Origin of the sequence: Bartonella sp. B1099 (assembly GCF_944801835.1) — a bacterium.
GTDB lineage: Bacteria > Pseudomonadota > Alphaproteobacteria > Rhizobiales > Rhizobiaceae > Bartonella.
In genome coordinates, this window is sequence record NZ_CALYLN010000002.1 from 1 (window position 1) to 115,343 (window position 115,343).

The 115,343-nt window shown below is 37.6% G+C and carries 97 protein-coding genes, 3 tRNA genes and 2 pseudogenes (1 of these 102 running past the window's edge); 66 read left to right on the forward strand and 36 right to left on the reverse strand.

What is annotated here, in order from left to right; genetic code table 11:
• From NNJ73_RS06300 to NNJ73_RS06320, 5 genes are all read right to left on the reverse strand, one after another.
• Nucleotides 1–1,258 (reverse strand): DEAD/DEAH box helicase family protein (locus tag NNJ73_RS06300; RefSeq protein ID WP_254493254.1); only part of this gene is annotated, 1,258 nt, incomplete at its 3' end.
• Nucleotides 1,259–1,873: 615 nt separating this feature from the next.
• Complete coding sequence (locus tag NNJ73_RS06305) at nt 1,874–3,469, reverse strand: YfjI family protein (protein WP_254492199.1); 1,596 nt, start codon at nt 3,467–3,469, stop codon at nt 1,874–1,876.
• Entirely contained in the window at nt 3,466–4,146 is a 681-nt protein-coding gene (locus tag NNJ73_RS06310) for a hypothetical protein (RefSeq protein ID WP_254493256.1), read from the reverse strand. The genes NNJ73_RS06305 and NNJ73_RS06310 overlap by 4 nt, the downstream gene beginning before the upstream one ends.
• A 103-nt stretch (nt 4,147–4,249) precedes the next feature.
• A complete protein-coding gene (locus NNJ73_RS06315) occupies nt 4,250–4,450 on the reverse strand; it encodes an AlpA family transcriptional regulator (RefSeq protein WP_254474096.1) in 201 nt (66 codons plus the stop codon).
• Nucleotides 4,451–4,660: 210 nt separating this feature from the next.
• Complete coding sequence (locus NNJ73_RS06320; RefSeq protein ID WP_254493258.1) at nt 4,661–5,827, reverse strand: site-specific integrase; 1,167 nt, start codon at nt 5,825–5,827, stop codon at nt 4,661–4,663.
• A gap of 180 nt (nt 5,828–6,007) precedes the next feature.
• On the opposite strand from NNJ73_RS06320, the gene NNJ73_RS06325 reads away from it, so the two are divergent.
• The 12 genes and pseudogenes from NNJ73_RS06325 to NNJ73_RS06380 all read left to right on the forward strand — a co-directional run bounded on the left by NNJ73_RS06325 (nt 6,008) and on the right by NNJ73_RS06380 (nt 20,295).
• The gene (locus tag NNJ73_RS06325) at nt 6,008–6,823 is read left to right on the forward strand and encodes a hypothetical protein (RefSeq protein ID WP_254493260.1); all 816 of its coding nucleotides are present in this window, start codon (nt 6,008–6,010) and stop codon (nt 6,821–6,823) included.
• 39 nt (nt 6,824–6,862) lie between these two features.
• The gene (locus NNJ73_RS06330; protein ID WP_254493262.1) at nt 6,863–8,272 is read left to right on the forward strand and encodes a hypothetical protein; all 1,410 of its coding nucleotides are present in this window, start codon (nt 6,863–6,865) and stop codon (nt 8,270–8,272) included.
• A complete protein-coding gene (locus NNJ73_RS06335) occupies nt 8,269–10,488 on the forward strand; it encodes a hypothetical protein (protein WP_254493264.1) in 2,220 nt (739 codons plus the stop codon). Before NNJ73_RS06330 ends, NNJ73_RS06335 begins: the two co-directional genes overlap by 4 nt.
• A 15-nt stretch (nt 10,489–10,503) precedes the next feature.
• Nucleotides 10,504–11,139, forward strand: a complete 636-nt coding sequence (locus NNJ73_RS06340; RefSeq protein WP_254493266.1) for a transglycosylase SLT domain-containing protein — start codon at nt 10,504–10,506, stop codon at nt 11,137–11,139.
• Between the two features lie 11 nt (nt 11,140–11,150).
• Entirely contained in the window at nt 11,151–12,152 is a 1,002-nt protein-coding gene (locus tag NNJ73_RS06345; RefSeq protein ID WP_254493267.1) for a phage tail protein, read from the forward strand.
• Between the two features lie 9 nt (nt 12,153–12,161).
• Complete coding sequence (locus NNJ73_RS06350; protein WP_254492186.1) at nt 12,162–13,175, forward strand: phage tail protein; 1,014 nt, start codon at nt 12,162–12,164, stop codon at nt 13,173–13,175.
• A 7-nt stretch (nt 13,176–13,182) separates the two neighbouring features.
• Nucleotides 13,183–14,317, forward strand: a pseudogene (locus NNJ73_RS06355) (phage tail protein).
• Nucleotides 14,318–14,326: 9 nt separating this feature from the next.
• Nucleotides 14,327–14,560 (forward strand): hypothetical protein, encoded by a 234-nt coding sequence (locus tag NNJ73_RS06360; RefSeq protein WP_254475215.1) that lies wholly within the window; start codon nt 14,327–14,329, stop codon nt 14,558–14,560.
• Nucleotides 14,561–14,581: 21 nt separating this feature from the next.
• Nucleotides 14,582–18,970, forward strand: a complete 4,389-nt coding sequence (locus NNJ73_RS06365) for a hypothetical protein (RefSeq protein ID WP_254493269.1) — start codon at nt 14,582–14,584, stop codon at nt 18,968–18,970.
• 9 nt (nt 18,971–18,979) lie between these two features.
• Entirely contained in the window at nt 18,980–19,309 is a 330-nt protein-coding gene (locus tag NNJ73_RS06370; RefSeq protein ID WP_254492184.1) for a hypothetical protein, read from the forward strand.
• A gap of 64 nt (nt 19,310–19,373) precedes the next feature.
• Nucleotides 19,374–20,036: a lysozyme gene (locus tag NNJ73_RS06375; RefSeq protein ID WP_254475209.1), complete on the forward strand. Its 663-nt coding sequence runs from the start codon at nt 19,374–19,376 to the stop codon at nt 20,034–20,036.
• A 31-nt stretch (nt 20,037–20,067) separates the two neighbouring features.
• Complete coding sequence (locus NNJ73_RS06380) at nt 20,068–20,295, forward strand: hypothetical protein (RefSeq protein ID WP_254473145.1); 228 nt, start codon at nt 20,068–20,070, stop codon at nt 20,293–20,295.
• Between the two features lie 174 nt (nt 20,296–20,469).
• Here the strand turns inward: NNJ73_RS06380 and NNJ73_RS06385 are convergent.
• Nucleotides 20,470–20,545 (reverse strand) — tRNA-Val (locus tag NNJ73_RS06385).
• Between the two features lie 172 nt (nt 20,546–20,717).
• On the opposite strand from NNJ73_RS06385, the gene NNJ73_RS06390 reads away from it, so the two are divergent.
• From NNJ73_RS06390 to NNJ73_RS06505, 24 genes are all read left to right on the forward strand, one after another.
• Nucleotides 20,718–20,794 (forward strand) — tRNA-Asp (locus NNJ73_RS06390).
• Nucleotides 20,795–21,087: 293 nt separating this feature from the next.
• Nucleotides 21,088–21,453 carry an NADH-quinone oxidoreductase subunit A gene (locus NNJ73_RS06395; RefSeq protein WP_005773599.1) on the forward strand — a complete coding sequence of 122 codons (366 nt, stop codon included), beginning with the start codon at nt 21,088–21,090 and terminating at the stop codon, nt 21,451–21,453.
• The gene (locus tag NNJ73_RS06400; protein WP_039758600.1) at nt 21,444–22,025 is read left to right on the forward strand and encodes an NADH-quinone oxidoreductase subunit B family protein; all 582 of its coding nucleotides are present in this window, start codon (nt 21,444–21,446) and stop codon (nt 22,023–22,025) included. Before NNJ73_RS06395 ends, NNJ73_RS06400 begins: the two co-directional genes overlap by 10 nt.
• A 17-nt stretch (nt 22,026–22,042) precedes the next feature.
• Nucleotides 22,043–22,651, forward strand: a complete 609-nt coding sequence (locus NNJ73_RS06405; protein WP_254493686.1) for an NADH-quinone oxidoreductase subunit C — start codon at nt 22,043–22,045, stop codon at nt 22,649–22,651.
• A gap of 120 nt (nt 22,652–22,771) precedes the next feature.
• Nucleotides 22,772–23,962: an NADH-quinone oxidoreductase subunit D gene (locus NNJ73_RS06410; RefSeq protein WP_254493271.1), complete on the forward strand. Its 1,191-nt coding sequence runs from the start codon at nt 22,772–22,774 to the stop codon at nt 23,960–23,962.
• Nucleotides 23,962–24,636: an NADH-quinone oxidoreductase subunit NuoE gene (nuoE, locus tag NNJ73_RS06415; protein ID WP_254493273.1), complete on the forward strand. Its 675-nt coding sequence runs from the start codon at nt 23,962–23,964 to the stop codon at nt 24,634–24,636. Before NNJ73_RS06410 ends, nuoE begins: the two co-directional genes overlap by 1 nt.
• Nucleotides 24,637–24,779: 143 nt before the next feature.
• Entirely contained in the window at nt 24,780–26,087 is a 1,308-nt protein-coding gene (gene nuoF, locus NNJ73_RS06420) for an NADH-quinone oxidoreductase subunit NuoF (RefSeq protein WP_254493274.1), read from the forward strand.
• Between the two features lie 63 nt (nt 26,088–26,150).
• Nucleotides 26,151–28,220 carry an NADH-quinone oxidoreductase subunit NuoG gene (gene nuoG, locus NNJ73_RS06425; protein ID WP_254493276.1) on the forward strand — a complete coding sequence of 690 codons (2,070 nt, stop codon included), beginning with the start codon at nt 26,151–26,153 and terminating at the stop codon, nt 28,218–28,220.
• 22 nt (nt 28,221–28,242) lie between these two features.
• Nucleotides 28,243–29,289, forward strand: a complete 1,047-nt coding sequence (nuoH, locus tag NNJ73_RS06430; RefSeq protein WP_254493687.1) for an NADH-quinone oxidoreductase subunit NuoH — start codon at nt 28,243–28,245, stop codon at nt 29,287–29,289.
• A 14-nt stretch (nt 29,290–29,303) separates the two neighbouring features.
• Entirely contained in the window at nt 29,304–29,795 is a 492-nt protein-coding gene (nuoI, locus tag NNJ73_RS06435) for an NADH-quinone oxidoreductase subunit NuoI (RefSeq protein WP_004860049.1), read from the forward strand.
• 94 nt (nt 29,796–29,889) lie between these two features.
• Nucleotides 29,890–30,510, forward strand: coding sequence for an NADH-quinone oxidoreductase subunit J (locus tag NNJ73_RS06440; RefSeq protein ID WP_254474072.1), 621 nt, complete (start codon nt 29,890–29,892; stop codon nt 30,508–30,510).
• Nucleotides 30,511–30,524: 14 nt separating this feature from the next.
• Entirely contained in the window at nt 30,525–30,833 is a 309-nt protein-coding gene (gene nuoK, locus NNJ73_RS06445; protein WP_120102367.1) for an NADH-quinone oxidoreductase subunit NuoK, read from the forward strand.
• Nucleotides 30,834–30,839: 6 nt separating this feature from the next.
• On the forward strand, nt 30,840–32,804 hold the full coding sequence (gene nuoL, locus NNJ73_RS06450; protein ID WP_254493278.1) for an NADH-quinone oxidoreductase subunit L: 1,965 nt from the start codon (nt 30,840–30,842) through the stop codon (nt 32,802–32,804).
• Complete coding sequence (locus NNJ73_RS06455; RefSeq protein ID WP_254493688.1) at nt 32,804–34,273, forward strand: NADH-quinone oxidoreductase subunit M; 1,470 nt, start codon at nt 32,804–32,806, stop codon at nt 34,271–34,273. The genes nuoL and NNJ73_RS06455 overlap by 1 nt, the downstream gene beginning before the upstream one ends.
• A gap of 17 nt (nt 34,274–34,290) precedes the next feature.
• Complete coding sequence (nuoN, locus tag NNJ73_RS06460) at nt 34,291–35,745, forward strand: NADH-quinone oxidoreductase subunit NuoN (RefSeq protein WP_254493280.1); 1,455 nt, start codon at nt 34,291–34,293, stop codon at nt 35,743–35,745.
• On the forward strand, nt 35,745–36,554 hold the full coding sequence (locus NNJ73_RS06465) for a biotin--[acetyl-CoA-carboxylase] ligase (RefSeq protein WP_254493282.1): 810 nt from the start codon (nt 35,745–35,747) through the stop codon (nt 36,552–36,554). The genes nuoN and NNJ73_RS06465 overlap by 1 nt, the downstream gene beginning before the upstream one ends.
• Nucleotides 36,555–36,601: 47 nt before the next feature.
• Nucleotides 36,602–38,278, forward strand: coding sequence for a ribonuclease J (locus tag NNJ73_RS06470; protein WP_254493284.1), 1,677 nt, complete (start codon nt 36,602–36,604; stop codon nt 38,276–38,278).
• Between the two features lie 201 nt (nt 38,279–38,479).
• Entirely contained in the window at nt 38,480–39,805 is a 1,326-nt protein-coding gene (gene proS / locus NNJ73_RS06475) for a proline--tRNA ligase (RefSeq protein WP_254493285.1), read from the forward strand.
• An 11-nt stretch (nt 39,806–39,816) separates the two neighbouring features.
• Nucleotides 39,817–41,085: a lipoprotein-releasing ABC transporter permease subunit gene (locus NNJ73_RS06480; protein ID WP_254493287.1), complete on the forward strand. Its 1,269-nt coding sequence runs from the start codon at nt 39,817–39,819 to the stop codon at nt 41,083–41,085.
• On the forward strand, nt 41,085–41,765 hold the full coding sequence (locus NNJ73_RS06485; protein WP_254493288.1) for an ABC transporter ATP-binding protein: 681 nt from the start codon (nt 41,085–41,087) through the stop codon (nt 41,763–41,765). The genes NNJ73_RS06480 and NNJ73_RS06485 overlap by 1 nt, the downstream gene beginning before the upstream one ends.
• 66 nt (nt 41,766–41,831) lie before the next feature.
• Nucleotides 41,832–42,119, forward strand: coding sequence for a succinate dehydrogenase assembly factor 2 (locus tag NNJ73_RS06490; protein ID WP_254493290.1), 288 nt, complete (start codon nt 41,832–41,834; stop codon nt 42,117–42,119).
• A gap of 5 nt (nt 42,120–42,124) precedes the next feature.
• Entirely contained in the window at nt 42,125–45,625 is a 3,501-nt protein-coding gene (gene mfd / locus NNJ73_RS06495; protein WP_254493292.1) for a transcription-repair coupling factor, read from the forward strand.
• A 588-nt stretch (nt 45,626–46,213) separates the two neighbouring features.
• A complete protein-coding gene (locus NNJ73_RS06500) occupies nt 46,214–46,531 on the forward strand; it encodes a hypothetical protein (RefSeq protein WP_254493294.1) in 318 nt (105 codons plus the stop codon).
• Nucleotides 46,532–48,285: 1,754 nt separating this feature from the next.
• Nucleotides 48,286–48,897: an invasion associated locus B family protein gene (locus NNJ73_RS06505; RefSeq protein WP_254493296.1), complete on the forward strand. Its 612-nt coding sequence runs from the start codon at nt 48,286–48,288 to the stop codon at nt 48,895–48,897.
• 88 nt (nt 48,898–48,985) lie between these two features.
• Here NNJ73_RS06505 and NNJ73_RS06510 read toward each other — a convergent pair whose 3' ends face one another.
• Nucleotides 48,986–51,616, reverse strand: a complete 2,631-nt coding sequence (locus tag NNJ73_RS06510; protein WP_254493298.1) for an Rne/Rng family ribonuclease — start codon at nt 51,614–51,616, stop codon at nt 48,986–48,988.
• Nucleotides 51,617–52,229: 613 nt separating this feature from the next.
• On the opposite strand from NNJ73_RS06510, the gene NNJ73_RS06515 reads away from it, so the two are divergent.
• From NNJ73_RS06515 to prfB, 3 genes are all read left to right on the forward strand, one after another.
• Nucleotides 52,230–53,459, forward strand: coding sequence for an N-acetylmuramoyl-L-alanine amidase (locus tag NNJ73_RS06515; RefSeq protein ID WP_254493300.1), 1,230 nt, complete (start codon nt 52,230–52,232; stop codon nt 53,457–53,459).
• 170 nt (nt 53,460–53,629) lie between these two features.
• Complete coding sequence (locus tag NNJ73_RS06520) at nt 53,630–56,098, forward strand: penicillin-binding protein 1A (RefSeq protein WP_254493302.1); 2,469 nt, start codon at nt 53,630–53,632, stop codon at nt 56,096–56,098.
• A gap of 168 nt (nt 56,099–56,266) precedes the next feature.
• A protein-coding gene (gene prfB, locus NNJ73_RS06525) for a peptide chain release factor 2 (RefSeq protein ID WP_254493304.1) occupies nt 56,267–57,395 on the forward strand; the annotation gives its coding sequence in 2 pieces (ribosomal slippage) (nt 56,267–56,335 and nt 56,337–57,395; 1,128 coding nt in all).
• A gap of 348 nt (nt 57,396–57,743) precedes the next feature.
• On the opposite strand, the gene NNJ73_RS06530 is transcribed toward prfB, so the two are convergent.
• The 3 genes from NNJ73_RS06530 to NNJ73_RS06540 form a co-directional block, all read right to left on the reverse strand.
• Entirely contained in the window at nt 57,744–58,229 is a 486-nt protein-coding gene (locus NNJ73_RS06530) for a peroxiredoxin (RefSeq protein WP_254493306.1), read from the reverse strand.
• Between the two features lie 213 nt (nt 58,230–58,442).
• On the reverse strand, nt 58,443–59,696 hold the full coding sequence (gene tyrS / locus NNJ73_RS06535) for a tyrosine--tRNA ligase (RefSeq protein WP_254493308.1): 1,254 nt from the start codon (nt 59,694–59,696) through the stop codon (nt 58,443–58,445).
• A gap of 321 nt (nt 59,697–60,017) precedes the next feature.
• A complete protein-coding gene (locus NNJ73_RS06540) occupies nt 60,018–60,698 on the reverse strand; it encodes an alpha/beta hydrolase (RefSeq protein WP_254493310.1) in 681 nt (226 codons plus the stop codon).
• Nucleotides 60,699–60,862: 164 nt separating this feature from the next.
• On the opposite strand from NNJ73_RS06540, the gene NNJ73_RS06545 reads away from it, so the two are divergent.
• From NNJ73_RS06545 to NNJ73_RS06575, 7 genes are all read left to right on the forward strand, one after another.
• The gene (locus tag NNJ73_RS06545; RefSeq protein ID WP_254493312.1) at nt 60,863–62,020 is read left to right on the forward strand and encodes a cysteine desulfurase family protein; all 1,158 of its coding nucleotides are present in this window, start codon (nt 60,863–60,865) and stop codon (nt 62,018–62,020) included.
• Nucleotides 62,021–62,180: 160 nt separating this feature from the next.
• A complete protein-coding gene (sufB, locus tag NNJ73_RS06550; RefSeq protein ID WP_254493314.1) occupies nt 62,181–63,692 on the forward strand; it encodes a Fe-S cluster assembly protein SufB in 1,512 nt (503 codons plus the stop codon).
• Nucleotides 63,693–63,852: 160 nt separating this feature from the next.
• The gene (gene sufC / locus NNJ73_RS06555; RefSeq protein ID WP_254493316.1) at nt 63,853–64,608 is read left to right on the forward strand and encodes a Fe-S cluster assembly ATPase SufC; all 756 of its coding nucleotides are present in this window, start codon (nt 63,853–63,855) and stop codon (nt 64,606–64,608) included.
• A 7-nt stretch (nt 64,609–64,615) separates the two neighbouring features.
• On the forward strand, nt 64,616–65,878 hold the full coding sequence (gene sufD / locus NNJ73_RS06560; protein ID WP_254493318.1) for a Fe-S cluster assembly protein SufD: 1,263 nt from the start codon (nt 64,616–64,618) through the stop codon (nt 65,876–65,878).
• Nucleotides 65,879–65,888: 10 nt separating this feature from the next.
• Nucleotides 65,889–67,133 carry a cysteine desulfurase gene (locus NNJ73_RS06565; RefSeq protein WP_254493320.1) on the forward strand — a complete coding sequence of 415 codons (1,245 nt, stop codon included), beginning with the start codon at nt 65,889–65,891 and terminating at the stop codon, nt 67,131–67,133.
• Nucleotides 67,126–67,527: an SUF system Fe-S cluster assembly protein gene (locus NNJ73_RS06570; protein WP_254493322.1), complete on the forward strand. Its 402-nt coding sequence runs from the start codon at nt 67,126–67,128 to the stop codon at nt 67,525–67,527. The genes NNJ73_RS06565 and NNJ73_RS06570 overlap by 8 nt, the downstream gene beginning before the upstream one ends.
• A 313-nt stretch (nt 67,528–67,840) precedes the next feature.
• A complete protein-coding gene (locus NNJ73_RS06575) occupies nt 67,841–68,779 on the forward strand; it encodes a COG2958 family protein (protein ID WP_254493324.1) in 939 nt (312 codons plus the stop codon).
• Between the two features lie 596 nt (nt 68,780–69,375).
• Here the strand turns inward: NNJ73_RS06575 and NNJ73_RS06580 are convergent.
• The 4 genes from NNJ73_RS06580 to NNJ73_RS06595 all read right to left on the reverse strand — a co-directional run bounded on the left by NNJ73_RS06580 (nt 69,376) and on the right by NNJ73_RS06595 (nt 72,913).
• Complete coding sequence (locus NNJ73_RS06580; protein ID WP_305883332.1) at nt 69,376–69,855, reverse strand: superoxide dismutase family protein; 480 nt, start codon at nt 69,853–69,855, stop codon at nt 69,376–69,378.
• 463 nt (nt 69,856–70,318) lie between these two features.
• On the reverse strand, nt 70,319–70,663 hold the full coding sequence (locus NNJ73_RS06585) for a hypothetical protein (protein ID WP_254493328.1): 345 nt from the start codon (nt 70,661–70,663) through the stop codon (nt 70,319–70,321).
• The gene (locus NNJ73_RS06590; protein WP_254493330.1) at nt 70,641–70,985 is read right to left on the reverse strand and encodes a hypothetical protein; all 345 of its coding nucleotides are present in this window, start codon (nt 70,983–70,985) and stop codon (nt 70,641–70,643) included. The genes NNJ73_RS06585 and NNJ73_RS06590 overlap by 23 nt, the downstream gene beginning before the upstream one ends.
• 698 nt (nt 70,986–71,683) lie before the next feature.
• On the reverse strand, nt 71,684–72,913 hold the full coding sequence (locus NNJ73_RS06595; protein WP_254493336.1) for a UbiH/UbiF family hydroxylase: 1,230 nt from the start codon (nt 72,911–72,913) through the stop codon (nt 71,684–71,686).
• 155 nt (nt 72,914–73,068) lie between these two features.
• Between NNJ73_RS06595 and pcsA the strand changes: the two genes are divergently transcribed.
• Genes pcsA through NNJ73_RS06610 form a run of 3 tightly spaced genes read left to right on the forward strand, consistent with a single transcriptional unit; the run spans nt 73,069 to nt 75,388 of the window.
• On the forward strand, nt 73,069–73,905 hold the full coding sequence (gene pcsA, locus NNJ73_RS06600; protein WP_371923259.1) for a phosphatidylcholine synthase: 837 nt from the start codon (nt 73,069–73,071) through the stop codon (nt 73,903–73,905).
• Between the two features lie 26 nt (nt 73,906–73,931).
• Nucleotides 73,932–74,978: an enoyl-CoA hydratase/isomerase family protein gene (locus tag NNJ73_RS06605; RefSeq protein ID WP_254493338.1), complete on the forward strand. Its 1,047-nt coding sequence runs from the start codon at nt 73,932–73,934 to the stop codon at nt 74,976–74,978.
• Nucleotides 74,975–75,388 (forward strand): DUF6163 family protein, encoded by a 414-nt coding sequence (locus tag NNJ73_RS06610; RefSeq protein ID WP_254493340.1) that lies wholly within the window; start codon nt 74,975–74,977, stop codon nt 75,386–75,388. Before NNJ73_RS06605 ends, NNJ73_RS06610 begins: the two co-directional genes overlap by 4 nt.
• On the opposite strand, the gene NNJ73_RS06615 is transcribed toward NNJ73_RS06610, so the two are convergent.
• The 10 genes from NNJ73_RS06615 to NNJ73_RS06660 form a co-directional block, all read right to left on the reverse strand.
• A complete protein-coding gene (locus NNJ73_RS06615) occupies nt 75,389–75,685 on the reverse strand; it encodes a hypothetical protein (protein ID WP_254493341.1) in 297 nt (98 codons plus the stop codon). It abuts the gene before it with no gap.
• 163 nt (nt 75,686–75,848) lie between these two features.
• A complete protein-coding gene (locus NNJ73_RS06620) occupies nt 75,849–76,208 on the reverse strand; it encodes a hypothetical protein (RefSeq protein WP_254493344.1) in 360 nt (119 codons plus the stop codon).
• 114 nt (nt 76,209–76,322) lie between these two features.
• Complete coding sequence (locus NNJ73_RS06625) at nt 76,323–77,132, reverse strand: MBL fold metallo-hydrolase (RefSeq protein ID WP_254493346.1); 810 nt, start codon at nt 77,130–77,132, stop codon at nt 76,323–76,325.
• Nucleotides 77,133–77,142: 10 nt separating this feature from the next.
• The gene (locus tag NNJ73_RS06630) at nt 77,143–77,916 is read right to left on the reverse strand and encodes a TatD family hydrolase (RefSeq protein WP_254493348.1); all 774 of its coding nucleotides are present in this window, start codon (nt 77,914–77,916) and stop codon (nt 77,143–77,145) included.
• Complete coding sequence (metG, locus tag NNJ73_RS06635) at nt 77,906–79,465, reverse strand: methionine--tRNA ligase (protein ID WP_254493350.1); 1,560 nt, start codon at nt 79,463–79,465, stop codon at nt 77,906–77,908. The genes NNJ73_RS06630 and metG overlap by 11 nt, the downstream gene beginning before the upstream one ends.
• Before the next feature lie 76 nt (nt 79,466–79,541).
• Nucleotides 79,542–80,588: a DNA polymerase III subunit delta' gene (locus tag NNJ73_RS06640; protein ID WP_254493352.1), complete on the reverse strand. Its 1,047-nt coding sequence runs from the start codon at nt 80,586–80,588 to the stop codon at nt 79,542–79,544.
• Nucleotides 80,585–81,229: a dTMP kinase gene (gene tmk, locus NNJ73_RS06645; protein ID WP_254493358.1), complete on the reverse strand. Its 645-nt coding sequence runs from the start codon at nt 81,227–81,229 to the stop codon at nt 80,585–80,587. The genes NNJ73_RS06640 and tmk overlap by 4 nt, the downstream gene beginning before the upstream one ends.
• Before the next feature lie 29 nt (nt 81,230–81,258).
• Nucleotides 81,259–82,422 (reverse strand): D-alanyl-D-alanine carboxypeptidase family protein, encoded by a 1,164-nt coding sequence (locus tag NNJ73_RS06650; protein ID WP_254493360.1) that lies wholly within the window; start codon nt 82,420–82,422, stop codon nt 81,259–81,261.
• 742 nt (nt 82,423–83,164) lie between these two features.
• Nucleotides 83,165–84,082, reverse strand: coding sequence for a septal ring lytic transglycosylase RlpA family protein (locus tag NNJ73_RS06655; RefSeq protein ID WP_254493362.1), 918 nt, complete (start codon nt 84,080–84,082; stop codon nt 83,165–83,167).
• Nucleotides 84,083–84,617: 535 nt separating this feature from the next.
• A tRNA-Lys gene (locus tag NNJ73_RS06660) sits at nt 84,618–84,693 on the reverse strand.
• 1,356 nt (nt 84,694–86,049) lie between these two features.
• Between NNJ73_RS06660 and lexA the strand changes: the two genes are divergently transcribed.
• Together lexA and rimO are read left to right on the forward strand one after the other, a co-directional pair.
• Nucleotides 86,050–86,763, forward strand: a complete 714-nt coding sequence (lexA, locus tag NNJ73_RS06665; protein WP_254493364.1) for a transcriptional repressor LexA — start codon at nt 86,050–86,052, stop codon at nt 86,761–86,763.
• 435 nt (nt 86,764–87,198) lie between these two features.
• Nucleotides 87,199–88,512: a 30S ribosomal protein S12 methylthiotransferase RimO gene (gene rimO, locus NNJ73_RS06670; protein ID WP_254493366.1), complete on the forward strand. Its 1,314-nt coding sequence runs from the start codon at nt 87,199–87,201 to the stop codon at nt 88,510–88,512.
• A gap of 488 nt (nt 88,513–89,000) precedes the next feature.
• Here the strand turns inward: rimO and ttcA are convergent, their stop codons facing one another.
• From ttcA to NNJ73_RS06690, 4 genes and pseudogenes are all read right to left on the reverse strand, one after another.
• The gene (gene ttcA / locus NNJ73_RS06675) at nt 89,001–89,879 is read right to left on the reverse strand and encodes a tRNA 2-thiocytidine(32) synthetase TtcA (protein WP_254493369.1); all 879 of its coding nucleotides are present in this window, start codon (nt 89,877–89,879) and stop codon (nt 89,001–89,003) included.
• A gap of 263 nt (nt 89,880–90,142) precedes the next feature.
• The gene (gene rpsD, locus NNJ73_RS06680) at nt 90,143–90,760 is read right to left on the reverse strand and encodes a 30S ribosomal protein S4 (protein ID WP_012231733.1); all 618 of its coding nucleotides are present in this window, start codon (nt 90,758–90,760) and stop codon (nt 90,143–90,145) included.
• A 171-nt stretch (nt 90,761–90,931) separates the two neighbouring features.
• Nucleotides 90,932–91,759 carry a glutamate racemase gene (gene murI, locus NNJ73_RS06685; RefSeq protein ID WP_254493371.1) on the reverse strand — a complete coding sequence of 276 codons (828 nt, stop codon included), beginning with the start codon at nt 91,757–91,759 and terminating at the stop codon, nt 90,932–90,934.
• Nucleotides 91,752–92,589 (reverse strand): annotated as a pseudogene (locus NNJ73_RS06690) (RNA methyltransferase). Before NNJ73_RS06690 ends, murI begins: the two are co-directional and overlap by 8 nt.
• Before the next feature lie 300 nt (nt 92,590–92,889).
• Between NNJ73_RS06690 and sfsA the strand changes: the two are divergent.
• The 3 genes from sfsA to radC are packed head-to-tail and all read left to right on the forward strand — an operon-like array spanning nt 92,890 to nt 95,241.
• Nucleotides 92,890–93,606: a DNA/RNA nuclease SfsA gene (gene sfsA / locus NNJ73_RS06695; protein WP_254473971.1), complete on the forward strand. Its 717-nt coding sequence runs from the start codon at nt 92,890–92,892 to the stop codon at nt 93,604–93,606.
• Nucleotides 93,599–94,429: a type I methionyl aminopeptidase gene (gene map / locus NNJ73_RS06700; protein WP_254473970.1), complete on the forward strand. Its 831-nt coding sequence runs from the start codon at nt 93,599–93,601 to the stop codon at nt 94,427–94,429. The genes sfsA and map overlap by 8 nt, the downstream gene beginning before the upstream one ends.
• A gap of 17 nt (nt 94,430–94,446) precedes the next feature.
• Nucleotides 94,447–95,241 (forward strand): DNA repair protein RadC, encoded by a 795-nt coding sequence (radC, locus tag NNJ73_RS06705; RefSeq protein WP_254493375.1) that lies wholly within the window; start codon nt 94,447–94,449, stop codon nt 95,239–95,241.
• Nucleotides 95,242–95,283: 42 nt separating this feature from the next.
• On the opposite strand, the gene NNJ73_RS06710 is transcribed toward radC, so the two are convergent.
• From NNJ73_RS06710 to NNJ73_RS06725, 4 genes are all read right to left on the reverse strand, one after another.
• Entirely contained in the window at nt 95,284–95,496 is a 213-nt protein-coding gene (locus tag NNJ73_RS06710) for a DUF3126 family protein (RefSeq protein ID WP_254493377.1), read from the reverse strand.
• 612 nt (nt 95,497–96,108) lie between these two features.
• Nucleotides 96,109–96,882, reverse strand: coding sequence for an alpha/beta fold hydrolase (locus tag NNJ73_RS06715; protein WP_254493379.1), 774 nt, complete (start codon nt 96,880–96,882; stop codon nt 96,109–96,111).
• Nucleotides 96,879–97,391: a DUF192 domain-containing protein gene (locus tag NNJ73_RS06720; RefSeq protein WP_254493381.1), complete on the reverse strand. Its 513-nt coding sequence runs from the start codon at nt 97,389–97,391 to the stop codon at nt 96,879–96,881. Before NNJ73_RS06720 ends, NNJ73_RS06715 begins: the two co-directional genes overlap by 4 nt.
• 234 nt (nt 97,392–97,625) lie before the next feature.
• A complete protein-coding gene (locus NNJ73_RS06725; protein ID WP_254493383.1) occupies nt 97,626–98,201 on the reverse strand; it encodes a cold-shock protein in 576 nt (191 codons plus the stop codon).
• 327 nt (nt 98,202–98,528) lie between these two features.
• On the opposite strand from NNJ73_RS06725, the gene NNJ73_RS06730 reads away from it, so the two are divergent.
• The 5 genes from NNJ73_RS06730 (at nt 98,529) to NNJ73_RS06750 (ending at nt 103,395) form a co-directional block, all read left to right on the forward strand.
• Complete coding sequence (locus tag NNJ73_RS06730; protein WP_254493385.1) at nt 98,529–99,662, forward strand: ABC transporter substrate-binding protein; 1,134 nt, start codon at nt 98,529–98,531, stop codon at nt 99,660–99,662.
• A gap of 122 nt (nt 99,663–99,784) precedes the next feature.
• The gene (locus NNJ73_RS06735) at nt 99,785–100,861 is read left to right on the forward strand and encodes a branched-chain amino acid ABC transporter permease (protein ID WP_254493386.1); all 1,077 of its coding nucleotides are present in this window, start codon (nt 99,785–99,787) and stop codon (nt 100,859–100,861) included.
• On the forward strand, nt 100,861–101,919 hold the full coding sequence (locus tag NNJ73_RS06740) for a branched-chain amino acid ABC transporter permease (RefSeq protein WP_254493388.1): 1,059 nt from the start codon (nt 100,861–100,863) through the stop codon (nt 101,917–101,919). Before NNJ73_RS06735 ends, NNJ73_RS06740 begins: the two co-directional genes overlap by 1 nt.
• Complete coding sequence (locus NNJ73_RS06745) at nt 101,916–102,698, forward strand: ABC transporter ATP-binding protein (protein WP_254493390.1); 783 nt, start codon at nt 101,916–101,918, stop codon at nt 102,696–102,698. The genes NNJ73_RS06740 and NNJ73_RS06745 overlap by 4 nt, the downstream gene beginning before the upstream one ends.
• On the forward strand, nt 102,685–103,395 hold the full coding sequence (locus NNJ73_RS06750; protein ID WP_012231719.1) for an ABC transporter ATP-binding protein: 711 nt from the start codon (nt 102,685–102,687) through the stop codon (nt 103,393–103,395). Before NNJ73_RS06745 ends, NNJ73_RS06750 begins: the two co-directional genes overlap by 14 nt.
• Before the next feature lie 82 nt (nt 103,396–103,477).
• Here NNJ73_RS06750 and gatA read toward each other — a convergent pair whose 3' ends face one another.
• Together gatA and gatC are read right to left on the reverse strand one after the other, a co-directional pair.
• The gene (gene gatA, locus NNJ73_RS06755) at nt 103,478–104,962 is read right to left on the reverse strand and encodes an Asp-tRNA(Asn)/Glu-tRNA(Gln) amidotransferase subunit GatA (RefSeq protein ID WP_254493392.1); all 1,485 of its coding nucleotides are present in this window, start codon (nt 104,960–104,962) and stop codon (nt 103,478–103,480) included.
• Nucleotides 104,963–104,993: 31 nt separating this feature from the next.
• Nucleotides 104,994–105,281 (reverse strand): Asp-tRNA(Asn)/Glu-tRNA(Gln) amidotransferase subunit GatC, encoded by a 288-nt coding sequence (gatC, locus tag NNJ73_RS06760; RefSeq protein ID WP_254493394.1) that lies wholly within the window; start codon nt 105,279–105,281, stop codon nt 104,994–104,996.
• A gap of 150 nt (nt 105,282–105,431) precedes the next feature.
• Here gatC and ruvX point away from each other — a divergent pair, with 150 nt between their 5' ends.
• A complete protein-coding gene (gene ruvX / locus NNJ73_RS06765) occupies nt 105,432–105,911 on the forward strand; it encodes a Holliday junction resolvase RuvX (protein WP_254493396.1) in 480 nt (159 codons plus the stop codon).
• Here ruvX and NNJ73_RS06770 read toward each other — a convergent pair.
• Complete coding sequence (locus NNJ73_RS06770; protein WP_254493398.1) at nt 105,896–107,515, reverse strand: acyl-CoA dehydrogenase family protein; 1,620 nt, start codon at nt 107,513–107,515, stop codon at nt 105,896–105,898. The genes ruvX and NNJ73_RS06770 overlap by 16 nt on opposite strands.
• 126 nt (nt 107,516–107,641) lie before the next feature.
• On the opposite strand from NNJ73_RS06770, the gene NNJ73_RS06775 reads away from it, so the two are divergent.
• Genes NNJ73_RS06775 through dprA form a run of 4 tightly spaced genes read left to right on the forward strand, consistent with a single transcriptional unit; the run spans nt 107,642 to nt 111,738 of the window.
• Nucleotides 107,642–108,607 (forward strand): aspartate carbamoyltransferase catalytic subunit, encoded by a 966-nt coding sequence (locus tag NNJ73_RS06775; RefSeq protein WP_254493400.1) that lies wholly within the window; start codon nt 107,642–107,644, stop codon nt 108,605–108,607.
• Nucleotides 108,604–109,905, forward strand: a complete 1,302-nt coding sequence (locus NNJ73_RS06780) for a dihydroorotase (protein ID WP_254493402.1) — start codon at nt 108,604–108,606, stop codon at nt 109,903–109,905. Before NNJ73_RS06775 ends, NNJ73_RS06780 begins: the two co-directional genes overlap by 4 nt.
• A gap of 11 nt (nt 109,906–109,916) precedes the next feature.
• Entirely contained in the window at nt 109,917–110,549 is a 633-nt protein-coding gene (plsY, locus tag NNJ73_RS06785) for a glycerol-3-phosphate 1-O-acyltransferase PlsY (RefSeq protein ID WP_254493404.1), read from the forward strand.
• Entirely contained in the window at nt 110,506–111,738 is a 1,233-nt protein-coding gene (gene dprA, locus NNJ73_RS06790; RefSeq protein ID WP_371923251.1) for a DNA-processing protein DprA, read from the forward strand. Before plsY ends, dprA begins: the two co-directional genes overlap by 44 nt.
• On the opposite strand, the gene NNJ73_RS06795 is transcribed toward dprA, so the two are convergent.
• Entirely contained in the window at nt 111,668–111,874 is a 207-nt protein-coding gene (locus NNJ73_RS06795; protein ID WP_005773510.1) for a hypothetical protein, read from the reverse strand. The genes dprA and NNJ73_RS06795 overlap by 71 nt on opposite strands.
• Before the next feature lie 266 nt (nt 111,875–112,140).
• On the opposite strand from NNJ73_RS06795, the gene topA reads away from it, so the two are divergent.
• Entirely contained in the window at nt 112,141–114,714 is a 2,574-nt protein-coding gene (topA, locus tag NNJ73_RS06800; protein WP_254493408.1) for a type I DNA topoisomerase, read from the forward strand.
• A gap of 3 nt (nt 114,715–114,717) precedes the next feature.
• On the forward strand, nt 114,718–115,343 hold the 5' portion of the coding sequence (rnr, locus tag NNJ73_RS06805) for a ribonuclease R (protein WP_254493410.1). 1,645 nt of this gene lie beyond the right edge of the window; 626 of the gene's 2,271 nt are visible here — the first part of the coding sequence; the start codon lies at nt 114,718–114,720; the stop codon falls past the right edge of the window.

Genomic DNA, 115,343 nt, shown 5'->3' on the forward strand with positions numbered 1-115,343 from the left:
CTTGTAGAGCTTTTGAAAAAGTATAAGTGTAAAGATTTTTCCCATAGAGCGCTTCATCATCCATGGACGCCAGAACGGCATCGGATACGTCAGCCTTCTTTTTCAGCTTGTCAGTAAAGATCTTAGGCGTTGCTGTCATATATAGACGTTTTTTGCCGCCAATGATGCTGTTGTCATGAACCTTGATAAATTCAGATTCATGCTTGTCTGTTCCCAATACAACCCCCGTCGTCCTATGAGCTTCATCGCAAATAATCAGATCAAACTCGGGTAACCCATAATCCTTTTGTGCATCCGAAATCACTTGAATGGAATGATAGGTTGAAAAGATGACTGTCATCACATCAAGAGAGGTTTTATTGGCTTTACGTGCAAGCTCTTGTGAATCCGTGGTAGCGGGCAAAACAAGATCAGAAGCATCCAGACCAGATTCATCATCATGTTTCCCTTTACGACGTTTTCCTACTTGTGTATCCGAACACACCGCAAAGGAACGCAAAGGGATTTCTGTATCAATGGTCCATTCGCGTATCGTTTGTGACATCAAAGCAAGAGAAGGGACTAAAAACAACACACGCTTGCCTTTTCCCGCCATGGTCTCTGCTATCTTAAGGCTTGTGAAAGTCTTGCCCGTCCCACATGCCATAATAAGCTTGCCACGGTCTGCTTCTTGTAAACCTTCACAAACAGCTTTCAGTGCATCCTTTTGATGATCTAAAAGCTTTTTTTTCGGTTGTTCTTTAAGGACGGCTTGTCCTCTTTCTTTATAAGCCCCCCAATCAATTTGGCTGTTTTCTAAATCAAACAGATTAATCTGTTGAATACGAACTTCTTGACCATCACATGTGTTGTTCGCATTATCACTCCAATTGCTTTCAGTGCTATCAACCAATATGCGACGTGTGAATATTTTCTTCCCAGAGGCAGCGATAAAACTATCAATATCTTCTTTTTTAATGATGTGAGAAGCATCATAGCATTTACATTGAATAGCCGCATAGCCGCCGTCATCACGGATTGTAGCGACCAGATCAATGCCAATATCACGCCCATCTTCATCATGCTCTTGAGCCCATTCCAAATAAGTTTGAACCTTTTCGTATTCTTGCTTTTGCAAGGGGTCTTCAGACAGATAATCCTTCACAAGATTTTCAAACAGAGTTCCCAATTCACGGGGTGATTTAGCCTTTTCACGGTAGAATTCTAAGAGAGAACGTAGCGTGACGTGTTTATTATCAGACTTAACAGATTGCAGCATATTACAATAAAAATCCCTTGTCTTATAAGATGATCAATAACCATCAAAAGAATCAAAACGAATTCAATTAAATGCGTTTAAAACAAATATCGATAAAAATGGGAAAAAACTGCTAAAAAGCCGATAATTTTTTCAAAAGAGTTTTTAAAAGGATACTTATCAACAGCCTATGAGAAAGATCAGATCAGCAAAATAGTGAAATTTGCTATTCATTTGATGTGTTACTCAAGACAAATTCACTATGGGCGCTTAAAATATCATAATGATTATTTTGATAAGTTTTATAAATCATTGAAAAGGGTATTTGTGTCAGTTCAATTTACTGACAGATAACTGACAGGTTTTAATCAATTTACATCATTGGTTATTTTTAAAGATTGCACCATTGATATGAGTTGTGTTTTAAAGTCATTAATCTATTGAAATATAATAACTTTTATTTTTGATTAAAAAATATATAGAAAGGGGGGGCTAAAAAGAACTGACAAGACTGACAGCACTGACAAAACTCTTTTTACAAAGTCATTCAGATCATTTTTTTTGGAAAAAAATTACTTAATGAGAATGCTATAAAAAGAGTTTTGTGTGATTGTTTTAAAAACTTCAAAAGAGGTGTTATTGTTTTATGCTGTTGTTTTTGACCAAAGGATGCCATTCATAATAGGCGCTAGGGTGTCCACTTGTCTGATGTGTTATAAACTTTTTTCGCAGGTGATTAGAACGACATAAAAGCTCTAAAGCTTGCGTGACAGCTTCTTTATTTTTTAAAGAACTCCAACATCGTCTATAGATATCCCTTGCCGTAAAAACATCGGGTAAACAATCACAGCGTTCGACAATCAATTTTGCACGCTCTGCTGTTAATGTATCCCCCGCCGCATAAAGACGTTTTGCGTGACTTATCAGATATTTTTCCCAACGCAACGCTGTTGTGATAGCATAGAGACCAATTTCAAAACGCCCGCTGTCAAGAAGTTCAAAAATCAACGCAAGGCTTGCTATGGTCTTTGGCATTTTTAAAACATGCGATTGTAAGCTTTCAGAGAAACGACCACTTTTTGCCTCTCTATGAAGATTTTCTAACCATTCATAAAATTTCTCTTGTGCTTTTGGCATAAAACGCATGATCAGCGGATGTTCTGGAGAACCTAGTCGTTTATCACGAAAAGAACGAAAAACACCTTCATACTTTTGCCAACCCTCTTGATTGGGAGGTCTATCAACCAATTGCCACTCTTTTGTCTCATCGGGCCACACCAGCATTTGAAACCGTTGCAATAAGCCGTCATCGTTTATTCCACGGTGCATGGCTTGAATGATGGGAATAATTCGTGAAGGTTGAATGCCTCCAATCATTGATAAAGTTACATGGGGAATAAAAATGGTTCCACGCTCGATACGGTCATAGGTAAATTGATCATCTCCATTAAAAGCTGTTAAATAGAAAGAACGGTCTGTTTGATATTCCTTTCTCTCCAAATTGGCTAAAAAACCAGACAATTCATCACGGACCATTAAGAGACCACGGGGGTTTTCTTTTAACAATTCCCCAAGCTTTTCGACGGTCACATCATTGACAATAAAACGCGAGACATCATCATCATGAGCACTGTCTTTAGAGAGCGTTTCAAACAACAGAGCACGGGCTGTTTCACACTCACCTTTTTTTAGCGCTTTATTGGCTTGTCTTTCTTTTTCTCTTTTGTCTAAACTTTCTAATCTCTCTTCAATTTCTTGCCTTTCTTTCTGCTTTAACCACTCTTTATACCATTCCTTTTGAAGGCGCGTGATAGGAGCTAAAGCGGCTTTCATGGCTGGTGTTTTATATGTTGACGATTGACCAATAAGAGCCCCCCAAAGATTAGGAACAATTGTCCAATCATCATGTTGTTTTGGAGCAACTCGCACGCCATTTCCAATCACAGCAGCCAAACCACAGAGAGCAGAGACAGCCATAAAATCGAGAGGGGCTTGTTGACGCTCTGAAACGTCATAAATATAGTCCATGAATGGCATTGGGAGCTGTAATGGATTAAAAGGTTCGACGGGTAAGAGAGCACTCTCAATTGGTTTTAATTCTCCCCAACCATTTTGTTGCAAGGCTTGTTCATAAGGAATGGCTTTTAAACAAGCATTATCATTTAAAGAGGCATTATCGTTATCATTGACGGGGGTATTCTTCTCTAAAATATTTTTATTATCTTGTTTCATATTACGTACCTTGAATGATAGAGAAAATCGTTGAAATCGGTTCCTTTTGGAGCTTGCATGATAAAGACCTCAAAGCCTTGGCTATAAGCACGCTTTGCTAAAGTAAAATCTGCTTTACGACCCGCATCATCTGCTGGTTTTTGATCTGTTTTGCAGCCATTGGCTTTTAAAAAGGTCCTATGAATGGCAAAAGAACCAGCCCCCTTAACAAGCGCCACCAACGCGGGCAGTTTCATTCCTAATGGGTGTGGACATTTGTCGTGAAAACGTAAATCAGCAGGCAATTCACATGTGAGCCCCCGCATGCGTAAATAGGTTTCTGCTAAAGTATTTTTGATCGGTTGACTTTGTTGCCAAATCTTTTTTGCTCTTTCTGCTTTTTGTTTTGCTCTTTTGAAATCAGTACAAAACTGTTTTGAGAAAGAAAGCGTATGATCATAAGCTTTATCAAAAAAGGCTTGTTTTCCAAGCAAGCCAATTCTTCTAAGCGCTTGTATGATCTCTCTAAAAGAGCAACCAGCATAACAAGTGAGCAAGAGACGCCCATCATTTCCATTGGTAATGGATAAACTAGGCAATTGATCATCGTGAGCAGGGCAACGGGCAAGTCCATAACACCCATACCAAACCCCATGCAAGGCACGTGTAATGCCCTGCACATTCGTAAAAGAAAACATATTTTTGATCCTATAATGATTGCATCATAGGACGGACTCTGCACTTCATTAACTTCGTGTGAAAATGAAAAGCCTTGTCCATCCTTATGTGACAAGGTTTTTTTTATGCCGCATCACTTTGACGTTGCTGTTTTGCTTGTTCGATAACATTGGTAAGATCCGATTGTAACCAACGCGATAAAAAACCAAATTTTAAAGGTTTTGGAAGAGAGCCATTGGTCACATGACGGCGGAAAGTTGAGACACTCATATGAAGCAATTTTGCACTTTCACGGTCTGTTAAAAGAATATCGTTTTCTGTCATAGTAAAATCCTTTCAAATATTAAAAAATGAGAACAAATCATAAGCATTTATTAACCATATTTTTGCATCATATGAAAGGTATTTAGTTTATAGAAAACAGTATTTTATCATATATTTTCTCATGTGATAATTTATGAGTTTAATTGAGAAAGAATGAGAGAAAAGAGAGAGAAAGTTATCCACAGATAATGGGGTATTACACCCCATATCTTAAGATTGACCTGTGACATAAGCCGTCCATTTATCCATATAGACACGGCGCTGTTCTAAATAATCAGTACGACGATAGGCACGCTCTACTTTACCCCCAACCGTATGAGCTAGAATGGTTTCAGCAACCTCATAGGGGGCATCGGTTGTTTCAGCAAGCCAATCGCGTAAACTAGAACGAAAACCATGGGGACGTGCTTCAATTCCAATCTGTTGCATATATTGTGACATGCAATTTTCACCAAGGGGACCGCGACCGGTTGCAGAAAAGAAGAAATCGTTGCGAGAAAGCAATCGTGCTTGTTTTAAGATTTCTAATGCCTCTGATGATAAAGGAACGCGAAATTCTGTTGTAGCATCCCGCCTTCCTTTCATATTTTCAGCAGGGATAATCCATATATCGTCTTCAATTTGATCTTCACGAATATGACGCAAGGAATTAGTACGAACGCCTGTCAAAATAAGCAAACGTAAAGCCAGTTGTGTTAGGGTTGATGCTTCGCAAAGTGTTTTATAAAAAGCCGGCACATCTCTCCAATCCATTGCTGGTAAATTTTGCGTTTTATGACGTTGTTTACCTAAGAGCGCGCGTGCTTTTTCTGTTGCTTGTAAATCAACATCCAATCCTAATGCAGCCGCATGTTTGAGACAAAGATTAAGACGTATCAATGCTGTTCGAGCAGTTCCAGCTTTTGAATGCCAAATAGGGGCGAGTGTGTTGCGTATCTCTGTTTGTGTAATCTCAGAAACGGGCAGACAGCCTAATTTGGGCAGAATATGAAGGCGTAATGGTAAAAACCAACTTCCATCTCTTCCATCCCCTTTTAATTCAGCTTTACGACTTTCAAAAGCATCTACAGCAATATCTTTTAAATAATGGAGATTGCTTATTGCTTCACGCTTTTGTTTGTTGCGTTCTTTAATGGGGTCACGACCTTCACGAAGAACAGAACGCCACCCCGTTGCCAATTCACGGGCTTGTTTTAAAGAAACATCTCTTAAAGCACCCAAGCCCATTTCACGACGGCGCCCGTGAATAGTATAACGATAAAGCCATTGAGCACCCCCATCTTTACGCTTATGAAGAAGCAAGCCGGCACCATCATTATATTTGCCAGCCCCCAATGTTGCGACAGATCTTGCATTAAGACGGTTCATAAGGACCATTTTTACTCCTTTCTTATACAAATTTTACCCACACACCAGCCCCGCTTGTGACGTGCAAATGAGTGATTTTGATTGATGCAACATAAACAGATTTGAAATGAGAGAATCTTACGTTATTCGGGTCATTAATTCAATATGAATAACGCTAGATTATCATTATAAATCAATATGTTGTCTCAAATGTATAACACAGGGATGGGTGGTAATGTTTATGGTGGTCCGCGTGTTGCGCCGTTAAGTGATCAGACGCGCTATGCCATTGGTGGACTTGGAAGTATACCTCATCATTATCAAAACCGTTCTTTGATGAATACGATCTACAATCCAACGTCGGCAGCAAATAATCTTGGAAGAATGGCTTCTGGCGGTATGGTTGGACAGAATTCCTCTTTTAATGCCGCTCTTCAAAATAGTTTAGACCGTGTAAGAGATACGATTAACAGTTCTTTTGCAGGTGCAGGTCGTTATGGATCTGGTGCACATACAGATGTATTGGCAAATGAACTTAGTGCTTTGTCTACAAGTGCTACAGCAAACCAGTATAATCAAGATGTACAGAACATGATGCAAGCCAATGCAATGATTGATCAAGCCAATCAAAACCAGTTGGGAGCTTCGAATAACTTCTTACAAGGTTATGGTAATGCCTATTCTAATGCCATACAGGGAGGAGGCGTGCTTGATAATTATAATCAACGGCTTGTTGATGCCAATCGCGAACGTTGGCTGGAGCAGGACAATAGCGGTTGGAACAGACTGAACATGTTGATGAATGCCGGTCATGGTTTTGCAAGAAATTACGGTACGACGACGAATAACAGTACGAATTCTCTGGTGCAAGGCAATAATCCTTGGAGGAATGTAGGAACTGTAGGTTCTCTAGCGCTTCAGGCAGCACCAATGGCTTTTGGTTATATGATGGGTGGTCCAGCAGGAGCGGCAGTAGCAGCAGGAATGTCGAAAGAAGTCATCGAACTTCTTCGTAAGAAACAATAACTGAAGAATAATTAAACAATAGCTTTGTAGGAGAGTGTGATGGTTGCACCGATAATCCCAATGGCTTTAGTGGCAGGAGCGAGATTTGCACCGCATATTATGCGATATCTTTATCCCAGATTGGCTCCAAAAGCGGTTACAGGGGCGCAAAGATTGGGACAATTCATGAAAGCAAATCCAAAGAGTGTTATATCTACTGCTGCGGGGATGACTCTCGCCCCTTTGATGGCACCAGAGGAGGTTCAAGCCCCCTCCAACCCCTATTTACAAAATATGCAGCAGCCATATGGACCATTTATGCCCTCTACGGCTCTTAAAACGGAAATGCCTCTTGGTGTAGGCAATCATCCACCTATGCCAAATCCACTGGAGGAATCCTTACAAGAACTTACACCTAAAGTTGATGTTCCCCAAACACAACCATTGCCACCTACATCACAAACACCGCCTTCTGAACCAACAGATTTAGAAAAGTTTTTACAATCCAATACTTATAAGTTTTTTCAATCAGATGCTTATAAAAAGCTTCAAGATCTTTTTGCAGGCATGTCGGCAGCACCCTCCGGTGGTTCTGGATGGGATGCGCTTGCAAGTGGTGTGAAGCATCTTAATGAAGGCGATAAACAAAGAGGGCAGGTTAACCAAACCGTCGAGTATCTAAAATCCAAAGGCTACAGTGAAGAAGAAGCTGCTGTCATGGCACGTAACCCTCAAATGCTTAGTGCACTGCTAACAGGTGGTAAGACCCCAGAAGGCTTTCAATCGTATACCAATCCAGAGACAGGTGAACTTGAATATAGACCGGTTAAGGGGTCTATGCAGGAACTTGAATATAATCAGAAGTTACAAGCACAGAAAGAATGGGAGAGTAGAAAGAAAAACAATATGTTTGCTACCAAGATGCAGTTGCGTGCTGGATTAAATGATCTGAAAGCTGCTTTTGAACTCCTTAAAGAAGGTAAATCTAACGCGTTTGTGCGGTGGCTTTCACAAAATGCTGGAGGAAGTGAAGGATACAGATTAAAAAAATTATTGGAGGGAATTAGAGGAAGTGTTTTAAAGACGGTATTTGAGAACCTAAAATCGATGAGTGCTAGCGGAGCTGTAGGGACAGGTCCTATATCAGATTTTGAAAGTAAAGCTCTATCATCAATGTTTGGTTCTTTAGATGTTGGGCGGACTAAAGAGGAATTGGAGAGAACTTTTAAAATAATTCAAACAGCCTTTAATTTTTTCAATCAGCATAATGATCTTCAACTATACAATGCATTAACAGGTCAGGCTCTAGATACGCCAAAAGAAATCTCTGATCAATATTTTGTAGATTTACCAAGGTCACAAGGAGGCAGTGAAAACTTTCCGACTCTAAGTAGTGTAGAACAAGCTCAAAAAATGCCCGTAGGGGTTGAATTTATTTACAATGGTCAAGTTTACAAGAGGGCTCAATGATTAATAATAAGAATTCTCTTGTAGTTGGTCATGCATTAGGTTCTACGAACAAGCAAGGTAAAAAAATATCAGAACTTGGTCCAAATTTTATCAACCTTGGTTCTGTTTCAGAATATGCAGCTAATCGACAATATCCATCAGAGCTTGGTCCGAATTTCATCAATTTGGGTTCTATTTCAGATTATAACAATCATTCCTATGAAGAAGAAGCAGAACACCCCGAAATCACGCAAGGAGAAGCGTTTTGGAATTCTTTAAAACACGGTCTTAGTTTTAATTTAGATGATGAAATTTCAGGGATTACAGCGGCAGGGCGAGACCATGAGGATGATTATGCTATACCTGCTTTTATTAGGGGGTTGGGGAGATATTGGTCTGGAGATAAAAAATCCGTAGAGAAGTATGAGAAAGCAGCCAATAAACTGCGTGATTATTATCGTAGGATGAATGATCAGCATTATTGGACGTCGCTTTTTGGAGGTGCTTTAGGGGCGGCAATTCCTTCTCTTGCAACGTTAGGGGGAGGAGCGTTAGCCGCAGGAGCCCGCTTTGCAGCCCCTAGACTTACCAATAGTCTTGCAGGATCAAAATTAGGTCAATTGCTCTTAAATGCAGGTCAGTCACGTCCAAGCCAATTTGCAAGCCCGTTTTTAGGTATCACGAACAAAACAACGTTGCCTCATTTACTTAAAGTAGGTGCAGCATCTGGTGCATTACACGGAGCAGGAGAAGGTGAAGGATTGGGGAATACACTTACAAGTACAATAGCTGGAGCAGGTTTAGGAGCAGGAGGGACATTGGCAGGAAGTGCTTTAGGTCATTTAGCTGGTTCTACGGTTGGTGGAATAGGGAGACTTTTTTCTCCTTCTCATAAGGAAGGCGTTGAAAAAGCAACATTAAGAGCAATCAGTAAACATTTAGGCAATGAGTCCTCTGAAGCTCTTGGAAAATCTTTTGGCAGTAAAGCCGTTAATACCGATTATGTTGCTGATCATAGTCCTTTTTTACAAGATCTTGTTTTTGATATAGCGCAAAAAAATCAAGGGGCTTATCTTGATTTGACCAAAAGAGCAGAGGCGAGAGCGTTGGGAGGAGGGGAACGTATTCACCAAGCCGCTGATGAACACTTTGTTCCTCGTCAAAATATTACAGGTTTAAAAGATGATCTTATTGCGAGTAGAGAGGCAGCTACAGAATCTCTCTATGATATAGCCAAGAAGACGCCGATCGGAGAAAAATATTATGGCGCGCTTAATGAATTGATGAAGCGTCCCTATTTCAAACAAGCTTATAAAGAAGGGTTACAGGAATTTACGAGTAAAGGCATAGAAGTTGGTCCATTTTCTTCTCAAAAGTTTAATCTTCTTCAAGAAAAACCCAACATGGGTGTTCTCCATGAAACGAAGGTTAAACTTGATCTTATGAAAGATGCAGCCGAAAAGACGGGAGATAATAGTAAAGTTCATACCTTAGTTGGCATCAAGAAAAAGCTATTAGAGATTATGGATGATATATCGCCTAAATATAAGAATGCGCGGGCATTGTATCATCAATACAGTTCACGTGTAGATGCCATGGATGAAGGTTCAAAAATCCTTAGTAAGTCGATTAATAAAGATGAATTCAGTAAAATTTTTGATGAACTACCAGAAGCACAACAAGAGTACTTAAAAAAGGGCTCAAGGGGACAACTTTTAGAGGGCATGGGGCAAACAGGAGATAAAGTCTCCAAGGCAAAGGAGATTTTTGATACGGATGATCTGTATGATAGGTTTGCAAAGATTTATGGCGCCGATAAAGCTTCTGCTGTTAAGAGTGTTGTTGGTAAAGAAGCCAATTATGCTGATTTTTACAACAGAATACCAAATAGTATAGCAAATAAAGATATCTCTTTTAGGCATAATGTTAGTGTTCCAACAAGTCAACGTGATGCAGCCTTTCAAGCAGGGAAAGCAGCGGTAAAAGCTTCTTGGATTCCTTTCAAGGAAGCGGCGTTTAGAGAGCGTCAACGAATTGAAAAGGATGTTGTCAAGCTGTTAACGGGTGGTTCAGAAATTCGAAATGAGAAAATTGTAGAGCTACTTCAAGATATGGTGAAAGCCCATCATAAAGGATATGTTACGAAAGAATGGGTAAAAAAATATTTTGCTGCTCTGTTTGGAGGTGGAGGAAAAGCCTTAACAGAAGAATTGAATGTACTGAGTGCATTTGAATAGGGAGAAGATTAATTGATGACCCGTTACAGCCCTTCAGTTGATCAAGCGATCCGTCAAGCAGCGGCGCGATATGGCTTGCCGGAAAGTTATTTATACCGTGTTGCGCAAGTTGAAAGTGGGGGCAATCCCAATGCAAGGAATCCACGGTCTTCTGCGGGTGGGTTATATCAGTTTATAGACAGCACCGCGAAACAATATGGTTTGCAAGACCGTTTTGACCCTATGCAAGCAGCCGATGCCATGGGGCGGTTTACGCTTGATAATCGCAATCATTTAAGCCGTCTGTTGGGAAGGGCGCCTACAGATGCGGAACTGTATTTAGCACATCAACAAGGAGCAGGGGGAGCAGCGCGGCTTTTGCAAAATCCCCATGCCAATGCAGCGCAATTGGTTGGGAGCAATGCGGTTGGTTTGAATGCAGGCAATAACGCAATGCGCGCAAGTGATTTTGTTAATCGTGTATTTCAGATGTATGGGGGGCAGCCTTATAGAGCAAGCCCTATCGCACGGGGTGGTATGGGCGATAGAGAGAACTTGCTGGAGGTTTTACGGGCATTACTAGCGTCACAGGAAGAGCCTTTGGAAGAAGAAGAGCGTGAAGATGATAATCCTTTGATGACGCAATTCATGCGGGCATTTTACGGAGTTTAGGGTTCTAGGATATGTCAACGATTTATGATTGGTCGCTAAGAGCGGCGGATAACACGCGCGCAGATGATTTAATTGATTGGTCAGAGGGGCAGCACCCTAGTAGCGTAAATAAAAGCGCCCGTGTGATGATGCAGCGTGTCAAGGAATACTTGTTAGATGTGGGTGGAACACTTGAAGGGATTGTGACGAATAATTATGGACAACGAATAAGTACAATACGTCTTGAAAGCCAATCGGCATTTTTAGTGTACAAGAATGGTATCGTTTTACGCTTTATGGCGACAGGCAGAAATATTGGAGCAACCACGGTTTTTCTGAATGCTTTAGAGGGCAAGCCGGTTTATAAAGCGACCGCCTTAGGGATTGGTCCTTTATCGGGCGGCGAAATTCAACAGGGATGCATTTATACATTAGTCTATAATGGAGATCATTGGCACCTTGTTAATCCCACCTCTATCCCTTTAGAAGAAGAACTCAGTCTTTATCCTACTGGTTTTATCGGAACGTTTGCGATGCGTGATCTTCCAACAGGTTGGTTACTCTGCGATGGGAGAGCATATTCGCGTAGTGATTATAGTGATCTGTTTTCTGCGATAGGGACGGTTTGGGGAGAAGGGAATAGTGTTACGACGTTTAATGTTCCGGATTTTCGGGGGATGTTTTTACGAGGTGTTGATAGCGGTCGTCATATTGATGAAGGGCGTTCTTTTGCAAGTGTGCAAACAGATTTAATGGAGTCACACGAACATCAGGGGCAAAGTCTTTCCTTTCCCCATTTTACGAGCAATGAAGATTTTTGGGATGGGAATACGACGGCTGTTTTGGGGTACCGTCTAGGATTGTTTGGAGGGGGGGCTCTTGCAAACTTTATGGGAATAGAGCGTGAGAATTTAGGGAGCTATATTGCAAGCCCCTATGCTCTTGATGAAGATCAAGAGGTTGACTTGAGAAACTCTGGTGAAGGAGAGACGCGTCCAGTGAATGTTTCTGTTCTGTATGCGATTAAGACATGAGGTTTTACGATGTCGACGATCTATGATTGGTCTTTGAGAGCTTCTGAGAATGCCTATTGTGATGATTTGATTGATTGGTCAGAAGGACAGCGTCCTAGCAGCGTGAATAATAGTGCGCGTGTGATGATGCAACGCGTAAAGGAATATTTATCCGATACGAGTGGTATGATTGCAAATACCTTTACGGTTGATGCGGAACAACAAACGACGTTGATAAGACTTGAAAGCCACTGTCAGTTTTTAGCGTATAAGAATGGTATCACGGTTTGTTTTAAAGCGAAGGGCAAGAATGTTGGGGCAACAACAATTGCTTTAAATGCTTTACCCGCCAAGCCTCTTTATAAGGCGACGGAATTAGGCATGCGTGCTTTGACAGGAGGCGAGTTTCAAAAGGGGTGCATTTATCGTTTGGTTTATAGGGATAATGGTTGGCATGTTTTGAATCCTACCCCCTTGCCTTTATTACAAGAACCAATGATTTCAGTTTATCCTACCGGTACGATAGGGATTTTTGGAATGCAAGTTTTGCCAGAAGGCTGGTTAGTCTGTAATGGGGCTGCTTATTTGCGCAGTGATTATCCAGCACTTTATGAAGCGATAAGAACAAGATGGGGTGGCAGTGATAGTTGGACGAAGTTTAATGTTCCCGATTTGCGTGGCGTGTTTTTGCGGGGTGTTGATGATGATCGCGAGATAGACCGTTTTCGTTATCTTGGCACATTACAGCATGACACTATGAGAAAGCATGAACATGGAGGTCAATCGGTTACGATTTTGAATGATGCCAATGAGGAAGAGAGTTGGTATGGAAATATGATGATTATCTGGGGGTATGTGCTGAATGAGCAGCAAAGGGAAAAGCTTGCCGAGCGTTTGGGTGTGCGTGCAGAGGATATACGGTTGCATCATGTGCTTGCCTTTCCCCATTCCCATCTTCACATGCGTGATGTTGTTTGGGCTCGTTCAGGTGTCAGTGAAACACGCCCGATTAATATGAGTGTTGTGTTTGGGATTAAGACGTGAGGTCAAGATGTCAACGATTTATGATTGGTCTTTGAGCGCCTCTGAGAATGGTGGGGCAGATAGCTTGATTAATTGGTCAGAGGGACAGCACCCTAACACGGTCAATAACAGCGCGCGTTTTATGATGCAAAGAGTCAGTGAGTATTTATCCGATACGGGGGGGGGTATTGAGGGTATTATTACAGTTGATCAAAAACAAAAGACGAGTGCGATACGTCTTCAAAGTCAATCGAAATTTTTAGCGTATAAGAATGGTATCACGGTTTGTTTTAAAGCGAAAGGTAAAAACGTTGGGGCGACCACGATTGCTTTGGATAATTTGGCTGCTAAGCCCGTTTATAAGGCGACAGAAAGCGGTTTATTAGCCTTATCGGGAGGCGAGATCCAAGAGGGCTGTCTTTATACTGTTATGTATGATGAAGAGATAAGCGGTTGGCAAATTCTCAATCCAACAAGGGGAAAAGCGTCTTCTTTAAAACGCCTACCGTCTGGTTTTATTGGTCCTTTTGCAATGGAACGCTTGCCGGAAGGCTGGTTAGTCTGTGATGGGCGTGCTTATTTGCGAAGCAGTTATAGAGCGTTGTTTGACGCGATAGGAACGACATGGGGCGCGGGAGATGGCGTTTCGACATTTAATGTTCCCGATTTTCGGGGGATGTTTTTACGGGGCACAGATTATGAACGTGGTCTAGACCCTTGGCGTTTTTGCCAGCCAGCAAGCGTGTTCTTTAAAAGCGCATGAACATTTAATAGGACCGGCTTCTTCGGTTGACCGTTCTTCACGCAAGAAACGAGATGTTTCTTCTTCTGAAGCTTCTTTGCCAAGGCGAAAGAGATCACTGGATGAAGAGGAGTGTTTAGGGTTGAGTGGTGATGCCTTGGAAATGTGTAATCAAGAATTTGATCAAATCGCAGGAAGTTCACAAGTAGAGGTTCCCTTTTGGTTTACCGATAAAGATAAGCCGCCGCGCTTGCCTTGGTTTATTCGAAGCCCCTTTGCGAACTTTTTATATTATTCGACGCCTCTCAAAGAGGGCATTCATGATAGGGCGCATCATGATCATCATCTTATGTCAGAGAGGGTTGGTGGCGCTGAAACGCGCCCCGTTAATGTGAGTGTAATTTATGGGATTAAAACATGAGGAGTTGAAATGACCTTAAAACCGTTTGCGATATCAGAGCTTAGCGACCCGTCCCAAGTACGGGTCGTTTTGTATTCAGGGGGAGGCTTTTTGCATACGCCGCTTCAAGGGATTGTTGATTTAGTGACAACAGCTTTGAAAACAGAGTTTGATGGTTCGCAGAAAGAGATGGAGAAACGCTTAGAGAGCTTAAGCGCAGATCTTGAGGATTTGAAAGAGTGTTCTTTGGATGAAGCTCTTTAGAGGGAGTAAGGAGGAAAGCAGATGAAGATCCCCGATCATAGTCATGAATATTTGATACCGGTGGCAACTGAAGAGGAAATCAGAGAAGGCACCTCGCAAAGTAGCGTTGTTGTTCCGAAGATTTTAGGGACAGCCTCTTTGTATTCGTATGAGACTTTTGCACCGTTAGAACAGGTTGTGAATGCAAGGCAAGAGGCAGAAAAAGCGATGGCGCGTGCAAATGGTGCGCAACAGGTTGCAGAAGAAGCTAAGAGGGGCTCAGATCAAGCGCTCACAGAGGTAACAAAAACGGTTCAAACGGTTAATGTAGCGCTTACAACCTCCAGTGAAGCGAAGGAAGCGATTACAGCAGCAACAGCAATCGCCAATGAAGCAAAAGAGACAGCGGATAGCGCCAAGGGCTTAGCCGAAGAAGCCCAAAATGCCTCTGATGCTGCAAAGCACATAGCAGAAGAGACCAAAGCAGCGGTTGATAGAGCTTCAGGGGAAATCAGTGGTACGAAAGGTTCACTGGCTACGGCATTGGAAAGTTTTGCAGAGGTTAAGCAGGTAAGTGAGAATGCCGTTAATGTCTCGACAGAAGCTAAGAGGTTAGCCGATGCATCAAAAACGATTTCTGAACGTGCAGAGCAAACAGCGCGAGAAGCTTCCCAAACAGCGACAGAGACGTCCCAAGTAGCCGCAACCGCGGTAGCAACGTGTCATGAAGTCAAGACGGTAGCGACCCAAGCCAGTCTTAAGGCAGATGGAGCCAAACAGACAGCCGATGATGCCAAGGATATTGCAGAAGCGGCAAAAGGTTTATCGGAACGGGCGACAGCTTCTGTTACAGAACTGACAAAAACAGCAGAGCAAATCCAAACGCGTTCTAATGAAGTGTTGAGGAATGCAAAAGAAGCCAAGAATAAAGCAGAAAGTTTAGAGACTATTGCTAATGCAGCAAAACAAACGAGTGATGATGCAGCACAAACAGCGACAGCAGCAAAGAGTCTATCAGAAGAAGCAAAACGAGAAGCCGGTGTTGCAAAGACCACAGCTTTAGACGCTAAAAGCGCGGCAGATAGTGCAAACACGAAAGCCGAGCAGGCACAACAGGCAGCAACAACGGCATCTCAAATAGCTTCTGAGGCTAAGACAGTTGCAGAGCAAGCCTTACAAGCCGATAGACAAGCGGTTCGTGAAGGGAGTGAAGCATCCAAAAGTTTAGCAGAAGCCGTTCAGAAGAAAGCTGAGGCAGCAGAGAGAGTTGCACAAGAAAGTAAGAGTGTTTGTGAAGAAGCCAAACAGCTCGCAACAGAAGCTAAAAATGCCTCTACAAGTGCGCTTAGAGAATCGAGTGATGCGAAGGAGAAAGCTTCTACAGCGCTTACATCAGTCAATGATGTCAAGGGGATTTCTGAAGAAGTTAAAGGTTTAGCAGAAAAAGCAACGACATCATCTACAGAAGCGCAAAAAACCGCCGATGAAGCATTAAGAGAAGCAAATGCAGCGAAAACAATGGCGGATACGGCATCTAGCACAGCTCATGATGCCAAGGGGATTGCTGAGGAAACTAAACAAACGCTTGGAGATGTTAAAAGCGTTGCAGACACGGCATTATCGACAGCCACTACAGCTAAGCAGAAAGGTGATGAGATAAGCCAGCAAACTTCAGAAGTCTTAACGAAGTCTGGTGAAGCAAAGGCTAAAGCGGAAGAGGCACAACGGTTGGCATCAAGCTCACAAGAGGCAGCAGAAACAGCAAAGGCTAAAGCCGAAAGCGTAGAGGCAGTTGCGAATGAAGCTTCACAGACAGCAATATCTGCGAAGAGCCTATCAGAGGAAGCAAAAGAAGAAGCAAGCAATGCCACAACGATAGCCTTGGAAGCGAAAAGTTCTGCGGATAGTGCGTCGGCGAAATCAGAGCAAGCCCAGCAGAGTGCAACCGAAGCCACGCGAATAGCCAAAGAAGCCAAAGCAGCAGCAGAAGCGGCAGCGCGTTCAGGAGAGGCGGCAGGGCAGGTAAGTTCAGAAGCCGTTAAGGACATAGCGGAAGCAGCGAAGAGTAAAGCGGAAGCAGCAGAGAAGGTAGCAGAAGAAACGAAAGGAGCTTTGGATAGTCTAAAACAAGTAGCCAATAGTGCGAAGTCGACCGCCGAAGAGGCAAAAAAGGTAGCCGATGGTGCACAAAAGAAGGCATCACAGGTAGAGACAGTAGCGGGTGAAGCTGAAAAGATAGCGAAAGAAGCCAAACAGACAGCAGGCTATGCCAACCATGAGGCGGAACAAGCGCGCAGTGAGGTAGAAAAGGCAAAAAGTACAGCTCATGAAGGCTGGAGTAATGCCAATAAAGCGAAGGCAGCAGCAGATGAGGCTAAGACCATAGCAAGTTTAGCACGGACATATGCAGACGAAGCCAAGAAGATAGCGGAAAATTCAGGCAACACAGCTCATGAAGGGTGGAGTACAGCTCACAAAGCGAAGGAAGTAGCCGATGACGCTAAGACTATAGCAAGTTTAGCGCGTACGTACGCAGATGAAGCCAAGAAAAAAGCCGAAACAGCAGATTCACAATCCTATCAAGCCAAGGGTGAAGTAGACAAAGCTAAGGAAATAGCTAATAGTGCAAAATATACAGCCGAACAAGCACAGAAAGCGGCAGAAACAGCGGGTAAAAAAGCAGATTCTTTAGAAACAGAAGCGCGAGAGGCACAAAAAATAGCTAAGGAAGCCAAGGAAAAAGCAGGCTACGCTGAACATGATGCGCGACAAGCCCGTAGTGAGGCAGAATCCGCAAAAAATATAGCTTATAACGCTAGTAGTACAGCTTATAATGCGAAGGAAGTGGCAGATAATGCTAGGACTACAGCAAGCTTAGCGGAAATGGCAGGTGAAGAAGCCAAGAAAATAGCGGAGAAAGCCGATAACCGCGCGTATGAAGCTAAAGGTGAAGTAGGGAAAGCCAAGGAATTAGCGGAGAGTGCGAAGTCCATAGCCCAATCTGCGGAGAGAGCGGCTGAAGAAGCTAAGAAAACAGCCAATACAGCATGGTCAAAGGCGGATGGAGCGAATGATGCGGTAAAGGCTATAAAAGATACAGCAAGTTATGCAAAACATGAAGCAGGACAGGCGCGGTCAATAGCAGAAAAGGCAGAGAAAACAGCCTCGTCTGCGGTAAGTAGGGTTATCGATATCAATCAAGTGGTTGAGAATTTTAAAGCCCCCGTAAGTTTAGCGCGGATGTATTCAGACGAAGCCAAGAAAAAAGCGGAAGCAGCAGATTCAAAAGCTTATCAAGCCAAGGGCGAAGCCACTAAAGCTAAGGAAACAGCCGATAGAGCGAAAAGGACAGCGGAAGAAGCCAAAGGAGTTGCAGATCAAGCAAAGAAAACCGCCGATACAACGAAGCAAGAGCTTGGAGGTCTCAAAAGTTCTTTAGCAACAGCAACGGCAGCTCAAACAACAGCAACAGCAGCAAAAGCACTAGCAGAAAAGATAAATACTTTACTGAAACAGTCTAATTTAACGATTTTGTCAAATTCTACCCCGTTTCTTGTTGCTACAGGCAAAGCGCAATTAACGGTAAAAAAAGGAACGACCCTAACCTTGGGAGTAGGCAATGATATTTTGGTTGTAAGTTATACGGTAGACACGAGAATAGATATTTCTTCTCTTTCTGCGGGCAAGGATTATTATGTTTATTTGGTTTCTGATGGAGGACAGTCTCATAAATTTGTTGTATCGGAAAACTCTACGTATCCAAGGAATTACACCGTCAATAATTCGCGCAAGATAGGAGGGTTTCACACGCTTTGTGCGGATGTTGGTACGATTTCTGGTCATCTCTTATCGGGTTATCGTGCAGGGGATATATTACCCCACTCTGTTTGGTGTCTCAATCACCGCCCTTATAGTTCACCAGAAGGAATGGTTTACGACTTCTCTACAGATCTTTGGGTTGATATTTATCTTCAGTCAGGCGACGGTGTAAATACGAAATCGGTTTATCGTGCAAATGTAACAACTAACCGTAGTTATATGCAGCATACAACAGATATGATGCTTGTAAATAAGTCATTATTAAGTGATGAAGAATTTGCTTCTGCTATGCATGGGAGTAATGATAAGACAAGTATTCAAGGTAAAAAGGCACCTTCTCCAAAATATTCCGGAGGACATAGGGATACGGCAAATCGTCGTATGATTTCTCATATAGGATGTGAGGATGGTTGCGGCTATATGTGGCAGTTTTTGTCAGGATCTATTTTTTTCTCAACAGCAGATAATGTAGATCTTAAGGCAATGGTAGCTGGAGGGACTTGGAATATTGAAGGGGATAGCCACCGATTTGGTCGAGGATATATATCTATCAATGCTGCAAATGAACAAGTTTCGGCGCGTGGATGCAGCCGCTCACGTAGATTTATTTGAGAGGTTAAAATGTTTTCTTATCCAGAACACTTAAATACGAAGCAAGATTATCTAAATATGCTCGAATTTGATAGGGAAGAAACGGTAAAAAGGCTAGAGCAGCTTTTATCAACGCGTTTTTATTGGGTCTTTATCAAAGAGCTCAGTGAAGGAGAAGAGGGGGTAGAAGATGACACGCATAAGGTTGCTCTCATAACCGAAATGCCGTCTGATCTCAATGGAGATTTTGTCAAAAAGCGTTGTCAGTATGAATTACAGGAAAGCGAATATGCACCGCTTTTTCAACTTGGCTTTCGTGTTGAAGAAGTCGAGCAGTTGATCAAAGAGCATAGCCAATAGAAGATCATAAAAGAAGATTTTAATCCAGCCTCACAGATGTGGGGCTTTTTTTATGGAGGGTCAGATGAGAAAGATATCAAAGGAAGGATTAGAGCTTATCAAACAGTGGGAAGGGTTACGTTTAGAGGCTTATAGAGATGTAGCATGTATCTGGACGATAGGGTATGGTCACACCAGCAATGCCGGTCAACCGCTTGTTAAAAAAGGCATGCGTATCACACAAGAGCAAGCAGAAGAAATTCTTTGTGAAGACTTAAAGCAATTTGAGAAGACGGTAGAGGAATCGGTGACCGTTTCATTAACGGATTGCCAATTCGCGGCATTGGTATCGTTTTGTTATAACGTAGGAACGAAAGCCTTTAGCAAGTCAACGTTGTTGAAGAAGCTTAATCAAGGGGATTATGAAGCTGTTCCTAGTGAATTACAGAAATGGAATAAGATAGGGGGTAAGCCTTTTGTGGGATTATCCAACCGTCGAGCAGCCGAAGCCGGTTTGTGGGCGAAAGGGTCTTACATTGCTTCGAACTATCACAGGGTAGAAACGAAGGAGAGAACAGGTCTTTTCAAGATAGAGGCGCTAGCCCCGATTATAGGGTCTTGTTCAGGATTTGGAGGCTTTTTTGTTGGTAATGGACCAATTCAGTGGGCGTTAGCAGGGATTATGGTTTTAGCGGCGTGTACAGGACTGGTGATTGTTGCCAAACGTTTTAAGGAACAGCGCTTGTGATTTGGGGGCGCAAAATAGGGAGCACGCTTATGTGGTTGGTCAAATGAGTAGAAAGCGTAAACCGGAACAAGATCTCACGGAGACAGAACAACAGCTTCTTCATGAGATGATAGAGACGTATCAAGGCTTAAAGATGATGTCACGCATTATGAAGTGGTTAGCCTTCATTGTCTTTATGTTTGTCATCGATTTATCCCGTTTCATAGATGCGCTAGATAATCACTTCTCACACTTTAAAAAATGGATAACTAAGAGTTAGAGATTTACAAAATCTTTTCTTTAAAATCGCAAAAAAATCACCTCGAAAAGAAGTTCTGATTCGCAATAATTAAGAGGCATGTCGGAAAATCCTATTCCCTTACTTTTATTGAAGCGTCCCTAACCCATTAAAATACACATAAAATCAATAAATTATAGGAGAAGTAAAAGTGTATGGTGGGCGATGAGAGACTCGAACTCCCGACATCCTCGGTGTAAACGAGGCGCTCTACCAGCTGAGCTAATCGCCCAATGCAATGATCAGCAACTGAATGGCTCCTCTTTAAGGAAAAAATTTTCTAAACGCAAGAATAAAGATGCTATTTGATAATTTTTTTAAAAAATGCATAATCCTTCTTGACATAAGCGAACGAACCCCTTACACGACCGCTTGTACCAAGAATAAATTGGTGCAGAAAATGCGCGGGTGTAGCTCAGTTGGTTAGAGTGCTGGCCTGTCACGCCGGAGGTCGCGGGTTCGAGCCCCGTCACTCGCGCCATTTTATGTTTCCTTATGGGATTTCTTTTTAAGATATTCATGTGCTGTGAATTAGGTAGTGAAGTGTCTGATTTTTGGGGGATATATTTTTCTTCCTTTTTACATGGTTTATAAGAATAGGGCTTGCGTCTTTCGTTGCTCTGCGTTACCTATGCCGATAAGAAAAGTATCGCTCTGATACTTTTCAAGCATTATGAGTAGAATGAATAGAGCGATTATTAAATTTGTCTGTTTGATCTCGCAATATCGGTCATTGTGTTAAATTCAGACATTTCATTACGATGGAAGAGGGTTATGGCTTATTTATTGAGCTCTTATTTGCCAGTCTTGATTTTTATTATTGTCTCAGCGGTTATTGCTGGGGTTTTGTTGATTACACCTTACATTGTAGCATATCGTTCTCCCGATCCTGAAAAGTTATCGGCTTATGAATGTGGATTTAATTCATTTAGTGATGCACGTATGAAGTTTGATATTCGTTTCTATTTGGTTTCAATTTTGTTTATTATTTTTGATCTTGAGGTTGCTTTTCTTTTTCCTTGGGCTGTTTCATTCGAATCGATAGGTATGTTTGGCTTTTGGTCGATGATTGTGTTTTTAGCGATTTTGACTATTGGATTTATATATGAATGGAAAAAAGGAGCTCTTGAATGGAATTAAGATCTAATAATTCAACGATTACAGCTCCAAAACCAAAAGGAATCATTGATCCCAATACCGGTGAACTGATAGGATCAGATGATAAGTTTTTTCGTGATATTAATGCGGAATTATCAGACAAGGGTTTTTTAGTTACCTCAGCAGATGCTTTGATTACTTGGGCACGTACCGGTTCTTTAATGTGGATGAGTTTTGGTTTGGCTTGTTGTGCTATTGAAATGATGCAATGCTCAATGCCTCATTATGATAATGAGCGTTTTGGATATGCACCACGGGCTTCACCCCGTCAGTCCGATGTGATGGTGGTGGCAGGTACTCTAACAAATAAGATGGCACCTGCTTTAAGAAAAGTGTACGATCAGATGCCGGAGCCACGTTATGTGATTTCTATGGGGTCATGTGCAAACGGTGGAGGGTATTATCATTATTCCTATTCGGTGGTGCGTGGATGTGATCGTATCGTGCCTGTTGATATATATGTTCCAGGGTGTCCGCCTACAGCAGAGGCATTATTATACGGCATATTGTTGTTACAGAAAAAAATCCGTCGTACCGGATCCATAGAGCGATAGAAAGTTTTCGTGTCATGATGGATGAAGCATTGGTTGAACTTGCGGTTTATTTGGAAAACAAGTTAGGCAATAAACTTGAAGAGACCGTTCTTGCTTTTGGTGAATTAACCATTGTGGCACGTCTTGATGCAATTACCGATGTTTTAATGTTTGTTCGTGATGATTCTCGTTGTCAATTTATTAATCTTACAGACATTAGTGGTGTGGATTATCCTTCTCGCGATAAGCGCTTTGATGTCTCTTACCAATTATTGTCTCCTCGTGAGAATTTACGTTTACGTGTTAAAGTTCGTACGGATGAAAATACGCCTGTTGCTTCAGCTTGTGCGGTTTATCCTGGTGCAGAGTGGTATGAACGAGAAGCCTATGACATGTACGGGATTTTATTTTCAGGTCATCCAGATTTGAGACGGATTTTAACAGATTATGGGTTTGAAGGCTATCCTTTACGCAAAGACTTTCCTGTGACAGGATTTGTTGAATGTCGTTATGATAATGAAGCAAAAAGGGTTATTTATGAGCCCGTTGTTTTGCGCCAAGAAATGCGTAATTTTGATTTTCTTTCTCCTTGGGAAGGAACAGAATATATTTTACCCTGTGATGGAAAAGCAGATGGAAAAAAATAATATTGGTTTTGATAAGGCGTTATATTAGAGTAATGTGTTTCTTAAATAATTAAATGTTTTTAATACGATAGATTTTTTTAATATTTGATATGAAGTTTTTTAAAAAGCAAGGGGTTGGTTGTGGCTGAGGTCAATGTTCGAAACTTTAATATCAATTTTGGTCCGCAACATCCTGCAGCGCATGGCGTTTTGCGCATGGTTCTGGAGTTAGACGGTGAAGTTGTTGAGCGTGTAGATCCACATATTGGACTATTGCATCGCGGTACCGAAAAGTTAATGGAAACAAAGACTTATCTTCAAGCAGGGCCTTATCTAGATCGTTTAGATTACGTTGCTCCTATGAATCAGGAACATGCTTTTGTTCTTGCAATTGAAAAGTTATTAGATATTAAGGTTCCTAAAAGAGGGCAATTAATACGTGTTTTGTTTTCTGAAATTGGACGTATTCTTAATCATTTGCTTAATGTAACAACACAGGCTATGGATGTTGGTGCTTTGACCCCACCGCTTTGGGGGTTTGAGCAACGTGAAAGATTGATGATTTTTTATGAGCGTGCCTGTGGCGCTCGTCTTCATGCAAATTATTTTCGTCCTGGTGGTGTACATCAAGACTTACCGGAATCTTTAGTTGAAGATATTGGTAATTTTATTGAGCCATTTCTTGTTTCTCTTGGGAAACTTGATGCGCTTGTGACACCAAATCGGATTTTTAAGCAGCGTAATGTGGATATTGGTGTTGTCAGTATTGACGAAGCTTGGGCACGTGGTTTTTCTGGGGTTATGATCCGTGGAGCTGGTGTGCCATGGGATTTGCGTAAAAGTCAACCTTATGAATGTTACGATGAAATGGAATTTGATATTCCTATAGGTAAAAATAGTGATTGTTATGATCGCTATCTTATTCGTATGGAAGAAATGCGCCAATCAGCAAAAATTATGCGTCAATGCGTAGAACGATTATTGGGGACTGAAAAGAATGAACCCGTTTCGAGTTTGGATCGCAAAATTGTACCACCAAAGCGAAGCGAAATGAAAAGCTCAATGGAAGCGCTGATTCATCATTTTAAACTCTATACGGAGGGTTTTCATACGCCTCCTGGAGAAGTATATGTTGCAGTGGAAGCGCCAAAGGGTGAATTTGGTGTTTATCTTGTTTCTGATGGAACCAATAAACCTTATCGTGTTAAGTTACGTGCTCCAGGGTTTGCTCATCTCCAAGCTATGGATTTTTTAACCCGAGGCCATATGTTGGCGGATGCTACAGCTATTTTGGGTTCGATTGATATTGTTTTTGGGGAGGTTGATCGCTAATGTCCGTACGCCGTCTTGCAGATGATGTCTATCAGCCCGCAGAGTTTTCTTTTACAAAGGAAAATCAGATATGGGTGAAAAATACCATAGAAAAATATCCTGTAGGGCGTGAACAATCGGCTGTTATCCCGTTATTAATGCGTGCACAAGAGCAAGATGGTTGGGTGACGCGTGCTGCAATTGAGCATATCGCTCAAATTCTTTCTATGGCGTATATCCGAGTCCTAGAGGTTGCCACTTTTTATACTCAGTTCCAGCTTAAGCCTGTAGGGACAAAAGCGCATATTCAAGTGTGTGGTACGACTCCTTGTATGTTACGTGGTTCTGATGAATTAATTAAAGTTTGTCAGAAAAAAATTCATCATGAACCTTTTACGACCAATCAGGATGGAACCTTATCATGGGAGGAGGTGGAGTGTCTTGGCGCTTGTGTGAATGCTCCTATGGTCATGATTTTTAAAGATACTTATGAAGATCTTACAGCAGAGCGTCTTGAAGAGATTATTGATGCATTTGAAGCAGGAAAAGGTTCTGAAATAACGGTGGGGCCACAAAACAGTCGTCAATCATCGGAACCGATTAGTGGTTTAACCTCTCTTCTTGAGGATGAAGAAAAAAGGAAATCTCTCAAATTTTCAAAGAAAAAGGATCATAAAGGAATGGGGGCTGAGTGAGATATTTTTTTGAAAAGATATTTCATTATTTTATCCATATTATAACGACGTTTAATTGAAAGTAGAGAGTTTTAAGAAGTTTTTAAAAAATGCATTTGAGGAAAAGCTAAAAATGCTACGGCTAATAGAAAAAAAGGTGGGGTATGCTTGCTGATAAAGATCGTATCTTCACCAATATTTATGGTTTAAAAGACAAATCATTAAAGGCTGCGATGTTGCGTGGGCATTGGAATGGCTTGAAAGAGATTATTGATAAAGGTCGTGATTGGATTATTGATGAGGTGAAGGCGTCAGGTTTACGTGGTCGCGGTGGGGCGGGATTTCCTACCGGAATGAAGTGGTCTTTTATGCCAAAGCAGAATGATGGTCGTCCTCATTATTTGGTTGTTAATGCTGATGAATCAGAGCCTGGAACATGTAAAGACCGCGATATTTTACGCCATGATCCCCATACTTTGATTGAAGGATGTGCAATTGCTACTTTTGCAATGGGAGCAAATGTTGCTTTTATTTATATTCGTGGTGAATATATTCGTGAGCGTGAAGCGCTTCAAGCGGCTGTGGATGAATGTTATGAAGCAGGATTGCTTGGCAAAAAAACAAAATATGGTCATGCTTGTGATATTATTATTCATCATGGGGCAGGTGCTTATATTTGTGGTGAAGAGACAGCGCTTCTTGAAAGTCTTGAGGGGAAAAAAGGACAACCTCGTCTCAAACCGCCATTTCCTGCAAATATGGGAATTTATGGCTGTCCAACAACAGTCAACAATGTCGAATCTATAGCGGTTGTTCCAACGATTTTACGTCGTGGGGCTTCGTGGTTTTCGTCAATTGGTCGTGCAAATAATGTTGGAACGAAGTTGTTTATGGTTTCTGGGCATGTGAATGCTCCTTGTACCTTTGAAGAAGCTCTCGGTATTTCTTTCCGTGAATTGATTGAAAAACATACGGGAGGTATTCGTGGCGGATGGGATAATCTTTTAGCTGTTATTCCAGGAGGCGCTTCTTGTCCGGTAGTTCGTGGTGAGGATATGGTTGATGCGATCATGGATTTTGATGGTATGCGCGATGTCGGATCTTCTTTTGGAACAGGGGGGATGATTGTTATGGATAAATCGACGGATATCATCAAGGCGATTTGGCGTATAGCAGCTTTTTTTAAGCATGAAAGTTGTGGTCAATGTACACCATGTCGTGAAGGGACGGGATGGATGATGCGCCTTTTAGGACGTATGGTTGAGGGAAGAGCGCAAAAGCGTGAAATTGATCTGTTATTTGAGGTTTCTAAACAGGTTGAAGGGCATACGATTTGCGCACTTGGTGATGCGGCGGCATGGCCTGTACAAGGGTTAATCCGTAATTTTCGTCCGGAAATCGAGCGTAGAATTGATGAATACACGCGAAATGTTGTTCAAAGAAAGAATATTGCTTTGAAAGCAGTGGGATAGAAGATTTTTTTAAGAGCAACCGAATGCAAATTTTAAGTGGATTGTCCGCAGGTTGGATGGGTGATGATAAATATCAAAGTTGATGGTAAAGAGATTAAAGTCCCTGATTACTACACGTTGCTTCAGGCAGCGGAGGCGGCTGGTGCTGAAGTCCCGCGTTTTTGTTTTCATGAAACTTTATCAATTGCTGGAAATTGTCGTATGTGCTTGGTTGAGGTCAAGGGAGGGCCTCCAAAGCCTCAGGCTTCTTGTGCTATGGGAGTTCGCGATTTACGATTGGGTCCTAATGGTGAAGCACCAGAAATTTTTACCAATACCGAGATGGTAAAAAAAGCGCGTGAAGGTGTGATGGAGTTTCTTCTCATCAATCATCCTTTAGATTGTCCTGTTTGTGATCAGGGAGGGGAATGTGACCTTCAAGATCAAGCAATGCTTTATGGGCGAGATTGTTCTCGTTATACAGAAAATAAACGTGCTGTAGAGGATAAATATATTGGACCTCTTGTCAAAACGGTTATGACACGATGTATTCATTGCACACGGTGTGTTCGTTTTACAACGGAAGTAGCAGGTATTTCTGAGCTTGGTTTAATCGGTCGTGGTGAAGATGCTGAAATTACAACATATCTTGAAAAAGCGATGACATCTGAATTACAGGGAAATGTTATTGATCTTTGTCCAGTGGGGGCTTTAACTTCAAAACCTTATGCCTTTCATGCGCGTCCGTGGGAATTGATTAAAACAGAATCGATTGACGTGATGGATGCGCTCGGCAGTGCGATCCGTATTGATAGCCGCGGCCGTGAAGTTATGCGAATTATGCCGCGTACGAATGAAGATGTAAATGAGGAATGGATCTCTGATAAGACCCGTTTTATTTGGGATGGATTACGGACTCAGCGGCTTGATAGACCCTATGTACGTAAAGACGGAAAGCTTCAACCTGTCAGTTGGACAGAAGCTTTTGCAAAAATTAAAATGGTGTTCTCTAAAGTTTTACCAGAAAAAATTGGAGCCATTGCTGGAGATCTTGCTTCTGTTGAAGAAATGTATGCCCTTAAAGCATTACTGATCTCATTGGGTTCAAAGCTCTTTGATTGTCGTCAAAAAGGAGTTTCTTTATCGCCAGAATTTGGACGTTCGAGTTATATTTTTAATCCTACAATTGCAGGAGTTGAACAGGCTGATGCCCTGCTCATTGTGGGATCTAATCCACGCTATGAAGCTGCTGTTTTAAATGCGCGTATTTTAAAACGCCAACGGATGGGAAATTTTCCTATCGCACTCATTGGAGAGGAAGTCGATTTACGGTATCCTTATTCTTATCTTGGATCTGGGAGTGACGCATTAAAGACACTTATTCGGGGAGAGGATGCTTTTTTTAATGTTTTAAAAGAAGCAAAGAGGCCTCTTATTCTTATTGGAGAGGGGGCGATTTGCGGCAATGAAGGGTTATCTGTTTTAAAAAGTCTTGCTAAATTAGCGGATAATATTGGAGCTCTGAGTGAAGAATGGAATGGGTTTGGGGTTCTCCATAATGCAGCGTCGATCGTTGGAGGATTAGACATAGGTTTTACGTCTCAGCTTGGGGTTGCAAATATTCTTAAAACCTGTGAAGTTTTATTTTTGCTTGGTGCTGATGAAGTGGAATTGGCCAATATAAAAGCTTTTAAAATTTATATTGGTAGCCATGGTGATAATGGTGCACATGCTGCTGATGTTATTTTACCTGCATCGGCCTACACGGAAAAATCAGGGCTTTATGTGAATACAGAAGGGCGTGTTCAAATGACAAATCGGGCTGGTTTTGCTCCAGGTGAAGCAAAAGAAGATTGGGCTATTTTGCGTGCCTTATCGGATGTTTTAGGACAAAGGCTCCCCTTTGATTCTCTTTCTCAATTAAGACAATGCTTGTTTAATGATTATCCACATCTTTGTGCCATTGATGATATAATGCCTTCTGATATAAGTGATCTTAAGGCACTTGGTTCAAAAATGGTTTCCCTAGAAAGTCAAGCATTTACTTCTATGGTTAAGGACTTTTATTTGACAAATCCGATAGCACGTGCTTCTGCCGTTATGGCTGAATGTTCATCTCTTGCAAACAGCCGCGCTATGCAAGCTGTAAAGTAAGGGCAAAGGAAAAGGAATAATGATGTATGATTTCTTTATGACTTGGCTGTTGCCATTACTTATTATTGTTGGAAAAACACTTCTTCTTTTGGTTGTTCTGTTGGTTTTAGTTGCTTATCTTCTCTATGCAGATAGAAAGATTTGGGCTGCAGTACAATTGCGGCGTGGTCCTAATGTTGTTGGTCCGTGGGGATTGCTACAGTCTTTTGCAGATTTAATTAAATTTGTTGTAAAAGAACCTATTATCCCAGCAGGTGCAAATAAGGGGGTTTTTCTTTTAGCTCCTTTTGTTTCAGCGACACTTGCTTTATCAACTTGGGCTGTTATCCCTGTCAGTGAGGGCTGGGAAGTTGCGAAGATTAATGTTGGATTGCTTTATATCTTAGCCATTTCATCTCTTGAAGTTTATGGTGTTATTATGGGGGGATGGGCATCAAATTCAAAATATCCTTTTTTAGGAGCTCTTCGTTCAGCAGCACAAATGGTTTCTTATGAAGTTTCTATTGGTTTTGTGCTTGTGACTGTTATTTTAGTAAGTGGTTCCTTGGATCTTACAACAATTGTTCTTAAACAAACAAATGGCCTTGGTACAACTCTAGGTCTTCCTTTTAACAGTTTTCTCGATTGGAATTGGCTTATTCTTTTTCCAATGTTTATTATATTTTTTATTTCTGCGCTTGCAGAAACAAACCGTCCTCCATTTGATTTGGTGGAAGCGGAGTCTGAGCTTGTTGCTGGTCATATGGTAGAATATTCTTCAACGCCTTACATGCTCTTCTTTCTTGGTGAATATGTTGCTATTGTTTTAATGTGCGCTTTGACAACCATTTTATTTTTAGGGGGGTGGCTGCCTCCTTTGGATGTTTGGTGGCTTAATTGGGTTCCTAGTGTTATTTGGTTTGTTTTAAAAGTTTGTTTTGTATTTTTTTGGTTTGCTATGGTCAAAGCGTTTGTTCCACGTTATCGCTATGATCAACTCATGCGGCTTGGTTGGAAGGTTTTTCTTCCTCTCTCACTGGCAATGGTTGTGATAACTGCGGCTTTTTTAAAGTTTACGAATTTCGTTTAAGAGGAGATTTTACAATGTCAGGTTTTATTCAGGCGGCAAAGTCACTCCTTTTATTGGAGTTTGTGAGTGCTTTTTTCCTAGCCATGCGTCAATTTTTTTCGCCAAAGCCTACGATTAATTATCCTTATGAAAAAGGTTTTGTTTCTCAACGTTTTCGTGGTGAACATGCATTGCGTCGCTATCCGAATGGTGAAGAACGGTGTATTGCTTGTAAATTATGTGAAGCAATTTGCCCTGCACAAGCGATAACAATTGAGGCAGGACCGCGACGTAATGATGGTACGCGGAGAACCGTTCGTTATGATATTGATATGGTTAAGTGTATTTACTGTGGTTTTTGTCAAGAAGCTTGTCCGGTAGAGGCTATTGTTGAGGGGCCAAATTTTGAATTTGCAACAGAAACGCGTGAAGAACTCTATTATGATAAAGAAAAGCTTTTAATGAATGGTGATCGTTGGGAGCGAGAAATTGCTCGCAATATATTGATGGATGCACCTTATCGTTAAGTGTATCGCTCAATGAGGTGTCGGATAATTTTCCGATAAATTGTAATCTGGTATGAAGTTTGTACCAATTGTTTGAATAATTAAGGAGAAGCCTGTGCTAACAGATCTAGCGGCGGCATTTTTCTATTTGTTTGCTTTTATTATGCTAACAAGTGCAGTAATTGTTATTACAGCACGCAATCCTGTGCATTCTGTTTTATTTTTAATCCTTGCATTTTTTAATGCAGCGGCTTTATTTTTGCTTGCAGGAGCAGAGTTTTTGGGGCTTATCCTGCTTGTTGTTTATGTTGGAGCTGTCGCTGTTTTATTTTTATTTGTCGTTATGATGCTGGATGTTGATTTTGCTGAGTTAAAGAGTGGCGCTCTTCGATATGCGCCTATAGGAGCTCTTATTGGCATTATTATCGCTGTAGAATTGATTGTTGTTTTTGTGAGTAGCCATTTTTCTCCAATCTTGAGAACGCATGTTACGCAACCAATGCCAGACTTAGGGCAGCGAACAAATACACAAGCATTAGGGGATATTCTCTATACGGATTATGTTTTCTATTTTCAAATTGCTGGAATAATTTTATTAGTTGCAATGATTGGTGCTATTGTTTTAACACTTCGTCATAAATCGGGAGTCAAACGACAATCCATTGCAGAGCAAGTTTCTAGAACGGTAGAAAGTGCTATTGAAATCAAGCAAGTTGAATCAGGTAAAGGTATTTAAGGGGGGCTATGGATATGTATATCGATATTGCGCATTATCTCACTGTTTCTGCTTTGATGTTTACAATTGGTATTGCTGGAATTTTTCTCAATAGAAAAAATGTGATTATTATTTTGATGTCTATTGAGCTTATATTACTCTCCGTTAATATCAATTTTGTTGCATTTTCGGCATTTCTTCATGATCTCGTTGGTCAGATATTTGCTTTATTTGTCTTAACCGTTGCAGCTGCTGAAGCTGCCATTGGTTTAGCAATTCTTGTCGTTTTTTTCCGTAATCGTGGTTCCATTGCGGTTGAAGATGTTAATGTAATGAAAGGCTAACCCGTGATGTATTATACGATTGTCTTTCTTCCGCTTTTGGGTTTTTTAATTGCTGCACTAGGTGGAAAAACGATAGGAGATCGTGCAAGCGAATTGATAACATGTAGCTTTATGGTGATTGTTGCCATATTGTCGTGGATAGCATTTTTCAATCTTGCACTTGGTCATAATTCAGCGATTGATGTATTAGTATTACATTGGCTCACCATTGGTGATTTAAGCTTTAATTGGGCTTTTCATATTGATACATTAACAGCTGTTATGCTTGTTGTGGTGAACAGTGTTTCGGCATTAGTGCATATTTATTCAATTGGTTATATGCACCATGACCCTTCAAGGTCCCGTTTTTTTTCTTATCTTTCTTTGTTTACATTTATGATGCTTATGTTGGTGACATCCAATAATTTGATTCAGATGTTTTTGGGCTGGGAAGGTGTGGGACTTGCTTCTTATCTTTTGATTGGTTTTTGGTTTCAGCGCGATTCTGCTAATAAGGCTGCAATGAAAGCTTTTGTGGTCAATCGTGTCGGAGACTTTGGTTTTCTCTTAGGAATATTTAGTATTTTCGTTTTGTTCCAATCAGTTGATTTTGCCTCTATTTTTGCAAAAGCTGCAGACAATAGCTTTATACAAGATTTGACATTTCTAGGTTGGCAGCTTGATGGACAGGCTGCACTTACCATTACATGTCTTTTATTATTTATTGGTGCGATGGGAAAATCAGCACAATTTCTTTTACACACTTGGCTTCCTGATGCAATGGAGGGACCTACGCCTGTATCAGCACTTATTCATGCTGCCACAATGGTAACGGCGGGTGTTTTTATGATTGCGCGTATGTCGCCAATTTTTGAACTTTCTTCGATTGCTTTGACTGTGATTATTATTGTTGGCGCAACAACAGCGTTTTTTGCAGCAACTGTGGGATTGGTGCAGAATGATATTAAGCGTGTTATTGCTTATTCTACATGTTCTCAACTCGGGTATATGTTTGTGGCATTAGGTGTTGGAGCTTATGGTGCTGCTGTCTTTCATCTTTTTACGCATGCTTTTTTTAAAGCCTTATTATTTCTTGGTGCAGGTTCTGTCATTCATGCTGTATCTGATGAACAAGATATGCGCAAAATGGGTGGCTTACGCAAGCATATAAAGGTCACTTATTGGATGATGATGGTTGGAACCATTGCATTAACCGGTGTTGGAATCCCAGGAACAATTTTTGGGACGGCTGGTTTTTTTTCAAAGGATGCGATTATAGAATCTGCTTTTGTATCTCATAATATTGCTTCAGGATATGCTTTTTATCTCCTTGTTTTTGCGGCTTTTTTAACAAGCTTTTATTCATGGCGCCTTATCTTTATGACATTCCATGGGAAGCCACGGGCAACAGCTGATGTTATGCATCATGTTCATGAATCACCTCCAGTTATGTTAATGCCACTGTTTATTTTATCTCTTGGGGCAATATTTGCAGGTGTCGTTTTCCAACCTTACTTTTTTGGTGACTTTTATGATGCTTTTTGGAAGGGAGCATTGTTTACAAGCAGCCACAATCATATTCTTCATGATGCCCACCACGTTTTTAATTGGGTAAAATGGTCACCATTTATAGCGATGATTCTTGGGTTTGTGTTCTCTTATCTGTTCTATATTTCTTTTCCATCTCTTCCCAAGAAAATGGCTCGTCTTATGCCAGGAGTGTATAATTTTCTTTACCAAAAATGGTATTTTGATCAATTATATAACTTTTTGTTTGTTCGTCCTACCTTTAAGATTGGTTCTTTTCTTTGGAAAGTGGGAGATGGTAAAATTATTGATGGTCTAGGTCCTAATGGTATCGCAGCGCGTGTTGTTGATATCACAAATAGAGTTGTTCGGATGCAAACAGGCTATCTTTACCACTATGCATTTGCGATGCTTATAGGTGTTGCATTGCTGATTACATGGATGATGATCGGGGGCGTAAACTAATGACCGATTGGCCTATTCTTTCTACGGTTACATTTTTGCCACTTGTGGGTGTGCTGCTTATTTTGTTTATCAAAGATGATAGTGAAGCTGCACGCCATAATATACGCAATGTCGCATTTTTTACGACGATATTTGTTTTTGTTATTTCTTTAATTATTTGGATAGGATTTGATTCTAGCAACCCCAATTTTCAAATGGTTGAAAAATTCAGTTGGCTAGGGAATGGCATTAGCTATCATATGGGGGTTGATGGTATTTCTATTCTTTTTGTTGTTCTTTCGGCTTTTCTTTTACCTTTCTGTATTTTAGCAAGCTGGGAGAATGTTAAAGAGAGATTAAAAGCTTATATGATTGCTTTTCTTCTTCTTGAAGTTGCGATTATTGGGGTCTTTTGTGCTCTTGATGCAATATTATTTTATGTTTTTTTTGAAGGTAGCCTCATTCCAATGTTTATCATTATAGGGGTGTGGGGTGGTGCGCGTCGTGTTTATGCAAGTATCAAGTTTTTCTTATACACTTTACTTGGTTCAGTGCTTATGCTGGTTGCTCTTATGGCTATGTATTGGCAGGCAGGAACACTTGATATACCAACTTTACTCAATTATCAGTTTCCTGCCCATATGCAAATATGGTTATGGCTCGCATTTTTTGCTTCTTTTGCTGTTAAAATGCCGATGTGGCCAGTTCATACGTGGCTCCCTGATGCTCATGTGGAAGCACCGACAGCAGGTTCTGTTATTTTAGCCGGTGTCTTACTCAAATTAGGTGGGTATGGTTTCCTTCGTTTTTCCTTACCTATGTTTCCTATCGCTTCAGCAGATTTTGCACCTTTTGTTTTCACATTATCGCTTATTGCAATTATTTATACCTCATTGGTTGCACTTGTTCAAAGTGACATCAAAAAACTTATTGCATATTCCTCAATAGCGCATATGGGATACGTAACGATGGGTATTTTTGCTACGAATGAGCAGGGAATACAAGGGGCTATTTATCAGATGCTGTCACACGGAATTGTTTCCGCAGCTTTATTTCTTTGTGTTGGGGTAATCTATGATCGTCTGCATACACGTGAAATCTCAGCGTTTGGTGGTTTGGTAAATAATATGCCCAAATATGCTGTTGTTTTTTTAATCTTTACCATGGCAAATGTAGGACTTCCTGGAACTTCAGGATTTTTGGGTGAGTTTTTAACCTTAATAGGTGTTTTTCAAGTGAATAAATTGGTTGTTATTTTAGCGACAACAGGTGTTATCTTATCAGCAGCCTATGCCCTTTATCTTTATCGGCGCGTGGTTTTTGGTTCCTTGGATAAAGAGAATTTAAAAGTACTGATAGATCTCTCTTTAAGGGAAAAATTTATTCTTTATCCGATGGTTATTCTTACAATATTCTTTGGTATCTATCCAACGCCACTTCTTAAAGCGACGGCGTTTTCCGTAGAAGCCCTCATCAATAAATTACACTAGATAAGGGAAGAATTCTCATGCAAAGTGAAATAATAACACAATTCGTATTAATTCTTCCAGAGATTTTAATTGCATTAGGGGGAATAGTGTTGCTTTTGGTTGGTGTTTATTCCAATGCACGTGCTTCTTTAACAGTAACAGGTTTAGCCATGGCTCTTCTGGTGGCAACCATTATTATTCTCATCGTTTTTCCGAAAAGTGGCGCATTTCAAACCAATGCGCTTATTATTGACTCTTTTGGTCGTTATATGAAAATTTTAACGCTTATTGGTGCACTTTTTGCTCTTATTATGTCTGTTGGTTTTGCTAATGCGCAAAAGTTCAATATATTTGAATTTCCAGTGCTTGTTCTTTTTGCAACCCTTGGCATGATGTTTATGATTTCAGCGGGGAATATGCTGTCGCTTTATATGGGATTAGAACTACAATCCTTAGCTTTATATGTTTTAGCGGCGATTAATCGTAATAATGTAAAATCTTCTGAAGCCGGTATAAAATATTTTGTTTTAGGAGCATTATCTTCAGGATTGCTGCTTTATGGTATTTCTTTGCTTTATGGTTTTACCGGTCAAATTGGTTTTCACGAAATTGCTCTTGCTTTAAAAGGTGAAAATTTACAATTGGGGGTTATTTTTGGAATTGTATTTATTTTAGCTGGTTTGGCTTTCAAAATTTCTGCTGTTCCATTTCATATGTGGACACCTGATGTTTACGAAGGTGCCCCAACACCGATTACAGCATTTTTTGCTGGGGCGCCTAAAGTTGCTGCAATGGCTTTAATCATCCGTATTATTGTGATAGCCTTTATTCCCCTAGGGCGTGTTGATAGTGTGATGCCTGCATGGCAACAAATTTTGGTTTTTATGGCACTTGCATCAATGATACTTGGTGCGTTTGCTGCAATTGGGCAAAATAATATTAAGCGTTTAATGGCTTATTCATCGATTAGTCATATGGGCTATGCACTTGTTGGTTTATCAGCTGGAGATATGCTTGGGGTAAAAAGCGTTATCCTTTATATGACCATTTATCTTGGTGTTACTCTTGGCTCTTTTGCTTTTATTCTTGGAATGCGATCTCAGAGTGGCAATGTTGAAAATATTTATGATCTTTCAGGGTTAGCAAAGACAAATCCGTTTATGGCGATTGTCATGACAATACAGCTTTTCTCGCTAGCCAGTATACCCCCTATGGCTGGTTTTTTTGGGAAGTGGTATACATTTTCTGCTGCTGTTCATGCTGGTCTGACACCTCTTGCTATTGTTGGTATGATAGCCTCCGTTGTTGGCGCTTTTTACTATTTACGGGTTATTAAAATTATGTGGTTTGATGATGCAAAAGCGCATTTTGTTATTTTATCAAAAGAGCTTCAGTTTTGTCTTGGTCTTTCCGCATTATTTATCTTATTTTACACCTTTTTTGGGATTTGGTTTGCTGAATTGGCAGAAAAAGCGGCCGCTGCATTATTTTAATGAATATGGTTTATATTTTATCAGATTTTGCAAAGAAACAAGGATACACTGTTGAATCGTACGAAAGTGTTGATTCAACCAATCTCATTGCGCAACGAAAAGCGCAAACTGGTCATCAAGGTTATCTTTGGATTGTTGCGCAAGAGCAATTACAAGGAAGGGCAAGAAGAGGGAGGGCATGGAATAGTCCAAAAGGGAACCTTTATTCTAGTCTATTGTTAATGGATGATATCGTTCATCAAACGGCGGCTCAACTTGGTTTTGTTGCTGGAGTCAGTGTGGCAGAGGCAATAAAACAATTTATAAAAGATGAAAAGCAAACAGGCAATATTGTAAGCTTAAAATGGCCAAACGATATTTTGCTTAGAGGTGCTAAAAGCTCAGGAGTTTTGCTCGAAATTTTAAAATTGCCATCACAACAAAATGCATTGGTTATTGGTATTGGAATAAATGTGAAATATAATTATGAAGATGCACTCTATCCCACTTCAAGCTTAAAGAATATCGGTTTGCATATTGAAGCAGAACAGTTATTTACAGTTTTGACAGAATCTTTTTCTAGAAATTACCTTCTTTGGAAACAACCAAAAGGGTGTGAAATAATCCGAAATAAATGGCTTTTATATTCTGCTTACCTCGGAAACTATGTCAAAGTAATGAATGATGAAAAAATCGTTGAGGGGATTTTTGAGGGACTTGATCGTGATTTTAACTGCATCATAAAACAAAAAAATGGTCAGACAGCCATTATAACAGCGGGAGATGTTCATTTTGGTTCGGCTGCTTCTGTTCATGCAGGCGGTTATTAACGAAATTATTTTACCATCAGATTATCTTAATGATTTGGGAGATGTTAATGGTTGCAACCAATAAAAATGAATTTGTTTTTTTACCTCTGGGAGGTGTAGGTGAAATAGGAATGAATTTGGCTGCTTATGGATTTGGCTCCCAAAATCTTCGTGAATGGTTGCTTGTTGATATGGGCGTGAGTTTTGCTGGTTCTGAATTACCAGGAGTTGATCTTGTTCTCCCTGATATTCGTTTTTTAGAAAGTGAAAAACATAATATACGTGGTCTTGTTTTAACACATGCACATGAAGATCATTATGGGGCTGTTCTTGATTTATGGCCAAAATTACAAGTTCCAGTTTATTGTACAGCTTTCACGGCAGGGTTATTGGAAAGTAAAAGGCAATCAGATTTTGAATCTCAAAAAATGTCATTCAATATTTTTCAAGCAGGGGATTGTTTTCAGGTTGGTTCCTTTACCATAGAGGCTATTGCTGTTAATCATTCGATACCAGAATCTGTATCTTTAGCCATTACAACGTCTTTGGGAACTGTAATCCATACGGGTGATTGGAAAATTGATCATACCCCTTCGCTTGGAGCTGTAACGGATGAAAAAAGATTTCGAGCGTTAGGCGATAAAGGTGTTTTAGCATTGCTTTGTGATTCCACAAACGCATGTCGAGATGGTATATCTCCATCAGAGCAGCAGGTCCAAACCAGTCTTTCTGAGATTATTTCGAAGGCTGAAGGGCGTGTTGCAATAGCAACTTTTGCTTCTAATATTGGTCGGATACGTTCTATTGCTCTTGCTGCTCAAGCTGTTGGGCGTAAGGTTCTTGTCATTGGGCGTTCCCTTAAGCGAAGTATTATGGTTGCACAAGAGCTTGGTTATATGGATGGGTTAGCGCCATTTGTAACGGAAGATGATTATGGTTACATCCCACGAAAAGAACTTGTTTTAATTGTCACAGGGAGCCAAGGTGAGCCATGTGCAGCTTTGGCTAAACTTTCACGTGAGGGGATGAGGAATATTGCGCTTTCTACTGGAGATACTGTTATTTATTCATCGCGAAGTATTCCAGGAAACGAAAAAGCGATTCTTGAGATACAAAATCGCTTCATCGATTTGGGTATTAAAGTTATTACAAATGAAGATGCCCTTGTTCATGTTTCAGGTCATCCCCGTCGTTCAGAACTTTTACAGATGTATGATTGGATAAAACCACAGATACTTGTGCCTGTGCATGGTGAGGCAATACATCTTACTGCTCAAGCTGCTTTAGCGCGTCAAGCAGGGATTAAAATTGTTAGGGATATTAGAAATGGTAATATGCTACGTCTTGCACCAACGCCTGTAGAAGTTATTGATCACGTGCCTGTTGGTCGTATTTATAAAGATGGCTGTCTTCTTGGAGATGAGTATGAGCTAGGGATTCGTGAGCGTAGAAAATTAAGTTATGCTGGTCATGTTGCGGTTTCCCTCCATATGAATAGCAAGCATGAGTTATTGGATGATATCGGTCTAAGCATATTGGGACTCCCTGAGAGTAATGGAGAGGGGGAAAAATTAAAAGATATTCTTTTAGAGGTTGTGGAAAATACAGTTTATAATATTCCACGTATGAAGCGGAAAAATAATGAAGTTATTCGAGAGGCAACACGACGTGCAGTGAGAGCGGCTGTTTATGAAATTTGGCAAAAAAAACCTCTCTGTACAGTTTTTTTACATCAGTCAAAATAAAGCATTTCCATATTACGTTATTAAAAAAAGAAGAGCATTCTTATTTTATTGCTCAATAAGAAAAATAGAGAATAAAGCACAACAAATTTTTAAACAATAAGATCGTTATATTTGCAAGTATTCAGAATGCGGCTATAGATGAATAGAGGGTATATTAAATTGTTCCAATATGATAGATCTGAGTAGGAGTTAATTATTTCAATGCGTCTTTCTCAATATTTCCTTCCACTTTTAAAAGAGAATCCTAAAGAAGCGGAAATTGTTTCTCATCGCTTCATGTTGCGTGCTGGGATGATTCGACAACAAACATCCGGGATTTATTCTTGGCTTCCTTTGGGAAAAAAAGTGCTTGATAAAGTTTGTAAAATTATTCGTGAAGAGCAAGAACGAGCTGGTGCAATAGAAATATTGATGCCTACAATTCAATCTGCTGATCTTTGGCGAGAAAGTGGTCGTTATGATGATTACGGTTTGGAAATGCTCCGCATTAAAGATCGTCAAAAGCGTGATTTACTTTATGGCCCGACCAATGAAGAGATGGTGACAGATATTTTTCGCTCCTATGTTCGTTCTTATAAAGATCTTCCGCTTAATTTGTACCATATTCAATGGAAATTTCGTGATGAAATTCGCCCACGTTTTGGTGTGATGCGGGCACGAGAATTCTTAATGAAAGATGCTTATTCTTTTGATCTTGATTATGAAGGCTCTAAAACATCTTATAATCGTATGTTTGTGGCTTATTTACGCACTTTTTCTCGCCTTGGCTTAAAAGCAATTCCCATGCGTGCAGATACAGGTCCAATAGGGGGTGAACTTAGTCATGAATTTATCATTTTGGCAGAAACAGGAGAGAGCGCTATCTTCTGTGATAGACAATTTCTTGAACTGAGCGTTCCCCACAGTTCAATCGATTTTAGTGATAAAGCTGTTTTAGATGATACTGTTAGACAGTGGACATCTTTTTATGCCGCGACAGAAGAAATGCATAATGAAGAAGAGTGGGCTAAAATTTCTGAGGAAAATCGTCTTTCAGCGCGTGGTATTGAAGTCGGGCATATTTTCCACTTTGGGACGAAATATTCTGCTCCAATGGGAGCAAAAGTTATGGGACAAGATGGAAAAGAGCATGTGGTCTCGATGGGATCTTATGGGATTGGACCTTCACGTCTTGTTGCGGCCGCTATTGAGGCTTCTCACGATGAAAAGGGGATTATTTGGCCAAAGTCGATGGCGCCGTTTGATTTTGGGATTATCAATATGAAACCCGATGATGAAAAATGTACAAAAGCATGTAAGTTTCTCTATCAGGGATTAAAGGATGCTGGTTTTGATCCATTATTAGATGATAGAAATGAACGTCCTGGATCAAAATTTGCAACAATGGATTTGATTGGTTTGCCAACGCAAATCATTGTTGGTCCAAACAGCATTGCACAAAATGAAGTTGAAATTAAAGATCGAAAAACAGGTGTAAAAAAATCTCTAACAGTTGAAAATGTGCTCAGCCAACTTTCTGTAATTTAATAGGAAATGTTATGAAGAGGCTGAAAAATAAATGGTTTTCATCTTATGAGTGGATGATCGCTTTTCGTTATATGATTCCCAACAAAAAGCATGTCGTCGCATCTGTTATTTCAATTATTTCTCTTATTGGGATTATGTTGGGAGTCTTCGCTCTGGTTGTTGTTATGGCAGTGATGAATGGCTTTCGTACAGAACTTCTCAATCGTATTCTTGGTATGAATGGGCATCTTATTGTTCAAACAGTTGATTCTGGTTTTTCTGATTATAAGACTCTTATTTCTTCTTTAGAAGCTACAAATGGTGTGAAGTTTGCTTTGCCTGTTATTGAAGGTCAAGCGCTTGTTCAAGGTGAAGCTCAAGGTGGCTCTGGTGCGTTAGTTCGTGGTATGCGCAAACAAGATCTAGAAAAACTTAAAACAGTTTCTCAAAACATTAAATTAGGTTCGATTTCTCAGTTTGATCAAGAAGAAGGTGTTGCAATTGGAAGTGGTTTAGCAGAAAAGTTAGGGCTTACAGTTGGGAGGAATCTTCGTATTATTACCCCTGATGGTGATGAGACACCTTTTGGTGTTACACCACGTGTAAAAGCTTATAAAGTCATTGCTATTTTTGAAGTTGGTATGTCTGAATATGATTCAATATTTGTTTTTATGCCTCTCCATGAAGCACAAATGTTTTTTAATTTAGGCGATAAGGTTCAGTCTTTAGAATTATTTCTAAACGATCCTGATGCTGTTGATCAAATAAAACCTGTTGTAGAAAAAGCAGTTGATCAACAGGTCTATTTAATTGATTGGCGTACACGTAATCAGGCTTTTTTTTCAGCTTTACAGATTGAACGGAATGTTATGTTTTTCATTCTTTCTCTGATTGTTCTTGTTGCTGCTTTAAATATTATTTCAGGCCTTATTATGCTTGTAAAAGATAAAAGTCATGATATCGCAATTTTACGCACAATGGGTGCTCAACAGAGTGCAATTTTGCGTATATTTATTATCACAGGAATGATGATTGGTTTTATTGGAACGATATTAGGCTTAATTTTAGGTGTTATCGCGACCGCGAATATTAATCATATCCAAGATTTTATTTCTTGGTTATTTAATGTCGATGTTTTTAATCCCCAACTTTATTTTTTAACAAAACTGCCTGCACAAATTGAGTGGAAACAAACTGTTTTGGTTGCTCTTATGGCTTTATTCTTGTCATTTCTTGCTGCTCTCATTCCGGCATGGCGCGCTGCTAAGCTAGATCCTGTACAAGCCTTGAGGTATGAATAATGACAGCGATTTTAGAGCTTGTAGAGATTGAAAGACGCTTTTTTGAAAGTCATAAGCCGCTCATTGTTTTAGATAAAGCGAATTTTATTCTTAATCGTGGAGAGCTTGTTGCACTTGTCGCACCATCTGGTGCTGGAAAGTCAACACTTCTTCATATTGCGGGGTTATTAGAAAAACCAACAGCTGGTGATGTGTTGTTACGAGGTGTTTCTTGTGCAAAGCGCTCTGATCGTGAGCGAACAGCTATCAGACGAAATGATATTGGTTTTGTCTATCAATTTCATCATTTACTTCCAGAGTTTACGGCTTTAGAAAATATTATGATACCGCAAATGATAGCTGGATTAAATAAGTCCATCGCAGAAGATCGTGCGCGTAAATTATTGACGTATTTGCGTATTTCTCATCGGGCAAACCATCGTCCCTCAGAGTTATCGGGAGGAGAGCAACAACGTGTTGCTATTGCACGTGCTGTAGCAAATGGCCCTTCGGTTCTTTTGGCGGATGAACCTACCGGAAATCTTGATCCTGTAACGTCAGCTTATGTCTTTCAAGCTTTATCTGTCCTTGTTCGTCAATCTGGTCTTTCTGCTCTTATTGCAACACATAATTACGCTTTGGCAAAGCAAATGCATCGTCGGATTACACTTAAAGATCAGAAGATTATTGAACTTCCTTAAAGGCAAGGTATAAATTTTATAAGACTAATTGAATGGTTTATATTACTTTATTCAAGGAGATTTTTTATGACAGTTTTTGTCGTTGACAAAAATCAATTAGATGCGCGTCGTCGTCGGTTGATTTTTCGTGCATGGCATCGCGGTATTCGTGAAATGGATCTCATTTTTGGACGTTATGTTGATGCTCATATCACAGGGATGAATGATAAAACGCTCTCTGAACTTGAGTATATTATGTCTTTTGATGATCGCGACTTACTCACATGGATGACTGGAGAAATTTCACCACCCTTTGAAATTGATAGTCCACTTTTTCGTGATATTACCAATTATTGTACTTACTTAACTTATTGATTTAAATGTCTATATTTAAAAAAATTATCATTCCCCCCAATAGTCCTGTTCATATGATTTTTGATGGCGTTACGGATGGATTTGAAGCCTTTGCCCTTGCTAAATTAAGATCAGAAATTGCACAAGGTAAACCACTTATCTATGTTGTCCGAGACGGAACAAAAATTGCGCACTTACAACAAGTTTTAAATTTTATTGAGCCCAATTTGCTCGTCCTTCAATTTCCTGCTTGGGATTGCTTGCCTTATGATCGCGTGTCACCAGGAATTGCTATTATGGCACGTCGATTATCAGCATTGGCACGCCTGGCCAATTTACGTCAAAATCCACATCCTGCAATTATATTAACAACAGCAAATGCAATTATGCAAAAGTTGCCTCCTCGTGAAATGATAGAAGCTCAGCTTATTCATGCACATGTTGGCCAGCGCCATAACATGGGGCATTTCATTCAATTTCTAGAAACCAATGGTTTTGAACGCGTTACGGTTGTCCGTGATGTTGGTGAATTTGCTGTAAGAGGAGGAATACTAGATATCTTTTCTCCTATGGATACCCAGCCTTTACGTCTTGATTTTTTTGGAGATACCCTAGAAAGCATCCGTGTATTTGATCCAGAAAGTCAAAGAACAATACGCCAAAAAACTGAACTTTTATTACAGGCAATGAGCGAGGTTGTTTTGACAGATGAATGCATCAGCCGCTTTAAAAGCAATTATACCCGTACATTTGGTGTATCACAAAAAAATAACATGCTTTATGAAGCAATTGCTCAAGGTCGGCGTTTTGCTGGTGTGGAACATTGGCTCCCATTTTTTTATGAAAGCCTTGATACTTTTTTTGACCATTGTGGCAACTTACCGCTTGTTTTTGAACATCTCATAGAAGAAGTTTTTATTGAGCGCTATCGCCTTATTAAAGACTATTACAATGCGCGCAAAGAGCGCGAAAATGATAACGAAGGTTCTACTTCTTATCATCCAATAGAACCTAGTCTTCTCTATTTAACGCCAGAGCGTGTTTTGGAATGTGTGCAACAATCTTCACAGCGTATTGATTTTTCGCCTTTTAATATTCCACAAAGTTTGGAACAAACAGTTATTCACGCACAAGTTAAACAGGGATATGATTTTGTAAAAGAGCGTAATGCGCAAGAAAAGAATGTTTTTTCAAGTGTTATTGATCACATCGCATCTTTACGCGCTGCTGGCAAAAAAGTACTTTTAGCGTGTTGGAGTGAAGGGTCTCTCAATCGTTTGGTACAAGTTCTTGATGAGCATGGATTGAAAAAAATAGAAGTTGTAAAATCCTTGCAAACAGTCAAAGCAACACCACGAGATCGCATATTAGCAGCTGTTATCATGATAGAACATGGTTTTGAGGCTGAAGATTTAGCTATTATAGCAGAGCAAGATATCTTAGGTGATCGCTTTATCAGATCACCAAAGCGGCGTAAGAATCATACAAATTTTATTTCTGAAGTTTCTGCTTTAAATTCTGGTGATCTTGTTGTGCATATTGATCATGGTATTGGCCAATTTGTTGGTCTAAAAACCATCACTACAACTGGAATTTTACGAGATTGCCTTGAAATTAAATATGCTGGAGGTGATTTACTCTTTTTACCTGTTGAAAATATTGAGCTTCTCTCACGTTATGGTTCAGAAGGAACAGAGGTTACTTTAGATAAATTAGGGGGTGTTGCTTGGCAAGCACGTAAAGCTCGGCTTAAAAAACATTTATTGGAAATGGCAGGGCAATTAATTCGTATAGCTGCGGAGCGTGCGACCCGTGCTGCGCCTGCTTTACTTCCACCAGTTGGACCATTTGATGAGTTTGTTGCTGGTTTTCCCTATGAAGAGACAGAAGATCAAATGAATGCCATTGATGCCGTTTTAGACGATCTAGCCTCAGGAAAGCCGATGGATCGCTTGATATGCGGTGATGTTGGCTTTGGAAAAACAGAAGTAGCTATTCGAAGTGCTTTTGTTGCAGCATTAAATGGATATCAGGTGGCTGTCGTTGTACCGACAACTTTGCTTTCACGTCAACATTACAAGACGTTTATTTCGCGTTTTCAAGGATTACCTGTTAAAATTGGTCATGTATCAAGGCTTGTGAGAGGGAAAGAACTCACACAAGTCAAAAAAGGGATTTCAGATGGTACGATTGATATTGCCATTGGAACCCATGCATTATTAAGTGGTGCAGTCGATTTTTTACGGTTAGGTCTTCTTATCATTGATGAAGAGCAACATTTTGGGGTAAAACACAAAGAACGTTTAAAAGAGCTTAAAAGTGATATTCATGTTCTTACACTTTCAGCAACCCCCATTCCACGAACTTTAGGATTGGCATTATCGGGAGTACGTGAACTTTCATTAATTACCACTCCACCCATTGATAGAATAGCAGTTCGTACTTTTATTACTCCATTTGATGCACTTGTTATACGCGAAACATTACTTCGAGAATACTATCGTGGTGGACAAAGTTTCTATGTTTGTCCTCGTATTTCTGATCTTTCCTTTGTAGAAGAATATCTCAAAACCCATGTACCGGAACTCAAATTCGTTGTGGCACATGGACAAATGCCAGCTGGACAACTTGATGATATTATGAATGCATTTTACGATGGACAATATGATGTTTTACTATCGACAACCATTATTGAATCCGGTCTTGATATTCCAACAGCTAATACATTAATTGTGCATCGTGCTGAAATGTTTGGTCTTTCTGCGCTCTATCAATTACGAGGGAGGGTAGGACGCTCAAAACAACGTGCTTATGCACTTTTTACCTTTCCGTCTGGTAAAGTTTTAACATCTGCAGCTGATCGTCGTCTTAAAGTGTTACAATCTCTAGATACATTAGGGGCTGGATTTCAGTTGGCAAGTCACGATATGGATATTCGTGGTTCAGGCAATTTTTTAGGTGAAGAACAATCAGGACATATCAAAGAGGTTGGATTTGAACTCTATCAAAAAATGCTTGAAGAAGCAGTTGCTGAATTAAAAGATGGAGAGCTAAGTGAGGATAAGCAATGGTCACCTCAAATCTCACTCGCTACAACCGTGATGATACCAGAAAGTTTTGTGCCTGACTTATCATTACGTATGGGGCTTTACCGACGCTTGACAGAACTCGAGAATTTAGAACAGATTGATGAATTTGCAGCCGAATTAATCGATCGTTTTGGTCCTTTACCCCTTGAAGTTCAACACATCCTTAAAGTTTTTCATATCAAAACTTTATGTCGAAAAGCTCATGTAGAAAAATTAGATGCTGGACCAAAGGGGATTGTTATACAATTTCGCAATAATTATTTCGCCAATAGTGTTGCTCTTGTTCAGTGGGTGGGAAAACAAGGTTCAATGGCAAAAATTCGTCCAGATCAAAGTATTGCTCTTATTCGGGATTGGGCTAGCGTTGATGAAAGACTTATTGGAGCAGCAACGATTATGACTGAGCTTGTAGAAATGGCAGAACAACATTCTGTTTAAAGCAGTTTCTCTACTTTTCAGAACTATTCCTTATTTTTATAAAATTACTCTATAAAAATAACCGCTTATTGATTTTTTATAAGAATTAAATTTAAGTTTATAATAAAAGCCTTTTATATACTTATTGGGTCCACTCTAATAACACGTATTGATATAATGAAGAAATTAGCTTAGACAGTGTAACCGCAATAATAGCATTTGCATATAAGTATTTTCTACAAGTGCTCTAAAAAGAAAAATTTAGGTTAAAATAACATGCTTTCTTCATTACAAAAGTTTTTAACGGTAGTTTTTTTGTTACTGCCTTGCATATATGGCGTAAAAGATGCTCATGCTGAGTTTAGCTGAACCGAGTTATCGCTTTCTAGTTTAACGCTTGATGAGAAATACAAGCGTATTAAAGAAAGACTACAAGTTATTGAAAAGAGGATAAAGTTTATCGAAAAGATATTCGCTGATTTAACGCTTTCGCAAATACGTTCTCATAATATAGAGCACGATAGGCTTATACAAGAACAAAGCGATCTTAATGAAGAGCGTTATAAGCTTAATTCAAAACTAAATGAGTTAGCGAAGAAGAAGACAGAATTGGCACATAGAGCGCATAGAGCAAGAGAGTATAGAGTAGGAGAATATAAAGAGAAAATAAGTAAAGTAAAAAAATATCCAAAATCTCGAAGTGCCTATGAATTAGGAGTAAGTAGTGATGCAGCAGATATGGAGATTCTTAACGATAGAGATATTAACGAAATGATAGAGTATTATCCCATTATTATTCTTTCTTGTAAAATTCAAGAGAGTATGTTGTATAGTGATGTAGGCGCTTTATCCGGAAAGATTTTGGTTGGAAGCAAGAAGATTTTAGTTGGGCAAAAGACGCAATTAATTCAATTGATCCTGAATTAATCAAACACTTTGAAGAAATAATGGAGGCTAGTGCCTCAGGTTTTGAAGAACATATAATTAATGGTATAAAGGATATGATGATACGTCACCCTTCGAATGTAAAAAGCGCGGCCTTATTATGTAGAAGCACGAGAGAAATATATAATATAATGCTTCCAGAAAAGAGAAAGAATATTATAAATCGTATGCGTTCCCATGTTGAGAAGTGGTTCAATTAGAGAGTATTTTCTTGTTCTTATAGTAATTTTGTCCAAAATAGAAGTATACTTATTTTTTTATAACAGTATATTTTAGAAATTTTATGAAAAATTTCTTCAATTGAATAAAATAAAAAATAAAGTTAATAAACTAAATAATAAAAAATATTTTATCATAAATATATTATTATTTTTATCACATAATATACAATTTAATCATTTTAATAACTGTTCATTATTGTATAATAAATCTTGTTTTCTTAATACGATAAGAGAGATGTTTGATAGCTTTAGGTTATTTGTATAAGAGGACAGAACGATATGTTTAATTCATTTATAATTTATTCTTTGATTTTGCGAAAGATAAGGAAAGTTTTATAAGAATTTATAATTTTTTATTAAGATAATTTTATAAAAGCTAATTTCTTTACGCACATTACAAAGCTAAAAGTTGATTCCCATACAGTGATGCAATATAATGACATTTAATATATCAGTATAGAGTTGTTTAGGAAATGTAAAGCGGGTAACTCACGAAAAATTAAAAGCTTTGTTTAAGTCTGGAACTGATGCAATGAAGTCGATAATATCTAAATGTGTATTGAACGTTGCTGTTGTTATTGTATTTATAGTGGGATTAAGGAGCTCAGAAAAATTGAAACTCCCTTTAAATTTCGAAGAACTGAAACGTCAACAATTTATTTGGTTCATTTTGTGGTGAGAAAGCGTGAGGCAATATTTAATTTTCATTATGAAAATTAAATTATTCTTATAAATTAATATGTCATTTTATTTTAAAGGAAGTTTATTGATAATAATATTTTAGACAGTTATAGATTGTATATCTAAAAAATGTGTCGTTAAAGTAAGAAAAAATAATTCCTTAGTAGCGTATTTTAAAACTCAATTTTTAGCCAAAAGATATAAAATACACAGTTTTTATTATGAAAGCGGTTTTATGACAGAAGCATACCGCTATTGTTTCATAAATAGGGATAGAAAAGTGCCTACAGAAAAAATTCCTTACAATTCTTCAAAAACTGCAGGCTAGGAATGGATTTAGTTTACCAAATGTTCTTATAGGTTAATTTTATCTTTTTCATTTATACTTTTATACTAGGGATATCTAGAAAATATAAATTTTATCCAATATTTTTGAGCTTTATGCATTGCAATATTTGTTTCTAAAGCCTTATAGGCTAACGTGAAAGGTAAAAAGTTTAAATTCGCAAGATTTTTAGAAGTGCATAGGAGTTTATTTTAATTGATATTGCAATATTGATTCGTTTGTGTAATCTTAGCATAATTGCACAGAGGTGTTTTATGGATAAATTGCATCAAATACCCGTGTGATAAAGAGGGGAAAGCTATATGGGTATATAAAAGTTTACATAGATCGTCGTAGTTTTTTCTCTAAATTTGACTTTTTTTTTTTTATTGAAGTAAAAATAATAAAATTAAGTTTTATTTCATTATAATTTAATAAAATTTAAATGGAACTGTACTTAATATTTTTTTAAAATTACTTAAAAGCGCGTTGAAAGGATTAGCTTAATCATGTCGCATAAAAATTTTTATTCTGCTGTTTCAGTATTAGTTGGAGCAGTTGCCCTTTTTCTTTTAGCTGGTATTTCTGCAAATGCACAGACTTTATCGCAAGGTTGGTACAAAGTTTGCAGTAAGCAGCATGATGTTGATATTTGTAATACAATGAATACTGTATTATCAAATACGGGACAACCTTTAACGGCTTTTAATCTTGTTGAAATAAAAGGGAAGCAAAATGAAAAACGTATAGGTATTCAAGTGCCTACAGGTCGTTTTTTGCCAGAAGGTGTTCACATTCAAATAGGTGATGGCTTTTCTAAAAAAATTCCTTATATTATTTGTAATGGACCAAGTTGTATTGCCAATGATGTCTTAGACGATAAGCTTATTGCAGCGATGAAAAGTGGTACAAAAATGGTCGTAACCACTGTTAATTTCCGTGGTTCAGCTAATCCTATTGAATTTTCTCTTAATGGATTTACAGCGGCGTATACCGGTCCTGGTATGGAAGAAAAAGATTTCCAACAAGAGCAAATAAAGCTGCAGCAAGCTATTCAATCAAATCAAAAAGAAATTGAAGAGCGTATGCGGGCTGAGCAAGAGAAAGCAAAACAAAAATAATACACATAGGCCATAGAATTGGTCCAAACTTTTTCTATGATTGTTTATTGAGACCGCCACAAAAAATTGTGGCGGTTTCTTTTTATTGTTAATTTTTTGAAAGAGTTCTACGTTTCCACCAACCAATACGCGCAGTTTTAGGAGAATCATGAGATGTTGATGAAATAACAACAGGTTGGTTGATTGTTTCTTCAATTGTGGAAGGAGAAGTTTCAACAATTCTCTCCACCTTCATATCAGTTTCTTTTTCTAATGTTTTTTCTATTTCTGTTGTTTCTTTAGAGGATGAATTTTTACGTGTTCTACGTGTTGATTTCTTAGTGTTTTCAGGGGGGGTATCCTCACCCTCATGAACAGATTTTGCTGCTTTTTTTGTTCTAATTTTACGTACCGAACTGCTTTTAGGCTTTTCTTCAAGAGATTTTTGTTCTGCGATATTTTGATCACTCTCTAGAGAGAGATTATTTTCTACCGCCTTTGAAGAACGTGTTTTACGTTTTTTAGGTTTTACACTTATATCAACTTTTGTTGCTTCATCTTGCTGTTCTACATCGAGAGCTTGTGTATCATTTTTTATTTCTTCAAGTTTAGAAGATTTAGCGGATGGACCACGACGTTTGCGGTGCGCGGCTTTAATTTCTGCTAAAGCCTTCTTAGCAAAATCTCCTACTGGTTCTGCGTAAGGAATGCGAAGTTGATGAAAACTATTATCTTGATTTCGTCGACCACCACGACGTCCTCGACGGCGCCCTCGACGATAAGAATCATCACTCAATGTCTCTTCTTTTTTATGAACGGTGGAAAGAGACGGATCAGTAATTTCATCGTGGCGATTTTTGCGTCGACGTTTTTGATTTGTTTCAATGGAAGAAGAATTTTCAATAGATTCACTTTTTATGAAAATAGAATCTTTAATTTCTTGCTTATTGTCATCTTCCCATGAAGATTGAGAAATGCTTTCTGCTATTGTACCTTTAGAAATAACAAGATGTTGTGTTCCAATACTATCATCTGCTTCAATACTAATATTAAGTTTAAAGCGTGTTTCTAAATTAACAAGAATATTGCGTTTATGATTTAACACATAAAGCGCTGTTGCTACGGGTGTGCGCACAATGATATTATATTGCGAATTATGAAGAAGATATTCTTCAATGGAGCGCATGACATGTAAAGCAATTGATGATTCAGAACGTATACTTCCTGTTCCTGCACAATGGGGGCAGGGTTGTGTTGTACTTTCTAAAACTGATATGCGAATACGTTGACGGCTCATTTCTAAAAGGCCGAAATGTGAGATATGGCCAACTTGAATACGAGCACGATCATTTTTCAAACAGTCTTTTAATTTTTTTTCAACCAGTCGCACATTACGTTCTTCAAGCATGTCAATAAAATCAATCACGATTAAACCAGCAAGGTCACGTAAGCGTAATTGACGCGCTACTTCTTCTGCAGCTTCAAGATTTGTTTGTAAAGCTGTCTTTTCAACAGAGAATTCTCTCGTAGAACGTCCAGAATTGACGTCAATAGCAACAAGTGCTTCTGTTTGATTAATAACAAGATACCCCCCAGATTTTAAAGAAACCTGTGGTTGCAACATTTTATCAAGCTGAATTTCAATATTATTTCTTGCAAAAATAGGTGTAGGATCGCGATAAGGTTGCACAACTTTTGCATGACTTGGCATAAGCATACGCATAAAGTCTTTCGCTTCACGATATCCTTGGTCTCCAGAGACAAGAATTTCACTAATATTCTTATTGTAAAGATCTCGTATAGAACGCTTTATGAGATTACTTTCTTCATGAACAAGACATGGTGCCGTTGACTTGAGTGTCAAAGTGCGAATCGTATCCCATAACCGCATAAGATATTCATAATCGCGTTTAATTTCAGCTTTTGTTCTATTGGCACCAGCAGTTCGCAAGATAACGCCCATACCTTTTGGAACGGCTAATTCTTTTACGATTTCTTTAAGACGCTTACGGTCTTGCACATTCGTAATTTTTCGTGAAATACCCCCACCGCGTGCTGTGTTGGGCATGAGAACAGAATAACGACCTGCTAGAGAGAGATATGTTGTCAGGGCGGCGCCTTTATTCCCACGTTCTTCCTTGATAACTTGCACCAACAAAATTTGACGTCGTTTAATCACTTCTTGAATTTTATACTGGCGCCCTTGTTTTCTTTGATATGTTGGGAGTTCTTCACGGATGTCTTCAGCACCGACCATTTCGATTTCATCGTAAGAGACATCGGCATTTAATATCTCTTCTGTATGATCAATAGTTACAGCTTCGGAGGTATTATCATTTTCAACATCGGCTGCTATAGCATTGTTTTTCGCATTTTTTTTTGTTCTTCTAGAGCGTTTTTTATTTTTTGTTGTTTCTTCCGTAAAAACATCTGCTGGATTTTCCCCTACAGCTGCTTCTTCCTCTTCTTCAAGAAGAGCAAGGCGATCAGCAATAGGAATTTGATAATAGTCAGGATGAATTTCAGAAAATGTTAAAAAACCATGTCGGTTTCCACCATATTCAACAAAAGCTGCTTGGAGAGATGGTTCTACACGCGTAATACGTGCAAGATAAATATTCCCCTTGAGCTGTTTTTTATGTTCTGATTCAAAATCAAGTTCTTCAATTTTGTTGCCGTGAACAACAACAACACGTGTTTCCTCCGGATGAGAGGCATCTATAAGCATTTTGTTTGACATAAGTTAATATCCTGAAGGCGACATGCACAATTTTATTCAAACGAACGGTGTAATTATTCGTAGATGTAAAGAGCTGTCTGCCATAAAAGGGAAGTACCAGAAAAACAGGACGGAACATCCCGTGTAGATGCATGACTGCATTTACACCATTTCTCATCATTATCTCCATCTGTTTTTTATAACTCATATTTCTTAAAAGTCTCTGGTAAAATAATCTTTAAAACAGTTCGGATACCCGAACCAACGAATCTTAAATAATGCAATCCTAATTTTATAACATAGAAATTTTTCATCCATAACAAAGTCTCAACGCATAATATGCAACAACCCCTTTAAAGATAACTTACTATGAGTTACAGATAATTAGATCGATTATCAGCTAGGAAGCACCAATATTCTTTTATGTTGATATCATACGTTTGGCAAGTAACAATGTAAATCATGTATCATGATAATATTTTTATGACCTTAATTTCGTTTTTGGGTGTTTATAATGGAGGAGTTTAGCGTTTATTGAAAAATAGACAATAAATTTAGTGTATTGTTTTTATATAACCAAGATAAATTATTACAAATGTCGTTGTAGAATACTTTGCTTATGATCAGAGGGCTTATGATAAGAATTTTTTTTATCCAAAAGCTGAAAACAGCCTATTGGGATGTTATTGCGCAATTCATATGCTTTTTATTATTTTTTTTGCTATGTCAAACCAGTGTTCAAGCCGCAGATCCTTTTAGACTTATTAATTTTAGAACCATTGGTGATAGTGCTCATACGCGTATAATTGCGCTTTTCAATTCAAAACCAAATGTTCGTTTACAGATTTTGGATAGGCCTACACGTTTGGTTATCAATTTACCTACAATTGATTTTTCAATGCAAAATATGCCTTTAAAGAAAGAGAATGCATTATCCGTTATGCTCTCAGATGTGCGTTATGCTTTCTCTGACATACAGACTTCACGCATTATTTTGACAAGCAAAACAGCTTTTGTTGTTGAAAAAACGATCATAAAAAAATTAGACAATGGGTTATGGCAGTTGCTGGTTGATATGCATAAAAGTACACAAGAAAAATTTGATAAAATATTGAAGAGCCAGCAAAAGACCAATTTTGATACAAAACCACCGTTGATTTTGGCGCAAAATTTTCGTGTTGTTCTTGATCCTGGCCATGGTGGTATTGATGGTGGTGCGCGAGGGGTCACTGGAATTTTAGAAAAAGATGTAACTTTAGATTTTGCACGTGCATTACGCGATGAATTACAAAAAGACCTGCATATTAGCGTTGCTTTAACGCGTGATTCTAATATTTTTTTAAGATTAAGCGAAAGAGTTAAAAAAGCGCAAGAATTTGATGCTGATCTTTTTATATCTATTCACGCAGATACAATAGATGTCCATTCCCTTCGCGGAGCCACAGTGTATACCATATCAGATAAAGCCTCTGATGCCATTGCTAAATCTTTAGCTGAAAGTGAAAATAAAGTTGATTTGCTTGATGGTTTGCCTGCAGATGAAACGCTTGAAGTTACAGATATCTTGATGGATCTTACACGACGTGAAACACATACATTTTCGGTTAATTTTGCAAATAGTGTTATTTCGAGTTTATCAAAGAGTCACATCAACTTGATCAATAATCCTCATCGCTATGCTAATTTTCAAGTTTTAAGAGCTTCAGATATCCCCTCTGTCTTGATAGAGATCGGGTATCTATCCAATAAAGAGGATGAGAAGTTATTAAACGATCCTCATTGGAGAAAAAAAATGGCTCTCTCAATTGCTCATTCTATTCGTCAATTCGCTGAATATAGACAGAAAATGGTACAGCCTCTTTAAATTTGTAAGAAAATAGAGTAATTAATATGGGATTTTAGTTTACCTTAATATAAATATAAAGATAGAAAACAAATTTTCTTTTTCTCAATCTTGTGGTGATATCCACGTGGTGTGATTGAAAAAACATATTTTTTCTTTGATCAATTCTTAAGAAAGCGATAGCCGTTTTTATGATGATTTTTTTTAAATATCTTCTTCGTTTTTTTGTTGCTACTGGACTTTGTGGCGCAATAACATGGGGTGTTATGACCAGTGGTCAAGCAAATGCACTTCCTGATTATGAAGTTCTTTCACTTTATGAGCCACCGGTAATGACCCGTGTCCATGCTGCTGATGGCCGTCTTATGGCAGAGTTTGCAACAAAACATCGCCTCTATTTACCGATTCAATCAATCCCAAAGCTTGTTAAAGATGCTTTTATTTCGGCTGAAGACAAAAACTTTTATCATCATTTTGGTTTAGATCCCGAAGGACTTTCTCGCGCTTTGATCAATAATATTCGTAATATTGGTTCTGGAAGACGTCCAGAAGGCGCATCAACCATAACGCAACAAGTCGCTAAAAACTTTCTTTTAAGTTCAGAAACAACATTAGAGCGTAAATTTAAGGAAGCTATTTTAGCAATGCGTATTGAGAAAACTTACTCAAAAGATCATATTCTCGAACTTTATCTCAATGAAATTTATTTGGGGCGTGGTACTTATGGTATAGCTGCTGCCTCTTTGACCTATTTTAATAAATCCGTCAATGATCTGACTTTAGAGCAATGTGCTTATTTGGCGGCTCTTCCAAAAGGTCCAGCAAATTATGATCCATTTAAGAATACACAGCGTGCTATTGATCGGCGCAATTGGGTTATAGACCGGATGGTTGCAAATGGGTATGTAACCCGTGAACAAGGAGAAAAAGCAAAAGCTAAACCTTTAGGAGCGACAATACGCGGAAGTGATAACTATGTTTTTGCGGCTGATTATTTTACTGAAGAAGTGCGTCGCCGTTTAATGCATCGCTATGGGGCTAAAACACTTTACGAAGGTGGACTTTCGATCCGTACAACGCTTGACCCACATTTACAGTTTATTGCTCGGCAGGCTTTGCATAATGGATTAATTAAATTTGATCATGCACACGGATGGCGTGGAGCTTATGCGCATATTGATAAGAAAGATGATGATTGGGGGGATGAACTTGCAAATATTACAGGATTAAGTGATGTTCCTGAATGGCGTTTAGCGGTTGTTCTTTCTGCAAACTCCAATAAAGTAGAGATTGGTTTACAACCGCAGCGCGAAACTTCTGGTATGCTCTCAAAAAAACGAGAAATTGCTGTTTTATCTGAAGCTGATTCAAAATGGGCACTTCATGTTGTGAAAGAAAATGGTTATCGAAGAACTTTTCAGAGCTTGTCTCATGTTCTTCAAGTTGGAGATGTCATTTTTGTTGAAAAACTACCCAATACAAACAACACTTATCGTTTACAACAAATCCCTAAGGTTGAAGGGGCGATTGTTGCTATGGAACCGCATACAGGGCGCGTTCTTGCAATGGTGGGAGGTTTTTCTTTTGCTGCATCTGAATTTAATCGTGCAACACAAGCTTATCGTCAGGCTGGTTCTGCTTTTAAGCCCATTGTGTACTCAGCAGCACTTGATAACGGGTATACACCAGCATCGGTTATTTTAGATGGTCCTATCGAAGTTCGCCAATATAATGGTGAAGTTTGGCAACCTAAAAATTATGGTGGTACCTTTGCTGGGCCTTCAACGCTGCGTTATGGTATTGAGCATTCTCGCAATCTTATGACAGTACGGCTTGCCAATGATATGGGCATGCCTCTTGTCGCTGAATATGCAGAGCGTTTTGGCGTGGTCGATAAATTACAACCGTATCTCCCCATGGCCCTAGGGGCTGCCGAGACAACAGTGTTACGGATGGTTACAGCTTATTCTGTTATTGCCAATGGGGGACGCTCTATTAAACCTTCTCTGATAGACCGAATTCAAGATCGTTATGGGAAGACAATTTATCGTCATGATGATCGTATTTGCGAAAATTGTAATACGTATTCATGGAATAATCAAAGAGAACCCACATTGATTGATGAAAGAGATCAAGTTCTTGACCCTATGACGGCTTATCAGATTACATCGATGATGGAAGGGGTTGTTCAGCGTGGTACTGCAGCGCGTTTACGTTATCTCAATAGACATATTGCCGCTAAAACAGGAACCACCAATGATTCTAAAGATGTCTGGTTTATGGGATTTACCCCTGACCTCGTCGTTGGTGTCTTTGTTGGTTACGATCAACCAGCATCGTTGGGATACAACGGGACGGGAAGTTCCTTGGCTGCCCCTATTTTTGGTGAATTTATGGAAGATGCTCTTAAAGGAAAGCCCGATGTTCCCTTTAAGATGCCAAAGGGTATGATTTTAATGCCAATTAATCGGAAAACAGGAATGCTTGCGGAAAGAGGAGATCAAGATGTCATTATAGAAGCATTTAAACCAGGGACTGGTCCTGCTGATATATATCAAGTTATTGGGGGGACAAATTCTTTTCAAGAAGGTGTTCCAGCAATAACCACGTCTCCACAAGTTAATAAAGCGCTTGAAAGTGGGACAGGGGGACTGTATTAACCAACAAAATCTCTTTTGCCATAAGTCTTGGTTTTTATCTGTTTTTTAATAGTGTTAGTCCTGTAAATAGAATGATGGATTCGTTCCGTTTTTTGATAAAAGCTATTAAATTTGTATAAAAACTAAGGACATAACCAGAAAGAGTGTAAAAAAATACGGTGTTAAATTATGCGAGCAGAAATAGAAACATTAGTTGATGAAATCCGACAAGCAATTCAGTTGCTAAGGGGGCATCTTTGACTGGGATCAATCACTAAAGCGTCTCGAATATCTTAATCAAAAAGCAGAAGATCCTACACTTTGGGATGATGCACAACAAGCACAGGATATGATGCGTGAGCGCCAACGTCTTGATGATTCAATCAATGGTCTTTTATTATTTACAAAAACACTTGAAGAATGTATTGAACTCATTGCAATGGGCGAAGAAGAAAGTGATGTTGAAATTATCGCCGATGCGGAAAATTCAATACGTAATCTTAAAAGTGAGATCGATAAAAAGCAAATTGATGTGCTTCTTTCAGGAGAGGCTGATCCTAATGATACCTATTTAGAAGTTCATGCTGGAGCAGGGGGAACAGAAAGCCAAGATTGGGCTTCTATGTTGTTGCGTATGTATATGCGCTGGGCTGAACAGCATGAAATGAAGGTTGAAGTTTTAGAAATTCATGATGGAGAAGAAGCAGGAATAAAGTCAGCGACGATTCTTGTAAAAGGGCATAATGCTTATGGATTGTTAAAAACAGAATCAGGTGTTCATCGCTTGGTACGAATTTCTCCATTTGATTCAAATGCAAAGCGCCATACCTCTTTTGCAAGCATTTGGGTTTATCCTGTTATTGATGATGATATTGAAGTTGATGTTTCAGAAGCAGATGTGCGTATTGATACCTATCGTGCATCGGGAGCAGGAGGACAACATGTTAATACGACAGATTCTGCTGTTCGCATTACACATATAAAAACAGGTATTGTTGTTCAATGCCAAACGGAGCGCTCTCAGCATAAAAATCGCGCCACCGCTTGGTCAATGCTCCGTGCCCGTCTTTATGAAGAGGAGCTCAAAAAAAGAGAAGAAGAAAGCAATGCTGTTGAATCTTCTAAAACAGAAATCGGATGGGGACATCAAATTAGATCTTATGTTCTTCAACCTTATCAACTTGTAAAAGACTTACGTACAGGGATTGAAAATACTGATCCACAATCCGTCCTTAATGGAAACTTAGATGCATTTATAGAGTCCGCACTTTCTCAGCGTATTTATGGAAAAGACAAAGAAGTTGAGGATATTCGTTAATGATATATTCCACCTTCAAACTGTGCAGATTTATTTTCTTAAATTGCTCGTTTTATGAATGTTGTGGTGTATCGATAGCCCTTGATAGGTGAAAGATACATATTATTGTCCTTTTTTTCAAAGTCTTTTCTCACAAGTCAATCCTGCTTATGACAGGAACAAGTGAATTTTTTTGATTCATTTAAGATAAGAAAAATCTGAAAGAAGAAAATTTACAATATCAGGAAGATTAATTAAAAAAATAAATAATCCAGTTATTCTTATAAATAAACATATTGTAAAAACTAAATCCGTTGGAAAAATAAAATCTATTGGGGAGGGATTCTGTTGCTTCTAAAAGTATACATTTTATACACCATCATGACGGTGTAAAAGCGTTGCAGCAGCTAAAACATTTTCAGCATGTCCTGATACGCTCACTTTGCGCCATTCTTCTGCAATTTTTCCATTTTCATCAATTAAAAAAGTGCTTCGTTCGACACCCATATATTTGCGTCCGTACATGCTTTTTTCTACCCAAACACCATAAGCTTCAAGGGTTGTTTTTTCTTCATCGGAAACCAAAATGACATCAAGTCCATGTTTTTCTTTAAATTTATCGTGTTTTTTTACATTATCTGGAGAAATGCCAATAACAGCAACACTGATTTCATCAAATTTCGTCTTTAATTTCGTGAAATCAAGAGCTTCGCTTGTACATCCACTCGTATCATCTTTGGGATAAAAATATAAAACAACAGGTTTACCTCTAAAGTCAGAAAGACAGACTATCTCTCCTCCATCGCGTGGCAAGTTAAAATCAGGAGCAAGAATCCCTTTCATTGATTTTGTCATGTTTTATCTTTCTTTTTGAGTGAAAAGATCAATGATGTAGCATACAGAGAAGGAATAAAGTTTCAACTCTCTAGAATAAAATTTTCAAAGATTTTTCGCTATCATATAAAAATTATTCTTTCATAAAAGCTCAATAAAAAATGATTAAAGAAGGCGTAAGAAACATCACTCTCATGGGAGAAAAATCTATAGAATGAATGAGACATCAATAGATTATAAAGGTTTGATCAATACATGTTTTTTCTTACCAAAAGAAAGTTTAATGATTCCTTCTGTCGTGACATCTTTTTCAATAATAAGGTGTGTTTCATCCTTTATGATTTGATCATTAACACGTATCCCTCCACCTTGAATATGACGGCGCGCCTCACTGTTTGATTTTGCAAGTCCTGCTTTTACTAAAAGAGAGAGTAATCCAGCACCCGTTTTTAATTCTATTGCGTTCATTTCAACTGTTGGAAGATTTTCTCCAAGTGTTTTTTCTTCAAATGTTTTGCGGGCAGTTTCTGCGGCTGCATCGGCAAGAGTCCGCCCATGCAACATTGCGGTAATTTCTGTTGCAAGAATTTTTTTTGCTTCGTTAATTTCAGTCCCTTGTAAGAGAGAAAGTTTAAGAATCTCATCCATGGGTAATGTGGTATAGAGCTTTAAAAATCGTGTTACATCAGCGTCTTCTGTATTGCGCCAATATTGCCAAAATTGATAAGGTGAAAGCATATCGGCATTAAGCCATATAGCTCCATTCAATGATTTACCCATTTTGGCACCAGAAGAGGTTGTCAGCAATGGTGATGTCAATGCATATAATTGTGGTGTTCCTAAACGATGCCCTAATTCGATTCCGTTAATAATGTTGCCCCATTGATCAGACCCTCCCATTTGCATACGCAGTCCGTAACGTTTATAAAGTTCAACAAAATCATAAGCTTGCAGAATCATATAATTAAACTCTAAGAAGGATAAAGAGTGTTCACGCTCAAGTCTGAGTTTAACAGAATCAAATGATAACATACGGTTGACAGAAAAATGTTTTCCTACATCACGCAAAAATTCTAAGTAGTTTAAATTGCACAACCATGCAGCATTATTCACAATACAAGCATCGCTTTCTCGATCACCAAACGTCAAATAGTTAGCAAATACCTTTTTAATACCATCAATATTGGCTGCAATATCATCTTGTGTTAGCAGCCGTCGTGCTTCATCTTTAAAGGAAGGATCACCGATCAATCCTGTCCCTCCGCCCATCAAAGCAATGGGGCGATGGCCCGTTTTTTGTAGCCAATAAAGCATCATAATCTGAAGAAGACTTCCAGCATGTAAGCTTGAAGCTGTTGGATCAAATCCAGTATAAGCACTGACAGTTTCTTTTGAAAAAAGATCATCTAAGCCTTTTTCATCCGAAATTTGGTGGATAAAACCACGTTCGCTCATAATGTGTAAAAAATCAGATTTAAAGGCAGACACAGAGTTAATTTCCTAATTTTAAGAGGGCAATCATTTTATATAATAGATGATTATATAATGGATCATTCATGCTTTATCTACCATAAATGACATATATCACAAGAGAAGCAGACATATTGGTAATGAAGATAATAATATTATTCCCTTTTTACGCTTAAAAAGGGAATTTAACGGAAACCAGTAAATAAAAAAGACACTCTTTTATCCTTATTTCTATCCTGAAATAAAATTTAGAAAAATCGCAAATACAGTCTAAAAAAATCACTTTGTTATGATCAGAGATGGCTTTTGCTGACTTTTTTATAAATCTGTTGTGTTTTCCTAAGTGAGTGAAAGTATTTCAGGAGGGGGAGCGAGAAATTCATCGGTAATATGATTATCCAAATAGTGGGCACATCGTTCAATAAGTTCTTCATGGCATCCACTAAAAAAGTGATTAGCCCCTTCCAGTATTTCTTGTGTGATGATGATACCTTTTTGTGTTTTTAATTTATCGACAAGCATTTGAACGTCTTTTGGGGGGGCGACTTTATCAATACCACCATGAATGATAAGCCCAGAGGAGGGACAAGGTGCAAGAAATGAAAAGTCATAAACATTAGGCTGAGGGGCAACAGAGATAAATCCCTCAATTTCCGGTCGACGCATTAAAAGCTGCATACCAATCCATGCTCCAAATGAATATCCTGCCACCCAGCAATTTTTAGAGTCCGGATGTTGTGTTTGCACCCAATCGAGAGCTGCTGCAGCATCTGAAAGTTCTCCTATTCCATAATCAAACTCCCCCTGACTGCGACCAATACCACGAAAGTTAAAACGGAGAGTTGTAAAGCCACGTTGTTGGAACATATAAAAGAGATCATAAACAATTTTATGATTCATCGTTCCACCAAATTGAGGATGAGGATGCAAAATGATCGCAATGGGCGCATTTTTTTGTTGGGAAGGTTGATAACGCCCTTCGAGCCGACCCGCAGGACCGTTAAAAATAATTTCTGGCATAAAATAAATGCTCCTTAAATGCTATAAAGGCTCTCATTGACCTTGGTCGACTTTTACCATAGAATCTCTTAAATAATCATTAGATATTCTTTTTTAAGTGCACTTTTCAAGAAAATTGCGCTATTTTTTTCATCAATTCATAAGATTCATGATTGCGATGTAAAATGGTTATAAAACGCCGATATTTTGATCATAACGCAACAACACCGCTCAAAAAAAAGGCGCGGATGGCATTACTGGAATCTTTAGAGATATTTGGTAATCCATCATCTGTTCATAAGGAAGGGCGTGCTGCTAAAACTTTACTGCAAAAGGCGCGTCGACAAATCGCTGAAAATCTTAAAACAGATCCGGATAATGTTGTCTTTACCTCTGGTGCGAGTGAAGCAGCAATGACTTTGTTAACACCCTTTTATACGATGGGGAATGCAAAGGTTCAATTTTCTCATCTTTATCTCGGAGCGACTGAACATCCTTCTGTTGCAGAGGGAGGACGTTTTTCTAGAGAAATGATAAGTGTCATTGCTGTTGATCAAGATGGGCTTATTCAACAAGATAAATTAACATCACTCTTAAGGGCTCACGATAAGACAAAAGGTTTACCTCTTGTTGCTATTCAAGCTGCAAATAGTGAAACGGGCGTTATTCAACCGTTAAAAGAAATAGTGGCTATTGTTCGTGATTTAGGCGGTACTCTTATTGTTGATTTATCACAATATATCGATAAAAATTTTGTTGATATTAATCAGCTAGGAGGAGATTTTTTTATACTATCTGCCCATAAAGTTGGTGGTCCTAAAGGAGTTGGGGCTTTTGTTTCATGTGGCAATCTCCTTATGCCATATCCTCTTATTATCGGAGGGGGACAAGAAAAAGGCTTACGTGGAGGAACAGAAGCATTGCCCCTTATTGCTGCTTTTGGAGCAGCAATGGCTGATTGTCTCACACAGGAAGAAATAAAACAGTTACTATATTTACGTAATAAATTAGAAGATGGACTCCAAAAAATAAGTCAAAATATTGAAATTTTTGGAAAAAGAGTTCAACGTTTGCCAAATACAACTTACTTTACAGTGAAAAATATAAAAGCTGAAACCATGCAAATTGCTTTTGACTTAGAAGGATTTTCTGTATCAGCTGGTTCTGCTTGTTCTTCGGGAAAAGTAAAACAAAGCAAAGTATTGGAAGCAATGGGGTATCATGTTCCAAATGGTGCCATTCGCATTTCGCTGGGTCGTGATACAACCTTTGAAGATATTGATGATTTTCTATTGTTTTTTTCTCAAATGATAAGCAGAAAAAAGGATGAAATTTTATCATGAGAAAATTATAAAAATTAGAATTATTTTAAAAAATAAAATAACTTTGATTGAAATTTTAGCACTTTGGCTATAGCCTTAAGAAATAACTTGCTTAATTTTAATTTTGTAAAAACAAGACTTTTAGTTACCGGTTTTTGATGCCAAAAAATGGAGAAGATTTATGCCGGCAGTACAAGAAACGATACGCCAAGTCCGTGAAATAGATGTTGACCAATATAAATATGGCTTTGAAACGAAAATTAAAACGGATAAAGCGCCGAAAGGTTTAAATGAAGATATTATTAAATTTATTTCTGCTAAAAAAAATGAGCCTGAATGGATGTTAACATGGCGCTTACAAGCTTACCGTCGTTGGCTGACAATGCAAGAGCCTCATTGGGCGCGTCTTGAGTATCCTAAAATTGATTTTCAGGAGCTTTATTATTATGCTGCTCCTAAAGATCATACGGGACCAAAATCTTTGGACGAAGTGGATCCTGAGTTATTAGCAACATACGAAAAACTTGGTATTCCTCTTAAGGAACAAGAGATTTTAGCAGGGGTAAGAAAACAGTCTGATCCTTCTACTTTTGATGACAGTGTGTCTGTATCGGGGCAGGTGGCTGTTGATGCGGTTTTTGATTCTGTTTCGGTTGTGACAACATTTAAAAAAGAGTTGGCCCGTGCTGGTGTAATTTTTTGCTCTATTTCAGAGGCAATTATTGAACATCCTGAGCTTATTAAAGAATATTTGGGAACAGTTGTACCAGTAGGGGACAATTATTATGCAGCCTTAAATGCAGCTGTTTTTACTGATGGTTCATTTGTTTATATTCCCAAAGGGATTCGTTGTCCTATGGAGCTTTCAACTTATTTTAGAATTAATGAACGCAATACAGGGCAATTTGAGCGAACATTGATTATTGCTGCTGAAGATTCCTATGTTTCTTATCTTGAAGGGTGTACAGCTCCCCAACGTGATGAAAACCAACTTCATGCTGCTGTCGTTGAGCTTATTGCACTTGAAAATGCAGAGATTAAATATTCTACAGTACAAAACTGGTACCCTGGCGATAAAGAGGGAAAGGGCGGTATTTATAATTTTGTGACGAAGCGTGGAGATTGTAGAGGACATAACTCTAAAATTTCATGGACACAAGTTGAGACTGGTTCTGCGATTACTTGGAAATATCCATCCTGTTTACTCCGTGGTAATAATGCGCGTGGAGAATTTTATTCTATTGCTGTTGCAAACGGTTACCAACAAATTGATTCCGGTACAAAAATGATTCATTTAGGAAAAAATACCTCCAGTCGTATTATTTCCAAAGGCATTTCTGCTGGTTTTTCAAATAACACTTATCGAGGACAAGTCACAGCCCATCGAAAAGCACAAAATGCACGTAACTTTACACAATGTGATAGTTTGTTAATCGGGAATGATTGTGGGGCACATACAGTGCCTTATATTGAAGCAAAAAACGCAACAGCTCAATTTGAACATGAAGCCACCACATCAAAAATTTCTGATGACCAACTTTTTTATGTTATGCAGAGAGGAATTTCCGAAGAAGAGGCAATAGCATTAATTGTCAATGGTTTTGTAAAAGAAGTTATTCAAAAACTTCCCATGGAGTTTGCTGTTGAGGCACAAAAGCTTATTGGTATTAGCCTTGAGGGAAGTGTTGGATAATTTTATTTAATGAGAGAAATCGAAGACTTGATGCAAAAAGGCTGTAACAGTAGAAAATAATGTAAAAAATGACCTTTATGGTGATTACGAAAGAGATGGATGTTAAGGCAAAATACTACGCATTGGTATCTGAAAAAAACAGCCAAAACAGGATTTAATGATGTTAGAGATAAAAAATTTACGCGCCTGCATTGCCGGGACTGATACAGAAGTTATTCGTGGTTTAAACTTGACGGTTCAAGATGGAGAGGTTGCCGCGATCATGGGACAAAATGGTGCCGGAAAATCAACTTTGTCTTATTTGCTAGCTGGTCGTGATGATTATGAAGTAATAGAAGGCGATATTCTCTATAATGGCCAATCAATTTTAGAAATGGATCCAGCAGAACGTGCTGCATATGGTATTTTTCTTGCATTTCAATATCCAATGGAAATACCAGGGGTGGCGACGATGGAATTTTTAAAAGTCGCAATGAATTCTCAACGCAAAGCACGTGGTGATGAAGAGCTTAAAATTCCTGAATTTATAAAATATGTTAAAGAGGTTTCAGCGAAACTTGAAATCGATATGGATATGCTAAAACGTCCATTAAATGTAGGTTTTTCAGGGGGAGAAAAAAAACGCGCTGAAATTTTACAAATGGCACTTCTTGAACCTAAACTTTGCATTTTAGATGAAACGGATTCTGGTTTAGATATTGATGCATTAAAAATTGTTGCAGATGGTGTTAATAAACTTCGGGATTCAAAACGTTCATTTTTGGTGATTACCCATTATCAACGGCTACTTAATTATATTATTCCTGATACGGTACATGTTCTCTATAAAGGACGAATTATTAAAAGCGGAGACAAATCCTTAGCGCTTTATTTAGAGCAAAATGGGTATGCTGACCTTATCAAGGAGGCGGTTTGAGGGTATTATGAAGATACAGCAAAACTTATTAGCGGTTGAAGAGGATTTACTTAGTAAATTTAATCAGTATATCAATGACCTACCGGGTGATAAAGCTGTGAAAGCAATCCGCAAGAAAGCTATTGATCAGTTTCAAACAACACGTCTTCCTTCTCGTAAAATCGAAAATTGGCATTATACCAATCTGCGCACGTTACTGAAGTCTGTGAGCGATTTTTCAAAAGACCAAGACAATCAATCGGTTGATGCATTACTTTCAGAAAGCGCTGTTTTTTCCATGAACAATGGAAAAATAGCGGCGCAGTCAAAGGTCGACAAGATTACAGTAAAACGCCTTTCAGATGCATTAGAAGACAATTCTGTACCGATAGATCAAAACATTTCTGATGAGGATTTTATTGGGCAATTAAATACAGCTTTCGTTACAGAGGGTTGGCTTTTTCACATTCCTGAAAATACAAAGTTAAATAGGCCCATTGAATTACAAAATATACAAATGGGAGGGCAATCTCATACTTTTTCAGACATAAAAGTTGATAAAAATAGTCAAGTTATGTTTATTGAACATCAGGTTGGCAATGATCAAGAAACCTTTGTCAGTTCAATATTTTCATTAAATATTGCCGCTCATAGTGAAGTTACATGGATTCTTATTCGCAATCGTGGTTGTAATTCTACGCAGTTTGGTCGATTGCGTGCCGTTCTTGCTCAAGGAGCAAAATTATCACTTTATGTCATTAATATAGGGAGTCAACTCAATCGTCAGGAAGTCGATATTGAGTTACAGGGAGAAAAATCTGATTTTCAATTACGTGTTATAAATTTACTATCAGGACAAACCCATAGTGATCTTACAATGACTGTTCGTCACGTGGAAGAAAATTCAACATCAACTGAAATTATACGCAATGTTGTTACAGATAAGGCTGTGGGTGTTTTTCAAGGCATCATACGTGTTGCTCAAAAAGCGCAAAAAACAGATGCACGCATGGCTTGCAATAGCCTTATCCTTTCAGATGATGCAGAATTTAATGCAAAGCCTGAACTGGAAATTTTTGCCGATGATGTTGCCTGCGGTCATGGCGCGACAGTTGCTAATATTAATCATGATTATCTTTTCTATCTCATGGCGCGCGGTATTCCTTTTAAAATGGCTCGTGCTCTTTTGATTAAAGGATTTATTGCCGAGCTTATTGATGACATCCAGCAAGAGAATATCCAGACTGTTTTGGAGAATATCATTGGTCAATGGCTTGAAAAAAATGTTTAAGAGAGAAAAAATGGAAAATGACGTACAAACATTCAATTATAATGTCGATGAAATTCGACGTGATTTTCCTCTTTTGCATCATCAATTTTATGGAAAGCGATTAGCCTATCTTGATAGTGGTGCTTCTGCTCAAAAACCACAATCAGTACTCAATGCAATGAATAATTATTATCACTATCGTTATGCTAATGTGCATAGGGGAATGTATTTTTTAGCCAATGCAGCAACACAATCCTATGAAAATTCTCGTAAAACTGTTCGTCTTTTTTTAAATGCTCAAAAAACTGAAGAAATCGTTTTTACGAAAAATGCAACGGAAGCGATTAATACGGTTGCTTATGGTTGGGCGATGCCCAAACTCAAGGAAGGTGATGAGATTGTTCTAACGATCATGGAACATCATGCAAATATCATCCCTTGGCATTTTCTGCGTGAACAAAAAGGGATTAAACTTATTTTTGTGCCTGTTGATGAAAATGGGGTTCTGCATATTGAAGATTTCCAAAAGGCTTTAAGTGAAAAAACGCGGCTTGTCGCTATAACACATATGTCTAATATATTAGGGACTGTACCTCCTGTTAAAGAGATGATTAAGCAAGCACATCAAAATTCTATTCCTGTTCTTGTTGATGGTTCTCAAGGAGCAATACATTTAACCGTTGATGTACAAGATCTCGATTGTGATTGGTATGTCTTTACAGGACATAAGCTTTATGGTCCCACAGGTGTTGGTGTTCTTTATGGTAAGGAACATCGGTTAGAGGAAATGCGTCCTTTTCAAGGAGGAGGTGAAATGATCGAGGAGGTAACAACCGATAAGGTTCTTTATAATGCTCCTCCTTATCGTTTTGAAGCAGGTACACCTCCTATCGTTGAAGCTATTGGATTAGCTGCGGCTATTGACTATATACAAGAGAAAGGTCTCCGTACAATTCATGCCCATGAAATGTCCCTTTCAGCTTATGCGCATGAAAAGCTTAAAACCGTTGAATCATTGCGTATTTATGGTAGCTCTCCTAATAAAGGCGCTATTATATCATTTGTAATTGAAGGGATTCACGCTCATGATATTGCTATGTTTATTGATAGAAAAGGAGTTGCAATCCGTGCGGGAACTCATTGTGCGCAGCCTTTATTACAGCATTTTGGTTTAACATCTATTTGTCGTGCATCGTTAGCCATGTATAATACTCAAGAGGATATAGATCAATTAGTCGAAGCATTAAAAGAAACAAGGACATTTTTTAATGGGTGAGTTAATAGAAGAGCGTCATTCTACAGAATCTGCTAAAATTGTAAGCGAAAATGAAAAATCTTACATATCAGCAATTCCCGCAGACGAAATTGATCGTATGACGAATGATATTATTGCTGCTCTTAAAACAGTTTATGATCCAGAGATTCCTGCTGATATTTATGAGCTAGGACTGATTTATCGTATTGATATTGAAGATGATCGTTCAGTAAAAATTGAAATGACTCTTACAGCGCCAGGCTGTCCTGTTGCCGGTGAAATGCCAGGATGGGTAGAAAATGCTGTCAGTGCCGTTGAAGGGGTTTCGCATGTTGAAGTCACAATGACTTTTGATCCACCGTGGACACCTGAGTGTATGTCAGAAGAAGCGCAAATTGCTGTCGGATGGTATTAACAATACTGTTCATGAGTACATCGTTTTTCGCAAACAGTTGGATTTAAAAACGATCACATGCATTATAATAAACCAAAATTAGAACTTAACTGGATTGGAAAAGGGAAACACCCCAAACTGGAACCTCGCATCTTATTAGAAGATCTTGAAAAGTCTTATCATGCTTTGCATCAAATATCATCTCAGGATATTTTTGATAAAAAACAATCTTACTTTTTTTATATGAAAAAAACTTAAACAGTTTATGGTTTTTTCTTTTGAAAAATCTGAATAGAGTGGGATATCTAGAGGATAAAAGGGAACGATTCTACATATGACTTTGAATTTAACAAACACTGTTTTTAATTTTTTAAAGAAAAACCCAACAAAAAAATTTACTGCGCGAGAAATTGCTCAATGGATATTTGAAAATTATCCAGAAAAATGCCACCAAAAACAAAAGCGTTCAACGGCAACAGTTACTCCTCTTAAAAATGATACAGCTCTTATCCAGCAAATTGTCGCAGAAATAGGATCTCAGAGACCTCAATTACAAAAGCGTTATCCAGAAATTAAAACCACTGAAGGACGACCACGGCAGTATTATTTTACAGAACAATCAGATAGAGCTGAAATTGATGCAGTAGAAGACAATACAGAGAGTAGAATAGAAAATGCCTCTATTAAAGAGTATGATCTTTATCCATTATTATCTAAATTTTTATGGTCAGAACTTGCAGTTTACAGTAAGCGTATTAATGAGAAACGTTCTTGTAATAAACATAGTGCCGGTGGGAATAAATGGCTTTATCCAGATCTCGTTGGGATACAAGATTTAAGTAAAGAGTGGAACCGTGAAATCAAAGAGTGCGTTTTGCAATATTTTGATAAAAAGACAAAGCTCTGGTCTTTTGAAGTCAAAATTCTCATCAATCGTTCAAATTTACGAAAAGCATTTTTTCAAACAGTGAGTAATTCTTCGTGGGCTAATTTCAGTTATTTAGTTGCTAGTGAAGTTGAAGGTGTTGATACATTAAAAGAGCTTCGGATGCTTTCAAGTTTGCATGGGATTGGATTTATAAGGCTCGACAAGGAAAATGCTTCCGAGAGTGAGATCATAATTCCAGCTAAAGAACGGAGTGATATTGATTGGGATACCGCTAATAGACTAGTGGATGAAAATAAAGACTTTCTTCATTATATTAAACTCATTCGTCAATTTTATCAAACTGGCGAGATGCGTCCATCCGATTGGGATCATATGTATCTATGAGGAGTATTAAAAAACTCTATTAAAAAAAACTCTTTTGTTCAGAGCAACAGAAAATGACTCTAATTATTTTTTTACGGGTTATATTGATTTATAAATGATAATTATCCTTTTGAAACTTAAATGAGAGATTAAAATATTGCAACATTCAATTGTTTCAAACCATCTTATATTGATGTTGAATCAATTAAAACTTTTTCGCATACATCAAGTTCTGTTTGGAACATTCTATTTTTGTACGTCGGGCGTGATTTCATTAGATACTAGATTTAATGATTATAATTTATTACAAATTTTCTGTTGTAGAGAGTAAAATAAAGCCTTGTTGCTTTGTTTATATCATGCATTGAAAATATTGCTTCCTCATATTGAAGTCTTCTTACAGAGAAAACATACAGCTGTTTTTTAGATTTAATTGCTGTTCGTTTTGATTATATTAAGTTTTTTGTTATCCACATTAAATATCCAAAAAAATATCGATTTATAATATTCCCATAGGTTACTTAACTTATTAAAATGGATTTAAAAATAAATTTCTATCACATGTTATAATAAAGGGAGTGTATACTGTCACAGTTTACTACAATTCTCTCTTTTATTTATTCAATAATACCGCATGCCATGCGTGCACCACCTCCACCAAGGGGTAATGGTTTATCTGATTGATTATCAGCCCCTAAATGAATGATTAATGAGTGTCCTGTAATTTCAGAGATTTTTTTCAATCGTGGAGCAAGAACACTCATCATGGCATTCCCTTGCTTATCAACATAAAGTGCTGGTAAATCACCAAGATGACCATCGATATTATAAGCTCCTAAATGTTTTCCGGTATGTTCAGGATCATAATGTCCACCTGCACTTCCACCAATTATGCCATCTTTTGTATCACATGAAGGATTTGTATGGACATGAAAACCATGCATTCCTTCTGGTAAAGTCGATAAATTAGGGATAAAAACCAAACCGTATGTGTTTTCTTCGATTTTAATGCTACCAATAAGCTTTTTGGAATTATTATCTTCTAGTTTATAAATATTTACTGTTGTTGATAGTGCTAAAGCAGAGTTTTTATGCATTAAAAACGCCATAAAAACAAATAATGAGAGTAAATATTTTTTCATAAAATACATTTATACTTACTTTAAATAAATCTAATCTATCAAAATAGTCTTAATTTAAATATTTTATTAGTAATACATATTATTAAAAACAAAAATATCCTAAATTTAACTTTAAAAAAATAAACTACATAGAAATATTAATTCTTATAAAGAATAAATAAATTAAAGTGTATTTTTAAACATAACTTTTATTTTTTGAGCTATAAAAATATAGCTGTTATAGGTGGATAATTATATCTCGCTTACATTTCTTCAAGGGATGCTTTAAAAAATATATTTTTTTGAGATATATTAAGAAATTAATCAAGCAATTTTAATAAGTTATCTAATAATATGATGATCATTTCAGCAAAAAACAGAGCATATAATTTGGTTAATGTTTTAATGTTCTGTTCATAGAAAAAATGACAATAGCTTTCTATTCATTGCGAAATTTATAAGAGAAAGGACGACTATGATTGATATAAATTTCCCATAAAATACAGCATATACCAACATTCACGCCCATTCCGGATCCTATCAGCGCTCCTATTATTGTTCCGGCAGAAAGTGCTACTCCTATACCCATTGCAATAAGTGGACCAAATCCTGGAAGGGCAATGTAACCATAAGTAGCAAGAGTTGCTGCGATTGCTCCTGATATGCTACCATTTAAACCGCCAATGAAAGCAAATTCTTTAATAGAATGATAGCACTTTTTGAAAAAATTTTTCTTACAACGATGAATAGAAGTTTTAAACTCAATCATATTTTTTTCTTTCATTTTGAATGCTAACTGTTCCTGAATAGTCAACGGACACGAAAAAATGGGACTTTTTAAATTTTACTAAAGCACGCCAAATGCCTTTGTCATCTAAACGCAATCGTTTAATGTTCTCAAAACCGTTTTGCATAAGACAATTTTTAATTTGTGAAGCAGTAAATGAATTCTGACCTGTTTTAGTGACATTTTGACTGGAGCTATAGGTAAAGGTTTGACAATAAGGAAGTTGAAAAACTTCACTGATTGAAGTCGTGACGATCAATGAAACACATACAATCATCATAAAAAAAACACTTAATTTCAAAATGTTATTTAGGTTCATCTTGTCACTCTCTGTTGAAACAACACTTCATTAACCGTTGTATTGCTAACAGGTTCCCAAGATGATTTTATTTTTAAATTATACTTAACAAAAAAATGAAATTTTATTGATTAAATAAAACTATTTTTTATCTATAAATTTGATATTCCATACAGAATTATAATAAATATATATTATATTTTAAATTATTTCATATCAATACACCAAATATATAGAGTAAATTTTTTAGATAATATGAGATGTAGAAATATTAATTATACATATATTGTGATACAAACTCAAAGAATCTGGTGTATGAATAAAAAGCTATAAAGGAATAAAATATCGCTTAGAAATGATCTCAAATATAAGAGAGTTCTAAAACATTAGAGGATGATAAACAGCTCTGATGTGCACAGGTTTGCAACTGTCATAAGCGTAAAAATGATTGTGTTTAATAGTTTTCCGTTTATATTATTAATGCAGGCGCTATTACGAGAAACGAGTTTAAGTGCGAGATGTTACTTTAAAACAAGCACGTAAATCAATAGAATGAACATTCTAGTATGAATTTTTATAAAACTGGTAAAATGGATTTGAATTATATTTATCTCTTAAATTATGAAATAATCCTTTTTTATTGTATGCTAGAATATTGTATTTTTACTAAATAAATGTACTTACAAAATGCATTTATTTTCCGTTATTACTCTTATTTCTCAATAGAGTTGTTTCGGTGATTTTGTTGGAAATATTGACATCATTTCCTTGAAACCATAACCGGGATACATTCCTTCGCGCATAAATAAATTACGTAATGGCGAGCAATGATGTAATAGACTAAGCCCAAGACTGCGCATGATATGAACAGGTAACATATGAGAAAGTAAAGCAGAGTTGAGGGTATGAACAGCTCCACTGCGGATTAATATATCTGGTTTGCGATATTGGTTATATTTTGTAACAATCATTTCAGAGTTAAAATCGGATATTTGATTGGGTAAAATATCAATCAAAGTTTGAACATCACGGAATCCTAAATTTAATCCCTGTGCTCCAATAGGGGGAAAAACATGAGCAGCTTCACCCACTAAGATCGTTCGATTCGCAGCAAAATAGTGAGCGAGAAGTCCTGAAAGCGGCCATGCTTGAATTGATGTTTCTAAGGTTAGCCTTCCAAGCATTGATTGCATTTGATTTTCGATTATTTTTGCAATTTCTTTTGATTCTATATTCAATAATTCCTCAGCACGAGAAGGGTGAACAACCCATACAAGACTGGATCTTCGCCCAGGGAGCGGAACCTGTGTAAATGGACCATGTTCTGTATGAAATTCAGTTGATGTATTTTGATGAGAAAATTCATGGGAAAAGTTAAGAACAAGTGCTTTTTGTGGATAGTCCCACTGTTTGACAGTTATTCCTGCTGCCGCACGTGTAAGAGAGTGGCGTCCATCAGCCGCAATAACAAGGGGTGCTTGAATGACTCGATCATCAGCAAGAGTGATAGATACATAGCTTTTTGTGTGATGAAAAGATTTAGCTTCAGAAACAAATCTTTTAATATTAGGCATCTGTGTAACAGCATCGACTAAAGCAGAGTTCAATTTTACATTGGGTATATTATAGCCAAAAGCTTTTTCACCAATTTCAGCAGAAGAAAAATGCACCGTAGGCGCACGTACAATCCTAGAAGTTATATCGATAATTCTCATGTACGATAAAGCTGCAGCCTTTTTTTGAAGATTATTCCAAATATTAAGTTTTTGGAGTGTGCGTATTGCAGGCATCATAAGAGCTGTTGTCCGTAACTCATCTGTAAGAGCAGGGGGGGGGCCAACAAGAAAAACAGCTCCCCCCTTATGCGCAAGCCTCAATGCAGCTAACATTCCAACAGGGCCTGCACCAATAACAGTAATAGCTTTATGTTCTTTCTTTTCAAGTATCACAACGAGTTGAGCCTTTCCTCAATAGAGCAAATATTTTAAATTTCCAAATGATTGCTCTCTTTTTATTGTATGAAGCTCTTCTATTATATTATGTAATAAATAATGCGATATAAAAAAGTAACCTTTTTATGATTTTTTTTATGCTGAGTTATATCATGGGTAAAAATGGCGTATTGGTAGTGGATGAAGACTGTAAAAACGAGGATAAGAAAACCTTGAAACGTAAACTAACAAAACAAATTAAAACAAATGCTAAATTATTACGCCATAAAAAAGTAACAATGCCACAAGCAAAAGCTTTTTCTGTTCATTTACTAACAGCTTCGGGATCATTTTTAGCATTTCTTTCTCTTATATCGGCTTCTCAAAAAGAATGGACAGCTATGTTCTGTTGGCTTGGGCTTGCACTTCTCGTTGATGGTATAGATGGACCCATTGCACGCAAACTTGATGTTAAATACGTCCTTCCAACATGGTCTGGAGAGTTGTTAGATAATATCATTGATTATGTAACTTATGTCTTAATTCCTGCTTTTGCCCTCTATCAAAGTGGTTTTATGGGGGTAGGGTTATCGTTTTCATTGAGTGCAATCATTGTTATTTCATCGGCTATTTATTATGCTGATACAGGTATGAAAACCAAAGAAAACTTTTTTAAAGGATTTCCTGTTGTTTGGAATATGATGGTTTTTACACTTTTTGTCGTAAGACCAGAGGAGTGGATTACCTTTATCATCATTATTTTATCGGCCATTATATCTTTCTTGCCAATTTATTTCATCCATCCTGTAAGAGTCATTCGTTTACGGAGAATTAATTTTCCAATTTTTCTCTTATGGTGTTTCTTTGGTGTTGCGGCCTTCTTTTATCAATTAGAAGCTCCCTATTGGGTTAAAATAGGAATTTCAATAACAGGAATTTATATATATTGTATTGGCGCGATCATGCAAATATTTCCCCAACTTGGGGAGAAAAATATAAAAAAACAATAGAGTAATTGTTTTAAGAAGGGTGTGAGATGCAAATTGATTTTGGAGCGGATAATGATATTTCTTTTACGAAAGAAGGGTGTGCTGGTATTATAAAACTCTCACGCCCTTTGGCATTAAACGCTCTTAATGGGCGAATGGTTTCCGCTTTAAAAAAAGCTCTCAAGACATGGGAAACGGATAATGATATTTCATGTGTCTTAATTGAAGGGGAGGGACGTGCTTTTTGTGCTGGTGGAGATGTTGTAGAAATCTATCACATGGGGAAAAGCGCCTCTGCTTATCAATATTTTAGAGAGGAATATAGTTTAAATGCTTATATTAAACGCTTTTCAAAGCCTTATATTTCTTTCTTAAACGGTATTTGGATGGGAGGAGGAGTAGGAATTTCTCTGTATGGTTCTCATCGAATTGTTACAGAAAATACAGTTTTTGCTATGCCAGAAGCTGCGATTGGATTTTTTCCAGATGTTGGTGCAGGTTTTTTCTTACCATCTCTTCCCAGTTATTTTGGTATTTATCTTGCATTGACTGGTGCACATATAAAATGGGGAGATTGTTTAAGTTTAGGATTAGCAACACATGCCGTTCCTGAAGTTAAATTCGATGTGATTAGGAAAGCAGTTATTGAGCAGGGAGATCCTACTTTAGCTTTAAATAAGCATGCAATTACAAAAGACTATGAAACGAGTCATGAAATACGTTGTATCATTAACACTTGTTTTAGTGCCCAGACATTAGAAGAATGTCTTGAATTGCTTCATAAAAAAAGTAATGAAAGTATTTTATTTGCTAAAAAATGTTATGATATTTTGCAGTCACGTTCTCCGATAAGTTTGAAAGTTATCTGGAAACAAATGAGACAAAATACAGCTCAAACTTTGGAAGATTGTATGAAAACTGAAAACCGTATTGCACATCATATGATTAATTCACACGATTTTTATGAAGGAATACGGGCTATGTTAATTGATAAGGACAAAACACCTCAATGGCAGCCTGATAAACTTTCAAATGTAACTGATGAAATGGTAGATTCTTATTTCCAACCTGTTAAACAAGAGTTATTATTGTGAAAAATAGTTCTCACAAACGGACTTCAAAAATCAACTTAATTTATAATTGTTATTTACGGTTTTTGGCGCTTATTTGCTTGAGCTTGAGTATTTTTTATTGGGTACGCCTTGTTGGTGTTTTTCCGGGTATTTTATGGCGTTTTGACCTTATGCCTTGGCAGTGGCAATTTGCATCAGCAATATTGGCTATTCTCTATCCTATTGCCTTGATTGGACTTTGGATGTACTCTTTATGGGGCATTATTTTATGGTGTCTTGCAGCATTGATTGAAACAATAATACTTTATTATTCCAATTTTGTTGATCAGCCATTTGTACCATTATTTCATGGAATATTATTTTTAGTCTTTATGATCCTACAAATTATGATGATTTTCTTTAAAAGAGTAAAAAATAAAAAATTATCGTAATTAAAAAAATTGGGCCAGAATGACTGGCCCGAAGTTTTTAATTTTTGTTAATCTTTTTAATAAGTTATTCTTTAAATAAAAGGTACCCACCACAATTGCAAAGGACTTTCTGCTTTTGCACAAAATATCCATAATAATGATGCTATTGTTCCCCAAAGTGCCACCGTCATAATTAATCCCTTTCCATAAAAGTTCCATAATATATATTATGCGATAAAACGATACAAAAAAAAGTCCGCTCCCAATAGAAACAAGCGACGCCTCATTTTTGATAAATGCATCATATTTACGTCGCATGTTTCTCTTTTAAAGCAAAATTATGGCAATAATTAGGCAAATATAATATAATAAAGTATTTTATCTTTTTAATTTAAATAAACTATAAAAAATAAGCCTTTAAGTTATCTTATCTTAAATATTAAAATAATTATAATAAAAATCTTATAATAAATAAGAAAAATTATTGTGCTATTTTACAACGTTTTATACGTGCAAGATCACTCAAAACAGCATTACGATTATTTAAAGCTGCAATTTCATTACTTTCGCTTGATTTTACATCCATAAAAAACAAAGCAGGCACAAATATAACACCTGCTGCTGCTAAAGCTACATTTTTATTTCTTGCTTTAGAACGCTCTGCAATTGTATCATTAATCTGACGTTTATTAGCAAAAAACTCCCGTTGAATATCGGCACAACTCATTGTTCCATCATGTAATGTTGTCGTTGAAATATTTTTTTCTAAACGCCCCCCACATGCTGTCAAGGAAACCGCTAAAATCACAATACATATTCCCCGCTTAAAACTCTTATGCATAAAAAAACCTCATTTTTGACATAAAAAGCACTCATTACGACAAAAATAAAACAAAATAAAGGATAATTTATTAGGAAGTGTTTTTATTTACGTGGAATATTGCGTTAAGTGGGGTTATGCCTTTGTTTCCAAAATAAGACCTTGATGTGCCGGTTTTACATAAGCTGGAACGTAATTGATAACCTCGTTGTAATCTAGCGATCTGTCCATATGTGTAAGTATGGCTTGTTTGGGCTTTAGATATTCTATCCATTGTAATGCTTGATCAACAGAAAAATGACTCGGATGAGGTTTAAATTGAAGGGCTTCAATAATAAGAACATCTAAATCCGTTAATTTGGATAATGTTTTTTTAGGAAATTCACTAACATCTGTACAATAGGCAACATTCCCAATACGAAAACCTAAGGAATGAATATTTCCGTGATATTGTAAATGCGTATTGACACTTATTGCTCCCCCCTGCCCTTGAATAATAAATTGGCTATCTTCATCGATAAGATGCTCTTTTAAGATAGGTGAATAAGAAGAATCTTTTGGTGTTTGAAAACAATATCCAAAAGCATTTTTGAGATGTTCTAGTGTAAACCTGTCTGCATAGATATCGATTAAACATTTTTGTGCAAGTGCATAGCTGCGTAAATCATCAATACCGTGGATATGATCTGCATGAGAGTGCGTGTAAAGAGCAGCATCAAGATGCCTTACACGCGCATCAATCATTTGTGAGCGAAAATCTGGACCTGTATCAATAACGACAGTTGTTTTTTTTCCTGATGGTTTAATGCGTTCAACTAATAAAGAACTTCTGTAGCGTTTATTTTTAGGGTTATTGGGATCACATATACCCCAATCGCCATTAGGTCGTGGAACACCTGGAGAGGGACCACAGCCTAATATTGTAAATCGATACTGATCGCACATAGCTTTTGCCTTATTTCATTTTGCTAAATAAACGAAAAGCATTCCGCGTTGTTAATTGAGCTGTTTCTTCGATGCTTAAGCCAATTGTTTCAGCCAAAACGGCTGCTGTATAGCATACAAAAGATGGTTCATTGGTTTTTCCCCGATGAGGAGTGGGGGCTAAAAATGGTGCATCTGTTTCCACCAGCAACTGCTCATGGGGTACAATTTTTGCTATTTCACGGATTTCAAATGCGTTTTTAAAAGTAAGAATACCTGAAAAAGAAATATAACCACCAAGTTCAATGCCAGCACGAGCAAGCTGCATTCCAGATGAATAACAATGAAGAATAAAGGGAAAAGCCCCTTCCTTTATTTGTTCGCGTAAGATTTTCTCCATATCGATATCTGCATCGCGTGAATGTATAACAAGAGGAATCTGTGTTTCTCGAGAAGCAATGATATGTTCTTGGAATACTTTCTTTTGCTCTTCTGGTGTAGAATAATCATAATGGTAATCAAGCCCCCCTTCCCCAAACGCAACAATTTTAGGGTGTCTTGAGAGGTGTATAAGTTTTTCCGCTGTAACATTTTGTTCTTCATGCGCATGATTAGGGTGTGTTCCAACGGAACAAAAGACTTGCTCATAGCTTTGTGCAATAGCTAACAGCTTATCTAACTTACGAACATGGGTTGAAATTGTGATCATACGTCTAACGTCAACATCGAAAGCCCGTTGGATAACATTATCCAAATCTTGTGAAAAATCTTCAAAATCAAGATGACAATGTGTATCAATGAGCATGATGAAAATCTTCTTTCTTCAAGACATAACGAGGAAAAATCGGTTCTGGTGGAGGAAGATCAATTCCTTCTTGAATTTTTGCATGGCTTATATGATACAACAACCGATCATTTTCAGCAACCGCAAGGCTATCAAGAAGTTTTGTTGCTGATTGGGGAATGAAAGGCAAAAGCATAATTCCTATTCGTCGTAAGACTTCGACAGTTATATAAAGAACTGTAGAAAATCGCTCTTGATCATTTTTCCGTAAACTCCAAGGTTGTTCGTTGGCAAAATAGCGATTGGCATCTGCTACAATTGAAAAAATAGCTGAAAGGGCTAAATGCATACTATGAGAAGACATTGCTTGGTGTACAGTTTCAAGCACTTGAAGAGATTGTTCTAAAAGCTGTTTATCTTGAACTAAAAATGCAACGGGTCTAGGAACCTTTGCATCACAATTTTTGGCAATCATAGATAAAGAGCGCTGTGCTAAATTACCAAGATCATTAGCAAGATCGGCATTAATACGGTTCACAAGGCTTTCATGATTATAACTACCATCTTGTCCAAAGGGGACTTCACGAAGAAGAAAATAACGAACCTGATCAAGACCATAATGATCAACCATTTCAAAAGGATCAACGACATTTCCAACAGATTTTGACATTTTTGCACCACGATTAAGTAAAAAACCATGTGCAAAAATATTTTGGGGCAATTCAACTCCAGCAGACATTAAAAATGCTGGCCAATAGACGGCATGAAAACGAATAATATCCTTACCAATAATATGCGTATTTGCAGGCCAAAAAGCACGCTTTTTTGAATTTTTATTAAAAAAATCAATTGCTGATAGATAATTTGTAAGCGCGTCAACCCAAACATACATCACGTGTTTGGGATTATCAGGAACAGCGACTCCCCAATTAAAACTTGTGCGTGAAATAGAAATATCTTTTAAACCCGATTTGATAAAACTTATAATTTCATTACGCCGCTCAATGGGAGCAATAAAATCAGGATATTTTTCATAATATTCAAGAAGCGCCTTTTCATAACGAGAAAGTTTAAAAAAATAACTTTCTTCTTCATTCCATTCAACAGGAGAGCCTAATTCCTTCTCGCGACGAATATTATCTGGTCCAACTTCCGTATCTTTTTCTTCATAATAGGCCTCTTGGCGAACCGAATACCACCCCTTATAACGGCCGAGATAAATATCGCCATTTTTTTCCATCTTTTTCCATATTTCTTGACACGCTTGAGAATGGCGCTCTTCTGTCGTACGGATGAAATCATCATTAGAGCAATTTAATACCGCAAGCATTTTTTGAAACACAGCACTATTACGATCTGCAAGTTGCTGAGGTGTTATGCCTAATGTTGCTGCGGTTTGTTGCATCTTTAGACCATGCTCATCTGTACCCGAAAGAAAAAATACATTTTTTCCGTTTAATCGTTGAAAGCGGGCTAAAACATCGCTTGCAATGGCACTATAAGCATGCCCAATATGCGGATTACCATTGGGATAAAAAATGGGAGTTGTTATGTAATATGTGTCACGCATGTCATACTCGTTGTAAAACGCTATAAATAAAAGATATAATGGCATAACGCCTGTTCATCACATTGTCACGGAAAAACTAATCCTCATGAATGAGCTTATGAACTCTAAAAAGTAAGTTAATAACAAACTGCTTCTTATCGAGATTAAATAGTTGTATTTCCTCTATTTCTTGATGAATCTCTTGCCATTTTTGCGCATATTTTTTTGAGAGAAATAAATTTCCTTTTTCAACAAGCGTGATAGCTTTTTGTTGAATCTTATCAAGAATTTCATCACAAAATTGTTGAAATTGAAATGGGGAAGAAACAGATGAAAATGTTTGAGCAAGTGTGTGTACAATCGTTGCGTTACAAACAGGTTGTTTTAAAAGGGCATCAATTGTTTTAATAATTTCAAGACCGTCATGGCGAATAAGTAAAGCTGCTTTTCGAGGACTTCCTTTAGAGTTTTTAATAATCATTTCAATCGTTTTTTCATCAGGTAAATCCTGATTGGTGAAAATATGTGTAATGACTTTTTGCATTTCATCATGTCTCAACGGGCGAAAAGAAATTTTTTGACACCGTGAATGAATGGTTGGAAGCAATTTTCCTAAAGAATGTGCGATAATAATAAAGAGTGTCTTTGCAGGAGGTTCTTCAAGTATTTTAAGAAGTGCATTGGCGGCATTTCTATTCATATCATCTGCAGAATCAATAATAACAATACGCCATCCATTATCTTGCGATGTTTGACTTAAAAAGTGTATAATATCACGGATATCATCAATGAGTATTCCTGTTTTAAACTTTTGTGTTTTGACATCAAATCGACGTGAAACATACAAAAGACCAGGATGACTCCCCTGTGTAATTTGGCGCCATGGAATAGAATGAGGATCGGGTTCTAAGAAATTTCCTTTTTGAGAACTTAAAATATTCCAAGCAAGATGAAAGGCTAATGTCGCCTTTCCAATTCCATATTCTCCTTCAAATAATAACGCATGGTGCAAACGCTCTTCTTTAAGCATTTGTGTTAAAAAGTCACGAACATCCTCATGACCAAAGATAACATTATTCTGGGACGGAGATAAAATTGTCTCAATACCATCATATTGGCGTAAGATATTTATGACGTCACTCATGAAAACTGATCCAACAATACCTGATGACAAATATTTTTTATTTGATGTGCAATGACTTCCACTGAGCCAGTCGCATCAATGACGCGAAACCTCTGTGGCTCTTGTTTGGCCAATTGAAGAAAAGCTTGACGCCTTTGTTCTTGAATTTCCAACTGATCTTTTTCAAAATAATCGATTTCTTCTGTTTGTTTTCTTCGCAAATTGGCACGCTTTATACTAAACTCTGCTGGCATATCTAATAAAAATGTTAAATGAGGCATGATACCATTGAGCGCAACACACTCTAAAACAGAAAGAAGAAAAGAATTGACGGTTTCATTCAGTCCTTGATAAACGCGTGTAGAATCAATAAAGCGATCACATAAAACGATTTTACCTTTTTGCAAAGAAGGCGCGATAATCTCTGCAACGTGGTCGGTGCGTGCCGCTGTAAACAAAACAGCTTCAATCAACGGTCCATATTGTTGTGCCTGCCCTGACAACAAAATATGCCGGATTGCTTCTGCTCCTGGTGTTCCTCCTGGTTCTCGTGTTGTAACAACATCATAACCTTGGAGAGAGAGATATTCAGCAAGTAAAGAAATCTGCACCGTTTTTCCTACCCCGTCCCCTCCTTCGAATGTGATAAAATAACCTGACACGTATGAACCTTAACCTTATTAGCGCGTAACTATAAATATTTCCGTAACCATCCAATTGTTGTTTCATAGAATGCATCTTTTACTTTTGTAAAGAAACCTCCTTCCTGAACATTCTCGCCGGCAAAAACTGGTTTTTCCAAAAGAACCTTTTTACCTTCTAAAATTTGAATAACCCCAACTGATTGCCCTAAAACGATGGGTGCTTTTAATGGACCATGATATTTAATTTTTGCTTTAACATTGATTTTTTTTTCATTTGAAAGCATAAAACTTATCGGTTTTTTAACAATAAGTGGAACAAAATTTTTCTTCCCACCATAAACAGAAGCACGACCAACCGTTTTTTCCTTTGTAAAAATCGTTTTGAGATCAAAAGCTGTCATTCCCCATTGAAGAATACGTTCTATTTCCTTTGTATGTTTTTTACCATCTTGCAAACCATTAATTGCTAAAAAAAGACGTCGATGATTTTTATAAATGGTGGCAACCATTGAAAATCCTTCTTTTTTACTGTAGCCAAAACCAAATCCTTCTATACCTATTTCTTTAGAAATAAGAGGGTTTTTATTCCGCTGAAAAATATTATTCCACGTAAAATGAGGCTCACGATAAAGTGCATAATAATCTGGATATTCCTGAGCAATATAACGCGCTAATACAATCATATCGCGCACTGTTACAAATTGTCCCTCTTCGGGAAGCCCTGTTGCATTAACAAAATGGCTTTCAGATAATCCAATTATTTTTGCGCGCTGATTCATCAGCTTTGCAAAATGAGCCTCATCTCCTGATATTCCTTCAGCAAGAATAATAGCAGCATCATTTCCATTCATAATAATTAAACCACGTAAAAGATCAGAAACACTGATTTCTGTCTTTATTTTTGCAAACATAGTGGTTGTACCGGAAGGTGCCCCACCCTTGCGCCAAGCATTTTCACTGACCTTGAATTCCTGGGTACTTCTTAACAATCCCTCCTTTAATTGATGAAAGACGACTTCCGCCGTCATTAATTTTGCTAATGAAGCAGGAAAAAAAGGAATATCACTTTGTTTTTCATAAAGTATCGTTTCTGTATCATCATCAAGTAACAACACTTGTGAGGCAGAAGTTTGAAAATTCTGTGCTCTCCCCCACGTATTAAATGCCAATACTTCCCATAAGATCAACAAGATCCTTAATATTGTATACACAGCCGCTCCTCCCATCCCAAAGATCAATATAGAGAATCATTATATAGGAAAAAACTCTTTTATTTCTGTAAATTGAGAGATTATTGACAACTCAAGAAAAGATTTTATTCTCATTCAACATGAGCAAAAGTAAAATGATATACTTTTTATCTTCCACGCGAGAGTTAATTTTAAAACATGAAAGACAAAAAGACTTTTTATCTTTTTCATTGGTAGAGTATTGATTTATTAATGATAAATGATCATTTTTACTTTTCACAAACGTTGTCATAAAATAGGTTTGAAAGCTAGATATGCCTCCTTAAAATGAAAGTGTGTGAATTGACAATGCAAAAAGTATATTTCGTTTGAGGTATCTAGTTTACGTGAAGGGTGTTACTCCATTAAGAAATCGAGAAAAAAGCATGAGGCAACACGTAATCCCTTCATAAGATATTATTACCTTGGATGCTTTCGAAGAAAGCAAAGCCAAATCAAAAAGAAATATTTTTTTTCTTTTTAAGTTTTATATTTTTCCCCCATTAAATTTTACAGTTGTTTTTAGAGATTACACTAACAGACTCACACAATCCGCTTACCTTCATTTGACAAAAGCTGTCACAGCAGAAGGAGCTCGTGTTTTATGAGCAAACACTGTCATAAAACCAAAAAAAGACTGACAATGGATTGGAGAGAGGCATTAAATTATTAATAATAACACTCTCCTCCTTTTTTAATACTTTTTATTTGAAAATGATATAGATTAAAATTCAACGCATTCTTTCTTAAAACAGTTGTAGCCAATTGACCTTTGTTTTTTTGTTGAGCTTATTATAGAAGCAACTTGATCGAATGGCACCGGCTTATCAACCATGATAGGACCAATTTCTGGTAATTTCACTGCAACATTTTTATTGCGTTGTTCCTGTGAAACAGGATCTGCTTTAGCTAATCCTTCTTTGTTCTCTGTGTTGCGCTCCTTGAACAAAACAGTTTCTCTTTTTTTCGAAATGTTTTCTGACGCTAATGAGTATGAGGTCGTATTTCCAGGAGTATAAGAGGCCATTAAATATGCACCATCATAATAGCCAATGGGTGCTTCAGCAATATATTCTACTTTAACATCTGCAACGCCCCTATCTACATAACCAAGTATTGTTGCAGCTTGCTTTGATAAATCAATGATACGGTCTTTCATAAAAGGTCCGCGATCATTCACTCTAACAATGAGTGAAGATCCATTTTTCAAATTAGTAACCCGAGCATAGCTAGGTAAAGGCATTGTAGGATGAGCAGCAGTCAGAAGATTCATGTCATAAATTTCACCGTTTGCCGTTAAACGCCCATGAAAATCTGAACCATACCATGATGCTTCGCCAACACGTGTATACGTTGGATCATTTTCAGGATAATACCACTTTCCTTTTATCTGGTAAGGTTTACCAACAATCGCCCGCCCACGTTTTTTTGCTTCTGATTGATTTTTATTATTGGATATTTGTTTCGGTAGAACAGAAGTATTTACGTCAATTGGTTTATTATGATAGGAATCTTTTATTGAAAAATGTGCGGTTTCGCTTGCGCAACAAGACACCAATGATTGAGAAATAACAATCATAGAAAATAATTGAAATGTCTGTTTGATAATAGAAGTAAATTTCTTTTTACTATTTGAAGGCATCTATTCAGTCCACTTATTTTTGTTAAGTACTACTGTAAAAACCACGTCACGCTTTTTGTACGCGAGAGGAGTATTCACGTTTTTTAATGATATCCCTCGCGCATATACCATCCTTGAATTCGCTTCTTTTATCAAAAGATTAACACATTGTTAACCATTTTGTGATTGTCATAAGAAATAAATGCACTATATAAAAGCGTTAGAAGATAAAAAAATAGATAAATCAATATGTTATAGAAAATCATCTTATAAGATAAGCTGTGAATAAGTATGATGATTTTACCAACTTGTTTCATGTAATGCGGCGGGCATTAAAACACAGGCCATGAATTACGAAAACGAGCAGCCATCGTGCTATTACCGCGGGTGTGATTGTGTCGTAAATATAAAGCACTTTGAGAGTGGAGAAAAGAGCAATCTACATAAAAATAATGGTAGAAAACGATTGATTGTAGAATCAATCAAAAAAACTAAAAAGAATCAAAGTAACGAAGATTCTCAAGCTTCTGTATAACTTATCCATATCATATAAATTTGGTGAGCGCGCAGGGATTCGAACCCTGGACCTACTGATTAAAAGTCAGTTGCTCTACCAGCTGAGCTACGCGCTCTCACACAAGCTATCTAGTTTGCAGAAAGTGAAAAGGGAACATACGGTTGAGTTTTCATTTGGTCAACACCTTTTGGAAAAAATATTATTATTTTTTCCAGTTATCAATAATTTTCCGTTTTCTCTCCTTTCTTCGTCATTGTAGATAGAGTTTTTTTTTGATCTTCTTTTTGAAATCTCGATAAAGAAATAATCTAATGATAAAAATATCTCATAGATTCGAAATGCTAAAATTATAAGAAATACCCTCTCCTCCTCCACACATGGGTTGTTAAGCATCATGGGGAGAACAGAAAAAATACTTCCTATTCTATATTATTATATTATTTTTTATACCTTATGTTTTAGTTAAGTATGAATAGAGATTTATAAAATAACATATTGATTTATAATAATTTATTTTTTCTTACTCGAATGAGAGATCTGAATACTGTAAGGTTTTCTTATTTCTAATTTTTTTGTTCCTTTTATATTGAACTCATAAAAATCATTTTCTTGCTCAACATAAAGGGAAGAATAAAACGATTAAAAAATGAAAATGCCTCTTGTATTTTTTTAATAACCCAAAATTATCGCAACATGAGGATTGGGCAAAATAAGTATGGCGGGGGCTGTAAACTATTGAGATGTGAAGAGAGCATTGCCTAATAGATTTTATGTTATTTGCAAGACCATACTTGAGGGAAGCAAGCACATTAAGAGATCTCTTTTTAAAATAAATATGACAATAAGCAACAATGGCATTTTGAGGACGTAACTTTTTATTGACGTGCAATGATTCTATAACGAAAGCCAATTATTCTATAGAATAAAGCAAACGTAAAACAAAAAAACTTAGTCTCATTGAAAATATCAGGCATGGCTATAAATGATGCTCATTATTGTCGCTGTAGATAATTTGACTAAACAATAAAAAAATAGAAACAATGTGCAAAATGATTCTAAATATACATAAAGTGATCCGTAACACTATTGAAAGAATGTATTTTTTATTTAATTTTATTATATGAGAAAATAATAAAAACGTAGATATATAAGAAAATAGAAGGATAATACTGACCATAAAATTGAGTGTTAAATTATTCAGTCAGAACTATAAAATATTTTTTATATATCATTTAATATTAGTGTAGTTTTATAATATATAAACAATATTATGATAAATTTATGAAAGTAAAATTTCATACTTATCATATATTAAATATGTCTATAAATAAACATATTGCCTAATTAACTTCACTTATAAGATCAAAAATAAAGCAAATAATTTTGATTTAGCAAAAAAAAATTGTAGAATTATTATATATACACGTATTTTTACTGTACTATTTTTTTATTCTTTTGATTGGAACATTGAATGCTGACATGTAAACAATATGAGCTCCTCTTGTTTATTCACAATCATATAAAAGAAACAGGTGTTCCTCCTTCTTTTGAAGAAATGAAAAATGCTTTAGAACTTTCTTCAAAGTCTGGCATTCATAAGCTCATTATAGCTTTAGAACAACGAGGTTTTATACGTCGTTTACCCAATCGTGCTCGTGCAATAGAGGTGATTCGGCTGCCTGAGAAAATAACATTTAACCTTTCTCTAGCCCGTAAGATTTCTCCCAGTATGATAGAAAAAAATAAAAGAGAAATATCAAAAAACTTGGCTAATCTTGAGAATTTTGAGGAAGACGAAAAAAAAAATATCACAATCCCCATTATGGGACGTATTTCTGCGAGTGTGCCCGCCTCTGCTATACTGCAACAAACAAGCACACTTTCTCTCCCACACGATATGGTTAATACAGGTGAGCACTATGCATTAGAAGTTAAAGATAATTCTATGATTGAGGCTGGTATCCTTGATAAAGATACGATAATTGTGAAACGACAAAATACAGCAATAACAGGTGAAATTATTGTCGCATTTATTGATAAAAAAGAGGCAACATTAAAACGTTATCGACGCACAGGAAGCTCTGTCGCATTAGAAGCTGCTAATCCTCACTACGAAGTGCGTATATACAAATCCGAGCGTGTAGAAATACAAGGAAAACTTACCGGACTTATTCGCAAATATTAAAAAACAATCCTATTATAATAGGCTATACATACACTAATAAAATGCAGTAAAAAAACTGCTGGCTTTCTTCCTATAGCTAAAAGATGCCCCCAATTGGGTTTATAAATAAATCCAAATCCTTACCGGACGCGTTTCACTACCCCTCTTTTCTCTTATGTTTTTCACTTACACAAGGCTTGACAAGTAAGCTTTAAAATATTCACCACCTATCCTAAAAGAACTTGAATGCTTTGAAGGAGTCTGTCTTATATCATCGCCCTCAAAACAGCATTTGATAGCGCAAAAAGATAAAATTGTAAGCGTACACAAAATATTGTAGAGAAAAATCAAATAAATTTGTAACAGATTGTTATCTATAAAAATTAAAGAACATTTCTTACTTTTTAAGTCAATAAAAGCGGAACGCAATCGTTCCATAGTAATTATAGGATTATCATGGTAGCACCTCGTATTAGTTTTATCTCTCTCGGATGCCCAAAAGCACTCGTAGATTCTGAACGAATTATTACAAGTCTCCGCTCTGAAGGGTATGAAATTTCACGCCAACATCAAGGAGCTGATGTCGTTATTGTGAATACCTGTGGTTTTCTTGACTCTGCCAGAAAAGAATCATTAGCCAATATTGATGAAGCTCTTAAAAAAAATGGAAAAGTTATTGTAACAGGGTGTCTTGGTTCTGATCCTGATGTTATTCGCCAAAAATACCCTAATGTATTGGCCATTACAGGACCACAAGCTTATGAAAGTGTTATACAAGCTGTTCATACAGCAATTCCCCCTGTTCATGATCCTTTTCTTGATTTAGTTCCTCCCCAAGGTATTCGTTTAACACCTCGCCATTACGCCTACTTAAAGATTTCTGAAGGATGCTCTAACCGGTGTAGTTTTTGTATCATCCCTACCCTGCGTGGTGATCTTACTTCTCGCCCGATCAGTGATGTTCTTCGCGAAGCTGAAAAATTGGTAAAAGCGGGTGTAAAAGAACTTTTAGTTATTTCACAAGATACGAGTGCTTATGGTATTGATCTTAAATATCTCGAAAATTCTTGGAAAGATCGCACAATCAAAACAAAATTCTTTGATCTTTGTCGCGAACTAGGTGATATGGGCATTTGGGTACGTATGCATTACGTTTATCCTTATCCCCATGTGGATGAAGTTATCGAACTTATGGCGGCGAAAAAAATTCTCCCTTATCTGGATATTCCTTTTCAGCATGCATCACCAACTGTTTTGCGTCATATGAAGCGTCCTGCTCTTATGGAGAAAACAAATCGTAGAATTGAAAAGTGGCGGAAAATATGTCCAGATCTCGCTTTACGGTCAACATTTATTGTTGGATTTCCAGGCGAAACAAATGAGGATTTTAATATACTTCTAGAATGGCTAGAAGAAGCAAAAATTGAACGCGCTGGATGCTTTAAATATGAAGAAGTAAAAGGAGCCGTTGCAAATGATTTGGGATTAGAAAATATTCCTGAAGACATAAAAGAAAACCGCTGGCATCGTTTTATGGCAAAACAACAACAAATTTCTACACATCTTTTAAAGAAAAAAATTGGAAAAAGACTCCAAGTTCTTATCGATGAAAGTCAAGGAAAAGTCGCCAAAGGACGTAGTCAATACGATGCTCCAGAAATAGATGGTGTTGTCCATATATCATCACGGCGCCCCTTGCGTGTCGGTGAGTTTGTCACCGTTAAAATCGAACAATCAGATGCCTATGACCTTTATGGTATAGCCGTTTAAAAAATTGAGCTTTTTCCCATCCCAATGATAAAGTTCTCCATCGGTGTTAGTTTATAAAAAAGCAACTGCTCACAATAGGGTTTGGTTACTTATGTGATTCACTTCATGAGAATTTATAGGCAACTCCTGTCCTGAATGATCGCTGTACATTCTAAAAACAACTTATTTTTATCAAGAATTTTATATTCTCTTCGTTTACCACTCTAAATGACAATGTTTTATTGCACAACAGGATAAGATAAAATCCACAAGGCTCTTTCATGTTCACTTTAAAAAAGAGCAAACCAATTTTAAAAGAAGCTCTTTAAATTGTGTTTTATACGTCCAAGAGTTCCGCTTGTGATATGCAGGAGGATGTTTTTTATGGATACAATAAGAAATTTGACATAAAACTCTTACGATTGTAAAATTGTAAAGCAATAAATTAACATTATAAATAAGTATTTTATTTTAAAATCTTCAAACTTATTTTTAAAAATGCTTCATTTTTATTCACACGTTTTAAAATCAAAGAATTTCTTATCAAGTAAATGACTTGGGCGCACATTCGTTAAAGCACGAATCATTGTATCTTTGCGTCCTGGCATTTCTCTTTCGATATTTTTCAGCATTTCTTTCATTGCATTACGTTGTAAACCATCTTGACTACCGCAAAGATTACAAGGAATAATCGGAAATTGCATTGCTTGAGCAAATTTTTCCATATCTTCCTCAGCGGCATAGACAAGAGGACGTAGCACAAAAAGATCGCCTTCATCATTTTTAAGTTTTCCAGGCATAGCGGCTAATCGGCCACCGTGAAACAAATTCATAAAAAACGTTTCCAAAACATCATCACGATGATGCCCTAAAATTAATGCCGAACAACCCTCCTCACGTGCAATGCGATAGAGATTACCACGTCGCAATCGAGAACAAAGTGAACAATATGTCTGTGTTTCTGCCAATTTATCTGTAACAATGGAATAAGTATCTTGATATTCAATACGATAGGGAATTTTATAAGAACTCAAAAAATCTGGAAGAATATGTTTAGGGAAACCTGGTTGTCCTTGATCAAGATTACAAGCAAGAATTTCAACGGGTAAAAGACCACGCCACTTTAAATCTAAAAGAAGTGTTAATAAACCATAAGAGTCTTTTCCCCCCGATAAAGCAACAAGCCATTTTTTTCCAGTAGAGAGCATAGAAAAATCATCCAAAGCTTGCCGCATATGACGCAAAAGTCGTTTGCGCAATTTATTAAATTCCACACTTGAAGGAGCACGCCGAAATATTGGATGGCAATCATCTGCTTTGCTTGCCAAAAGATCATCTTTCTCTTCATTTTCTTCTATTGCCTGATATTCAACGGAAACATCATTCATAAGACCATATCCTGCACAAGTAATAGCTCATTTTGCAAAGACAGAAACAAATATAAAGCAAGCTTACATTTCAAGTTTTTTGAATTTATAAAAACAGATACGAAAAAAAGAAATGGAACTATATAAGTTTATAACACTAAAATAGTGTAATAAACTTAATATAGAACCATTCGCAAAATATTTGTTAACTCAAAAGATTATAAAAACAACACAATAGTTTGAAATTATAATAATAGAAGAGAAACAACTTTTCTCATAAAAAATTATCGAGAATAAAATTCAACGACCAAATTAGGTTCCATTTGCACAGCATAGGGAACATCTGCAAAAGCAGGAATACGTGTAAAGGTCGCTTTCATCTGTTTATGATCTGCTTCAATATAATCGGGGACATCACGTTCTGCTAATTGTACTGATTCTAAAACTAAAACAAGTTGTTTTGATTTTTCCCGGACCTCAATAACATCACCTGGCTTACAACGATACGATTGAATATTTGTACGTCGCCCATTTACATTCACATGACCATGATTAATAAATTGGCGAGAAGCAAAAATCGTAGGCACAAATTTTGCACGATAGACAACAGCATCCAAACGAGATTCTAAAAGGCCGATAAGATTTTCACCTGTATCACCTCGCCGACGAGCAGCTTCTACATAAGTTTTATGAAATTGCTTTTCTGAAATATCACCATAAAATCCTTTCAACTTCTGTTTAGCGCGCAATTGCACCCCATAGTCAGAAAGTTTTCCTTTACGGCGCTGCCCATGCTGACCTGGACCATAATCACGACGATTGACAGGAGATTTTGGACGACCCCAAATATTTTCTCCCATACGTCGATCAATTTTATATTTTGTTGTTTCGCGTTTACTCATCGCATTTCCTTTAAAATAAAACACGAGATCTGAAGATCCCAAGGAAACGCGCCCTCCTCTGCCTTTAAATACAAAAGACTGACAGAATAGCTTAACATACCAATGATGCGAAGTTATCCACGGGACACGTCAATGATAGCCATTTTCTTGAAAGAAAAAGCTGGAGTATTTTTATTGATCCCGTATCTCAAAGTCAACACCTTTCATAAGTTTTAAGCCAAATCCTTTTAACAACTGCTCCGTTGAAGAAGTGATATTTTTCGATGTCAGCAACGCAAAATCTTGATATTTTTTTATGGGGTGCTGATGTATTTTTTCCGACAAAGGTAATAATGATCTGATATGTTTGGCGATCGCTTTTGCTGGATCAATCCATTCAACAGACCATAAAGCTTGTTCACGAAAGAATTTAATCAAAAAAGGATAATGAGTGCAGGCTAAAACAATAACATCAGTATATTTGCCATTTTTTTCTACAAAACATGGCAGGATTTCTTTTCTTAACTCTTCTAAATCAATAGATTTTCCTCGTAAATAATCTTCAGCAAATCCAGCAAGCTTTTCACTTCCTACAAGCTGAACATGACACTGTCCAGCAAAAGAGTTAATTAATTCATTTGTATAGGCACGTTTAACTGTTCCAGGAGTCGCTAATACGGAAATAAAACCAGATTTCGTTTGTTCAGCAGCTGATTTAATAGCAGGAACCGTTCCCACAAAAAGGACATGAGGAAAATTCTGTCGTAGATCTGCCATCATCAATGTAGAAACAGTGTTGCAAGCAATCACACATAAGGCGGGATTATAGCGTGTTAAAAGATTTGTAAAAAACTTTAAAATGCGTTCTTTTAAAACATTTTCTTCCCAATTACCATAAGGAAATCCAGCATCATCAGCCACATAAATAAATTGTATTTCAGGGATAAAAACGCGCGCTTCCCTCAACACTGTTAAACCACCAACACCACTATCAAAAAAAAGAATAGGCCGTTCATCCATCAGTTTTCACATTTGTTTTTAATTTTTTGACGATCACGCTCTTTAGGGGCTCTACTCCCCCGTGGATATTGAGGAGAAAAATGATCCAACGAAGATATAACGCCTCGCAATAAGCGAACCTCAGATTCACTAAAGTTAGCACGCGTAAAAACAGAGCGTAAATTTGTAAGCATAACCTCTTTTCGTTCTCGGGGTCTAAAATACCCACGGATATCCAAAGCCTCTTCCAATTGAGATAAAAAACCATGAAGCACTGCTTTATTTGCAGGCTCCATCTCTGCTGCACGAAATGCCGTATCGCTTACATTTTCTAGACCTGTTTTCATCCATTCATAAGACATCAAAAGAACCGCTTGTGCAATATTAAGTGATGCAAAAGCAGGATTAACTGGAAAAGTAATGATTTCATCAACAAGGCTGATTTCATCATTTTCTAGTCCCCATCTCTCTCTTCCAAAGACAATACCTGTTTTATGTCCGATATTCTCACGCTGACGAAGTACATTTGCTGCTTCGACAGCACTTTTTACAGTTTTAAATCCACATCTTTCACGGGCTGTTGTAGCAAAAACATAATGTAAATCTGCAATTGAATCACGTAATGTGTCAAAAATCACGGTGTTGTTAATGACATGATCAGCTTTACTTGCAGCAGCTCTAGCTTTTTCATTTGGAAATATTTCCCGAGGTTTGACAAGCCGAAGTTGAGAAAGCCCAAAATTTGCCATTGCCCTTGCGACCATACCAATATTTTCCGGAAGCTGCGGTTCAACTAAAATAATAATGGGTCCATTTGTTAAATTTTCACGATTCTTATTCGTTCCAGCCATCAACCTTACCTAGTTTCACTTAAATAATCTCCCTCTCCACTATTTTTTAATGGAACCTTCTTCACAGTACGCTAATACTGTTTAATAATAAATTATAGACAATGTTATTTTTTCACTCAACGCGTGTAGATTTTCTCATAAAAATTTAAAAAGCCATTAAAGTGAACGATGAAGTTTATAACAATTTATATAAGATATCGTAGCGTTTTTTACATCCATTTTATCTTTTTAAATAGGGAATAACTCCTACAAATCATAATCTCAGTTGAATTATGAAATCATAAATCCTAAAAAAGAAATATGTACTTTATTCCCAAACTTTTTCCTGCAAAGCTTATCCGTCGTTATAAACGTTTCCTTGCAGATGTTAAACAGGATGACCAACATATTTTCACTGTGTCGGTACCAAATACAGGATCAATGCTTGGATTGACAGCTTCCAACGCCAAAGTTTGGCTTTCATATCATAAAAATACCAAGAGAAAATATGCCTATCAATTAGAAATTGTTGAATCCGATAATACTTTAGTTGGTATTAATACCACTTTACCGAATAAACTTGCGTTAGAAGCAATTCAAAACGGATTACTACCAGAATTAAGTGGGTATAAAACGATTTTAAAAGAACAACGCTATGGGATACAATCACGCATTGACTTTCTTCTACGGAATGACAATCTTCCTGATTGTTACCTAGAAGTCAAAAATGTTCATTTTATTCGTCAAAAAGGATTAGCAGAATTTCCTGATAGCGCAACAAAACGGGGAGCCCGTCACCTTGAAGAACTCATACAAATCGTACAACAAGGAAAACGAGCTGCTATGCTGTATGTTATTCAACGGGAAGATTGTGCAGCTTTTACAATCTGTCACGATCTTGATCCACTCTATGGACGTAAGTTTGATTTAGCATTAAAATCAGGAGTAGAATGTTATGCTGTAAAGTGTCACGTAAGTGTAGAAGGTATTTTTCCGATTCAGAGAGTAAAAATAGAAAACAGAAAAAACAATGATTGAGTATATTGAATATAATAAAATCCCTTTAAAATTTAACGGGAAAATTCGCATTTTCGATGACTATGCTTTCGCTAAAATGCGTGAAGTTGGTCGTATTGCGGCAGAATGCCTTGATGCTCTTATGGATATTATTAAACCTGGCGTCACTACACAAGAAATTGATGATTTTGTATTTACTTTTGGTGCCCAAAAAGGAGCTCTTCCTGCTGATTTAAATTATCATGGATACAGCCATTCATGCTGTACATCTATCAATCACGTTGTCTGTCATGGTATTCCCAATAAAAGACCCTTGCAAGAAGGTGATATTGTGAATGTTGATGTGACTTTTATTCTTGATGGTTGGCATGGTGATTCAAGTCGTATGTATCCTGTTGGAAAAATCAGACGTGCTGCAGAACGCCTTTTACAAATAACCTATGAAAGTCTTATGAGAGGAATCGCTGTCGTTAAACCTGGAGCAACGACAGGTGATATTGGTGCTGCCATTCAACAGTATGCAGAATCTGAACGGTGCTCAATTGTGAGAGATTTTTGCGGACATGGTATTGGTCAGCTTTTTCATGATGCCCCCAATATTCTCCATTATGGAAATCCTGGAGAAGGAGTCGAATTAAAACAAGGGATGATGTTTACGATTGAACCTATGATTAACCTTGGTAAACCACAAGTTAAGATTTTATCTGATGGATGGACTGCTGTTACTCGTGACCGCTCTCTGACAGCACAATATGAGCATACAATTGGTGTTACAAATGAAGGGTATGAAATATTTACACAATCGCCTAAAAATATCTTTTATATTCCAAATTCTCAGACCTAATCCACTGTAGAGATGTTATGGCTAAAAAATTAAATCAAAAGGAAGATATTCAAAGTAATCACTTTGCATTAACATCAAGTTCTCCATCCACCCCAGTATCAGAAAGAAAAAGTAAAGACCCTAAGAAAAACACACAGCTTGATAAACATTATCAAGGACATCGTGAGCGTCTTCGAAAGCGCTATTTAAAGTCAAAAGGAAATGCACTTGAAGATTATGAATATCTTGAATTATTGCTTTTTCGCACAATACCTCGCGCAAACACAAAACCTATAGCTAAAAATTTGATAGCACATTTTGGTTCACTCGCAGATGTGTTAGGAGCTGATATTCATCGACTTCAAGAAGTTCAAGGATGTGGTCCCGCAACGGCAATTGATTTAAAAATTATTTCAGATGTTGCAGGACGTCTTGCTCGTGCGCAATTGTTTAAACGTGATATTTTTTCATCATGGGATAAAGTATTAGCGTATTGTAAAGCGGTTATGGCTCACGAAACACGTGAACAATTTCGTATTTTATTTCTCGATAAGAAAAACGGCTTACTTGCCGATGAGGTGCAACAAACTGGAACGATTGATCATACCCCTGTTTATCCTCGTGAAGTTATTTCTCGAGCTTTAGAATTATCCGCAGCAGGACTTATCTTAGTCCACAATCACCCTTCTGGTGATTCCACCCCCTCCGATGCAGATATAACAATGACATACAGATTAAAAGACGCAGCAAATGCATTAGGGATTACAATCCATGATCACCTTATTATTGCACGCCATAATCATACAAGTTTTAAAGCATTAAAACTCATATAAACCTTATGGGAAAAAAGACTTCATTCAAGGATGAATAGCCAATCAATTCTCTAAATCAATATCCAATATAGCCATTGAGAAATTATAGGATAGCTCATCTTCATCTTCATCTCGATAGATAACACCTAGAAACTCATCCCCCATATAAACCTCACAAGAATCATCCTTTTTAGGGCGTGCTCTGACTTGCAATGCTGAGTTTTGGAATGTATTTTTTAAATAATTATTAAGTTTTTTTATTTCATCAGCATTCACTATGCTCTCCTGTTTTTTGAAACGATTAAAATAATTGTGTGTCGCGCGAATAAGACACTTATATGATTCTGTAAAGCCAGTAAAAAAGCTTAATCTGAATATTGACTTAATATTACATATATTTACAGCTCTTTCTTTATATCTTCATAAAGAACTTCTATAAAAGGAGTCTATCATTATTAAATATACCCGTATAGATAAAAAAATGGCAGAAAACTGTGTATATTTAAAATAATTTTACTTTATCTCCAATTTTAGCATCTGCATTTATGAGGTGTGTTTAGAGGAAAAATTAATCAACGATTTATAATTTTATTACTTCTATAAAAAATTAAAATAATAATAATTTTTTATTTAAAACTGCATTTTTAGCAAAAAAATATTATTATATCACTCAAAAATAATTCTTTTCAACGAATTTTAAATATAGTTATCTAACCTTAAAAGAATTACTTAGTTTAAGAAATATACAAAATAAGTGAATAAGAGTTTATTTGTCTGCCTATTTTTTATAAAAACTTATGTCAGAGTAAAAAGTTTTTAAATAATCTTTTCAGTTTATACGCGAAAATATTAGGTATTTTTGTAAATGCTAAGATCTATCAAAAATTTTTATTTTATAGGATAACGAGAGAGAAAATCGATAACACCTTTTTTATAAACTTTATCACCTACAGCAAGCATATGATCTCGACCAGGAATTGGTAAAGCTTCACCACAAGGCAACAAAGCTGCTAATGGCTCTGCAGCACCGCCAATCTCATCTAATGAGCCAACGGCAACAAGTGCAGGTTGTTTAATTTTATGAATTTCAGATGCCGTTAACTCTTGTTTTGATGTGATAATACAAGCAGCCAGAGCACGCCTATCACTTTTCGTTTGATCAGCAAATTTACGGAACATTAAACCACGCGTATTGGTAATGGTAGAGGGATCTTCCGCTAAAAGAGCCTCAGCAACAGGCTCCCAATTTCCTGCTCCCGTTACCATACCAATACCTAAACCACCAAAAATAACGCTGTTCACATATGTTGGATGTAAAAGAGCCATAAAAGCACTAATACGAGCTCCCATAGAATATCCCATAACATGGGCTTTAGATAATTCTAAATGCTGTAAGAGTTTGACCGCATCGCCAGCCATAGCTTGAGGTGTATAAAAGCTAGGATCATAACTTTTAACTGAATCTCCATGCCCTCGGTTATCAAGAGCAATAACACGATACCCTGCTTCAGTGAGAATACGAAACCAACCCGTTGCATACCAGTTCACCCGAGCAGAAGATCCAAAACCATGGATCAACAAAATAGGTGCGCCTTTCCCTTCTTCACGATAAGCAAATCGCAAACCATCATATTCAAAAAAACGAACGTCCTCAGCTGTCATTTTTTATTGCACTTTCCACAAATGACAGGATGAATAATACGTTGCCCTTTTTGTATCTGTTTTTCAGAAACTTCACCAGCGTTAATCTCAAGTGCAAAAGCTGCAGGAACGCCTGATGAAATGGTCTTTTTTGAAAATGGAGAAGTGTTTTCAATAATCGATACAATAATGCCTTCAGAGTTTAAAAAAATCATATCTAAGGGCAAAGGTGTATTAGCCATCCACATAAAAAGCTTCTGTTCATCTCCCGATTGATAACTTTTTTGCTGTTTAAAAAGCATTGCACGATCGCGTGGAAAATCAGTCCGATACATTAAACCAGCTGCTGCTTGAGAGGGAGTAAAAGCAATCTCTACCTTATAAGAAATCGTGCCCTGGTTTGTGTGTATTTCTAAAGGAATCGGATGAACAGGAATCTCCATGGGCTCCTTCGCGACAACAACGCGCGTCTCTAACATAAAAAACACCGCCAATAAAACAATATATCCTCTTTTAAAAAGTTTTAACATTTTTGTCCCCACCACAAAAAAAACTTAAATTTTGTTTCTGAAATAGAAATATCAGAGTTCAAAAGCCAAAAAACAAGAGAGCTGTTCTCTTTTTTTTTCCTTATTTTTATAGATACGCGCATTTTCTCATTTAGTTTATAAATTCACGAGAGCTATAACAGAGATACTTCTATAGCTGTTTACGCAATAAGCATCCTTTAAAAGATTTTACTCGAAAGTTCAATGAGTAGCGATTTAATGTGTAGCAAAAGGAAATCCTATATCTGGATAAATTTCTGCTGTCATCAAACCTTTTTCCCCTTTACCAAACCGGACAAGAACAACTTGTCCTGAACGAAGCTCCGCTAAACCAAAACGGCGCAACGTTTCCATATGGATAAAAATATCTTCTGTCCCTTGCCCACGGCTAAGAAAACCGAAACCTTTGTCACGATTAAACCATTTAACAATTGCACGTTCTAGTCCACTTTCTGGAGTAACCACAACATGAGTACGGGCAGGAACTTCTGATGGATGAACCGCTGAAGAACAATCGATAGATTTCACCTGAACGCACTTTAATCCTCGTTCCGTCTTTTCCACAGCACAAATAACTTTAGCGCCCTCTAAAGCTGTTTGGAAACCATCCCTTCGCATGACTGTAACATGCAATAATATGTCGGGAAAATGAGGTAAATCAGGTACAATAAATCCATAGCCCTTACTACCATCAAACCACTTAATGACACCACTGATTTCGATAATTTCCCCACAAGCACCTATACTATCCTCAGATAGGGAACAATCTTTGAATGCATCCTTACTCGTCATAATAACGTGATCCTGTAGCTTATAAATTGTACGATATTGATTCTCTAGGTTTAAGTAAACATTGCTATTGTATTAACACGCAAGCCCCAAGATAAGATTTCCCCATATTGTCGTATCTCTTACATATTAATATCAACATGAAATTTATAAAAAATATTTATAAAACTATTTGATTGTGCACTTTACATATCCTACAAAGAGGGCTCTACAAAAAAGGTCATATAAAAGTTTTTTTACATAATGATATTTTCATTAATGTGTAACTTGCATGATGAAGAAGTTCAATATAAGGTGCAAAAACGACAATTCAATTAAGGAAAATGCGCAATGCAATTGAAGAAAATCCTTACGACAATCACAGCTTTTATGGCACTTACAGCGAATGTTTATGCGAATGAACCTATCAAAATTGGTATTTATCTTCCGTTAAGTGGTCAAAATGCCTTTGGAGGTCAGCTTGAAATTCGAGGTATCGAATTAGCCCATAAACAAGTTCCAGAAATTTTGGGACGTAAAGTGGAACTTGTTATTATTGATAATAAGTCCGATAAAGTGGAAGCGGCTAATGCTGTTATGCGTTTAACAGCAAGTGAAAAGGTAAGTGGAATCATTGGTAGCTATGGTTCTTCACTCTCGCTAGCAGGTGGTGAAATAGCTGAAAAAGCAAAGACTCCGGCCATTGCAACTTCTTCAACGAATCCCCTTGTTACACAAGGTAAAAAATATTACTTTCGCGCTTGTTTTATTGATTCCTATCAAGGAGTAGGAATCGCAACTTATGTAAGCCAAGTTTTACAGGCAAAAAAAGCCGCTATCCTCAAAGATATTTCAAGCGATTATGCCATTGGGCTTGCAAGTTATTTTACACGTGCTTTCAAAAAATTAGGTGGTGAAGTTATCTCAAATTTAAATTATAATTCTGGAGATCAGGATTTTTCAGCTGTTCTCACACAAATTATCGCGAAAAAACCTGATATTTTATTCATTCCATCTTACTTTTCTGAAGGAGCCATCATCATGAAACAGGCGCGTGAATTAGGGGCGAAGTTTCAAATTATGGGTGGAGATGCCATGGATAATCCAGAAACTATTACGATTGCAGGAAGTGCTGCAGAAGGTTTTTTACATACGACACTTCCCTATAGTGAGGATATGCCAAATATGTCAGCTGCTGCGCAAAAATTTACAGAAGAATGGAAAAAAGTTTATCCTGACAAAGAGCCAAATATCAATTCAGTTTTGGGATACACAAGTTATATGATGTTCATGAAGGCTATTGAAAATGCTGGCAGCGCTGATCGTGAGAAAATTACCATTGCATTAAGCAAGTTAAAAGATTTTGAAACACCCTTTGGTAATATGTCGATGGATGAAAATCATAACCCTACGATTCCGATTGGTATCATTAAAATACAGGATGGAAAACGTGTTTATTTAGAAGAAGTTAAACCTGCTTTTTAATTTAAGAGTTGTACGTATTAAAATTGAAATGCAAAAATTGGTTGAGAAAAATATTCTCAACCAAAAAAGCTTAAAGATTTTCTTATTATCCTAGTAAATTAACAAATGTGGAAGGATGAGAGATGAGCACTGAAATGTTCATCCAGTATTTTTTTAATGCGCTGGCATTGGGGTCTCTTTATGGGCTTATCGCTATTGGTTACACCATGGTTTATGGTATATTGAGACTGATTAACTTTGCTCACGGTGATATTTTTATGCTGGGAGCTTATTTTGTTTTCTTTTCCACAATTAGCTTTATGCCGGCTTGGGCAGCATTTCTTCTTCTATTCCTCGCTGCTCTTATTTATTATTCAGTATTTATAGGATTTAAAAGGCGCCCTCCAACTTATTGGATGGCTGTTTTTTTGATTCTTACATTAGGATTTATTTATTATTTTAAAATTTCTCCACAAAATTTTACACCGATCTGGGTTTTAGCTCTTTGTTTTTCCATTTTTATTACAAGTGCAGTGGGGATTATTGTTGATCAATTTGCCTATAGACCTTTACGCCATGCACCGCGTATTTCGGCACTTATCGGTGCAATCGGTGTTTCTTTTTTTATTGAAAATATTGCTACTGTACTCTTTAGTGGTGTTCCCAAAGGTGTAAAACAACCAGATTTTCTGGTAACACCATTTTTATGGCACCTAGGATCAGAAGCAGAAGGTATCATTAGAATTGCTCCCATGTCTCTGATTGTTCCTATCGTATCATTGGTTCTTATTGTCTTATTGTTATGGATTATCCATAAAACAAAACCTGGTCTTGCTATGCGTGCAATCTCTCATGATATCGAAACAACGCGTTTGATGGGGGTTTCTGTCAATAAAGTCATTGCATTTACATTTGGGATAGGCTCAGCACTTGCTGCTATAGCAGGTATTATGTGGTCTTTACGTTATCCTCAAATTCAGCCTTATATGGGCGTTCTTCCTGGTCTTAAAGCCTTCATTGCCGCCGTTATCGGAGGTATTGGTTCGATACCAGGAGCAATGTTGGGGGGATTGTTATTAGGGTTTATTGAAATTATGATTATCGCATTTTTCCCCGCGCTATCTGGATATCGTGATGCCTTCGCTTTCATTTTATTGATTCTGATTTTATTGGTATTGCCCACGGGATTAATGGGTAAAAAAAGTCAGGAGAAAATCTAATGACAAAGTCAGCGACAATTTTTTTATCGTGTATCAGTATTTTCATTCTTATAGGTTTTTTATTCTATGCAGATAACCATTTTAATGACTATACACTCCGTATTATCAATCTGATTGCTATTAATGCAATCTTGGCAATTTCACTTAATTTGATTTACGGCTTTACAGGTATGTTTTCCCTTGGACATGCCGGCTTTATGGCTATTGGTTCTTATGTCTGCGCAATTTTACTTCTTTCTCCTGAACAAAAAGAGATGATGTGGATTCTTGAGCCTATCGCTGAACCTTTGTCCCATCTACAACTCCCTTTTTTTGTTGCTGTTGTTGTCAGTGGTTTGTGTGCAGCAATTATCGGTTTATTGATTGCTTTGCCAATATTACGTCTTGGTGGCGATTATCTTGGGATTGCAACATTGGGGTTTGCAGAAATTATCCGCATTATCATTACCAATGCAACATCGCTCACAAATGGTTCTTTAGGAATCAAAGGAATACCTCAAAATGCAACGTTATGGTGGAACTATGGTTGGTTAGCATTTACAGTTCTCTTTATTGTCCTCTTACTGCGAAGTAATACGGGTAACGTATTACGGGCTATTCGTGATGATGAAATTGCTGCGAAAACGATGGGAATTAATGCTTTTTTCTACCGTAGTTTTTCTTTTACTGTTGGAGCGTTTTTTGCAGGGATAGGTGGCGCATTAATGGCTGCTCTTATTTCAACCATTGATCCGAAAATGTTTAATTTTTTGCTCACTTTTAATATTTTAATGATTGTTGTCGCTGGTGGTCTTGGTTCAATTACAGGAAGCATTATTGGCAGCATTATCATTACAGTCATGCTTGAATGGCTTCGTATTATTGAAAGTCCATTTGACTTAGGTTTTATACATATTCCAGAAACACCAGGACTTCGCATGGTTGTTTTCTCTCTTTTATTGCTGGTAATTATTTTATTTTGGAGAAAAGGGTTGATGGGACAACGTGAATTCTCATGGAATGGAATTTATAACTTTTTGGCACGCAAAAAGTTTTCTAAGTCTGAGGGAAAGCTATGAACGACACTCTTCTTTCTCTCAATGATATTGTAATGCGTTTTGGCGGATTAATTGCTGTCAATAATGTTAATATGGCCATTAAACGAGGAAGCATAACAGGATTAATTGGTCCTAATGGTGCTGGAAAAACAACAGTTTTTAATATGATTTCTGGATTTTATGCCCCTACAAGTGGTACTATTCTTTTTGATGAACAAAAAATTTCTGGAGAACCTCCTTATATTGTTTGTAGACGTCATATTGCCCGAACATTTCAAAACATTCGTCTTTTCTCAGGGTTAACAGTTTTACAGAACGTTATGGTAGGCGCTCATGTCCGTCAAAAATATCCTTGGTTTTCTTCAGCCCTCTTTTTTTCAAAAGCAATGAGTGAAAAAAGAGAAGTGTATAAAAGTTCCATGGAGCTTCTTGAACGGCTACAACTTGATCACCTTGCCAATCAATTAGCAACAGCTTTACCTTATGGTGTACAACGGCGTTTAGAAATTGCACGCGCATTAGCCACGAAGCCTAAATTGCTTCTTCTTGATGAACCTGTCGCTGGCATGAATCCCCAAGAAAGTGACGATCTTAGAAAATTCATCGCAAAAGTGCAAAAAGACTTTGATCTTACAATTCTTCTTATTGAGCACGATATGAAAGTGGTTATGGGGCTTTGCCGACATATTTTGGTTATGGAATATGGCTGTTGCATTGCTAATGGCACACCAGATGAAATTCGTAATAACCCTAAAGTTATTGAAGCTTATCTTGGCGGAGATGTTTATGGATATTCTTAAAATAAAAAATCTTCACGTTCATTATGGCGCCATTAAAGCTGTTCAAAATCTTTCTATGTCCATAAAAAAAGGGAGTATTGTTACTTTAATTGGGGCCAATGGTGCCGGGAAAAGCAGTATTGTACGCTCTATTACAGGACTTAATCGCTCTGTTTATGGAGAAATTACCTATAATGGCGAATCAATTATTAAAAAATCACCAGAAGAGATTTTGCGATTAGGGATTGCTCTAAGCCCTGAGGGCCGACGTATTATGCCCCATCTCACTGTTTTAGAAAATCTCCATCTGGGTGCTTATATCCGTCATGATAAACAGGGAATTTCTCGTGATATTGAATGGATATTTGATCTTTTCCCACGCCTACGTGAAAGATCAAAACAGTTGGGAGGAACAATGTCAGGTGGGGAACAACAAATGGTTGCTGTAGGACGCGCACTTATGAGTAATCCTGATATGGTTATATTAGATGAACCCTCGTTGGGGTTAGCCCCCCTTCTTGTTCGGGAGATTTTTTCGATTATCCGCAAAATTAATGATATGGGAAAAACTGTTCTTCTTATTGAACAAAATGCATTTGCTGCACTTTCTATCGCAGATTATGCTTATATTTTAGAAGTAGGACATATTTTATTTCACGGTGAAGGCAAAGCTATGCTTTCTGATCCGCGCGTTAAAGAAGCCTATCTTGGTGGATAAAGCGAAAGGCAATAGAGCTATCTCTTCTCCCTTTAAGAAAGCATTTCTCATCAGTGATGAGAAATGCTTTTCGGTTTGGTGATTATATCCACCATTTTTCTGCACAAAATATTCCTGCGGCTTGTTCAATAATATGTGCTATTTTAAAAATGACTTCTTCAGCAAAGGGTTTACCAATCAGTTGCAATCCTAGGGGTAAACCATTTGATGACAAACCAGCAGGAACAGACATTCCTGGTAAACCAGCCATATTAACCGGTACCGTAAAAATATCATTAAGATACATTGCAACAGCATCATTTTTTATTTTTTCATCAGCAATACCAAAGGCAGGTGTTGGAGTTGCTGGGGTAAGAATAGCATCAATGCCTGAATCAAAACATTGATCAAAATCATGTTTTACGAGTGTCCTTACTTTTTGAGCTTTTAGATAACAGGCATCATAATAACCAGATGAAAGAACATAAGTCCCAACCAAAATACGCCGCTTAACTTCATCACCAAAACCAACAGAACGCGTATTTTCATACATTTCAATAATATCTTTTCCAGGCACACGCAAACCAAAACGGACACCATCATAACGCGCTAAATTAGAAGAGGCTTCTGCAGGAGCTATAATATAATAAGAAGGTAGAGCATATTTTGTATGGGGTAAAGAAATATCGTGTATTTCAGCTCCCGCATCTTTTAACCAATTTATCCCCTTTTGCCAAAGTTCAATAATCTCAGAAGACATTCCATCCAGATAATATTCTTTTGGAATACCAATTTTCATTCCTTTAATTGATTGACCAAGATAACTTTCATAATCAGGAACTGGTAAATTCATGGAAGTAGAATCTTTTTCATCAAAAGAGGCCATTGATCTGAGTAAGATAGCACAGTCACGAACATCTCTAGCAATAGGTCCAGCTTGATCGAGGGATGAAGCAAACGCGACAACGCCCCATCGTGAACAACGTCCATAAGTCGGCTTTATTCCTACAGTTCCAGTAAAAGCTGCTGGTTGACGTATTGAGCCACCTGTATCTGTTGCTGTTGCACCCGCACAAATTTGTGCGGCAACAGCGGCAGACGATCCCCCCGAAGAACCACCAGGGACGAGTTTTTCATTCGAGCCTTTTTTCCTCCATGGATTAATAACGGGACCATAATATGATGTTTCATTAGAGGAGCCCATAGCAAACTCATCCATATTAAGTTTTCCTAACATCACGGCACCATCTTGCCATAAATTAGCCGTAACGGTTGATTCATAGTGCGGTTTAAAACCATCAAGGATATTTGAACAGGCTTGAGTATGAACACCACGGGTTGCAAAAAGATCTTTAATTCCTAAGGGGATTCCTTCCAAAGTCCCCCCCTCTCCTCTCGCCAAGCGGCCCTCTGATTCAGCAGCCATTTTTCTTGCTTGTTCTGCTGTTATTGTTACATAAGCATTCAAAGTTGGATTAGCCAGTTCAATTGCTTTTAAATAAGCTTCCGTTAATTCCGTTGCTTTGAGCTTTTTCTTTATGAGAGCATCACGAGCTTGTGCAATTGTGAGGTTTGTTAAATCAGTCATATTGGTTCTCAAATTTCAAAAATATAAAAAGTTACTCAACAATTTTTGAGACAAGAAAGAAATTTTCTTCTGTAACAGGGGCATTGGCGACAATATCTGCTGCTTTATTGCCATCTGTAACACGATCTTCACGCATTCGTAGAGTCATAGGTATCACAGATGTTAATGGCTCAACTTCACTGACATCAACTTCATTTAACTGCTCTACAAAACCGAGAACAGCATTGAATTTTTTTGTCATAGGTTTTATCTCATTATCATGGATGGCAATCCGCGCTAAACGAGCAACCCGCTTGACGGTTTCTTGATCAACAGACATACTCTTTACGCCTTTCTGTTTTTTTTGTTTTATGCATTAATCTTTATTCTGGCTATACAAGGCTGCGCTTGCAAGCGCAAGAATATTAGATAACATGAATAAAGAATATAATTATAGATCTGGAACATTAAAAAACGTATTATAATTCTTATGACTGTTATTAATATCAATGAAGTTATGACACATCTTTTGCCTGGACAAACAATAGCAGGCTTAGATTTAGGGACAAAAACCATTGGAATTGCGATTTCTGATATGGGGCTAATTGTTTCAAATCCGCGTCCTGTGCTCCAGCGAAAAAAATTTACAGAAGATGCTCACGCACTGATTAAAATTTTTGATCATGAAAATGTAGGCGTTGTTATCATTGGCTTACCTCTTAACATGAATGGAAGCAGTGGCTCTCGTGTTCAAGCAACGAAAGCTTTTGTAAGTAATATGAAAGCGCATACAGAAATTCCATTTGTTTTTTGGGATGAACGCTTATCAACCATTGCCGCAGAGCGCTCTCTTTTAGAAATGAATGTATCGCGCACTAAAAGAGCAAGCAGAATTGATTCAGCAGCTGCTGCTTTTATATTGCAAGGTGCACTCAATAGAATTCAAAACTTTCATCATATGGAAGGATAGAGAACATTAAGCAAATGCCCTGCATTATAGCGCGCAATGAGCATCCCGTAGGAAGATCTCCATTGTCCCCCAAGGCGGCTTTCCATATAGGCATTTGCAACATGTTCTATGTCCGTAGAACGTAATGAGGCGGCGGCGGCGGCATAGGCTACTTGTTCAACAAAAAACCTTCCTGCTCCTTCATTTGCTGCTGCCATATCACCGGCAGACTTAATAATTTCAATAGCGCGTGGTCCTGCTGGTCCAATATCAAGAGCGATTTTTTCTAATAGTTTCTGAAACAATCCCGGTGCTTTTTCAGCAATAAGAATGGCATCCTTGACCAATTGATTAGCAGAACTATTTCTCACAATTCGTGCAGGCCCATTATGCAACATTTGTGATAATGGATTATTCTCTATAAAGCTTTCAATACCAAGTTGTGCAATAATTTCGCCAATAATAGGCACAACCAATTGACTGACATGATAAGCAATAATAGGTGTCATAATGCGCGCGAAAGCGGCTTCAGAACGGTCATTTGCTGCATTATCAAAGGCTCGCGCTAAACGCAAAACCAATGCTTGTGAAGCTGCAATATCTAATGCAATATCTGCAAAAATACGTTCTGTCAGTGGTGGTAAAGGCTGATTTGGCATTTTTTTTCGGAAGAAATCTATACCAAATTGAAGGGCAGCGCGCAAAACACCTGCCGATATGACAGATTGATCAAAACGCATCATCGTCTCGATATCTTTAATAACTTTAAGACCTTCTCCAGCATTTCCCAAAAGCCAGCCATAACTGCCTTGAAAATCAACAACTCCCTCTGGTGTTAAAAGTTCTCCAGAACGCTGAATTAAATGACGAATCGATATCAGACCATTTAATGCACCATTTTCCTGTATACGTGGAACAAAAAAGCAACTTAAATGACCATTTAAATCTGCACTAACAAGATACCCATCAGCTGTAGGATTAATTACATTAGTTTTTACGACATTTAAGCGATACAGATCGCGTTCCATATTTTCATCGAAAGAAATTTTCTTAACACTTGGAAAATTGAAAGCGTATTGTTCAATATCATCAAAGGCACACGTCAAAGAAGCGGATTTTTTATGATGAATAGGCTTTGATGAAGAATCATATTGGCGTGACAAAAGAACATTTTGCCATTTTTTGAAGAGCTCATTATCACTAATTAAGACGGCAATCGCTGCACTCGTTATAATAATCTCATTCAAATGCCCTGTTTCTAAACCAGCAGATAAAGCCAAACGAATTGCACGTGCTTGATAACGTACCCCATTTTCTGAAGAAGTGTTTTCCCAAAGCGAGGTCACCAACCCCGCTTGTCTAGAATATTGTTGAAGGTCTTGATAGGAAGAATGTATTTCTAATTTTTCTACCGGCTGTCCCCATTCATCGTTATAACACAATAAAGGCTTATAATGATTCGCTGTGCAAGAAAGCTTCCATGCTTCTTGACTCGCAGCAAAATCTCCTATTTCTTCAAAGCTTGCTAGTAAAAACTTAGGTAACGTAGAGGCTATACGAAACATAAGCGTATCACTAAGAAATGTATTTTTTCGACGAGCATTTTGCGCAGAGACAGCACTCATAGGTCTATTCCTATATTCAAATCATTCATATCATAGACTATTTGTCTTTTTAGAGTTAAGAAACATTTATCATATTCAAACAAATGCTTGTTTAATCTGTTTTAAAGAGAGATAAAGAAGAATGCTATGATTCAAGATAATTTTTTTCCACTTTTCCCTCACGAACATCTTTTGGCTATTAAAGATCTGAGTGTACAAGACCTTAATACATTGCTTGATCGAGCAGAAGCAAACATTATTCTCTCTAACAAAATTGATAAAACAAAATCTATTTTGTACGGACGAACTCAAGTTAATCTCTTTTTTGAAGCCTCTACGCGAACACAATCTTCTTTTGAATTAGCCGGCAAAAGGTTGGGAGCAGACGTGATGAGTTTCGCGATCGGCAACTCATCTGTAAAAAAAGGGGAAACGTTACTTGATACAGCTGCAACGCTTAATGCGATGAAGCCAGATATATTGGTTTTTCGCCATAGCAGTGCGGGAGCAGCAGCTTTATTAGCGCAAAAAGTTGATTGTTGTGTCATTAATGCCGGTGATGGTGCTCATGAACATCCAACCCAAGCTTTATTAGATGCTCTCACCATTAAAAGGGCAAAAGGTCGTATTGAAGGATTAACGATTGCCATTTGCGGAGATATCTTGCACTCACGTGTTGCACGTTCTAATATCCTTAGCCTTAATGCTTTGGGTGCTCGTGTTCGTGCTGTTGCTCCTTCAACACTCTTACCCACCGAAATTAATCATATGAGTGTTGAGGTTTTTAATAGCATGAAAGAAGGCCTTAAAGATGCTGATATTATCATGATGTTACGCTTACAGCATGAACGGATGACGGGCTCTTTTATTCCCTCCACGCGTGAATATTTTCATTATTTTGGTTTACATAAAGAAAATTTAGCTTATGCGAAAAACGATTGCATTATTTTGCATCCTGGTCCCATAAACCGTGGTGTGGAGATTGCATCGGATATCGCCGATGGACCACAAAGTATGATTCACACACAAGTAGAAATGGGAATTGCAGTACGTATGGCGGTCATGGAAGCTTTATTAGATTCACGCTTGAAGATCAATGGAGAAAAAAAATGATAAAACCAATTGTTTTTCAACAGGCTCGTATTATTGATCCTTCACGCGCAATCGATGAAATTGGTACAGTTATTGTTGAAAATGGACGGATTACAGCCGCTGGAAAAGAAGCTTTGAATCAAGGAATCCCTGCAGAAGCAGAAGTTATTAATGCACAAAACAAAGCAATTCTTCCTGGACTTGTTGATGCGCGTGTTTTTGTTGGAGAACCAGGAAATGAAAATCGTGAAACAATTGCATCTGCAAGTCAAGCAGCTGTAGCAGGTGGTATTACTTCCTTTCTTATGATGCCAGACACGCTCCCAGTTATTGATAATGTTGCCCTCGTTCAATTCATTAAGCGCACAGCCCAGGAAATGTCATCGGTCAATATTTATCCCGTTGCGGCAATCACACAAAATTTCAACGGACAAGAAATAACTGAATTTGGTTTGCTCAAGGATGCAGGAGCCGTTGCTTTTAGTGAAGGGAAAAAAACACTCCAAAATTCATCTGTTATGCGACGTGCAATGACTTATGCACGCGATTTTGATGTCCCATTAATCCACGAAACGCAAGATAAAGATCTTACAGGAAAAGGCGTGATGAATGAAGGACTGCTCGCCAGTTGGCTTGGTCTTTCTGGCATCCCCCGCGAAGCAGAAGTGATCCCACTTGAAAGGGATTTGCGCTTAGCAGCATTAACGCAAACACGCTATCATGCCGCTCAGATATCGACAGCGCTCTCTGCTGATGCCCTTCGCTTAAGCAAGCAACGCAATGAAAAAATTTCAGCCGGTGTATCGATTAATCATTTATCTTTCAACGAAAATGATATTGGCCAATATCAAACTTCTTTCCGCCTCATGCCCCCATTGCGTATAGAAGAAGACCGGATAGCACTGATTGAAGCAATAAGAGATGGGACGATAGATGTCATTGTCTCTTCCCATGACCCTCAGAGTATGGATACAAAACATTTACCATTCAATGATGCAGCAGCTGGTGCTGTTGGTATGGAGACCTTATTGAGTGCAACTTTGCGTCTTTATCATGATGAGAGCCTATCTCTTCTACGGATAACTGAACTTTTGTCAACGATGCCTGCAAAGCTCTTTGGACTCAATGCAGGAACACTCAAAAAAGGTGCTTATGCAGACCTTATTGTGGTTGATCTTGAAGAACCATGGGTTGTTTCGTCAGAGAGGTTCTATTCACGTTCAAAAAATACCCCTTTTGAAAATGCACGTTTTCAAGGACGTGTACTCCAAACCTTTGTAAAAGGGAAATCCGTTTTTAAACTTGATCAACAAACTTAATGAGATGCTTTATGAATGAAGCAGAAATACTTTTTCAGTCCACTCCATGGTTTATTTTCCTCGTATCGTATCTCATTGGCGCGATCCCATTTGGTCTTCTGTTTACGAGATTGGCCAAGCTTGGCGATATAAGAACAATCGGTTCCGGCAATATTGGAGCAACAAATGTTTTACGAACAGGAAATAAAAAAGTTGCTGCTCTAACACTTCTTTGTGATATGTTGAAAGGAGCTGTCGTTGTTTTCGTTATAAAATTTTTTAATGATCCACTCGACAATAGTATCCTTGTTTCTCTAGCGGGTTTCTGTGCTTTCTTAGGACATCTTTTCCCCGTATGGCTTAAATTTAAAGGTGGCAAAGGTGTTGCGACCTATTTAGGGGTTTGCTTAGGAGTGTATTGGCCTGCAGCAATTATTTTTATTATTGTATGGAGTGCAATTTTTCTCCTCATGCGTTATTCTTCATTATCTGCGCTTATTGCAGTTACAATCACGCCGATATTTGTTTTTTATTTTTCCGATTTTTATTTCTGTTGTATGCTGATCGCGATGAGCCTATTTGTGTTTATAAAACATTCTGCAAATATCAGTAGATTATTAAGTGGGGAAGAAAGTAAGGTTGGTACGCAAAACAGAGATAAATAAAGGAATTCTGCTTACTGATCGTCAACGTCTAAGTTGGTTACGGTTATTGCGCAGTGAAAATATTGGAGCTGTTAGTTTTCGCAATCTCATTGATCATTATAAAACAGCAGAAAATGCTCTAGCAGCATTGCCAGAACTTATTAGAAAAGGGGGTGGTTCTGCATCTATTAAAATAGCAAGCTTAGAAGATGCAGAAAAAGAAATACAAGAAGCTGAAAGATTAGGTATTCGGTTTATCGGTATGGGAGAACCAGATTATCCAGCTTTTCTGAAAGTTACAGAAGCCCCTCCGCCACTTATTGCCATCAAAGGTAATGTTTCAATTTTTCAAAAAACTTCGATTGGCATTATAGGCTCTCGAAATGCTTCAGCTGCGGGAAAAAAGCTTACAGCTCAATTTGCGCATTGTCTCGGAGAAGCAGATTTTGTAATAATTTCTGGGCTCGCTCGTGGAATTGATAGCATTGCACATCAAGCAAGTTTAAAAACAGGAACTGTTGCAGTCATGGCTGGGGGAATTGATCATATCTATCCTCCTGAAAATAAAAAGTTGCATGAAGATATTATCGCCAACGGTGGAGCTATCATCAGTGAAATGCCCATCTCTTGGCAACCGCGTGCTATTGATTTTCCAAGAAGAAACCGTATTATTGCAGCTCTATCACTTGGTCTCTTGGTTGTAGAGGCAGCCCTGCGTTCAGGGTCCTTAATTACCGCACGTCAAGCAGTTGAAATGGGACGGCTGATTTTTGCCATTCCCGGTTCTCCACTTGATCCAAGATCTGTTGGTACAAACAACCTCATCAAGGATGGAGCTCTCCTTACCACACATCCTTCTGACATCATCGAAACACTTACGCCATTAATTTCACCGCGTCCCAATTCCCAACTCAATTTTTTTGAGGAACCATCCTCTTTACAACTTGAAAAGGAGAATTTTAATTCAGCAGAGGAAAAAAACTCTCACTCCTCTTTAACAGATGATGATGCAGCACGTGCAGCAGTTCTCTGTGCTCTTTCAACAACGCCAATCGACATAGATACACTCAGTATCCACGCAGGTGTTCCGCTCCCAACTCTTTATCTCTTATTGGTAGAACTCGAGCTTGCTGGAAAGCTTATTCGACACTCTGGTGGTTGTGTGTCATTGTCGAATCTTGATCTTCCCCAAGAGCCTCAGCACTATTAATAATGCTTTGCCCTTCTTTGGCAACCATATCCAAAAGCAATGCTAAAAGCGGACTATGCGCCTGACGCGCCATCTGATTCATTTGCTTTGACATGTCTGTAATATATTGGATAACTTTCAAATGATTTATAAACATAATCCTCTATCCTTGAGCATTTCCCCTCCTACCTCTCAATAGACGTTATCTTAGTATTTCGCCGTATGTTTTTGTAATAACAGTGGAAAATAAATCGTGTAATTCTATATAGGGTGCACTTTAATAATAACAATCACAAGTTGTACAATATTCATGTTTTTTATATGGCTAATATTTTTTTTATGTGTTCTTAAACAATTGCCATTAGCTATTCGCGTGAAAGGCGTTTATAAAAAAGTTTTTTATTTCAATATTCGGGTAAAATTATGAATATCGTTATCGTTGAATCTCCAGCAAAAGCAAAAACAATTAATAAATATCTTGGGTCTCAATACAAAGTTGTCGCATCATTTGGACATGTTCGTGATTTGCCTGCAAAAGATGGCTCCGTTTTACCGGATCAAGATTTTTCAATGAAATGGGATATAGATTCTGCGGCTGCTAAACGTTTAAATGAAATAGCAAAAGCCGTTAAAGAAGCTGATAGCCTTATCTTAGCAACAGACCCTGATCGTGAAGGGGAAGCTATTTCATGGCATATTCTGGATGTTCTTCATCAAAAAAAAGTTTTAAAAGATAAACCTATTAAAAGAGTTGTCTTCAATGCCATCACAAAAAAGTCTGTGCTTGATGCTATGAACAATCCACGTGATATCGATACATCACTGGTCGATGCTTATCTTGCACGTCGCGCTCTCGACTATCTTGTTGGTTTTACGCTTTCACCTGTTTTATGGCGTAAACTCCCTGGTGCACGCTCTGCTGGGCGCGTTCAGTCGGTTGCTTTACGGATTATTTGTGACCGTGAATCAGAAATAGAGCATTTTATCAAAGAAGATTATTGGACCATTACAACACAGTTAAAAACCATCAGAAATGATCATTTCCAAGCAAGATTGACGATGTTTAATCAAAAGAAGATTGGCAAACTCGATATTCAATCTCAAGAACAAGCAGATCAAATTCGCCTTATGTTGGAGAAGTCCCAATATCACACACTCAGTGTTGAAGCAAAACCTACAAAAAGAAATCCTTTTCCTCCCTTTACAACCTCTACACTCCAACAAGCGGCTTCTTCAAAATTAGGCTTTTCAGCTTCTCGCACGATGCAAATTGCCCAAAAGCTTTATGAAGGGATTGAAATTAACGGTGAAATGGCGGGACTTATTACTTATATGCGTACCGATGGTGTGCAAATGGCCCCAGAAGCCATTGATACAGCAAGAAAAGTAATTCATGAATCTTTTGGAAAGGACTATGTTCCTGAAAAACCGCGTTTTTATTCAACAAAGGCGAAAAATGCACAGGAAGCACACGAGGCTATCCGTCCAACAGATTTTCAACGGTCCCCCAACCAAGTCCATCACTTTCTCGACAGTGATCAGGCAAAGCTCTATGAGCTGATATGGAAGCGCGCCATTGCCAGCCAAATGCGTTCTGCTGAAATTGAACGTACAACCGTTGAAATTGAAGCCCAGCAGGGAGACAACCGTGCAAATCTTCGTGCAACTGGATCTGTTGTTCGTTTTGACGGATTTATTTCCGTCTATACGGATCAACGAGACGAAGAAAATAATGAAGAAAATGAAACAACACGTTTACCACAAATAAACACGGGTGAAGCACTTACAAAAGAAAAAGTTGAATCTGTACAACACACCACAGAGCCCCCTTCCCGTTATTCTGAAGCCTCATTAATTAAAAAGCTTGAAGAGTTAGGGATTGGTCGTCCTTCAACGTATGCCTCTACATTAGCAACATTGTGTGATCGTGGATATATTGTCATTGATAAGCGGAAGCTGATTCCTGATGCTAAAGGGCGTATTGTTACAGCCTTTCTTGAAAATTTCTTTAATCGCTATGTAGAATATGGTTTCACAGCAGATCTTGAAGAAAAGCTGGATCTTATCTCTGATGGCAAACTTTCTTGGAAAGACGTGTTGCGTGATTTTTGGGACGGATTTAATGCATCTATTAGCAATATCCAAGAACTGCGTATCGCCAATGTCCTTGATGTTTTAAATGTAACATTAGCACCTCTCGCCTTTCCTGAACGTGAAGACGGAAGTGATGTACGTTCCTGTCCTCTCTGTAAAGATGGTCAATTATCCTTAAAACTCGGTCGGTATGGTGCTTTTGTTGGCTGTTCCAATTATCCTGAATGTAAATACACACGCCAACTTGGGACAGAGACAGAAGAAGAAAATAAAGCTGTGCACAATGACGAACCCCTTATGCTTGGTATTGATCCTGAAACAGGAAAAGATATTTCTCTTCGCAATGGCCGTTTTGGTCCCTATATTCAACGAGGTGAAAGCAAAGAAGCCAAACGTGCAGGGCTACCAAAAGAATGGCGAGCAGAAAATATAACCCTTGAAAAAGCCTTGGCTTTACTCTCTCTTCCCCGTGAAATTGGCATTCATCCTGAAACTGGCAAAATGATCACGGCAACAATTGGACGCTATGGTCCCTACCTTAGTCATAATGGAAAATCTGCGCGCCTTCTTCATGCGGATGAAGTTTTTGATATTGGTATCAATCGTGCTGTTACAGTATTGGCAGAACAACAAGAAAATAAAACCAAGCAAAGCAGAACAACATCTGCAGCATTGGCAACATTAGGGGAGCACCCCGAAGGAGGAACCGTCACTGTACGCAATGGACGTTATGGTCCTTATGTCAATTGGGGGAAAGTTAATGCAACATTGCCAAAAGATAAAGATCCCATTAGTATAACCCTTTCAGAGGCATTAGAACTTATATCAGCTAAAGCATTGAGTAAAAAGACAACGTCAAAAAAGGCTTCTTCCAAAACAAAAGCAAAAACAAAAGAGACATAAAATTTGGCTAAAGGTGAAAAAAACGTAAAATTCCTCTCCTCAGTCAGGGGAGGAAAATTACCCAATAGGCAAGAAATTCTTTCCTTTATTAATGAAAACCCTGATCGATCAAGTAAACGAGAAATAGCCAAAGCTTTTAATTTAAAAGGTGATTCTCGTATCTGGCTTAGAGATATATTACGTGCATTAAAGGATCAAAATCTTATATCTAAACAGCACAAAAAAGCAATAAACAAAGGAAAATTATCCCCTGTTGCTTTGGTAAAAATTAGCGGTCGTGATAAAGATGGTGGTTTTATTGCACACCCTCTTGAATGGGGAGATACGCCAAAACCCAATATTGAAATACACTCTTTCCGTCATATAAAGGGAGGGAACATTGGCGTTGGAGATCATGTTCTTGTAAAAATTTTTCGAAATAAAAATTCTCACGTCCCCTCTTATACGGGGCGAATTATTCGTAAAATTGATATATCCCTAAAGAGCACATTGGGTGTTATCCGAAAATTGGAAAATAATCAATGGCGCCTTGATCCTATAGACCGCAAAACCAATGAGCTCATCGTTGAAATGTCTCCAGAAATAAAGGTTAAAACGGGTGATCTCGTTGAAGTTGAAATAAAAAAAAA

What these genes read in the sequence shown, in the direction of transcription:
- NNJ73_RS06305 (WP_254492199.1), bottom strand. Translation starts at nt 3,469, where the DNA reads ATGAAACAAGATAATAAAAATATTTTAGAGAAGAATACCCCCGTCAAT.
- NNJ73_RS06310 (WP_254493256.1), bottom strand. Translation starts at nt 4,146, where the DNA reads ATGTTTTCTTTTACGAATGTGCAGGGCATTACACGTGCCTTGCATGGG.
- NNJ73_RS06315 (WP_254474096.1), bottom strand. Translation starts at nt 4,450, where the DNA reads ATGACAGAAAACGATATTCTTTTAACAGACCGTGAAAGTGCAAAATTG.
- NNJ73_RS06320 (WP_254493258.1), bottom strand. Translation starts at nt 5,827, where the DNA reads ATGGTCCTTATGAACCGTCTTAATGCAAGATCTGTCGCAACATTGGGG.
- NNJ73_RS06325 (WP_254493260.1), top strand. Translation starts at nt 6,008, where the DNA reads ATGTATAACACAGGGATGGGTGGTAATGTTTATGGTGGTCCGCGTGTT.
- NNJ73_RS06330 (WP_254493262.1), top strand. Translation starts at nt 6,863, where the DNA reads ATGGTTGCACCGATAATCCCAATGGCTTTAGTGGCAGGAGCGAGATTT.
- NNJ73_RS06335 (WP_254493264.1), top strand. Translation starts at nt 8,269, where the DNA reads ATGATTAATAATAAGAATTCTCTTGTAGTTGGTCATGCATTAGGTTCT.
- NNJ73_RS06340 (WP_254493266.1), top strand. Translation starts at nt 10,504, where the DNA reads ATGACCCGTTACAGCCCTTCAGTTGATCAAGCGATCCGTCAAGCAGCG.
- NNJ73_RS06345 (WP_254493267.1), top strand. Translation starts at nt 11,151, where the DNA reads ATGTCAACGATTTATGATTGGTCGCTAAGAGCGGCGGATAACACGCGC.
- NNJ73_RS06350 (WP_254492186.1), top strand. Translation starts at nt 12,162, where the DNA reads ATGTCGACGATCTATGATTGGTCTTTGAGAGCTTCTGAGAATGCCTAT.
- NNJ73_RS06360 (WP_254475215.1), top strand. Translation starts at nt 14,327, where the DNA reads ATGACCTTAAAACCGTTTGCGATATCAGAGCTTAGCGACCCGTCCCAA.
- NNJ73_RS06365 (WP_254493269.1), top strand. Translation starts at nt 14,582, where the DNA reads ATGAAGATCCCCGATCATAGTCATGAATATTTGATACCGGTGGCAACT.
- NNJ73_RS06370 (WP_254492184.1), top strand. Translation starts at nt 18,980, where the DNA reads ATGTTTTCTTATCCAGAACACTTAAATACGAAGCAAGATTATCTAAAT.
- NNJ73_RS06375 (WP_254475209.1), top strand. Translation starts at nt 19,374, where the DNA reads ATGAGAAAGATATCAAAGGAAGGATTAGAGCTTATCAAACAGTGGGAA.
- NNJ73_RS06395 (WP_005773599.1), top strand. Translation starts at nt 21,088, where the DNA reads ATGGCTTATTTATTGAGCTCTTATTTGCCAGTCTTGATTTTTATTATT.
- NNJ73_RS06400 (WP_039758600.1), top strand. Translation starts at nt 21,444, where the DNA reads ATGGAATTAAGATCTAATAATTCAACGATTACAGCTCCAAAACCAAAA.
- NNJ73_RS06405 (WP_254493686.1), top strand. Translation starts at nt 22,043, where the DNA reads ATGGATGAAGCATTGGTTGAACTTGCGGTTTATTTGGAAAACAAGTTA.
- nuoE (WP_254493273.1), top strand. Translation starts at nt 23,962, where the DNA reads ATGTCCGTACGCCGTCTTGCAGATGATGTCTATCAGCCCGCAGAGTTT.
- nuoF (WP_254493274.1), top strand. Translation starts at nt 24,780, where the DNA reads ATGCTTGCTGATAAAGATCGTATCTTCACCAATATTTATGGTTTAAAA.
- nuoG (WP_254493276.1), top strand. Translation starts at nt 26,151, where the DNA reads ATGATAAATATCAAAGTTGATGGTAAAGAGATTAAAGTCCCTGATTAC.
- nuoH (WP_254493687.1), top strand. Translation starts at nt 28,243, where the DNA reads ATGTATGATTTCTTTATGACTTGGCTGTTGCCATTACTTATTATTGTT.
- nuoI (WP_004860049.1), top strand. Translation starts at nt 29,304, where the DNA reads ATGTCAGGTTTTATTCAGGCGGCAAAGTCACTCCTTTTATTGGAGTTT.
- nuoK (WP_120102367.1), top strand. Translation starts at nt 30,525, where the DNA reads ATGTATATCGATATTGCGCATTATCTCACTGTTTCTGCTTTGATGTTT.
- nuoL (WP_254493278.1), top strand. Translation starts at nt 30,840, where the DNA reads ATGTATTATACGATTGTCTTTCTTCCGCTTTTGGGTTTTTTAATTGCT.
- NNJ73_RS06455 (WP_254493688.1), top strand. Translation starts at nt 32,804, where the DNA reads ATGACCGATTGGCCTATTCTTTCTACGGTTACATTTTTGCCACTTGTG.
- nuoN (WP_254493280.1), top strand. Translation starts at nt 34,291, where the DNA reads ATGCAAAGTGAAATAATAACACAATTCGTATTAATTCTTCCAGAGATT.
- NNJ73_RS06465 (WP_254493282.1), top strand. Translation starts at nt 35,745, where the DNA reads ATGAATATGGTTTATATTTTATCAGATTTTGCAAAGAAACAAGGATAC.
- NNJ73_RS06470 (WP_254493284.1), top strand. Translation starts at nt 36,602, where the DNA reads ATGGTTGCAACCAATAAAAATGAATTTGTTTTTTTACCTCTGGGAGGT.
- proS (WP_254493285.1), top strand. Translation starts at nt 38,480, where the DNA reads ATGCGTCTTTCTCAATATTTCCTTCCACTTTTAAAAGAGAATCCTAAA.
- NNJ73_RS06480 (WP_254493287.1), top strand. Translation starts at nt 39,817, where the DNA reads ATGAAGAGGCTGAAAAATAAATGGTTTTCATCTTATGAGTGGATGATC.
- NNJ73_RS06485 (WP_254493288.1), top strand. Translation starts at nt 41,085, where the DNA reads ATGACAGCGATTTTAGAGCTTGTAGAGATTGAAAGACGCTTTTTTGAA.
- NNJ73_RS06490 (WP_254493290.1), top strand. Translation starts at nt 41,832, where the DNA reads ATGACAGTTTTTGTCGTTGACAAAAATCAATTAGATGCGCGTCGTCGT.
- mfd (WP_254493292.1), top strand. Translation starts at nt 42,125, where the DNA reads ATGTCTATATTTAAAAAAATTATCATTCCCCCCAATAGTCCTGTTCAT.
- NNJ73_RS06505 (WP_254493296.1), top strand. Translation starts at nt 48,286, where the DNA reads ATGTCGCATAAAAATTTTTATTCTGCTGTTTCAGTATTAGTTGGAGCA.
- NNJ73_RS06510 (WP_254493298.1), bottom strand. Translation starts at nt 51,616, where the DNA reads ATGTCAAACAAAATGCTTATAGATGCCTCTCATCCGGAGGAAACACGT.
- NNJ73_RS06515 (WP_254493300.1), top strand. Translation starts at nt 52,230, where the DNA reads ATGATAAGAATTTTTTTTATCCAAAAGCTGAAAACAGCCTATTGGGAT.
- NNJ73_RS06520 (WP_254493302.1), top strand. Translation starts at nt 53,630, where the DNA reads ATGATGATTTTTTTTAAATATCTTCTTCGTTTTTTTGTTGCTACTGGA.
- NNJ73_RS06530 (WP_254493306.1), bottom strand. Translation starts at nt 58,229, where the DNA reads ATGACAAAATCAATGAAAGGGATTCTTGCTCCTGATTTTAACTTGCCA.
- NNJ73_RS06540 (WP_254493310.1), bottom strand. Translation starts at nt 60,698, where the DNA reads ATGCCAGAAATTATTTTTAACGGTCCTGCGGGTCGGCTCGAAGGGCGT.
- NNJ73_RS06545 (WP_254493312.1), top strand. Translation starts at nt 60,863, where the DNA reads ATGGTTATAAAACGCCGATATTTTGATCATAACGCAACAACACCGCTC.
- sufB (WP_254493314.1), top strand. Translation starts at nt 62,181, where the DNA reads ATGCCGGCAGTACAAGAAACGATACGCCAAGTCCGTGAAATAGATGTT.
- sufC (WP_254493316.1), top strand. Translation starts at nt 63,853, where the DNA reads ATGTTAGAGATAAAAAATTTACGCGCCTGCATTGCCGGGACTGATACA.
- sufD (WP_254493318.1), top strand. Translation starts at nt 64,616, where the DNA reads ATGAAGATACAGCAAAACTTATTAGCGGTTGAAGAGGATTTACTTAGT.
- NNJ73_RS06565 (WP_254493320.1), top strand. Translation starts at nt 65,889, where the DNA reads ATGGAAAATGACGTACAAACATTCAATTATAATGTCGATGAAATTCGA.
- NNJ73_RS06570 (WP_254493322.1), top strand. Translation starts at nt 67,126, where the DNA reads ATGGGTGAGTTAATAGAAGAGCGTCATTCTACAGAATCTGCTAAAATT.
- NNJ73_RS06575 (WP_254493324.1), top strand. Translation starts at nt 67,841, where the DNA reads ATGACTTTGAATTTAACAAACACTGTTTTTAATTTTTTAAAGAAAAAC.
- NNJ73_RS06580 (WP_305883332.1), bottom strand. Translation starts at nt 69,855, where the DNA reads ATGCATAAAAACTCTGCTTTAGCACTATCAACAACAGTAAATATTTAT.
- NNJ73_RS06585 (WP_254493328.1), bottom strand. Translation starts at nt 70,663, where the DNA reads ATGAAAGAAAAAAATATGATTGAGTTTAAAACTTCTATTCATCGTTGT.
- NNJ73_RS06590 (WP_254493330.1), bottom strand. Translation starts at nt 70,985, where the DNA reads ATGAACCTAAATAACATTTTGAAATTAAGTGTTTTTTTTATGATGATT.
- pcsA (WP_371923259.1), top strand. Translation starts at nt 73,069, where the DNA reads ATGGGTAAAAATGGCGTATTGGTAGTGGATGAAGACTGTAAAAACGAG.
- NNJ73_RS06605 (WP_254493338.1), top strand. Translation starts at nt 73,932, where the DNA reads ATGCAAATTGATTTTGGAGCGGATAATGATATTTCTTTTACGAAAGAA.
- NNJ73_RS06615 (WP_254493341.1), bottom strand. Translation starts at nt 75,685, where the DNA reads ATGCGACGTAAATATGATGCATTTATCAAAAATGAGGCGTCGCTTGTT.
- NNJ73_RS06620 (WP_254493344.1), bottom strand. Translation starts at nt 76,208, where the DNA reads ATGCATAAGAGTTTTAAGCGGGGAATATGTATTGTGATTTTAGCGGTT.
- NNJ73_RS06625 (WP_254493346.1), bottom strand. Translation starts at nt 77,132, where the DNA reads ATGTGCGATCAGTATCGATTTACAATATTAGGCTGTGGTCCCTCTCCA.
- NNJ73_RS06630 (WP_254493348.1), bottom strand. Translation starts at nt 77,916, where the DNA reads ATGCTCATTGATACACATTGTCATCTTGATTTTGAAGATTTTTCACAA.
- metG (WP_254493350.1), bottom strand. Translation starts at nt 79,465, where the DNA reads ATGCGTGACACATATTACATAACAACTCCCATTTTTTATCCCAATGGT.
- NNJ73_RS06640 (WP_254493352.1), bottom strand. Translation starts at nt 80,588, where the DNA reads ATGAGTGACGTCATAAATATCTTACGCCAATATGATGGTATTGAGACA.
- NNJ73_RS06655 (WP_254493362.1), bottom strand. Translation starts at nt 84,082, where the DNA reads ATGCCTTCAAATAGTAAAAAGAAATTTACTTCTATTATCAAACAGACA.
- lexA (WP_254493364.1), top strand. Translation starts at nt 86,050, where the DNA reads ATGCTGACATGTAAACAATATGAGCTCCTCTTGTTTATTCACAATCAT.
- rimO (WP_254493366.1), top strand. Translation starts at nt 87,199, where the DNA reads ATGGTAGCACCTCGTATTAGTTTTATCTCTCTCGGATGCCCAAAAGCA.
- ttcA (WP_254493369.1), bottom strand. Translation starts at nt 89,879, where the DNA reads ATGAATGATGTTTCCGTTGAATATCAGGCAATAGAAGAAAATGAAGAG.
- rpsD (WP_012231733.1), bottom strand. Translation starts at nt 90,760, where the DNA reads ATGAGTAAACGCGAAACAACAAAATATAAAATTGATCGACGTATGGGA.
- murI (WP_254493371.1), bottom strand. Translation starts at nt 91,759, where the DNA reads ATGGATGAACGGCCTATTCTTTTTTTTGATAGTGGTGTTGGTGGTTTA.
- sfsA (WP_254473971.1), top strand. Translation starts at nt 92,890, where the DNA reads ATGTACTTTATTCCCAAACTTTTTCCTGCAAAGCTTATCCGTCGTTAT.
- map (WP_254473970.1), top strand. Translation starts at nt 93,599, where the DNA reads ATGATTGAGTATATTGAATATAATAAAATCCCTTTAAAATTTAACGGG.
- radC (WP_254493375.1), top strand. Translation starts at nt 94,447, where the DNA reads ATGGCTAAAAAATTAAATCAAAAGGAAGATATTCAAAGTAATCACTTT.
- NNJ73_RS06715 (WP_254493379.1), bottom strand. Translation starts at nt 96,882, where the DNA reads ATGACAGCTGAGGACGTTCGTTTTTTTGAATATGATGGTTTGCGATTT.
- NNJ73_RS06720 (WP_254493381.1), bottom strand. Translation starts at nt 97,391, where the DNA reads ATGTTAAAACTTTTTAAAAGAGGATATATTGTTTTATTGGCGGTGTTT.
- NNJ73_RS06725 (WP_254493383.1), bottom strand. Translation starts at nt 98,201, where the DNA reads ATGACGAGTAAGGATGCATTCAAAGATTGTTCCCTATCTGAGGATAGT.
- NNJ73_RS06730 (WP_254493385.1), top strand. Translation starts at nt 98,529, where the DNA reads ATGCAATTGAAGAAAATCCTTACGACAATCACAGCTTTTATGGCACTT.
- NNJ73_RS06735 (WP_254493386.1), top strand. Translation starts at nt 99,785, where the DNA reads ATGAGCACTGAAATGTTCATCCAGTATTTTTTTAATGCGCTGGCATTG.
- NNJ73_RS06740 (WP_254493388.1), top strand. Translation starts at nt 100,861, where the DNA reads ATGACAAAGTCAGCGACAATTTTTTTATCGTGTATCAGTATTTTCATT.
- NNJ73_RS06745 (WP_254493390.1), top strand. Translation starts at nt 101,916, where the DNA reads ATGAACGACACTCTTCTTTCTCTCAATGATATTGTAATGCGTTTTGGC.
- NNJ73_RS06750 (WP_012231719.1), top strand. Translation starts at nt 102,685, where the DNA reads ATGGATATTCTTAAAATAAAAAATCTTCACGTTCATTATGGCGCCATT.
- gatA (WP_254493392.1), bottom strand. Translation starts at nt 104,962, where the DNA reads ATGACTGATTTAACAAACCTCACAATTGCACAAGCTCGTGATGCTCTC.
- gatC (WP_254493394.1), bottom strand. Translation starts at nt 105,281, where the DNA reads ATGTCTGTTGATCAAGAAACCGTCAAGCGGGTTGCTCGTTTAGCGCGG.
- ruvX (WP_254493396.1), top strand. Translation starts at nt 105,432, where the DNA reads ATGACTGTTATTAATATCAATGAAGTTATGACACATCTTTTGCCTGGA.
- NNJ73_RS06770 (WP_254493398.1), bottom strand. Translation starts at nt 107,515, where the DNA reads ATGAGTGCTGTCTCTGCGCAAAATGCTCGTCGAAAAAATACATTTCTT.
- NNJ73_RS06775 (WP_254493400.1), top strand. Translation starts at nt 107,642, where the DNA reads ATGATTCAAGATAATTTTTTTCCACTTTTCCCTCACGAACATCTTTTG.
- NNJ73_RS06780 (WP_254493402.1), top strand. Translation starts at nt 108,604, where the DNA reads ATGATAAAACCAATTGTTTTTCAACAGGCTCGTATTATTGATCCTTCA.
- plsY (WP_254493404.1), top strand. Translation starts at nt 109,917, where the DNA reads ATGAATGAAGCAGAAATACTTTTTCAGTCCACTCCATGGTTTATTTTC.
- NNJ73_RS06795 (WP_005773510.1), bottom strand. Translation starts at nt 111,874, where the DNA reads ATGTTTATAAATCATTTGAAAGTTATCCAATATATTACAGACATGTCA.
- topA (WP_254493408.1), top strand. Translation starts at nt 112,141, where the DNA reads ATGAATATCGTTATCGTTGAATCTCCAGCAAAAGCAAAAACAATTAAT.